Here is a 111562-nt window from a genome sequence, read left to right as displayed (position 1 = left end):
CGATGCGCAGGTCGAAGGCTGGCAGCCGGTGACCGATGCGGTCCACGCCGCCGGCGGGCGGATCGTCGCCCAGCTCTGGCACATGGGCCGCCTCGTCCATTCGGTGTTCAACGACGGCAAGCCGCCGGTTTCGGCCTCGGCGACGAAGGGCGAGGGCCGGGCGCACACGCCGGTCGGCCGCCTCGACCTCGAGGAAGCGCGGCCGCTGCGCCTCGACGAAATTCCGCGCGTGATCGCCGATTATGCGAAGGCGGCCGAGAATGCGAAGCGCGCAGGCTTCGACGGGGTGCAGCTCCACGCCGCGAACGGCTATCTGATCGACCAGTTCCTGCGCGATCGTACCAATTTGCGCGACGATGATTATGGCGGCCCGGTCGAGAACCGCATCCGCCTGCTGCGCGAAGTGACCGAGGCGCTGATCGGCATTTGGGGCGCCGACCGTGTCGGCGTGCGCCTGTCGCCCAATGGCGAGACGCAGGGGGTCGACGACAGCGCGCCCGAGAAATTGTTCCCGGCCGCGGCGGCGGCGCTCGACAAGCTCGGCATCGCTTTCCTCGAACTGCGCGAGCCCGGCCCCGACGGCACCTTCGGCCGCACCGACGTGCCCAAGCAGTCGCCGTCGATCCGCGCCGCGTTCAAGGGCCCGCTGATCCTCAACAGCGACTATGACGCGCAAAAGGCCGAAGCCGATCTGGCGAGCGGGCGGGCCGATGCGATCAGCTTCGGACGCCCCTTCATCGGCAACCCCGACCTTGTCGAGCGTATCAGGACCGGCGCCGAATGGGCCGCCGACAATCCGAAGACCTGGTACACGCCGGGCCCCGAGGGCTATATCGACTATCCGGCGCTCGAAGCCGCCTGATCTACTGATCTATATGCGTCGCCCCAGCGAAAGCTGGGGCCGTCATCGGCTTGCCGCAGATGCGATGGCGTAAACCGACGGCGGCCCCAGCTGTCGCTGGGGCGACGAGCCCCATATGCCGCACGGGCTATTCGCGCGTCGCGAGCGCCTTGTCGATCAGCGAGGCGCCGATCGGCGCGACGATCTTGTCGGCGAAGCGCAGCGCGAGGAAGCCGGCGACGAACAGCAGCGGCAGCGCGATCAGCGCGGTGACGACGGTAATCGCCAGCACCATGAACAGGAAAGCGATCAGGCCCGCGTTGAGTTCGGCCTGCCCCCTCGGGCCGACCTGCACGGTGCGCGGCCCCTTCGCGTCCCACCATTTCGCGGTGGTGATCGTCTTGCGACCGGGAGAGGGCGGCGCGCGATCGGGGATACGCGCCGGCGCGGGCTGTGCCCGACGCGATTCGGGCTGCGTCGTCTCCTTTCCCCACGGCCGGTCGCCGCGCGCGGCGCGGCCCCGATTCGCGGCATCGCCCTCGTGCTTCGCCTGCTGCAAGCCGGCGGCGGGAGCGGCGACCGTTCGGGGCGGCGGCGCCGGAACAACCAGCGTTTCGGACACGGGTTCGGGCATGGCGGGACGGGCCGCTTCCAGCCCCATGCGCCGGTCATGGTCCGCCATGCGCTCGGCCGCGCTCGGCGGCGTGCGCCCGCTTTCCCGGTCGATCACCACCAGCCGCCCGCCGCGTTCGACGACGGAAAATCGGCTGGGCGGTGGTCGGTCAAGCAACGCCGAACTGTTCCTTCAGGGCCAGCATCGCGAGCGCGGCCTTCGCCGCCTCGCCGCCCTTATCCTTGCGCGTCTTGTCGGCGCGCGCAAGCGCCTGTTCTTCGTTTTCGACGGTCAATATGCCGTTGCCGATCGCGAGCCCGTCGAGCGTCAGCGCCATGATGCCGCGCGCGCTTTCGTTCGACACCACCTCGAAATGATAGGTTTCGCCGCGAATCACGACGCCGAGTGCGACATAGGCGTCGAAGCGCCCGGTCTCGTGGCCGAGCGCGATCGCGGCGGGCACTTCGAGCGCGCCGGGCACGGTCACCGTTTCGTGGCTGTGCCCCTCGGCCTCGAGCGCGCTCTTCACGCCACCCAGCAGCATGTCGTTGAGGTGCGAATAGAAACGGGCTTCGACGATCAATAGGTGCGCCATCATGCCTCTCCCGGAATCGCGCGTTCGCCGACGATCGACAGGCCATAGCCTTCGAGCCCGACGAGGTTGCTGTGCGTCGGCGTCAGCAGCTCCATCGCGTGGACGCCGAGGTCGGCGAGGATCTGGGCGCCGATGCCATAGGTGCGAAGGTCCATGCCGCCCGACGGCGGCGGCGCGGCTTCGGCGGCGGCCGAGCCGGGCAGCGGACGCATCAGCAGCACGATCACGCCCGCACCCGCCTCGCCGATCGCGTCCATCGAGCGTTGCAGGCGGCGCTTCTTCGGCCCCGGGCGGCCCATCAGATCGTCGAACAGCGACACCGGATGCATCCGCACCAGGGTCACGCCCTCGGGATCGACCGCGCCCTTCTGCAGCACCATGTTGACGCTGCCGTCGATCTTGTTGCGATAGGATTTGAGCCGCCAGTCGCCGCCATAGTCCGATTCGAACGGCTCGTCGGACACGCATTCGACCAGCCGGTCGCTGCGGCTGCGATAGGCGATCAGCTCGGCGATCGTCCCGATCTTCAGCCCGTGGCGGCGCGCGAAGGGGATCAGGTCGTCGAGGCGCGCCATCGTGCCGTCCTCGTTCATGATCTCGCAGATCACGCCCGCGGGGGTCAGCCCGGCGAGGCGCGCGATGTCGACCGATGCCTCGGTATGCCCCGCGCGCACGAGCACGCCGCCGTCGCGCGCGATCAGCGGAAAGACATGCCCCGGCGTCACGATGTCGTCGCGGCCCTTCGAGGCGTCGATCGCGACCGAGACGGTGCGCGCGCGGTCGCCCGCCGAAATGCCGGTGGTGACGCCCTCGCGCGCCTCGATCGACACGGTGAAGGCGGTTTCGTGGCGCGTGCCATTGTTGCGGCTCATCAGCTCGAGCCCGAGCGCCTCGACGCGGCTGCGCGTCATCGCAAGGCAGATCAGGCCGCGCCCGTGGGTCGCCATGAAGTTGATCGCATCGGGGGTCGCCATCTGCGCCGGGATGATCAGATCGCCCTCATTCTCGCGGTCCTCGTCGTCGACGAGGATGAACATGCGGCCGTTGCGCGCCTCGGCGATGATTTCCTCAGGGCTGGCCATCGGCGACAGGTCACTGCCGTGCGCGAGCCAGTTTTCGAGCTTGCGCAGCGTTTCCGCCGTCGGGTTCCAGCCGGGCGAATCGAGATCGCGCAGGCTGTTGGCGTGGAGGCCGGCGGCGCGGGCGAGGCCCGAGCGCGACATCGCACCATCGTCGACGATGGCGCGGATGCGATCAATGAGCTGCGTAGACATGCCGCCAATATTCACATCATAATGTGATTGTCAATCCGTCAATCACATCACCATGATCATTTTGGTCCGAAAACGGCTCCCGTATCGCGCGCCGCGGCGTCGGCCTTTTCGTCGAGCAGCGCCGCCATCCGGCCCGAACGGTCGTTGCGCCGGGCGTAATCGCGCGCCGACATGCCGGCGATATGATCGGCCTTGTCGGGATTGGCGCCGCGCCGCACGAGCAGCCGCACCATCGCGGGGTTGTTCGCCTGCACCGCTAGGATCAGCGCCGTCTCGCCGCGCCGGTTGGTCTGATCGATCGGGGCGCCGTCGTCGAGGAGCAGCGTCGCACCGTCGGTGAAGTCGAGCATCGCCGCGTGCATCAGCGGCGTCATCCCCTGGCGGTCGGCGATCGACGGATCGGCATCCTTGGCGAGCAGGAAGCGCAGCCAGGTCGAATCGCGGCGCTTGACGACGATCATCAGCGCGGTTTCGCCGGTGTCGGGGTGGCGCGTGTTGACGATGCCCGCGTCATTGTCGTTGAGCAGCTTCGTCGCTTCGTCGCCGTCGCGCTTTTCGACCGCCTGCAGGAAGCTGTAGCTGTCGCTGAACTGCGCCGCCGCGGGCGCGGCGAGCAGGGCGGAGGCCGCAAAGGCGGCGGTCAGGGCGGCGAGGCGAAAGTCCGCGCGACGAAACATGGATGAAACCCCCGGGGCAGAAGCGTCGTCGATGCGACGACAAAGGTTGATTTTCGGAGCCTGGCCGATCAAGGCTGGACCGATGATGAATAGCGTAATTATGGGCCGAAAGTTCGTCCGTTCAAGCCTTGTCCTGATGCTGGCCGCTGCGCTCGCCGCGTGCAATGGCGCGGCGCCCGCTGGCGATGCCCAGCCGCCGCTTGCCGGCGCGCGCATCGGCGGGCCGTTCACCCTCACCGACCAGAACGGCCGCACCGTCAGCGATACCGACTTCGCCGGCCAGTATCGCATCGTCTATTTCGGCTACAGCTTCTGCCCCGACATCTGCCCGGTCGATCTGCAAAAGCTGATGCGCGGGCTCGCCGCGTTCGAAAAGGCCTCGCCAAAGCTCGGCGCGAAGGTGCAGCCGCTGTTCATCACGGTGGACCCCGCGCGCGACACGCCCGAGGCGCTGAAACCCTTTGTCAGCCGCTACCATCCGCGGCTGCTCGGCCTCACCGGAACGCCCGAACAGATCGCCAAGGTCGCCAAGGGCTATGCGGTCGTTTACAACAAGGTCGAAGGATCGGCGCCCGACCGCTATCTGATGGCGCACACGCAGATCGCCTTTCTGATGGACCCCGATGGCAAGCCGATGGCGATGCTGCCGCTCGACGATCCCTCGACCGACATCGACGAAGGCGCGCCGGACAAGGTCGCCGCCGAGCTTGCGAAATGGGTGAAATAGGCACGCGGCCCTTTTGGGAGGCCCCGCTCGCCAGCCTCGACGCGGGGCAGTGGGAGGCGCTGTGCGACGGCTGCGGCAAATGCTGCCTGCACAAGCTGGAGGATGAGGATACCGGGCGCATCTATCCCACCAATGTCGCGTGCCGGCTGCTCGACCTTTCGACCGCGCGCTGCGGCGATTACAAGCACCGCCGCCGCCACGTCCCCGACTGTCTGACGCTGACCAAGGGCAAGGTCGCCGATATCGAATGGCTGCCGCAAAGCTGCGCCTACCGCCTGCGCGCGGAGGGGCGGCCGCTGCCCGACTGGCATTATCTCGTCTGCGGCGACCGCGACGCGGTGCATCGCGCGGGCGAATCGATCGTCGGCTGGACGGTCAGCGAGGACATCGCCGGCCCGCTGGAGAATCATCTTGTTCGGCGCATCGTCTGACCGCGCGGCGGCGCCCGAAATATTGATCGGCGAGGAGGCGTGGCCGGTGCGGCTCGTCCACCATGCGCGCGCGCGCCGCTATCGCCTCGTCTTCGACGCGGCGCGCTCGGAACTCCGCTTGACCTTGCCGCGGCGCGGCAACAGCGCGAAGGCGCTCGCATGGGCCGCAGAGCAACAGGATTGGCTCGCGGCGCAGCTGGACAAGGCGGTGCTGCCGGTCACCGTCGGCGCGGGGAGCGAGGTGCCGCTGCGCGGCATTGCGCACCCTATCGACTGGAATCCGGCGCGCCCGCGCGCGGTGCGCGCCGAGGGCGGCGCGCTGCTTCTGGGCGGCCCGGCCGAAACCGTCGGGCGCCGGATCGAGCGCTGGCTGCGGGCCGAGGCGCTCGCGGTGATGGAAGCCGAAAGCCGCGCGCTCGCCGCGCGCGCCGGGCTGGCCGTCGGCCGCGTCGGCGTCGGCGATCCGCGCAGCCGCTGGGGCAGCTGCACCGCGACCGGCGACCTGCGCTACAGCTGGCGGCTGATCATGGCGCCCGACCATGTCCGCCGCGCGACCGTCGCGCACGAGGTCGCGCATTTGCGGCACATGGACCATGGCCGTGCCTTTCACGCGCTCGTCGACGAATTGCACGATGGCGACGTCGCCGCGGCGCGCGAGTGGCTGCGCCGCGAAGGACGCGGACTTCACCGCTATCGCTTCGGCGCGGGTTAGCGCCTGTCTTGCTGAATTAACCGTAGCCCTGAAAAACGATTCCGCCGGAACAGGAGCCTCTACCCGCCCGCGTTGGGCGATGGCTCGCGCGGCGGTACGGCCTTTGGCGCGGTCGGCGTCCCATTCTTCGGCGCGGCAGGGAGCGGGACGCGGATCGGCGGTGCCGCCTTGGGCGCCCCCGCTTCGGGCTGCGGCGGTCGGCGGCCGGTCTGCTCCTCGATCCACTGCTGGTTGAGCACCGGTCCGTCCTCGCCCGGCGGCGCGGGCTGCGCCTCGCCTTCGGTGCCGGGCAGCGGCGCTGCGCCGGGAAGCTCGATCGGCATGCCATTTTCGTCGACCAGCCCGCTGCCGTCCTCGGGCGCGCCGAACCAGGCGTCGTCATCCTCTTCGAGCTGCCATTCGGGCAGCACGACCTCGGTGTCGAACGGCTCGACCGGGCGCTTCGCGACGGCAACACGCATGAAATCGGCAAAGGCGCGCGCCGGCGACCGGCCGCCCTGCAACCCGCCGACGGGCTTCGCATCGTCGCGGCCCATCCAGACGCCGGTGGTGATGCCGCTCGAAAAGCCGAGGAACCAGCCGTCCTTGTTGCTCGACGTCGTGCCGGTCTTGCCCGCGACCGGGCGGCCGATCTGCGCCGCGCGGCCGGTGCCGGTGTTGACCGCGGTCTGCAACAGGTCGGTGATCCCCGCCGCGACCCAATGATCGACGAGCACCTGCCCGCGGTCGGCCTCGCGCTGATAGAGGAGGCGCCCGTCGGCGGTCGTCACCTTGGTGATGCCATAGGGATGCACCGACACGCCCCCCCGTGCGACCGCGGCGAAGGCGGCGGTCATGTCGATCACGCGGACCTCGGCGCTGCCGAGCACCATCGAGGGGTGGGTGTTGATCGGCGTCGTGATGCCGAAGCGCCGCGCCATGTTGGCGACCGAGGAAAAGCCGATGTCGCTGCCCAGCTTGGCCGCGATCGTGTTCACCGAATAGGCAAAGGCGGTGCGGACGCTCATCGGCCCGGCGAAGCGCCCCGACGAGTTGCGCGGGCTCCAGCCCTGGATCGTCACCGGCTCGTCGACCAGCTGATCGTCGACCTTATACCCCGCCTCGAGCGCCGCCATATAGACGAACAGCTTCCACGCCGATCCGGGCTGGCGCACCGCCTGCGTCGCGCGGTTGTAGTTGGAGGCCACATAGTCGGTGCCGCCGACCATCGCGCGCACCGCGCCGTCGCGGTCGAGCGCGACGAGCGCGCCCTGCGCCCCGTTCGGCACATCGGCCTGGATCGCCGAGGTCGCCGCGCGCTGCATGCCGAGGTCGATCGTCGTATAGACGTCGAGCGGCTCATTGCCCTCGTCGATCAGCATGTCGAGCTGCGGCAGCGCCCAGTCGGTGAAATAGCGCGCGCTGTTCTGTCCGGTTTCGGACGCGAGTTCGACGTCGGCGGGTTTCGCGCTGTCGGCCTGCGACCGGGTGATGAAGCCCGCATCGACCATCGTGTTCAGCACCACGCCGGCGCGGCCCAGCGCCGCCTGCGCGTCGGCGGTCGGCGAATAGCGCGACGGCGCCTTGACCAGACCCGCGACCACTGCCGCCTCGGAGAGCGACATGTCGGTCGCGCTATGCCCGAAGAAGCGGCGCGAGGCGGCGTCGATGCCATAGCTGCCGCCGCCGAAATAGACCTTGTTCAGATAAAGCTCGAGAATCTCGTCCTTCGAGAATTTCCATTCGAGCGCGAGCGCCAGCACCGCCTCGCGCAGCTTGCGCGACCAGGTATAGCTGTTCGACAGAAAGACGTTGCGCGCGAGCTGCTGGGTGATCGTCGAGGCGCCCTGCATCCGCCGCCCGGTGCCATAATGTTCGACCGCGAAGATAGCGGCGCGCGCCATGCCGACCGGGTCGACCCCGGGGTGATAGCGAAAGCGCCGGTCCTCGACCGCGACCATCGCGTCCTGCATTACCTCCGGCGTCTCGCTCAGCGTCAGCCAGCGTCCGTAATTGGGGCCGAGCGACAGAAAGATGGTGCCATCGGCGGCGTGGATGCGGATCGTCTGGCCGGCGGGCGATTTCTTGAGCGCCTCGAAGCTCGGAATGCGCTGCACCGCGATGCCGACCGCGACCGCGAGCGCGACCGCCCCCGCCAGCGCGAGGCCGAGGCCCCAGCGGACGATCCGGCGCAGCCACAGCCGCACGCCCGACGGCGCGCTGCCGCTTTTCTTGCCCGATGACGATTTACCCGAAGATGCTTGCTTGCGGGGCAAAGCCCAAATTCCTTCTCTCGCTCTGCCCCGGCGCTGGTCCCCGAAGGGCCGACGATCAGCCTTCGTTCGTGTCCGCCTCATCCCGTCCGCGCTCGGCGAAGTCAAGCGCCGCGCTGTTGATGCAATAGCGCAGGCCTTCGGGACCGGGGCCGTCGGGGAAGACGTGGCCGAGGTGGCCTTGGCATTTGGCGCAGCGCACCTCGGTGCGGATCATGCCGTGGCTCGCGTCGCGATGCTCGCTCACCGCCCCGTCGCTCGCGGGCGCGGTATAGCTCGGCCAGCCCGACCCGCTGTCATATTTGGTCCGGCTGTCGAACAGCGGCGCGCCGCAGCCGGCGCAGCGGTACATGCCGTCGCCCTTGTGGTCGGTATATTTGCCGGTGAAGGCGCGCTCGGTGCCGCCTTCGCGCAGCACATGAAAGGCCATCGGGTCGAGGGCCGCGTCGCTCCTGGGATCGGTCATGGCGATGATCTCCTTGCCGGGCCGCGAGTGCGCGGCCGTTCGTCCCGCAATATCGGCACCGCGCCGGCGCATCGCAAGGGGCGCCCCAAGTGGCCGATCGCCGCTTTACGCGGGATTAACCACGAATGATCTAGGGTCAGGACCCAAGAATTGCGCGCTCGAGGTTTGAAGCGATTTTGCTCAGGGCGAGGAGAAAAGGCGCAGGAATATGCCGATATTTCCAGACTTTTCGACGAAGCCATGGGCAAAATCGGTCAAATCCCGAGGGGACGCCGAAATGGCTTCGATCTCGGGCCCGCGCGGCCTTGCGGGTAGCGATGCTACCCGCTGCACCCGCCCGAACCCGATATCTTCGCCATTTCGACGCCTCGATCGTGCAATTCTTGGGTCCTGACCCTAGGATGGAGGCGTGAATTTGCGCTCTTTCCTCGTTCTGGGTCTGCTCCTCGCCGCGCCGTCCGGTGCCGGCGCGCAATGCCTGCTCTGCGCAAAGGACGATAGCAGCGCATTCGGCAGCGGCCGCGCGGCCGGGCGCGACACGCCGCTGCACGTCGAAATCGAAACCCAGCTCGATTTCAGCCGCGTCGCGGTCGGCGCGATGGGGGGCGAAGTCGCGCTCGACCCCGCCACCGGCGCGCGGCGGCTGAGCGGGCAGATCGTCGATCTCGGCGGCTATGCGGTGAGCGGCGTCGTTTCGGTGCGCGGCGCACCCGGCGCCGAGCTGCGCGTGATCCTGCCGCCGACGGTCGATCTCGAAAGCAGCAGCGGCGGCCGCGCGCGGGTAACGGGGCTCGTCACCGACCTTGCGGGCGTCCCGCGGCTCGGCCCCGACGGCCGGCTGCGCTTCCGCTTCGGCGGACGGCTCCAGCTCGACGCGCGCGACGACGGCGACTATCGCGGCCGGATTCCGGTGACCGTCGAATATCAATAACGCCTCGGCACCGCATTCCTATTCCATCATTGGCACGCCCGCCGCTTCGCGGCACAAAGGGGCGCATGAAGCATATCCCCCTCGCCGCCGCGCTGCTCGTTTCCGCCCTTCCCTTCCAGTCCGCCGCCGAACCCGCGGCACCCGATCCGCTGGCTTTTGTCGACCCGATGATCGGCACCGGCCCCGAAGGCCACACCTTCCCCGGCGCGACGGCGCCCTTCGGCATGGTTCAATTGTCGCCCGACACCGATGCGACGTGCCGGGTGCGCGACTGCTATGACCATGCCGCGGGCTACAGCTATCCCGACCCGACGATTCAGGGGTTCAGCCACACGCATTTCTCGGGCGCCGGCCATTCGGACCTCGGCGACATCCTCGTCATGCCGCAGGCGGGAGAGGTCCGGCTCGACCCCGGCGATCCCGCCAAGCCCGGCTCGGGCTATCGCCAGCGCTTCGACCATGCGACCGAGAAGGCAAGTCCCGGCTATTATGCGGTGACGCTGGCCGACAGCGGCATCCGCGCCGAACTGACCGCCGGAACACGCATCGGTATCCATCGCTACAGCTTTCCGGCGGGGAAGGAGGCGCATCTGCTCCTCGATCTCCGCGCGTCGCTCTATGATTATCCGGGCAAGATCCTCTGGTCGGGGCTGCACCTGCGCCCCGACGGCACGCTCACCGGTTTTCGCGAAACGCGCGGCTGGGCGCCGGGGCGCAAGCTCTTCTTCGCGATGCGTTTCTCGGCGCCGGTCGCGAACCATGCCTTCCTCGATCGCGACGAAAATATCCCCTACAAGGGCTTTCAGGCGCCGGGGCGCGGCAGCGACGCGCTCGCCGAAAAGCTCGGCAAGGCGCTCGAGGCGCGGATCGACTTCGGCACGCTGACGGCGCCGCTCGAGGTGCGCGTCGCGCTGTCGGGGGTCGACGAGGCGGGCGCGATCGCCAATCTCGATGCGGCCGAAAAAGAAGCCGGGGGCGCGAGCTTCGACGCGGTGCGCGCGCGCACCGAAGCCGCGTGGCGCGAGGCGCTCGGCCGGCTTCGGATCGACGCGCCGGCGCCGATGCGCACCAATCTCTACACCGCCCTCTATCACGCTTTGCTCGCACCGAGCGTGTGGAGCGACGTCGACGGCCGCTACCGCGGGCCCGACGACCAGGTGCATGTCGCCAGGGATTTTACCGTCCGCTCGACCTTCTCGCTGTGGGATACGTTCCGCGCCGAGCATCCTTTGCTCACCCTCGTCCAGCCCGAGCAGGTGACGACCGACATCGTCAAATCGCTCGTCGCGAGCCGGGAGCACAGCCCGCACGGCATATTGCCGGTCTGGCAGTTCGCGGGGCGCGAGACATGGACGATGATCGGCTATCACGCGGTCCCGGTGATCGCCGATGCCTATCTGAAGGGCGTCGGCGATTTCGATGCCGACGCGGCGCTCGCCGCGATGGTCGCGAGCGCCGACTATGCGCCCTATGGCGGGCTCGGCGACTATATGAAGCTGGGCTATGTCCCGATCGACCGCGAGCCCGAGGCGGCGTCGAAGACGGTCGAATATGCCTATGACGACTGGACGATCGCGCGCATGGCCGAGAAGATGGGGCGCAAGGATGTCGCCGACCGCTTCTACAAGCGCGCGGGCTATTGGCGGAACAGCTTCGATGCAAAGTCGGGCTGGCTGCGCGCAAGGCTGAGCGACGGCAGCTTCCGCACCCCCTTCGATCCGACCGCGATCAACTATGGCTCGGACTATACCGAGGGCAATGCGTGGCAATATAGCTGGTTCGTGCCGCAGGATCAGAAGGCGCTGTTCGACCTGCTCGGGGGCGATGCGAAGACGATCGCCAAGCTCGACGCGATGTTCGATTATGACGTGTCGAAGCTCGACTACAGCCATGCCGAGGACATCGCCGGGCTGATCGGCCAATATATCCACGGCAACGAACCGAGCCACCATGTCGCCTATCTCTACGCCTATGCCGGCGCGCCGTGGCGCACGCAGGAGCGGCTCAAGCAGATCGTCGACAGCCAGTATAAGCCGACCCCCGACGGCCTCTCTGGCAACGACGACCTCGGCCAGATGTCGTCGTGGCTGCTGTTCACGGGGCTGGGCTTCTATCCGGTCGCGCCGGGGTCGAACCAATATGTGATCGGCCGCCCCTTCGTCGATCATGCGGTGCTGACCCTGCCGAACGGCAAGCGCTTCACGGTCGAGACGGCCGGGCTGTCCGACGCGAACCGCTATGTCGGCAAGGTCGAACTCAACGGCAAGCCGCTCGCGCGAAGCTGGATCTCCGACGCCGAAATCCGCGCCGGCGGCACGCTGCGCTTCACGATGCAGGCAGAGCCCGACAAGGCGTGGGGCAGTGCGGCGTCGGCGCGGCCCTATTCGATGTCGAGCGCGCGCTAGAGGGGCTCCTCGAAACGGAAAGGACGCAGACATGGATGCGCAGAGCGGTGGTTGCCAGTGCGGCGATGTGCGTTTCGAGACGCGCGGCGAGCCCTATCGCGTCGGGCTTTGCCATTGCCTCGATTGCCGCAAGCATCATGGCGCGCTCTTCCACGCCTCGGCGATCTTTCCCGCCGATGCGGTGACGGTCGCGGGAGAAACGCGCGCCTATGAAGGACGGCATTTCTGCCCGCGCTGCGGCTCGTCGCCGTTTGGGCGCAGCGGCGACGAGATCGAAGTGAATCTCGGCGCGTTCGATGGGCCCGATCGCTTCGTTCCGACGTATGAAAGCTGGATCATCCGCCGCGAAGCGTGGCTGCCGCCCTTCCCGCTCGCGCGCCATTATCCACGCGACCGCGAAGGAGTGGGGCGCTCCGAAGCATAGGCGCTCGATTTGACATGCGCGGCGGCAATTGCCACCTAGCGCGCGTTACCGATAGCCAGAGGAGCCACGCCCCGCCGCCGGCGGGCACGACGCCATGCGCCAGTTTACGACCGAAAGCCTCAGCCTCGACCTCGCCGACGCCCTGCCCTTCCTCGGCCATCTGCCGCCCTGGGCCGAAACCCTGCTTGGCCTCCTGTTGCTCGCCGCCGTCGCGTGGCTCGCCAACTTCATCGTCAAGCATATCGTGCTGCGTATCGTCACGCGCTGGCTGCCGCACGACGACCTGACGCCGCTGCCTGTTGCGGCGCGGCTCGCCAATATCGTTCCGGCGCTGATTATCTCGTCGGGGATCGTCCTCGTCCCGAATCTGCCGGGCGCCATCGTAACGCTGGTCAGCAATGTCGTCGCGGCGTCGATCATCCTGTTCGTCGCGATGGCGCTCAGCAAGGCGCTCAGCCTCGGCAACGACATCTACAATCACCGCCCCGACGCCGCGAGCCGGCCGATCAAGGGTTATATTCAGCTCTTGAAAATCGCGCTCTATGCCGGTGCCGCGATCCTGATCGTCGCGGCGCTGATGGACCAGTCACCGTTCCTCCTCCTGTCGGGGCTCGGTGCGATGGCGGCGGTGCTGCTGCTGGTGTTCAAGGACACGATCCTCTCGCTCGTCGCGTCGGTCCAGCTCACCTCGAACGACATGATCCGCGTCGGCGACTGGATCGAAATGCCAGCGCTCGGCGCCGACGGCGACGTGATCGACATCGCGCTCCACACGGTCAAGGTGCAGAATTGGGACAAGACGATCAGCACGATTCCGACGCACCGGCTGATCTCCGAAAGCTTCAGGAACTGGCGCGGCATGTCCGAAGCCGGCGGGCGGCGGATCAAGCGATCGCTGTTCATCGACCAGAACGGCATCCGCTTCCTTTCGTCCGACGAGAAACAGAAGCTGCACCGCTTCCAGTTGCTCGACGCCTATCTCGGCCGCAAGCAGAAGGAACTCGGCGAATGGAACGCCGCGCTCGAAAAGGCGGGGCGCGATCCGGTGAACGAGCGCAACGTCACCAATATCGGCACCTTCCGCGCCTATGTGGTCGAATATCTGCGCGCCAACGCCCATATCGCGCAGGGCATGACCTTGATGGTGCGCCAGCTCGACCCGACCCCGCAGGGGTTGCCGCTCGAAATCTATTGCTTCACCAACACGACCGCATGGGGCGATTATGAAGGCATTCAGTCGGACATCTTCGACCATCTGCTCGCGATCCTGCCCGAATTCGGCCTGCGCGTTTTTCAGCAGCCGAGCGGGCTCGACCTCCAGCGCGGGCTCGCGGCCCGATCGTCCGTCGACAGGCGCCCCGCGAGCGCGTAGCGCTGGCGCATGTCCGACGCGCTTCACATTCGTCCCCCGGTGCAGGGCGACTTCGACCGCTGGCTGCCGCTGTGGCACGGTTATAATGAATTCTATGGCCGCAGCGGGCGCGCCGCGCTCCCCGCCGATGTCACCTCGGCGACCTGGGTGCGCTTCTTCGACCCCGACCAGCCGATGCACGCGCTCGTCGCCGAAGCGGATGGCGAGCTCGTCGGCCTCGTCCACTATCTCTATCACCGCAGCACGACGTCGATCGCCGACGTCTGCTATCTGCAGGATCTGTTCACCGCCGAAAGCGCGCGCGGCCGCGGCATCGCCTCGACGCTGATCGCTCGCGTGGCGGAAGAGGCGCGCCTCGCGGGGGCGGCGCGCGTCTATTGGCAGACGCACGAAACCAACCATAATGCGCGCCGTCTCTATGACGCGCTCGCCGAGCGTTCGGGCTTTCTCGTCTATCGGATGACGCTTTAGGGCGGAGTGAGGGGAAGCCACATCATGGCGGCGACGCCTATTGCCGCACCGGCGAGCGCGGTCAGCGCATAGCGCCACCAGACGCGCCGCTCGCCCGGTTCCCACATCAGCGGAATGTCGGGCAGCGGCGGTGCGGGCGGCGCGGCGCCTTTCCTCGGCAATTGCTCGTCGAGCCGCCGGATGATGTCGGGGATCAGCGCGAGCGTCCCCGCCTGCTTGCGCAGCCCGTCGGCGAGCGCGGCCTCGGGGCCGAGTTCGTCGCGAATCCATTCGCGCACGAACGGCCCCGATACGTCCCACATGTTGATCGCGGGGTTCAGCATCGTCGCGACGCCTTCGACCATCACCATCGTCTTTTGCAGGAGCAGCAGGTGCGGCTGCGTCTGCATGTCGAAATCGCGGGTGATCGCGAACAGCCCGTCGAGCATCTGCCCGACGCTGAGCTCGCTCACCGGCTTGCCGCGCATCGGCTCGCCGACCGCGCGCAGCGCCGTCGCGAACTCCTCGACATTGTGATAGTCGGGCACATATTGCGCCTCGAAATGAATCTCGGCGACGCGGCGGTAATTGCCCGTGGTCAGCCCATAGAGGATTTCGGCGAGCCAATAGCGCGCGCGCCGGTCGATCCGCCCCATGATGCCGAAATCGACCGCGGCGATCGTCCCGTCGGCCTTCACGAACAAATTGCCCTGGTGCATGTCGGCGTGGAAAAAGCCCTCGGCGATCGCCTGGCGCAGAAAGGCGTGGACGAGGTTCGCCGCGAGCGCCTCCATGTCGTGCCCCGCGGCGATCAGCTGGTCGCGGTGCGAAATCTTGATCCCGTCGATCCACCCGAGCGTCATCACCCGATTGGCGGTGCGGTCCCAGTCGATCGGCGGCACTTCATAGGTCGGGTCGGCCGCCATCGCGTCGGCGAGCTCCGACGCCGACGCCGCTTCGCGCCGCAAATCCAGCTCGCGCAAGGTCCAGCGGCGGAAATTGGCGATCACCTGCCGCGGCCGCAACCGCGCCGCCTCGCCGCCGAACGCTTCGAGATGCGCGGCGGCCCATTCATAGGTTTCGATGTCGCGCGCGAACTGCTTGTCGATGCCGGGGCGGCGGACCTTGACCGCGACCTGCCGCCCGTCGGCGGTCACCGCGCGGTGAACCTGTGCGATCGACGCCGACCCGACCGGTTCGGGGTCGAATTCGGCGTAGAGGCTTTCGAGCGGCGCCTCGAACGTCGCCTCGATCTCGGCCCTGATCCGGTCGAAGGCGACGGGGGGCAGGGCATCCTGAAGCGAGAGGAGGTTGCGCGCGGCCTCCTCGCCGACGAGGTCGGGGCGCGTCGCGAGCGTCTGGCCGAGCTTGACCGCGGCGGGGCCGATCGCCTGAAACGCGGCGGCATAGTCGGGCACGCGCGGCTGGATCGTGCCGAGCCGCGCGATGCGGCACAGCCTTTTGACCCCGCTCGGCGTCGCCGGCGCGCTCTCGATCCCGCGCAGCGCCCCGTGGCGCGCGAGGATGCGGCCCCATTTCAGCAGCCGGAAAATATGGGTGACGGGACGGGTCATGCGAAATCCCCCTCCCGCTTGCGGGAGGGGCTAGGGGAGGGCATGTCGAGGCGGGCGCGGGACAAACAGGCGCTCCCCCGACCCCTCCCGCAAGCGGGAGGGGAGAGACGGGTTCGCCCCCTCACGCCTTCCACCCGCTGTGGATCGCGACCAGCCCGCCCATGATCGGTTCGACCTTGACCTGCGAAAAGCCCGCGTCGCGGATCATCTGCGCAAATTCGGGCATCGGCGGGAAGCGGCGGATCGATTCGATCAGATAGCGATAGCTGTCTTCATCGTTCGCGATCAGCTTGCCGAGCTTCGGCACCAGATGGTGCGAATAGGCATCGTACAGCTGCGCGAAACCCGGCCATTCGTTGGTCGAAAATTCGAGGCAGAAGAAGCGCCCGCCATAGCGCAGCACGCGGTGCGCTTCCTTGAGCGCCGCCGGAATGTCGGTGACGTTGCGGATGCCGAAGGCGATCGTATAGGCGTCGAAAAACCGGTCCGGAAAGCTCAGCGCCTCGGCATTCTGTTCGGACCAGACGAGGCTGTCGATGCCGCGCTCCGCCGCGCGCTCCATGCCGACGCCCAGCATGTCGGGATTGATGTCGGCGACCGTGATGCTCGCGCCCGAGCGCTCCATGCGAAAGGCGATGTCGCCGGTGCCGCCCGCCATGTCGAGGATTGCCTCGCCGGCGCGCGGCTTGACGCGGCGCACGAAACGGTCCTTCCACAACCGGTGCATCCCGCCCGACATCGCGTCGTTCATGATGTCATATTTGCGCGCGACGCGGCTGAACACTTCGCCGACCTTCGCGGTCTTCTGGCCCGCGGGAACCTGTTCATAGCCGAAGCTGACGGTATCGGGGGTGGCCATGGAGTCGCGCCTTTGCGGGGAGTGGAGAAGTGAAGCTGCGCCTTTAGCCGGGCCTTGCCGCGCGCGCAAATGGCGCGTAGCCGCGAGGACATCATGCCCGAGCTGCCCGAAGTCGAAACCACCGTGCGCGGCCTCGCGCCCTTCCTCGAAGGGCAGCGGCTCGTCACCGTCAGCACCTTCCGCCCCGACCTGCGCCGTCCCTTTCCGGTCGACCTGGCGCAGCGGCTGACCGGGGCGACGGTCACGCGCCTGTCGCGGCGCGCCAAATATGGCATCGTATCGACCGATCGCGACGATCACATGATCTTTCACCTCGGCATGTCGGGGCGCTGGCGCACCGAGGGCGGCGAGGCGGGAAAGCACGACCATCTGCTGCTCGAAACCGGCGCCGGGCACCGCCTCTTCCTCCACGACCCGCGGCGCTTCGGATCGGTCGATCTGGTAAGCGGCGATCCGCTGACGATCTTCCCCGCCTTCGTGACGCTCGGGCCGGAACCGCTTTCGGATGCGTTCGACGCCGCGCATCTGGCCAAAGCGTTCGCGGGGCGCCGCGCGCCGGTCAAGGCGATGCTGCTCGACCAGACGATCGTCGCGGGGCTCGGCAACATCTATGTCTGCGAGGCGCTCAACATGGCGCGGATCGCGCCGGCGCGCGCCGCGGCCGACGTCGCGCGCGCGAAGCTCGCGGCGCTCGTCCCGGCGATCAAGGCGGTGCTCACCGCCGCGATCGCCGCGGGCGGATCGACCCTGCGCGATTTCCTCAGCCCCGAAGGCGACCTCGGCTATTTCGCGAAGGACTGGCGCGTCTATGGCCGCGAGGGCGAGCGGTGCGAATGCGGCGGCACCATCGCGCGGATCGTGCAGAGCGGACGGTCGACCTTTTACTGCCCCAAATGTCAGCGCTGAGGTTCGGCCCCGGTTTTGACGAAAATTTCACGCGAAGACGCGAAGGCGCGAAGATATGGCGATTGCCGCGAAGCGGTCTCCTCAATCACCCCGTTGGATCGTGAGGCGCCGTGGAGACAGGAAAGAGGCCTGTCGGTCTCCGCTTTCTTCTTCACGTCTTCGCGTGAAACCAAAATCGCGCCAGCGCATCGCCGGGATATGGTATTACATGCGGGCAAACCGCCCGAAAACCATTGACCTTCGCGGCCCGCATGGCTATGGGCGCACCCTTCGAGCAGGGTCCGGTCATCCGGAACCGGCCGTATCCGGACATTGATTCGCCGCCCGCGCGCGATTCGGCTGCTCCGCTTCCGGCTGTGCTCCGACCGTTGAACCGATTGGATTTTTGAGGAACTTATGGCCAATACGCCGCAGGCAAAGAAGCGCATCCGCCGCAACACGGCGCGCACGATCGTCAACAAGAACCGCGTGTCGCGCATCCGCACGCTGGTCAAGAAGGTCGAAGCCGCCGTCGCTGCCGGCGACAAGAACGCCGCGACCGCGGCGCTCGCCGCGGCGCAGCCCGAGATGGCGCGCGGCGTCGCGAAGGGCGTGCTGCACAAGAATACCGTCGCGCGCAAATATTCGCGCCTGACGAAGAGCGTCAACGCGATCGGCTGATTCGCCCTTCGCACCGATGCGAAAGACAAGGACCCGCCGGCCCTCCGGCGGGTCTTTTTTTGTGACCGCTAAAAGTCATTGCTGTTGCAATGCGGTAAGTGACGGATTCGTGGCGATTCGTTGGTGACCGGGAAAATTGTCAGCTATATCTATCTGAAATCAGGCAATAAATTGCCCATTTCTTGCTTTTCCGGGGGGTCCGGCGAGTCAAGAATTTTATTTCAGAATTTTTACGCGTCGCGGCCTTGATCGTTGCTCTTTCTCCTGCCTAACAAGGGACGTCGCCAGCCATCGCCGGCGGCCGCCACATCGACATGATTCGTTCGCTTTCGGGCCACGTGCCCGGGACGGGACGTCTGCGCCCTGCGGTCAGGCGGAAGAAGCAGCGTGGCGGCGGCTCCCGGCTCGAGCGGCGGCGACACGGGGGCCAGCGAGGGATGGATCAGGTGACGATGAAGGGGACAGCCATGATTGCAGCGCGGGACATGGGCCGATGAGCGGCGACGCCGCGGCGCTCTGGCCGCGCGTTGCCGAGGGGCTGCGCCGCGATCTCGGCGCACGCACCTTCGACCACTGGCTGAAGCCGGTGCGCTTCGCCGATTATTGCACATTGTCGGGCGTCGTGACGCTCGAAACGGCGAGCCGCTTTTCGGCGAACTGGATCAACGAACGCTTCGGCGACCGGCTCGAACTGGCTTGGCGGCACCATCTGCCCGCGGTGCGCTCGGTGCTCGTGCGCGCGGGACCCGGCGCCGCCGAGCGCCAGGCGGCGATGACCGCGGCGCCGCTGCCGCCGCTCGCGCCCGCTGCCATCGCTGCGCCTGCCGCGCCATCGGCCTTCGATGCGAAGCTCAGCTTCGAACGCTTCGTCGTCGCGCGCAGCAATATCCTCGCCGCCAACGCCGCGCGCCGCATGGCGATGGTCGAGGCGCCGCAGTTCAACCCGCTCTACCTCTGCTCGGGCACCGGGCAGGGCAAGACGCACCTGCTCCACGCGATCGCGCAGGCTTATGAGGCCGAGCATCCGGCTGCGACGATCATCCTGATGTCGGCGGAAAAATTCATGCTCGAATTCGTCGGCGCGATGCGCGGCGGCGACATGATGGCATTCAAGGCGCGGCTGCGCGCCGCCGACCTGTTGCTGCTCGACGATCTGCAATTCGTGATCGGCAAGAATTCGACACAGGAAGAATTGCTTCACACGATCGACGATCTGATGTGCTCGGGCAAGCGCCTCGTCGTCACCGCCGACCGGCCGCCTGCGATGCTCGACGGGGTCGAGGCGCGGCTTTTGTCGCGGCTGGCGGGCGGGCTCGTCGCCGACATCGAGGCGCCCGAGGACGATCTGCGCGAGCGCATCATCCGCCAGCGGCTCGCCGCGATGCCGATGGTCGAGGTGCCCGATGAGGTCGTCGCCTGGCTGGTCAAGCATTTCACCCGCAACATCCGTGAGCTCGAGGGCGCGCTCAACAAGCTGCTCGCCTATGCGGCGCTCACCGGGGTGCGCGTCGACCTCGCGCTCGCCGAGGACCGGCTCGCCGAAAATGTCCGCTGCGCGCGCCCGCGGATCACGATCGACGAGATTCAGCGCGCGGTGTGCGCGCATTACAAGCTCGACAAGGCCGAAATGGCGTCGAAACGCCGCGTCCGCGCGATCGCGCGCCCGCGTCAGGTCGCCATGTATCTCGCGAAGGAACTGACCCCGCGCTCCTACCCCGAAATCGGCCGCCGCTTCGGCGGGCGCGACCATTCGACGGTGATCCATGCGGTCCGCACGGTCGAGGCGCTGCGCGTCAGCGACAGCGAACTCGACGCCGAAATCGCCGCGATCCGGCGCAGCCTGAACAGCTGAAATCGGGGCGGCCGCTTTCGGGCGGAAGCAGACCCATCCGACATCGTCACCCCGGACTTGATCCGGGGTCCACTTGAGGCAGCGCTGGAGAAATGGATCCCGGATCAAGTCCGGGATGACGAAGAAGGCAAACATCCGCAAAAAAGCCCGCCTTCCACGCCGGAAAGCGGGCCTCTTCTTTCGCCTCGACCGGCCTCAGCCCTTTTCGGGCGGCGCCACCGTGATGCGGACGCGCTCGCCCGAATTGCCGGGGAAGCCGGTGAACATCGCCTGCACCAGATTGGGGACGATTGCGGTCAGGTCGTTGTCGCGCGACTGCGCCTGCGCGCGGCCTTCGAACAATCGCTCGCCGGTCGACTTGCGGTCGATCGTCAGGTTGAGGTCGCTCGTATAGACGGTGTAGCTGCTGACGTCGTCATAGCCCCAGCCCGCCCCATAGCCGCCCCACAGAAAGGGGTCGTAATAGCCGGCGATATAGCGGCGCCCGTGGCGCCCGCGCACGACGACCGGGGTATAGAAGCCCGGGCCGTACCAGCCGCCGTACCACGGATCGCGAAAGCCCGGCGTGCTCACGACGCGTTCGCGGCCCTTGTCGATGCCATAGTCCATATGCACGACCATGTCGGCGTTTTCCCCCGGCGCGGCGGGGCGATAGCCATAGCGGGTCAGTTCGCCCGCAACGAGATTGGCATATTGGCCGAACTCGATCCCGCCTTCGAGCGCCGGATTCGACGCCTCGACGACGAAGCTCTGACCCTGCGGCGCGGGCAGCTGCGCCTGGAAGCGCGCGACGTCGGCCTTGAAGGGGGTGGCGCAGCCCGCGAGCGCGAGCGCCGCCCCGGTGAGGACGGCGAGACCCAGCCGCCGGAAATTCGTCTTGCTCATGGTTCTGCTCCGTGATTCGGTGCGCGCTTTGCCCGCGCGCTTTATACCATGACTACACCAATGCGACTTAACCTTGGTTGAACTCGGCTCGTCGCAGCTTCGTTCGCGCCAAAATCCGCTTGTGCCTGAATCAGCGGCACAATCCCAATGCCTGATAGGTGGTGTCGAGCGTCGGTTTTGCAAGCGCCCGCGCCTTTGCCGCCCCCTTGTCGAGGATCGCGTCGAGCGCGGCCTGATCGTCCTTCAAGGCGACGAAGCGCGCGGTGATCGGCGCCAGCTTTTCGACGAGCAGCTCGCCGAGCGCCGGTTTGAACGCGCCGAACCCCTGCCCGGCGAACTGGCCGAGCACCGCATCGACGCTGGTATCGGCGAGCGTCGCATAGATGCCGACCAGGTTCCGCGCCTCGGCCCGCCCCTCGAGTCCCGCGGCTTCGGAGGGCAGCACCTCGGGGTCGGTGCGCGCCTTCTTCACCTTCTGCATCATCGTGTCGGCATCGTCGGTCAGGTTGATGCGGCTCATGTCCGACGGGTCGGACTTGGACATCTTCGCGCTGCCGTCGCGCAGGCTCATGATCCGCGCCGCGCCCGGCGGGATGATCGGTTCGGGCAGGGTGAAGACCGGACGATCCTCGCTCGCGAAATCATTGTTGAACTTCTGTGCGATGTCGCGCGCGAGCTCGAGATGCTGTTTCTGGTCCTCGCCGACCGGGACGTGCGTCGCCTGATAGAGCAGCACGTCGGCCGCCTGCAGCACCGGATAGGTGAAGAGCGCCGCCGACGCGCTTTCGCGGTTCTTGCCCGCCTTGTCCTTCCACTGCGTCATGCGGTTCAGCCAGCCCATGCGCGCGGTGCCGTTCAGCAGCCATTGCAGCTCGGCGTGCGCGGGGACGCGCGCCTGGTTGAACAGCGTCGAGCAGTCGGGGTCGATCCCGCAGGCGACCAGCGCGGCGGTCATCGCGCGCGTGCTCGCGGTCAGCTCGGCGGGGACGTGCGGCATCGAGATCGCATGAAGGTCGGCGAGGAAGAAGAGGCATTCGCCCCCCGCCGCTGCGGCCTCGTCCTGCATCCGCACCCAGTTGCGGATCGCGCCCAGATAGTTGCCGAGGTGCAATTGTCCGGTGGGCTGGATGCCCGATACGATCCGCATGGTCTACTCCTGTGCCGGCGCCGGCCTGGCGCGCCGCCGCGTCAGCATGGCGAGGAGATCCTTGTCAAGCGCGCCGACCACCCAAGCAGCTGCAAAGAAGCTGGTTCCGCCCGCCGCGACGAGCGCCGAAAGCGACCAGGCGCGCTCGAACGCGCCGCCGCTATAGTGAGCGGCAAGCAATGGCATCAGCCACCAGAGCAGCGCCGACATCGCGGCGACCGCGACGAGCTGGCGCAAAATGCGAAGCCCGAGCTTCGCGGTGAAGCGGAACCAGCCGCGCCGGTGCAGGATCGCGTAGAGCAGGAGGCAGTTGATCGTCGCCGACGCCGCGGTCGCGCCTGCAAGGCCGACGATGCCGAAGCGGCGAACGACATAGAGGTTGATCGCGATGTTGACGATCAGCGCCGCGAGCGCGGTCCACACCGGCGTCCGCGTATCCTCGCGCGCGAAGAAACCGGGGTTCAAAATCTTGACGATCACATAGGCGGGCAGCCCGGCGACGAGCGCGACGACGATGTTCGCCATGATCGCGCCGTCGGCGGCGGTGAACTTGCCCCCGACGAAAAAGGCAGCGGTGAAGGCGGGGGCACAGATCGCGAGCGCCGCGGCGGCAGGCAGGGTGAGCAGGGTCGCCATTTCGAAGGCATTGCTCTGCAAGCGCTGCGCCTCGGCGGCGTCGCCCGAATGGATATGGCGCGACAGCATCGGCAGGATCGCGGTGCCGAGCGCGATGCCGACGATGCCGAGCGGCATCTGATTGAGGCGGTCGGCGAGCTTGAGCAGGGTCAGCGATCCCTGCGGCAGCGACGTCGCGAAGAAGGTGTCGACGAACTGGCTGACCTGATAGATTCCGGCGCCGAAGGTCGCGGGCAGGATCAACATGCCGAGCCGCCGCACCTCGGGGGTCAGCTTCGGCACGCGGATATGGAGCTTCAGCCCGGCGCGGCGCACCGCCCACCAGAGATAGGCGAGCTGCGCGACCCCGGCGAGGCTGACCGAGATGGCGAGAGCGAGCGCGACGATGCGGTCGTCATGGCTGTCGCCGCGCAGCCAGGCGCCGGTCAATATGCCGCCGATCAGCACGATGTTGAGCAGCACCGGGGCAAAGGCGCCCGGCGCGAAGCGCGACCGCGCGTTGAGCAGGCCCGAGAGCATCGCGACGAGGCTGATCAGCGCGAGATAGGGAAAGGTGACGCGGCTCAGAAACACCGCGAGCTCGAATTTGCCGGGCACGTCCTGATAATCGCGCGCGAGCACCCACACGACCCCCGGCATCGCCGCCATCATGACGCCCGAAAAGACGAGCAGCGCCCAGAGGAACACCGACAGCACGTCGTTGGCGAAGCGGTCGGCGGCGCCTTCGCCGCCTTCCCCGTGCAGCGCGCGGCTGTACATCGGCACGAAGGCGACCGAAAAGGCACCCTCGGCGAACAGGCGGCGAAAAGTGTTGGGCAGGATGAAGGCGAGCTGGAAGGCGTCGGCCGCGAGCCCCGCGCCGAGCACGCGCGCGAGCAGCATGTCGCGCACGAAGCCGAAAATGCGGCTGACCAGCGTCAGCCCGCCGATCGTCCCGACATTTTTGACCAGGCTGCTCATCGGCGGAGCATGATGGGGTCAAGACAATGCGTCATTGCGAGCGAAGCGAAGCAATCCAGAGCGGTTTCATCCACCCTGGATTGCCACGGGCCTCCGGCCCTCGCAATGACGACGGAAGCCAAATGCGTCCGATCGCGCTTCGGGTCAGGCCTCGCCGGCCGGCGCGGCCATGGTCTGGCCGTCGCCCTGCTGCGCCTGCAGCTGCTGCTGAAACAGGCCGTGGAAGTCGATCGGCTCGAGCAGGAAGGGCGGGAAGCCGCCGTCGCGCACGGCGTCGGCGACGACGCGGCGCGCGAAGGGGAACAGGATGCGCGGCGCTTCGGCGAGGAAGAAGGGCTGAAGCTGGTCCTCGGGAATGTTGCGGACGCCGAACAGGCCGGCATATTTCAGCTCGACGACAAAGCCGGTGCCTTCGTCATTCTTCGCGGTCACGTCGATCTTCAGCGTGACTTCGAACAGATTCTCGCCGACGCCCTCGGCGCCGATGTTGAACTGAACGTCCATCTGCGGGGCCGACTGCCACTGATAGACCGCGGGGGCGTTCGGATTCTCGAACGACAGATCCTTCACATATTGCGAGATCAGGCCGATCGCGGGGCTGTTGTCCTCGCCGTTGGTCAGCGTTTCGGGCGTGAAGTCGGGGGTGGTGTCGTCGGCCATGGAATCAAGCTTTCACTGGAAATTCGAACGGAAGCCGCGCGCGCCGCGGGCCGGCCGCACGGGCGTTGCGGGCGCGCTTAGCAGCGCGCCGCCGCCAGCACAATGGGGCTGCCCGCCGCGCACCGCGCACGGTGCGTCGCAACCCGGACGCGGGCAAAGCGTTGACCTGTCAGCGCCCAGACGCCATGGCATTTGAAACATGGCCGCCCATCGCCTATGTTGGTGGGGATATTTCGCACGCATTGGACCTTTGCCCGTGACCGCATTCTCGATCGTATTGCTCGCCATGATTGCCGCTTTCCTCGGCATGCGGCTCTATTCGGTGCTCGGCAAGCGCACGGGACATGAGCAGGAACCGGTGCTGCCGCGCCGCGAGGAGCGCACCGCGCTGGCGCCGGTGCGCGTCGATGAGGGCGATGCGCTGCCGCCGCCGGCGACCGCCGCGACCGACGCCGCGGGCCTCGTATACGAACCCGCCGCCGAGGCCGGGCTGCGCACCCTGCTCGCCGCCGACCGCCATTTCGACGCCGGCCGCTTCGTCGAGGGCGCGAACGCCGCCTATCGCATGATCCTCGAAGCCTATTGGGCGGGCGACCGCGACACGCTGCGCGACCTGTGCGACGACGACAGCTATCAGGCGTTCGCGGACGCGATCGACGCGCGTGAGGCGCGCGGCGAAACGCTCGACAACCGCCTTGTCGGTATCGAGGCGACCAGGATCACCGCGGTCGAGGTCGGACGCAGCGACGCGCGCATCACCGTGCGCTATCAGGCCGACATCAGCGCGGTGACGCGCGATGCCGAGGGCAAGGTGATCGCGGGCTCGCTCAGCGACGCGGTGCCGGCCACCGACCTCTGGACCTTCCGCCGCGCGGTGGGCAGCAGCGACCCGAACTGGGTGCTCGACGAAGCCGAATCGGCCTGATCCCATGCCATTGCGCGGGGGGAGCGAGCGGAGCCGCCCGTCGGCCGCGCAAAGCGCATTTCCGGGACTCGCTTCGCATCTCTGCGGCCTCTGCGCCTCTGCGCGAATATTTTTCCCGCGCAGAGGCGCAGAGGCCGCAGAGAAAGAGGTTCACGCGGAGACGCGGAGACGCGGAGAAAAGGCCTTGGGCCAAAAGACCCTTTTCTCTCCCGACGCCGCATCGCGGCAGGATGTGGGCCGGGAAAGGCCGCTTCGCGGGAAACACGGCATCTCCGCGCCTCCGCGTCTCCGCGTGAACCCCGCAAGGCGCCGCCCGTCGGCGTCGCGTTACGCGCTGTTCGCCATCCTGCCGCTGCTATCGGCCTGCGCGTCGGTGATACCGCCCGCCGACGCGCCCGCCGCGCGGCCGGTGCCGGCACCGCGTCCTGCGCCATCGCCGGACGCTGCCGCGCAGCCGGTCCCCGCGACTCCGAACCCGCCGCTCGCCGCCGCACCGGCTCCCGAAGGTGCGACCACCGCGGTCGAGGCGGGGATCGTGCTCGGCCCCGAATATAATGAACTCGGCGTCGCCCCCGAACAGGCGACGGCCGCGCTCAAGGCGTTCCGGCTGAGCTGCCCCGCGCTCCAGCGCCGGACCGACGCGAGCGGACTCACCCAAAGCGGCGAATGGACCGAAAGCTGCGCCGCCGCGACCGGCTGGCCCGATCGCGACGCGGGCAATTTCTTCAGCCGCTATTTCGGCACGGTGCAGGTCGGCGCGGGCAGCGCCTTCGTCACCGGCTATTTCGAGCCCGAGATCGCGGCATCGCGCACGCGGCGGCCGGGCTATGAGGTTCCCATCTATCGCCGCCCCGCCGACCTCGTCGACGTCGATCTCGGCCTTTTCTCCGACGCGCTGAAGGGCAAAAAGATTCGCGGCCGTGTCCAGGGCAGCAATTTCGTCCCCTATTACGACCGCGCGGCGATCGAGGGCGGGGCGCTCGCGAATCGCGGGCTCGAAATCGCCTGGGCCGCCGACGCCGCCGAATTCTTCTTTCTTCAGATTCAGGGATCGGGCCGCCTGCGCCTCCCCGACGGGTCGGTGATGCGGATCGGCTACGACAGCCAGAACGGGCGCGACTATGTCGGCATCGGCAAGCTGCTGCGCGACCGCGGCGAGCTCCAGCCGGGGCAGGCGTCGATGCAGGGCATCCTCGACTATCTGCACGCCGACCCGGTGCGCGGCGCCGCGGTGATGAACGAAAATCCCAGCTGGGTCTTCTTTCGCGAGCTGACCGGCGCCGGTCCGCTCGGCGCGCTCGGCGTGCCGGTCACCGGGCGGGTCAGCGTCGCCGCCGATCCCAAATATGTCCCGCTCGGCGCGCCGGTCTTCCTCTCGCTCGACCGCGCCGAACCGAACGGGCTGTGGATCGCGCAGGATACCGGCGGCGCGATCAAGGGGGCGAACCGCTTCGACAGCTTCTGGGGGGCGGGCGATAGCGCGCGGGCGATTGCCGGCGGTATGGCGGCGCGCGGCTCGGCCTTGCTGCTGCTCCCGCGCGCCAGCGTCGCGCGGCTGACGGGGCGTTGAAAATGCGGCACCGGCCCACTCCCCCACCCGGCCTCCCCGATCCTGATAGTCTGTGGGAGGCCGGGTGGGGGAGTGGGCCGGTGCCGGAGCGCCACTAATGCCCCGGCGCCTCGACCCCGACGAAGCGGCGCTCTGGAAAAAGGTCGCCGCGACGGTCCAGCCGCTCCGCAAGGGGCCGGCTTCGCTTCCCCCCGAAGCGCCGCCCACGGTTCGGCCGCCGAAAGCGGCTCCGCGCAACACCGCGGCACCCGCCGCGCCGCCGCGCCCGGCACCGCTGCCGCCGCCGCGCCGTACCCACAGCCAGGCGACGCTCGACAGCCATTGGGACCGGCGCCTGCGCAAGGGGCTCGTGCGCCCCGACGCCTCGATCGACCTCCACGGCCACAACCTCGCCTCGGCGCAGGCTTTGCTCGACGATGCGATCGGCCGCGCGCTGATCCGCGGCGCGCGCGTGCTGCTCGTCGTCGCGGGGCGGCTGCGTCCCGGCGCCGACCGCCTGCCGCAAATGCACGGCGAACCCCGCCCGCGCGGTGCGATCCGCGCCTCGCTCGCCGACTGGCTCGCCGCCTCGCCCTTCGCCGGCCGCATCGTCGCGCTCCGCCCCGCGCACATCAGCCACGGCGGCGCGGGCGCGGTCTATGTGATTTTGCGGCGCGGGCGCGATTGAATAAATTTCTCACGCAAAGGCGCAAAGGCGCGAAGAAGGCAAAAAAAAAGGATCTCACACAAAGACACAAAGAGGGTAGTTCACACCGATCAGGTTATTCGAAGATCGCGCGAAGCGCCTTTGTAAATGTCGCCTGCGGCGACAAGCATTCGCCGCGCGGACGAACTGACATCTTTGTGTCTTTGTGTGAGATTTTTCTTCTTCGCGCCTTTGCGCCTTTGCGTGAGATCAATTCAATCGAGCAGCGCGCGCATCAACACGCCGCGATAGATGGCAGCGAGTTTGTGCAGATCGGCGACCGCGACCGCCTCGTCGAGCTTGTGCATCGTCGCATTGGGCAGCCCGAATTCGACCACCGGGCACAGCGCGTGGAGGAAGCGCGCGTCGGAGGTGCCTCCCGTCGTCGACAGTTCGGGCATGATGTCGGTTTCGGCATGAACCGCCTCGGCGACGAGCGCGGACAGGTCGCCCGGCGGGGTCAGAAAGGCTTCGCCCGAAATCTTGCCCACCACCTTCGCGCGCGGCTCGACGTCGTGCGCGATGCGCTCGATCATCTCGACCAGTTCGGCGCCCGTCTGCTGGTCGTTGAAGCGGATCGACAGCCGCGCCCGCGCCGAGGCGGGGATGACGTTGGTCGCGCCATTGCCGACCTCGATGTCGGTGAATTCGATGTTCGACGGCTGAAACCAGTCGGTTCCCTCGTCGAGCGTCACCCCGTCGATCGCCGCGAGGATCCGCACCAGTTTGGGAATCGGATTGTCGGCAAGGTGCGGATAGGCGACATGTCCCTGCACCCCCGGCACGTCGATCCAGATATTGACCGATCCGCGCCGCCCGATCTTCATCATGTCGCCGAGCCGGTTCACCGACGTCGGTTCGCCGACCAGGATCATGTCGGGGCGGACGCCGCGCGCATCCATATGCTCCATCAGCGCGCGGGTGCCGAAGATCGCCGCGCCTTCCTCGTCGCCGGTGACGATCAGGCTGATCGTTCCCGCCTCGACCGGCGTTGCGGCCGCCGCGGCGACGAAGGCGGCGATCGCGCCCTTCATGTCGACCGCGCCGCGCCCGTAGAGCAGATTGCCGCGGATTTCGGGGACGAACGCGTCGCTTGCCCAGCCCACTCCCGGCGGCACGACGTCGAGATGGCCGGCAAAGCCGAAATGCACCGGCCCGGCCCCCCGCCGCACCGCGAGCAGATTTTCGACCGGCCCGTCGGGCTCGATCCCGTCGATGAAGCGCTCGACGGTGAAGCCAAGCGGGACGAGCGCCGCTTCTAGCACGCCGAACACGGCGCCGGTGGCGGGGGTGACGCTCGGCGCGGCGATCAGCGCTTTTGCGAGATCAATGGGGTCGATGGTCATGATCGCCCCTTACCCGCTGGCACCGGGTGAAGTCGAGACGGCAGAATGGGGCTCGCACAAAGACACGAAGACACAAAGGGGGTGCGCTTCGCGCGATCGGCAAGAGTCGCCGGTCCCGCATACAGCCTCTTTGTGTCTTCGTGCCTTTGTGCGAAACAAAAGAGGAGCCAACGCAAGAGGACTGCCCCATGCCCAAACTCGACCTCGACACGATCGAACAGACCAACGCCACCGGCTATCCCGCGCCCTTCGACCAGCCGGTGCAGGGGCGCTGGTATCGCCGCCTCGCGCCGCCCTCCGGGCTGACCGATTTCGCCGCGAGCCATGTCGTGCTGAAACCCGGTGCCTGGTCGTCGCAGCGCCACTGGCACGACGGCGAGGACGAGATGCTGGTCATGATCTCGGGTGAGGCGGTGCTGATCGAGGACGACGGCCGCACACCGATGGCCGCGGGCGACATCGCCGTCTGGCCGAAGGGCAGCACCAACGGCCATCACCTGGTCAACGAATCGGACGCCGATTGCGTGTTCGTCGCCTTGGGCGGCGGCAAGAAATACGACACCGGCGGCGGCTATTCGGACATCGACATGCTCTTCACCCCCGAAGGCTATACGCACAAGGACGGCACGCCCTATCCGACGACGCGGGTGCCGTGACGATGGGCGGCTTTGGGGTGGTTAGCTGCCGTGTTCAGCAGGAGCCCGAGTTTGTGAAAAGAGCAGTGCGAGAAGAGGCCCGAGAACGGCCAACGCACCCGCAACAACGATGAAAGGATCGTCTTTTCCGATGATTACTAACAACCAGATGACTGATACGGCGAGCATGTTGCCGCCCCTGAGCCAGATCGATCCAGCCAGCCTGCGACCAAGTCCGTTCGCCAGACACAATGCTGGGAGAGGCGTAAGAAATGCAGCCCAGAAGGCCAAGAGCCAAACATCTTCCGGCTCTTCGGCGTAACGGCTCATTGACTGCGCCATTGAACCGATTGCAAGTAGCGCAGTAAGACACAGCGTTACGCCCAGTAAAAGGTTGTAAGAGCGGACGAGTTTCATCGCACGAATTTACCCGGTTCCACGATGTCCGCAATGGGGTCGTCTCCCGCCCCGCACGCCCTCACCGCTGCTCCGGCCCCTCGAACTGTTCGATCACCCAATCCTCGGCCTGCGCGCCGCCGATCCATTCCTGCATGCACGGGTGGCTGATCACCGCCTGGCAATAGGGGATGGCAAAGCGCGGCAAGGGAATCGAATAGGTCAGGAAGCGCGTGACGACGGGCGCGAACATCATGTCGGCGGCCGACCAGTCGCCGAACAGATAATCGCCGCCGTCGCCGAAGCGCGCCCGCGCCTCGGCCCAGATCTGCAGGATGCGCATCACATCGGCTTCGACCTCGGGCAACAGCTCGGCGGTGGGGTAGATGCGGCGGATGTTCATGCTGTGATGGCGGCGCAGCGCTGCAAAGCTCGAATGCATTTCGGCCGCCATCGACCGCGCCATCGCGCGCGCGGCCCAGTCCTCGGGCCAAAACCCTCGCGTTCCGCCGGTCTTTTCGTTGAGATAGTCGATGATCGCGAGGCTGTCCCACACGACGATGTCCTCGCCGTCCCACAGGATCGGCACCTTGCCGCCCGACGGCGCGAACTCGTCGCCCTCGCGGCGGTTCGACCAATCCTCGTCGTAAAGCGGGACGGTCACCTCCTCGAACGCGAGGCCGCTGTGCTTGACCGCGAGCCAGCCGCGCAGGCTCCAGCTCGAATAGGCCTTGTTGCCGATGAAGAGTTTCATGGCGACTCCATATTCCCCTCCCGCTCGCGGGAGGGGTTAGGGGAGGGGCTGTTGCGGCCCGCGGGTCGGTATGACATGCCCTCCCCCGACCCCTCCCGCAAGCGGGAGGGGAGAATTAACTCTCCACCGCCTCGAGCACTGCGGTCCTCAGCTCGGCGATCCCCATGCCCTTTTCGCTGCTCGTCGCGATCACCTGCGGGTGCGCGGCGGGATGCTTGCGCGCTTCGGCCTCGGTCGCCGCCTGCACCGCGGCGAGGTCGCTCGCCTTGATCTTGTCGGTCTTGGTGAGGACGAGCCGATAGCTGACCGCGGCGACGTCGAGCATCTCCAGCACCTCGCGGTCGACGTCCTTCAGCCCGTGGCGGCTGTCGATCAGCACCAGCGTCCGCTTGAGCACCGCGCGCCCGCGCAGATAATCATTCACCAGGAAGCGCCATTTCCTGACGACATCCTTCGGCGCCTTCGCAAAGCCATAGCCGGGCATGTCGACGAGGCGGAAGGCCAGCGGTTCGCCGACGTCGAAATAGTTGAGCTCCTGCGTGCGCCCCGGCGTGACCGAGGTGCGCGCGAGCCCGTTGCGATTGGTCAGCGCGTTGAGCAGCGACGATTTGCCGACGTTCGACCGCCCCGCAAAGGCGATCTCGGGCACGCTCGGCGCCGGCAGATGCTGGAGCGCGGGCGCCGATTTCAGAAAGGCGATCGGCCCCGCAAACAGCTTGCGCGCGCGTTCGGAAAGGATGGGGTCGATCTCGTTATCGGTCATTGTCGTGTACCCCCGCGAAGGCGGGGGTCCATCTCCTGTCGTTCAAATCCGTACCTGTCGGAGATGGGTCCCCGCCTTCGCGGGGACGCACGCCGACAGGGTCGGTATGCTATTTCGCCGCCACCGCCTTCAGCTGCGGATATTTGCGGTACATCCACTGCTGCTGCGCGATCGACAGACAGTTGTTGGTGATCCAGTAGAGCAGGAGGCCCGCCGCGAAGGGCGCCATGATGAACATGAACAGCCACGGCATGATCTTGAACACCTGCTGCTGCACCGGGTCGGTCGCCTGCGGGTTCAGGCGGAACTGCAGCCACATGGTGACGCCCAGGATCAGCGCGAGCACGCCGATGCCGAGGAAGGACGGCGGCGTGAAGGGCAAGAGGCCGAACAGGTTCAATATGTGCAGCGGATCGGGCGCCGACAGATCCTTGATCCACAGGATGAAGGGCTGGTGGCGCATCTCGATCGTCAGCATCAGCACCTTGTAGAGCGCATAGAAGATCGGGATCTGGATGACGATCGGCAGGCAGCCGGCGAGCGGATTGATCTTCTCGTCCTTATAGAGCTTCATCAGCTCCTGCTGCATCTTCGGCTTGTCGTCCTTGTGCCGCTCCTGCAGCGCCTTCATCTTCGGCTGGACGAGGCGCATCTGCGCCATCGAGCGGAACTGCCGCTGCGCGACCGGGAACATCGCGGCGCGGATGATCAGGGTCAGCAGCATGATCGCGACGCCGAAATTGCCGACCATGCGGAACAGCCAGTCGAGCAGCTTGAAGATCGGCACCTCGAAAAATTCGAACCAGCCCCAGTCGATCGCGTTCGACAGGCGGGTGATGTCCTGCTTGTTCTGATAGGCCGACAGGATGCCGACTTCCTTCGCGCCGGCAAAGATGCGGCTCGTCGTCGTGACCTGCCGGCCCGGCGCGACCTGTGTGAAGGGCCGCGCGAACAGCGTCTGGTAATTGTCCGCCGACGGCGTGCTGATCGACGCGGTGACGCGCTCGCCCTTGGCGGGGATGATCGCGGCTAGCCAATATTTGTCGGTGAAGCCCAGCCAGCCCGCACTCGCATATTTGACCGCGCCGCTCTCGTCGAGATCGTCGTAGTCGACGTCGAATACCGATTTGCCGTCGAGATAGCCGGTCGGGCCGACGTGGATTGTATAGCTGTCCTTCTCGTGCGGGTCGGTCGGTTTGCCGAGGCGGTCGATCAGCGCATAGCTGCTCGCGGTCACCGGCGCGCTGCCGCTGTTGGCGATCGTCTGCTTCGCGGTGATCAGGTAATTTTTGTCGATGCTATATTCGATGCGAAAACTCTGGCCGCTGCCGTTCGACCAGCTCAGCGTCACCGGCGTTTCGGGGGTCAGCTTGTCGCCGCTCGCCGTCCAGACCGTATCGGCGCCGGGGGTTGCGATCCCCTGCGCCGACCAGCCGATGCTCGCGAAATAGGCGGCCTTGGTGCCCGCGGGGGCGAACAGGCGGACGGGGGGCGAATTCTTCTCGACCGTCTGGCGATATTTGGTCAGCGTGATGTCGTCGATGCGCGCGCCGACGAGGTTGATCGATCCCGACAGCGCCGGGGTTTCGATTCCGATGCGCTGTCCGCCGCCGAGCACCGCCTCGACAGGGCGGATCGCCTGCGTCGCGGGCTTTGCCGCGGGCACCGCCGTCCCGGCCTCGGGCAGGCCGTTGGGCTCGCCCTGCGCTTTCGGCGCCGCACCGTCGCTTCCGGCGACCGTCGTGGTCACATCGGGCTTGTCGGGCGTCGGAAAGAATTTGTCGGCGACGAAATTCCATCCGAGCAGGATGGCCACCGACAATAAAATCGCCGCGATCAGGTTCCGCTTGTCGTCCACGCTGTTCAGTCTCTCTTCGTCTCTAATTGGTCGGGGGAAAATGCGCCTACGGAACCGGGTCGTAGCCGTGGCCGCCCCAAGGATGGCAGCGCAATAGCCGCTTTGCCGCAATCCAGCCACCCTTGATCGCGCCATAGCGCGAGAGGGCGGTGATCGCATATTCGCTGCACGACGGGGCATAGCGGCACGTCGGCGGCAGGATGCGGGACGGGCCGATCTGCCAGCCGCGCGCGAGCAGAATGAGCAGCCTGGCGATCATGCCGAAAGCTCAGAAAACTGCGCAACGTCACGCGCGATTCGCACGCCCCTTCCTTCGTCATCCCGGACTTGATCCGGGATCCATTCACGCGACGTAGAAGGATTGGACCCCGGATCAAGTCCGGGGTGACGAGAGAGGGGCGCTGCCACGCGCACGGCCGTCATCGCGCCAGCTTTTTCGCGGCGCGCTGCAGCGCCGAATCGAGATGTTCGCCAAGGTCGGAAAAGGCGATATCGTTGCCGCCCGCGCGGCCGATCAGCACATGGTCGGCGCCGGCGATTCCCGCTTGCGGCAGCGCGGCGCGCGCCAGCGCGCGCAGCCGGCGCTTCATCCGGTTGCGCGTGACGGCGTTGCCGACCTTCTTGCTGACGGTATAGCCGATGCCAATGCCTGCATCGCCGTCGCCGCGCGGGCGGACGAGCAGGACGAAGCCGGGCATGGGAAAGCGAAGGCCGCGATTCGCGGCCAGAAATTCGCTTCTTTTGCTGAGGGTGCGCACGGGCGGCGCACCGGCGGCGCTCAGGCCGACAGCTTCTTGCGGCCGCGGGCGCGGCGGGCGGCCAGAACCTTGCGGCCGCCGACGGTGGCCTTGCGGGCACGGAAGCCGTGACGGCGCTTGCGCACGAGGCGGCTCGGTTGATAGGTGCGCTTCATCGCGGTTTTCCCTAAATCTTGTCAAAAGCTCGAACAGAAAAGGGCCGCCAAGCGTGGGCGGCCACCGTTGGGGGCGCGGATAAGCAAGAGTCGGCGGAAAGTCAATCGCCATCTGGCTTTTCCAAGGCGCCGCGCGCGCGCCGCCGCGCGGCGCTGACCCGGCGCATGACGCGGTCGGTCCACGCGCCGTAGCGCGGATGGCGCCGCTTGAAGTCGACATAGCGCCGCTTCGCCCACAGGCTGTTCTGAAGGCTCAGCATCAGCCCGATCGGGAACAGGATGATGAACCCCGGCCCCGGCAGCACCCCGACGATCGGCGCCGCGATCATCAGCACGATGCCCGTCACGAACAGCGCGAACCGCACCTGCGCATTCGCGCGCAATCGCTGATAGAGGCCGGGCTTCGCCATAGCCCGCGATGTGGGGAGGCGGCAGGCGTGTTGCAAGCATAGGGCAGTTGGGAGCGCACCGTTGGCTGGCGGCGCGCGGCGGCATTGGGGTGGGGAGCGGACGTTCGACCGACCCCTCCTCTTCAGAGGAGGGGCAGCGAGACTTGCGCGCTTTGCGCGTTAGTCGCAGCGGGGTGGTGCAAGGGCGCCTTGCGCGCTGTCGCGCGCCACCACCCGGCGTCGGGTGAACAGTTCCCCGGACTGTTCAGGTCGGTCCGGGGGACCGACCGGCCCGACACCCCCCTCCTCTGAAGCGGAGGGGCTTATAATGGCAGCGACCGCCCGCTCCGCCCCCCGCCGCGGCTCAGTTCAGCGCGACGAAGCGCGCCATGTCATCGCGCGTCAGATAGCGGACATCGTCGAACGGCGTGCTGTTGGTCAGCGCGTAAAAGGCACGCGCCTTCGCATCGTCCATGCCCATTTCGCGGTAATAGGAAAGATATTCGGCGTGGACGGGATCGCTCGCCGGGTAGTCGCGCGCCTCGCGGCCATATTCGTCGATCCAGCTATGCACCCCGAATTCGGCGTCGGGGGCGGCGCGGCGATGGACGCCCGCGAGCCACAGCTCGACCGCGCCGGATCGCACCGACCCGCCGCTCGGCACCTCGGTCTCCAGCCCCGCGCGCCGGATCGCGCGCGCGAGGATCAGATTCGCCTCCTCGTCGAGACTCCCCGGGCAATCGACCATCTCGATGCGTTTGAGCCCCGGAAAGGCCGCGAGCATCGCCGCGAACTGGCGCGGCGTCGCGCTGGTGACGTCGCCCGCCATGCGCGCGGTCGCGGCGTCGATCACCGCGAACGGACCGAAGCGCGCCTTCGCCTCGCCGAGCGCCGCCAGCGCGCCCGACGGCGCATAGCGCCGCGTCGCCGCCGCATCGTCTGCCGCGACGTCGCTGTCGTCCGCTTCCCACGTCCAGGTGGTGACGGTCGTTGTCGTGGTGACGGTGACCACGCGCTGCGCGTGCGCCGGCGCGAGCGCCAGCACGGCGGCCGCGAGAGCGACGACGGCGAGGCGGGCGAGGGCGGCTGGCGAAACCATGCCCCCGTCCTCGCGCGCGCGCGGCTAGCAAAGTGCAAAGAAGTGCGGTCAGCGCGCCGTTAACCGCATAATGGGTCAGTCGCGGTCGGGCGCCCCCAAGGGGAAATAGGCGCGGTACGGCCGCGCATCGTCGACGCAGCGCTTGACCGGCGGGTGCGCGAGCAGCCGCGCGCGATAGGCGCGCAGCGCCGCATAGCCCGGCGCGATTTCATGCACCCAGTCGGCATAGAAGAGCGACGGTGCCGCCGCGCAATCGGCGAGTGAAAAGCCGTAAGGCGTCGCCCACTCGCGCCCCGCGAGCGTCTTGTCGAGCCAGCCATAGACGGTCTCGAGCGCCGCCTTCGCCTTGTCGACGATCATCGGCATGTGGTTTTCCGGCCCGCGCAGCGCGTCGGCCACGACCTCCTGCATCGGCGTCATCACATGATTGTCGAACACCCGGTCGAACAATCGCACCTCCAGCGCTGCGTCCGCGTCGGCGGGGATCAACCGCGGCTTCGGATAGCGCGCGTCGAGATATTCGATGATGATGCTCGCCTCGAACAGCGCCCGCTCGCCATCGACGAGCAGCGGGAATTTCCCCACCGGCCAGTGCGCGCGCAACTCTTCGCCATGCTGCGGCCGATCGGGCTCGATGACGCGATAGTCGAAACGGACACCCTTCTCGTAGAGCGCGATCAGCGCCTTCCACGTATAGGAGGAGAAGGGGTGGCCATAGAAAGTCGGGATCATTGCTTGTCCCCCCGAAGATAGAGCCAGGCGAGCGGCAGCCCGACGAAGGCGATATGCGGAAACAGCGCGACGAGGCCCTTGACCGGATCGGCGGGCGGAAAGGGCGCGCCGAAACGCAGCGGCAGCACGGCTGCGTTCATGATGAGGTAAAGCAGCAGCCCGTAAAGCGTGCCGGTCAGCCACCACGGCCAGCCCGTCCGCGCCGACCAGCGCGGCGCGAAGCCCACAAAGGCCGCGACCATCGCGCCCATGATCGCATAATGGGTGGCAAGCCCCGCGACCGCGCCGCCGGGCCCCCAGCCGGCGGCGCCGTCGCCGAAGGGGCCTTTCGCGACCCCGCGCAGCATCCCGCCGACGGTGCCGCCGGCGGCGATGCTCCACAGCGCGGCATAGGCGATGTCGAGTGTCCCGCAGAGCAGCCACGCGCGGAGCGGCGAAGGTCGCGCCGCCACTCTCAGCCCCCCTTGACCGCGGCCTCGATCGCGGCGACGTCGATCTTCTTCATGCCCATCATCGCCTCGAACGCGCGCTTCGCCGCCGCCTTGTCGTCGCCCGTCGTCGCGTCGAGCAGCACGCGCGGAGTGATCTGCCAGCTCAAGCCCCATTTGTCCTTGCACCAGCCGCACATGCTTTCCTGCCCGCCGCCCTCGACGATCGCGTTCCAATAGCGGTCGGTTTCCTCCTGCGTGTCGGTGTGGACCTGAAAGCTGAAGGCCTCGCTATGCTTGAAGGCGGGACCGCCGTTGAGGCCGACGCACGGAATGCCGAGGATGGTGAAGTCGACGGTCAATACGTCGCCTTCCTTGCCGCTCGGATTGTCGCTGGGCGAGCGGTGAACCGCGCCGACCTTGCTGTTCGGGAAGGTCGCGGCATAGAAATTCGCCGCTTCTTCGGCGTCGCCATCATACCACAGGCACAGCGTCACGGGGGTCTTCGCCATCATTTCTCTCCTTTCAGCGGGGTGCCGATCGACCACAGATGGCCGAAGGGGTCCTTGACCTGCGCATAGCGGTCGCCCCAGAACATGTCCTCGGGCGCCATCACGCTCTCCGCGCCGGCCTCGACCGCGCGGCCGTACCAGCGGTCGGTGTCGTCGACCTGCAGATGCAGCACGACCCCCGCCGGTGCCGGCGCCGGATTGCCGCTATATTCGGGGAAGTCGTCGTGCATCATCAGCGATGCGCCATTGACGTGCATATGCGCGTGCATCAGCCGCACGCCGTCGTCGGCGGGCACGCGCACCACCTCGGTCGCGCCGAACGCCCTGGCGTAAAAGTCGATCGCCTCGGCCGCGCGCTTGTCGCGGATCGTGATGTGCGGGGTCAGGCCGCCGGTCGGAGCCTGGTTCGCGGGTATGGTCATCGTCCTTCTCCTCTCCTTTTCTCAGCCCCTCCCCTTCAGGGGAGGGGCTGTTGATTATTTCCGCGGCCCGACCAGCCCGAACGCAGCGCCCTGCGGGTCGATACCGTTCATCGCATATTCGCCGCCGGGGATTTCCATCGGCCCGTTGACCAGCGTCCCGCCTTCGGCCTCGATCGCCGCCTTCGCGCGGTCGATGTCGTCGACGCCGATGTAGAAAGTCCAGGCGGGCGCGGGCATATCGGGCATCATCGGCATCACCGCGCCGATCCCGACCTCGCCGACCTGCAGGAAGCGATATTGGCCCATCGCGCCCATATCCATCGCGCCTTCCTGCCCCCAGCCGAAATGTTTGCGGTAAAAGGCGATCGCCGCTTCGGGATCGCTCGTCGACAATTCGTTCCAGCGCACATGCTGCGCCTCGGTCACCGAAAAAGCGTCGCTGTCCATGTCCTCCTTACCCGCGGGCGGGATCGGGTTCATGATATAGAAGGGCGCGCCCTGCGGGTCCGTCACCATCGCGATGCGCCCGACGGGCAGGTCGGTCGCGGGCATGTGCAGCTTGCCGCCGTCGGCTTCGATCGCCGCGATCGTGCCGTCGACATCGGGGGTATAGAGATAGCCCATCCACGCGGGCCGCGCGCCGCCCGCGAGCATGTCGGCATTGAGGGCGAGCACGCCGCCGGCATGGCCGCCGTCGCCGCGCACGATCATGCGATAATCGACGCCGCCGGACGCCGCGGGGTCGCTATGCGCCGCGATCGTCCAGCCGACGACCGCGCCGTAAAAGCGCGCCGCGCCGTCGGGGTCGCTGGTCATCAGCTCGTACCAGATGAAACTGCCCTTGGGATTGGTCGTCGTCGAACTGTTCATCATCCTTCTCCTCTCCGAAAGGAAGGCCGTGGTCAGCGGCGGTGAAAACGTAGCGGCTTGGTGTCGGCGCGCGCCACCACGCCGCGCGCCTCAAGGTCGAGCTGGACGCCTTTTTGCCACCAGCCCGCCTTGGCGCCGCCGGGGAAAAGCTCTTCGGGCAACAGGGGCAACAGCCCGGCCTTGATCTCGGCCGCGGTCAGGCCGGGGGCAGAGGCGGGGATCACCGCCAGCATCGCGTCGCGCATCGCTTCATATTTGGCGCGTTCGACCCGTACGACATGGCCGGGGCTGTTGACGTTCAGCATTTCGACGCGGTCCTCGCTTCTGGCCTTGCTCATGCCTCTTCCCCCAGCACGCGTCCCATGGACGGCGTGCGAAACCCCATCGCGGCCCAGGCGGCGAGCAGTCGCCACATGAATTTGCCCGAATGGCGGGCAAGATTGGGTATATCGTCGGGCAATTCGACGCCTTCGCGCCGATCGGCGGTCATGGTCCGCATTTCGACCGGCGGCCGGTCCTCGGGCGGCAGGCGGTCGCGATAGATGCTGAGCCAATGTCCTTTGAGGAATTCCAGAAACATCGGCGTGCGGCAGCAGGCGGCGATCATGCGCCGGGTCGGTGCGTCGGGGCTCAGCCGATAATCCTCCAGCCGCGCTGCGCCCTTGATACAATGGACGCGGTCCTTGCGGAACACGACATAGGGGGTGCCGCCGTCGCGGTCGAGCGTCGCCGCGCCTTCGGCCGCAAACCGTGCGCCTGCTGTCTGGCAGCTATGGCAATGGCAGGTCACGGTCAGAATCGGTGCCCGGCGAAGCTCGATCGCCACCGCGCCGCAGGCGCAGGATGCGACGCGGCGGTGCGCAGGCGATTGTTGGCGGGGCTGCGTCATCCTCGACCGTCCCCCGCATAGGACAGGCTGGGGAAGAAGTTGCCGCGCCCCTCGGGGGTCATGTCGAGCAGGCCCCACAGCGGATCGACGAGGTCGCCGGCGCGGTGATGCTCGCCGGGGTCGGACGGGCCGTAGCTCATCTCGCTCGCCCAATGGTGGCGGACGGTGTCGCCGTCCTTCTGAAAGACGTTGAAGATCGTCTCGTCCCAATCCTCGCCCTCGGCCATGCCGCGCTCGGCGCGCTTCGCTGCGGTCAGCTTCGAAGTGTCGCCATAATAGTCGGCCGAATAGCGGCCCTCGACGTCGGAGAGGAAGGCAAGGTGCGGCCAGCGCCGGTCCTTCGCCCACGCCTCGAGCCGCGCGACCGGCGACTTGGCGACGATATAGAGCGGCGCGCGCTGCCCGACGTGACGCGCGCTGCCGTCGATCGCGTCGAGCATATGGGTGCAGCCGGGGCACGGATTGTCGCGCTCGGCGCCGAACATGAAGCTGTAAAGGATGATGCTGGGGAAGCCGCCGAACAATTGGGACAGCTTCACCGGTTCGGGCCGGTGATGAACGCCGATCCGCTCGAACACATAATCCTCGGGCACCGCGCCGCCCGGCGGCAGCGCGCGCCGCTGCGCCGCGACCGCCTCGATCCGGCGCCTCAAGTCGATCTCGGCATCGAGCAACGCCGCGCGCGCGTCGCGATAGGCGGCGCTTTCGTTCGGGAAGGAGAGCTGTTGCATCGTCTTTCTCCCTTTTCGCCCCTCCCCTTCAGGGGAGGGGTTGGGGGCGGGGGTCGCGGGACTGCGCGAGGCCGATGGGCCCACCCCGCTGCGCCCCGGACTTGATCCGGGGATCGCTGCCCCTCCCCTGAAGGGAGGGGCAGCCTCAGCCTCAAGCATCCAGAATCGGAACAAAACCGCCATAGATCATACGCTTGCCGTCGAAGCTCTGATCATTGGGGTCATGCTTCATCCGCTCGTCGGCCATGGACTTCTCCCAACCCGCGACGCGTGCCTCCTTGCTCGGCCATTCGATCCAGCTGAACACGACGCTCTCGCCCGGTTCGGCGTGCGTCGCGCGCTTATAGTCGGTGACCTTGCCGTCGATCACATCGTCGCCCCAGCATTCGAGCACGCGCGTCGCGCCATGATCGAGGAAGACGAGCGCGGCCTTGTCGGCCATCTTGCGATATGTCTCCCGGTTGGCGTCGGGAACGGCAAGGACGAAGCCGTCGGTATAGCCCATCGCGCCGCCGAGGCCTTCCTCGACGAACGAATCGAACCCCGATACGATCATCCGCTGCCCGTCGAAGGGCATCGACGCGCCCATTTCCGCCATGCGCGGGTCGCTCATCATCTTCGCGTTCGCGGCGTCGCGCGTCGCCCGGTCGGGATATTCGAACCAGCTGAAGACGATCTCCTCGCCTTCCTTCGCCGCGACCGCGGTGCGGAAATCGTTGAGCTTGCCTTCGGGGACGTCGTCGCCCCACGCCTCGACGTGGCGGCGCACGCCGAATTCCTTGAACAAAGCCACCGCATCGGCGGCGTGCTTGCGATACGCGTCCTTGTTCGCGGCGGGCACCGCGAGGACAAATCCTTCGACATAGGTCATCGTCTCTCTCCTCATTTCCTTCCCCTCCTCTTCAGAGGAGGGGCAGCGAGACTTGCGGGGCTTGCCCGCTAGTCGCAGCGGGGTGGTGCTGGACGTCTTGCGCGCTGCCGCGCGCCACCACCGGCGTCGGGTGAACAGTCCCCCGGACTGTTCAGGTCGGTCCAGGGGACCGACCGACCCGACACCCCCCTCCTCTGAAGAGGAGGGGCTTCAATCGTCACGCCGCCACCGGCTCGTCGCTGAACGACGCCAGCTGCGCGGCGAGCGCGCGACCGAAGGCGGGCCGCGCCGTGCAGCGCTCCAGATAGGCGGCGAGCCGCGGCTGTTCGGCGATCAGGCCTGCCTCGACCGCTTCGCGCAGCACCGTCGCCATCGCGATGTCGGCGACGCTGAACTCGCCCGCCAGATAGGGATTGTCGCCGAGCGCATCGGCGAGCCGCGACAGCCGGCCACGAATATGTTCGATCAGCCCGGGGCGGCGCAGCTTCGCCCATTCCTCGCCGGCGGAAAATATGTCGACATTGCCGAGCTCGAACAGCATCGGCTCGACGCTGTTATAGGCGGCGAACAGCCAGCTCAGCACCGTCGCGCGCTCCTGCGGATCGCTCGGCAACAGCCGCTCGTCCTGTTCGGCGAGGTGGAGCAGGATCGCGCCGCTTTCGAACAATTGGATCTCGCCGTCGCGCAGCACGGGCACCTGGCCCCATGGCTGGTCGAGATAATGGTCGGCGGGGCGCTGCGTCGCGCTGATCAGCTTCTCGCAATAGTCGCGGCCCATTTCCTCGCACGCCCAGCGCGGCCGGAGGTCGCGGACGAAACCGCGTGCGAAATCGGGAACCCAGTCGAACGAGGTGATCTGGGTGGGGGCATCGGGATTGACGGACATGGATCCTCTCCTTGGATCGTGGGGGTGGAGTCAGTCTCGTGCAGGCGCCGGCAGGACTAGCAAGCGCAGCGCGGGCGAACGCAGCCACAGGCCCGCCCAAAGCATCAGCGCCAGATAGACGCCGAATAACGTATGACTGAACAGCGGGTTGCCGATGCGGACATGCGTCGCGACCGCGCCGCCGATCCACGCGGTCAGCAGGATCGCGCCGAGGAAGGCGGTGCGCGGCCAGGCATAAAGCGCGGTGCAGGCGAGCAGCAGCCAGCCGAGCCCCGCCCAGAAGCCGGGGTCGCCGGGCCAGCCGAGCTGCACCGCAGTCTCGCCGACGATTCCCAGCCGCGCAATCTTGATGCCCGCATCGAACAGCAGAAAGGCGATGACGAGGCCGCTCAGCACGCGGCCGGCGATCAGCGCCTTGGGGGAGGGGGTGGTCGTCGTCATCGCTACGTCTCCTTGGCCCGCGCGTCAGGCCGCGACTTCGGGCAGCGGCGCCTCGCCGCTTGCGACCGCGGGGTCCATCCAGAAGGGGCCCCAGACATGGCCGTCGGGGTCGAGGATGTCGCGGCCGTACATGAAGCCGTGATCCTGCACCGGATTGACGTCGGCGGTGCCGCCGGCGGCGGCCGCGGCTTCGACCATCGCATCGACCGCTTCCTTGCTTCCCAGCGCCAGCGCCAGCGACACCTCGCTCGACCCGCGATCGGCGATCGGCCGGTCGGTGAAGCTCTTCCACTTGTCGTGGGTCAGGATCATCACGAAGATCGTTTCGGACCAGACCATCGCGGCGGCGGTCTCGTCGGTGAAGCGCGGCTCGTTGGTGAAGCCGATCGCTTCGTAAAAGGCCTTCGACTTTTCGAGGTCGGCGACGGGCAGGTTCACGAAAATCATTCTGGGGGTATCGGACATGGGGAAATTCCTCTCTCGTCTCGGGGGATCAGCCTCTGCCGAACAGCATGAGGATGTAACGCTTCAGATGGGTGACGCTGTCGCGCGCGATTCCGGCGTCGTTCGCGGTCTTCGCCATGATGAACGCGCCCTGCAGCACCGCCTGGATATGGCGCGCGAGGCTCATCGCGCCGACGCCGTGGGCGATGCCGTGGCGCGCGATCGCCGCCTCGATGTCGGGGGTCAGCGCCTCGCAATAGGCGTTGATGCTCGCCTCGCACGCGGCGCGGATCGCGTCGTTGGTCGCATAGGCTTCCTGCACCATCGTCCCGACGAAGCAGGTGAAATCCTCGACCGGGCCTTCGAGCATGGCGAGGCGGAAGTCGATATGGCCGAGCAGCCGGTCGAGCGGGTCTTCGAGCCGGGTGTGCGGCGGCAGCTCGAACATCGGGCGCGCGCGTTCGGTCCAGCCCTCGGCCGCCGCGACCGCGAGCGCGTCCTTCGAATCGAAATGGTGGAAAAAGGCGCCCTTGGTGACGCCCGCCGCGGCGCAGATCTCGTCGACGCTCGTTGCGGCATAGCCCTTGCGGCGCACCGTCTGATGCGCGGCGGCGATCAGCTTGGCGCGCGCGCTGCCGCGCGGCGCCCGACGCGCGCTACCGCCGCCCGCCGGGGGGACTGCACGGGCGGCGGCGCTCGCGGGGGAGGGGTTTGAGCTCATGTCACGAGGCTCTTGAAGTCGAGGGGCGATTCGTCGTCATGCGACTCTACATACCAACCAGTCGGTATGTTGTCAATTGTGCAAGTCCGATTGCGCGCTGGGCGACCTTCGCGACTTTGCCGAAGCGCGGAAAAAGACTCGACCTCTCCGCCGCTTGCCCTACAAGGAGATGGGAACAAAGCGGGCACGCGGCCGAGCGGGCGCTCGCCGCAGGGGGGATTTCATTGGTCGCGATCGTATCCACCGTCGCCTATCTCGGGCTCGACGCGCGCGCGGTCGAGGTGCAGTGCCAGATCGCGCCGGGCGTCCCCGGCTTCGCGGTCGTCGGCCTTCCCGACAAGGCGGTCGCCGAAAGCCGCGAGCGCGTCCGCGCCGCGCTCTCGGCGATCGGTCTCGCGCTGCCGCCCAAGCGGATCACCGTCAACCTTTCGCCCGCCGATTTGCCCAAGGAAGGCTCGCACTACGACCTGCCGATCGCGCTCGCGCTGCTGGGTGCGATGGGGGTGGTCGATCCCGAAACGCTCGCGTCCTACGTGGTCGTCGGCGAACTCGGTCTCGACGGGCGCGTCGCGCCGTCGCCCGGCGTCCTCCTCGCCGCGCTCCACGCCGGGACCGTCGAGCGCGGGCTCGTCTGCCCGGTCGCGCAGGGGCCGGAGGCGGCATGGGCGGGCAATGTCGAGGTGCTCGCGGCGCCCGACCTGCTCGCGCTCCTCAATCATTTCAAGGGCACGGCGCTGCTCGCCGCGCCGCAGCCCGGCACCGTCGAAGAGCCGGTGCGCGCCGCCGATCTTGCGCAGGTGAAGGGGCAGGAAACCGCGAAGCGCGCGCTCGAAATCGCCGCCGCGGGCGGACATAATCTGCTGATGTCGGGGCCGCCGGGTGCGGGCAAGTCGCTGATGGCGGCGTGCCTTCCCGGCATCCTGCCCGAGCTGACGCCCGCCGAAGCGCTCGAAGTGTCGATGATCGCCTCGGTCGCCGGACATCTCGAGGGCGGGCGGCTCGTCCGCGCGCGCCCGTTCCGCGCGCCCCATCATTCGGCGTCGATGCCCGCGCTCGTCGGCGGCGGGCTGCGCGTGCGGCCGGGCGAGGTCAGCCTCGCGCATCTCGGCGTCCTCTTCCTCGACGAGCTTCCCGAATTCCAGCGCGGCGTGCTCGATTCGCTGCGCCAGCCGCTCGAAACGGGCGAGGTCAGCGTCGCGCGCGCCAATGCGCATGTCACCTTTCCGGCGCGGGTCCAGCTGATCGCGGCGATGAACCCCTGCCGCTGTGGCCACCTCGGCGACCCGGCGCTCGCGTGCAGCCGCGCGCCGCGCTGCGCCGCCGACTATCAGGCGAAGCTGTCGGGACCGCTGCTCGACCGCATCGACCTCCACGTCGAGGTCGAAGCGGTGAGCGCCGCCGACCTTGTCCTGCCGCCGCCCGCCGAAGGCAGCGCCGAAGTCGCGGCGCGCGTCGCCGCGGCGCGCGCGGTCCAGACCGAACGCTATGCGAGCCAAAAGGCGCGCACCAACACCGAAATCGACGGCGAACTGCTCGAAGCGGTCGCAACCCCCGACGAGCCCGGGCGCAAGCTGCTCGCGCAGGCGGCCGAGGCGATGCGCCTCTCGGCGCGCGGCTACACCCGCATCTTGCGCGTCGCGCGCACGATCGCCGACCTCGCCGGCGCCGAAGCCGTAGGGCGCATTCACATCGCCGAGGCGCTCAGTTACCGGCGGCAGGCGCCGCGGAATTGAAGGGGCGGGCAGCGGGCGAAGGTGGTCGTTCTTAAGCCCCTCCTCTTCAGAGGAGGGGTTTGGGGTGGTGGACGCCGGTGCAGGAGCACCACCCCGCTGCGACTAGCGAGCAAGCTCGCAAGTCTCGCTGCCCCTCCTCTGAAGAGGAGGGGTTGAGACAATGTCTCGAATCCACCCTGAAGTCGACACTTCGACAGAGGGCGTGAATCGCCGGCCGGTCAGATGCTCGCCGATGCGCTCTTATTCTCCACCACCTCGAGCGGTGGCGGGGCCTTGGCCATGCCGGGGGCGCCGGCGCGGCGGTGGGTCAGCTTGCCGTCGACCTTGCCGCCATTTTCGATCGTGATCGTTTCATAGACGACGTCGCCGGTGATCCGCGCGCTCGCGTGGACGATCAGCGTCTTCGCCTCGATCGACCCGTCGAGCAGTCCTGCGAGCTTCGCGGTGTCGGCAGCGACCGCGCCCTTGATTTCGCTCGCCTCGCCCTGGACGAGGTTCGCGCATTTGAGGTCGCCCTCGATCTTGCCGTCGACGTGCAGGTCGACGCTCGCGGCGACATTGCCGGTGATGACGACGTCCGATCCGATGATCGAAAAGGTCGTGTGACGCGCGCCGGTCGCCATCTTAGCGGGCACCTGCGCGGGCGGCTGCGGCGAGGGCGTGGACACGCTGTCGGGCGTCGGCTTTGACTTCGAGAACATCGGCTTTGGCCTCCAGGAAGCGGCGCGGGTTGACCGCGACGCCGTTCAAACGGACTTCGAAATGAAGATGGCTGCCGGTCGAACGGCCGGTCGAGCCCATCTTGGCGATCTGCTGACCCGCCGTCACCTGCGCGCCCACCTTGGCGGTGAAGCCCGACAGGTGGGCGTAGCGGGTCAGGATGCCCTGGCCGTGATCGACCTCGACGACATTGCCATAGCCCGAGCGGCGGCCGACGAACACGACCTTGCCCGGCGCGGCGGCGAGGATCGGCGTGCCGAGCGGTCCGGGGAAGTCGAGCCCCGAATGCATCGCGCTCTGCCCCGTGAAGGGATCGCGGCGATAGCCATAGCTCGACGAGAGCATCAGCACATGCGCGGGCTGACCCGAGGGGATGGCGACGAGGGTGCGTTCGAGCACCTCCATGCGGAAGAGCGCGCCTTCGAGCGCGGCGAAGCTCTTGCCGAGCGCGCTCGCGCGGCCGGTGCGCCCGCGCCACGGAATGAAGGGACCGCCCTGTCCGATGCTGGCCTTGCGGACGAGCGATTTGGGATCGAGCCCGAGTTCGGCGACCGCGGTTTCGGCCTTGGTCGCGCGGGCATCGACCGCGGCGAGCAGGCGCGCGGCGAGCGATTCCTGGCGCGCCTCGATGCGCGCGAGCGCCTGCGCCTCGGGGGGCAGGCGCGGGTCGATCGCGCTGGTTTCGACGGGCTTGGGGGCTTCGGCCGCGGCGGCGTCGGTTTTGGCGCCCTCGGGCAGCGCCTCGTTACCGAAATAGGTCTTCTGCCAATCCTCGAGCTGTGCCTGGCGCTCGTCGAGGTCGGCGGCGATTTCGGCGACGCGGTCGCGATATTTGGCGATGCGCGCTTCGGCGGCCTCTGCCGCGGCTTCCTTTTGCGCGACTTCGGCGCGCTCGCCGGCGGTGAGCAGCTGGTTGACGAACACCGATAGCGTGACGCCCGCCCACGCGAAGAGCACGAGCCCCGCGATCAGCGCGACGCGCTTTTGCCAGACAGCGCTGATGCGCAGGAAACGCACATGACCGTGCGTGCGGATAAAAATTTCATGGTCCTGAAACAGCGCATTGAAGCGCTGCCGCCAATGGCGCAGACCCGTCGATTGCGAAGACAAGCTACGACCCCGTCTCGTTGTTTTGTTGGAGCCCCTCCGCCCCGACTGGGAAGCGCACTTAACAGCGGTGTCAGTGAAGCGCGAATCCTGAAGGGGCGAGTCGGGGTGAGTCGAACCATGCACGCGATGAACGGTGGAACAGTGCCAGAATGGCGGCTTTTTGGCCGAAAAAGAGGTAGGCGAATCGGCCGATTATCATTGACGCCTTGCTTACCATTTTCGACTAGATCGACCGCGTGACGCATCCATCGACAGCCGCATCCCTTCCCGCCGCCGACGCCGATCCGGGGCGGCGCGCGCGGCCGCGTTCGGCGGTCAGCGCCGGGGTCGGCCTCGTCGGGCTGATCGGGCTTTTCGCTTATCTGCTGATCGCGCGCTACGCCCCCCAAATCGCCGGCGCGTTCGGTATCGACTGGGGCGGGCGCGGGCCGATGAGCGGGCCGGCCTCGGCGGTCGCGAGCGTGCTCGCCTGCGGCCTGCCAATGGTGCTGTGGTCGGTGTTCGTCGACAAGGTGCATCGCAATCCGTCCACCGGCATCGACTGGTCGCGGCGCCGGCCGTGGCGCGAAACACTCGACATCAGCTTCACCAAGCTCGCCGGCCTGTGGGCGACCTGGGCGCTGATCGCCTTCGCCTATTTCGTGATGCGCTATTATTGGCAGGGCCCCTATGCCTTTGCGATGAGCCTGCTCGCGCATGCGGCGCCGTGGCTGCTGCTCGCGTCGGTGCCCTATATGCTGTGGCTCGACCGGCGCATGATCGAGCCGCGCGACGGTTGCTACGCCTTCGGGCGCTGGCTGATCGCATCGGGGGCACCGGTCGATGCCCGCGCGATCGCGCACCATCTGCGCGCGTGGACGGTGAAGGGCTTCTTCACCGCCTTCATGCTGTCGATCGTGCCGGGGAATTTCTCCGCGCTCGTCGCGGTGCAAATGAGCGAGGTGCTCGCCAATCCCTATATGACCGGGCTGTGGACGATCAACCTGCTTTATCTGGTCGATGTCCACATCGCGACCGTCGGCTATATCCTGACCCTGAAGCCGCTCGACGCGCATATCCGCACCGCCAATCCCTATGGCATGGCGTGGGTCGCGGCGCTGATCTGCTATCCGCCCTTCATCCTGATGAACGGCGGCCCGCTCGACTATCAGGTGGGCGGCGCGGACTGGGGCTATTGGCTGCAGGGGCACGAGACGCTGATGACGATCTGGGGCATCGTGCTCGCCCTGCTGATCGCCGTCTATGCGTGGGCGACGATGGCGTTCGGCATCCGCTTTTCAAACCTGACGCACCGCGGCATCATCACCCACGGCCCCTATGCCCTCACGCGCCACCCCGCCTATATTGCGAAGAATCTGAGCTGGTGGGTCGGCTCGATGCCCTTTCTCGTGACAAGCGGAAGCTGGGTCGAGGCGCTGCGCAATATGGTGCTGCTCGGGCTCGTCAGCGGTGTCTATTACTGGCGCGCAAAGACCGAGGAGAAGCACCTCCTCGGCGACCCCGCCTATCAGGCCTATTGGAACTGGGCGCAGGCCAATGCACCCGTGCCGCGATTCTTCGCGAAGCTGACGGGGCGCACGGTGCCGCTGATCCGCCTTGAGCCCGATCCGCGCGTCGGGCCGGTGGCGTGAGGATTCCTGAAGCCCCTCCTCTGAAGAGGAGGGGCTTTTCATTCGTCAGAACTTCACGCCCGCCTCGACGCCCCAGATGCGGGGTTCGTTGACGTAGCTGGTCAGATTGTTGAAATCGATACCGCCGGTCGGCGAGGCGTCGCCGGTGATGTTGCGCACGAAGGCCGCGAAATCATAGCGATCGGTGCGATAGCCGACGCGCAGCCCGCCCTCGATCATCTCGTCGTCCGAAAATTCGACCGAGCGATAGAGGAAGAACTGCACCTTCGACCGGTAATACCAGTCGGTGAAGGCATAGAGGGCGCCATTGCCGACGGGAACTTCATAGCCCGCGGTCCAGTTGGCCGTGAACTTCGGCGACTGCGGCAGCTGGTTGCCGTCGATCGAATAGATGCCGGGGCTGCCCGCGCGCACCGGATCGAGCACCGTGCACGGCGTCGCCGAACCGCAGCCGGCGACGAAGGCATTGGGGTCGTCGATCTTGGCGACATTCCATGCGCCGCCGACGCTGAAGGTCAGCCCGCGCGCCGGCGCCGCCTGCAATTCGGCCTCGATCCCGTGACCCTTGGCATCGACGTTGAGCAGGCTCGCGACGTTCGACGTGCCGCCGACCGCGGTCAGCTGCAGATCCTTGGTGTCGAAATAATAGCCGGTGAGGTTGAAGCGCACGCGATCGTCGAGGAACGCGGTCTTGATGCCCGCTTCATACGACATCGTCTCTTCCTGATCGGCGGTCGAGATCGTCCGCGCGAAGGTCAGGCGGCCCTGCACCGACGGCGCGCGATAGCCGCGCGCGACGCGGGCATAGAGCGTCACATCGTTCGACGCTTCCCAGGTCGCGCTCGCGTCCCACGTCACCAGCTCGCCCTTGACCTTGGCCGCCTGCGGCGGGACCGGCGTGTTCGGATTGACGACGAAGTCGGGGCGCGTTTCGACCGGGCGCGACGCGACGAAATCGCGCGTGTCGTGGTTGTAGCGCGCGCCGGCCTGCAAGGTCAGGCCATTGTCGAACGCATAGTTGAGCGAGCCGAAGATGCCATAGGCTTCGCTCTCCTGGCGCTGGATCGCGATCGCCGACGGGGTCGCGTCGGTCGGGCCGCCGAATTCATAGCTCGAAATGTCGAGGTCTTCGTTGAAGTAGAAGACGCCGCCCTGATAGCCGAACCCGCCGTTATTGTTCGAGGCGACGCGGATTTCCTGCGTGAACTGGTCGAGGCTCGGGACATTGTCCTGGCTCTGCGCCTGGAAGGGGATGAGCCCCGGACCCGATTCGGGCAGGAAAACGGCGCCGAAGCCGCCGTCGATGTCGCCGCGGCTGCGGAAATTGCCGTTCCAGTAAGAGGTGATCGAATAGAGCGTGACGGGTCCGAAATCATATTCGAGGTTGAGCCCGGCGTTGTAGGTATTGAGCTTCTGGAAGTTGATTCCGTCCTGCCACACCTTGTCGCGCTCGAACTCGGTGCCGGCGCCGCCGAGGCCGACGAGATGGTTGCTGCCCGGAACCTGCGTGTTCGCCCGGAAGATGATCGCCGAGCCGTCATAGACGCGCACCTGACCGATCACGCGGCCGGTGAAGGGACCATTTTCATATTGCAGCTGGAGCCGCGCGGCGATGTCGTCATAGCCGCCGAGGTCGTCGCTCTTGGTCGTCGCGATATTGTCGACCCAGGCGTCGCGGTGCTGATAGAGGCCCGAGAGGCGGACCGAAAAGCCGCTGTCGTCGGCGGCGCCCGCCGCAACCTCGACCTGGCTCGTGCCATAGCGGCCATAGCTGACGCGCGCATAGCCGCCGGTCTTGCCGGGCTTGGCGGTGTCGAACTTGACGATGCCCGCCGGCGTGTTGCGGCCGAACAGCGTGCCCTGCGGCCCGCGCAGCACCTCGACGCGGTCGAGGTCGAAAATCGGGAAGCCCTTGAGGATCGGGTTTTCGAGCACGACGTCGTCATAGACGAGGCTGACCGGCTGCGACGCGTTGAGGTCGAAGTCGGTGTTGCCGAGGCCGCGGATATAGAAGCGCGGGAACGAGCGACCGTAGGAGCTTTCGATGTTGAGGCTGGGGACGCGGCCCGCGAGCGCGCGGATGTCGGCGCCGGTCGAGGTGATCGCGCCGAGCGTGTCGCCCGCGAGCACGCTGACCGCGATCGGCACGTCCTGCAGATTTTCCTCGCGGCGCTGCGCGGTGACGATGATGTCGCCGAGCCCGCCCGCTTCGGCGGCGGGCGCGTCCTGCGCGGCGGCGGGGGCGGCCCAGCCGGCGGCGAGGGCGAAGCTTATAGCAAGGGCGGAAGGAAGATGGCGCATGGCATATCCTTTGAAAAGCGAAGCGGTGAAGTTGAGAATATGCCCCGGCGTTGCCGCGCGCGCGCCGCGCGGTCAACGGCCGAGCGCACCGCCGCTGAGTTTCGTGACGACAGTGTTGCAGAATTGCTGCACCGCAGCGACTCGCCGAAACGGGCCTAGAAGCTCAATTCTTCATAAATATGAGAGAGATCGCCGCCCCACGGACCCTCGTAGCGGTCGAGCAGGTCGTGCGCCGGCGATTTGCCGCTCTTGGCGATCCGGCGCAGCGGTTCGAGAAAGCCGACCTCATTGTCGCCCATCGAATTGACCTCGCCGCGCGCCGCGAGGCCTGCGGCGGCGATGTCCAGCACCCGGTGTGCGAGATCGCCGACGCTGCCGCCGCCGGGCGCCGGGGCGCAGAGGCCGTCCCTGGGCACCGCGTCGCGCAGCGCCTGCTGTTCCGCGATGCTCCAGCCCTTGACCATATCCCACGCCGCATCGAGCGCGCTCTGGTCATAGAGCAGCCCGACCCACAGCGCGGGCAGCGCGCAGATGCGGTTCCACGGCCCGCCGTCGGCGCCGCGCATCTCGAGAAAGCTTTTGAGCCGCACCTCGGGAAAGGCGGTCGAGAGATGGTCGGTCCAGTCGGAAAGCCGCGGCAATTCGCCGGGAAGCGCGGGGAGTTCGCCGCGCAGAAAATCGCGGAAGTTCTGCCCCGCGGCGTCGATATATTTGCCGTCGCGGAAGACGAAATACATCGGCACGTCGAGCATATAATCGACGTAACGCTCATATCCGAAGCCGTCCTCGAACACGAAGGGCAGCATCCCCGTGCGCGCGGGGTCGGTGTCGGTCCAGATATGGCTGCGATAGGAAAGATAGCCGTTCGGCCTGCCCTCGGTGAAGGGCGAGGAGGCGAAGAGCGCGGTCGCGAGCGGCTGCAGGGCGAGGCTGACGCGAAATTTCTGCACCATGTCGGCTTCGGACGCATAGTCGAGGTTCGTCTGGATGGTGCAGGTGCGCAGCATCATGTCGAGCCCGAGCGAGCCGACGCGCGGCATATGGCGGAGCATGATTTCATAGCGCCCCTTGGGCATCACCGGCAGCTCGCCGCGCGTCTTGTCGGGCCACATGCCGAGGCCCAGAAAGCCGAGCCCGAGTTCGGCGCCGACCTCTTTCACCTGTTTCAGATGGCGCCCCGTCTCGGCGCAGGTCTGGTGCAGATTTTCAAGCGGCGCGCCCGACAGTTCGAGCTGGCCTGCGGGTTCGAGGCTGACCGTGCCGTCGCTGCCCGACAGCGCGATCACCTTGCCGCCCTCGATCACCGGTTCCCAACCGAAGCGGGTGAGCGCCATGAGCAGGTCGCGGATGCCGCCGGGCTCGTCGTAAGAGGGGGCGCGGTGGTCGCTCGTCCGATAGACGAACTTCTCGTGCTCGGTCCCGATGCGCCAGGCCTCGCGCGGTTTTTCCCCCTTGATCATGGGCGCCGCGAGCTGGTCGCGGCTTTCGATGATGGGATCGTTTTGATCCGAAACCGTTCGCGTGCTCATGGCGCCATTTAGGGAGCGGCGACGCGTCTGACCAGAGGGGGATTCGATCGCCGCTTCAAATGATGTCGGCCGCCCCGGCATCCGCGCCTTCGCCGGCCGCCCGCCAGTCGCCGTGCGCCGCCATCCACGCCGCCATCGCGGCGATCGCCGCGGTTTCGGCGCGCAGGATGCGCGGGCCGAGCGTCATGCGGCGGACGGCGGGCGCTTGCAGCAACAACTCGCGCTCGCGGGTCGTGAAGCCGCCCTCGGGTCCGGTCAGGATCGCCGCGGGCGCGGGCGCGTCGAGGCGCGCGAGCGGCGCGCCGCCCGCTTCGTCGGCGAACAGCAGCGCGCGGCCGGCGGGCCAATCCGCGAGCAGCGCGGGCAGCTTCACCGGATCGGCGAGTTCGGGGAGTGCGGTGCGCCCGCATTGCTCGCACGCCTCGACGATCTGCGCCTCGAGCCGTTCGCGCTTGACGCGCTCGACGATCGTGCGCTCGGTGATCACCGGTTGCAGGCGGCGGACGCCCAGCTCGGTCGCCTTTTCGATGATCCAGTCGAGCCGCGCCTTCTTGACGGGCGCGAAGCAGAGCCAGAGGTCGGGCACGGTTTCGCGGTCGCGCGTCTGACGCTCGACGCGCAGGGTCAGCGCGCGCTTGCTCGCGTCCGCGACGGTCGCCAGCCATTCGCCGCTGCGATCGTCGAAGAGCAACAGCGGATCGCCCGGCTTCATGCGCATCACGTTGAGCAGATAATGGGCGGCCGCGCCGTCGAGCGTCGGCGCGGCGTCGGGGCCGAGCGGCTGGTCGACGAACAGGCGGGGGGTGCTGGCGGGCGGCCAGGCGGGGGTGGCGGGCATGGCGGAGCGATAGCAGAAGGACGCCCGCGCGCCCATAGTTTCGCCGGTGCGGCCGAACCGTCCCGCTTTGGGCCGAATCCGGTGCGGCACGGCGACTATTGCCCTGCGGCGATTAGCCATTTGGTAAGCAGTTTGGCCTTAGGTGCATTGTGCCAGACGCGCATCTGAGTGGGCCGCGCGCCTGGTCCTAGAGGGGGTCAGTGACCATGCGTGGGACCATCATTCGCCGCTTCCGCTCGGGCGCCGGGAAGCTTCTTCGCGACCAGCGCGGCAACGCCCTGATGCTCACAGCCGCCGCGGTGGTGCCGCTCGTTGGTATCGTCGGCTCGGCGGTCGATATCGGCCGCGCCTATATGACCCAGCTTCGCTTGCAGCAGGCGTGCGACGCGGGCGTGCTCGCGGGCCGCCGTGCGATGGCCGGCGGCACCTATACCGACGCTGCCGAGGCCGAAGCGAACAAGATGTTCGACTTCAACTTCCCCGACGGCATATATGGCAGCAGCGAGATCAGCTTCGCGTCGGAGGCGAGCAGCCCGTCGGACGTCATCGGCACCGCGAGCGCGCGCCTGCCCACCGCCTTGATGCAGATTTTCGGCTTCACCAAATTCGACCTCGCGGTGAATTGCACGGCGAAGCTCGAAATTTCGAACGCCGACGTGATGATGGTGCTCGACGTCACCGGGTCGATGAACAGCACCAATTCGGGCGACACGGTCAACCGCATCACCGCGCTTCAGACCGCCGCAGTCGATTTCTTCGACACGCTGACCACGGCGGAGATCGGCGACGGCCGGCTGCGCTTCGGGGTCGTTCCGTACAGCTCGACCGCCAATGTCGGCGCGATCCTGATGGACAAGGATCCCGACTGGATCTCCGACTATATGCTCGTGCCCTCGCGCACGCCGGTGATCCGCTACAATTGGAGCGGCGGCAATATACCCTCGGGCGTGACAACGGGCACGACGAGCTATGGCGATTGGTCGACGATCACCGCGGTCGCCAGCCCGTCGAGCAGCTTCTGCTCGGGTCTTACACCGCCTGCCGATTCGGAATCGACATCGGCGGCGACACCAAGCATGAACCGCACGACCTGGTTCGTCGACAAAAATGGCACGCGTCGCTACGTCAACGACAACAAGACCGTGCATCGCCGCTATAATTATCGTTATACATGGTCGGACGGAAAATGTCTGTTACAGGGGCGCGAGGTGACCTTCACCCACGCGGCGGCGAGCAATCCAACCTCGTCGTCCTTCGAGAATAGATATCGCTACGAAGACCGGCTGTTCGATGTGTCGAGTGTCAAATCGGGCTCGGCCTTGGTGACCGACACTGGCGACAATGGCGCGAGCCGCTCCTACAATTGGGGCGGCTGCGTGATGGAGCGCTTCACTGAACCCTTCGATGACGACGAGACTGCGTCCAGCGATGCTCTCGACATGGACGTCGACAGCGCACCGACCGGCGACGAGTTTACCAAATGGCAGCTGCTGATCCCCGAAGTGGCCTTCCCGCGCGCGGCCAGTCCCGGTTCGAGTCCGTCTACGAGCGGTGCGCTGACGGTCGATGTTTATGATTCATACGGGCGGCGGCGGATCTCTCAAGAGACCGACACTAACGGCAGTTGGCAAAATTACTCGCGCTATTGGAGCAATGGCTGGGGTGTCTGCCCGGCGGCGGCGATGAAGCTGACGACGATGACTGCGGCCGACAAGAGCGATTTCGAGGATTATATCAATTCGCTGAAACCGCTCGGCGGCACCTATCACGACGCCGGAATGGTGTGGGGGGTGCGGCTGCTGTCGCCCGATGGCATGTTTGCCGACGAAAATGCCGAGGCGCCGAACAAGCGCCCGATCAGCCGCCACATCATCTTCATGACCGACGGCGAGATGGCGCCGAACTGGGGCAATTTGACCTTCCAGGGCTATGAGGAATTGATGCACCGCGTCAGCGGCACCTACAGCACCAGCTTGACGTCGCTCCACAACAACCGGTTCCAGCAGCTATGCACTGCTGCCAAGCGGAAGAATATCACCGTCTGGGTGGTCAGTTTCGGCACTTCGCTCAACAGCTCGCTCGAAAATTGCGCGAGCCCGGGCAAGGCCTATGAGGCGAAGAATGCCGCCTCGCTCAACGAGAATTTCCAGGCGATCGCCCGGCAAATCTCGAAGCTGAGGCTGTCGCAATGATCGGGCGGCCGTTCGTCCGGCGCGGTCCGCGTCGCCTCGGCCGCGACGAAAGCGGCATTGCCGTGGTCGAGTTTGCGCTCACTGCGCCGCTCTTCCTGCTGCTGATCATGGGCATCTTCGATTTCTCGTGGCAGATGTATGCGAACCAGGTGTTGCAGGGCGCGGTCAGCAAGGCCGCGCGCGACGCGACGCTCGAAACCAATGCCAGCGACCAGTCGGCGCTCGACGCGAGTGTACGCGAGCGCGTTCTGAACGTCTTTCCCGATGCCCAGGTCAGCTTTACGCGCCTCGCCTACAACAGCTACGACGAGGTCGGCGATCCCGAATCCTTCAACGATACGAACAAGAACGGCGAATATGATGCCGGGGAGTGCTTCGAGGACGTCAACGGCAACGGCGTCTGGGACAGCGATCGCGGGCAGACGGGCAACGGCGGCGCCGACGACGTCGTTCTCTATACCGCGTCGATGCGGATCACCCGCGTCCTGCCGGTCTGGCGCATGCTCGGCCAGTCGCAGGTCGTGACGCTGAAGTCGACGACCGTCCTGCGCAACCAGCCCTATACGACCAGCACCGAAACGAGCGAGGTCATATGCGACTAGCACGCCGCTTCCGGATATTCGCCCCCGCCGCGATGCGTTTCGCGCGCGATCGGCGCGCGACGGTTCTCATCGAGATGGGCTTCGCCATCCCCTTCCTCGTCTTCGTAGGATTTGCCGGGATGGAGGTCGCCAACCTGACCCTCGTCAACACGCGCATCAGCCAGATCGGCCTCAGCGCCGCCGACAACGCCTCGCGCATCGCCTTCGGCAGCAACCTGTCGCAGCCGCAGGTGCGCGAACTCGACATCAACGAGGTATTCACCGGTGTCGCCGAACAGGCGCGCGGGCTCGATTTCGCGCAGCACGGGCGGATCATCCTGTCGAGCCTCGAACGCAATGCGGACGGGGGGCAATGGATCCACTGGCAGCGCTGCTTCGGCAGCCTCGACGTCGATTCGAGCTATGGGCCGCAAGGGACCGGCGCGACGGGCACCGATTTCAAGGGCATGGGCCCTGAAGGCAGCGAAGTGACGGCGGCGGCGGGAACCGCCGTGATGTTCGTCGAAATTTCCTATGAATATCAGCCTTTGCTTTATGGAAAGTGGCTCGGACCCAAGACGATCCGCTCGACCGCCGCATTCAACATCCGCGAGGGCCGCGACCTGTCGAAAGTCTATAATCCCTCGCCCGCGGCGTCGGTTTCAAGCTGTAGCTGACCCGGGCGCGCAATCGCCCATTTATCCCCGGCGCTGCGGCTGCTATCGCTCGCGCGCGTGATGACGGCGATCCATCCTCCCGACAGCCAGCATCAGGGCTTTCTCGCGCTGCTGCCCGCGCGGGCGCGGCCCTATGCGCTGCTCGCGCGTTTCGACCGTCCGATCGGCTGGTGGCTGCTCTATTGGCCGTGCGCGTGGGGCCTCGCGCTCGGCGGCGGGGCGCGGAGTCACTGGACGCTCTTTTTCTGGATGCTGCTCGGCGCGATCGCGATGCGCGGCGCGGGCTGCGTCTATAACGACATCGTCGACCGCGACCTCGACGCACAGGTCGCGCGCACCGCGTCGCGCCCCGTGGCAAGCGGTGCGGTGCCGGTGAAGGCGGCGCTTGCCTGGACGGGGCTGCTCGCTCTCGTCGGGCTGGTCGTGCTGCTGCAGCTTTCCTTGCCTGCTCAGATCGTGGCGCTCGCAAGCCTCGCGCTCGTCGCCGCCTATCCGTTTATGAAGCGGATCACCTGGTGGCCGCAGGCGTGGCTCGGGCTCGTCTTCAGCTGGGGCGCGCTCGTCGGCTGGATCGCGGTCGGCGGGCCGCAGGGGCTCGCGCTGCCCCTGCTCTATGCCGGCTGCATCGCGTGGGTGATCGGTTACGACACCATCTACGCGCTTCAGGATATCGAGGACGACGCGCTCGTCGGGGTGAAGTCGGCGGCGCGCGCGCTGGGGCGCCATGTCCGCGGCGGGGTTGCGATCTGCTATGCGGCGGCGCTCGCGCTGTGGGCAGGGGCGCTGTGGCACGTCCGTCCCGACCCGCTGGTGCTCGTCGCGCTCATCCCCGCCGCCTTGCACCTGACCGGGCAGGTCGCAACGCTCGATCCGGCAAACCACGCCGACGCGCTCGCGAAGTTCCGCAGCAACCGCTTCGCCGGGCTGCTGGTGTTCGCGGCGATGCTGGTGGTGGGAAGCGCGGGTTGATTATTCGGCCGCGAGCAGTTCCTCGGCGCCGCCAAGGTCGACCGAGACGAGGCGGCTGACGCCCTTCTCGACCATCGTCACGCCGAACAGCCGGTGCATACGCGCCATCGTCACCGCATTGTGGGTGACGATCAGATAGCGCGTGTTCGTCTCGCGCGTCATGCGGTCGAGCAGGTCGCAGAAGCGCTCGATATTGGCGTCGTCGAGCGGCGCGTCGACCTCGTCGAGGACGCAGATCGGCGCGGGGTTGGTGAGGAAGAGGCCGAAGATCAGAGCCACCGCCGTCAGCGCTTGCTCGCCGCCCGAGAGGAGGGTGAGCGAGCCGAGCCGCTTGCCCGGCGGCTGCGCCATGATTTCGAGCCCCGCTTCGAGCGGATCGTCCGAATCGACGAGCTCCAGATGCGCTTGCCCGCCGTTGAACAGCGTCGTGAAGAGCCGCTGGAAATGGCCGTTCACCGCCTCGAACGCGGCGAGCAGCCGCACGCGGCCTTCGCGGTTCAGATTGCCGATCGAGCCGCGCAGCCGGTTCACCGCCTGTTGCAGCTCGTCGATCTCGGCGGCGCTCTTCTCGCGCTCGGTGTCGAGTTCGGCGAGTTCGTCGGCGGCGACCAGATTGACCGGGCCGAGCCGCTCGCGCTCGCCGATCAGCCGGTCGTGCGCCGCCGATTCGGTGCCAGCGTCGCCGACGCTGTCGCTTTCGAAGCCGGCCTTTTGCGGCAGCAGCGGCGGCGGGCATTCGAAGCGTTCGCCCGACACGCGCCCCATCTCGATCCGGCGCTGTTCGGCATTTTCGGAGCGCGCGGCCGCGCCGGCGCGCGTTTCGCGCGCTGCGGCGACGCGCTCGCGGATCGTCGTCAGCGCCGTCTCGGCTTCGCGCAGCGCCGCCTCGGCTTCGCGTTCGCGCGCTTCGGCGGCGGCCGCCTGCTCGCGCAGTTCGGCCTGCCGCGTCTCGGCGGCGGCGCGCTCGGCGGCCAGCTTTTCGGGCAGGTCGGCAAGTTTCGCGACTTCGGCGGCGAGCGCGTCGCCGCGCTTGTCCATGTCGGTCACGCGCCGCGCCGCCTCGCCGGCGCGCGCCTTCCAGCTCTTGATTTCGGCGGCGACGACCGCTTGCCGTTCGGAGAGGCCGGCAAGGCTGCGCTCGTGCGCGGCGAGCGCGTCGCGCGCGGCATGGGCATCGGCGCGCGCGCCTTCGGCGGTTTGTTCCTCAGTGTCGAGCGCCGCGCGGGCGAGACTTTCGTCGGGGAGCGCGGCGAGCGTCGCTTCCTGCGCCGCGAGCGTTTCGGCGGCTTCGCTCGCGGCCGCGGCGATCTCCTGACGCCGCCGGTCGAACAGCGCGGCGGCGTCGCGGTGGCGGTCGAGCGCCGCCTGCGCCTGATCGGCGGCGCGCAGTGCGGCGCGGCGCGCCTCGTCGGCGTCGGCGAGCCGCTTGCGCGCGGCCGCGGCGCCGTCGGTCCGCTCGGCGAGCGTGGCCGCCATTGCGTCGCGCCGGTCGCGCAGCGCCTGCACCCCGCGTTCGGCGTCGGGCCGCTGCGCCGCCAGCGCGTCGAGGCGGTTCTGGCGCATCAATCGCTCGCTCGCGGTTGCGCCGTCGCCGCGCGTGACGAAACCGTCCCAGCGGCGCATCACGCCGCCCATGGTCACGAGCCGCTGGCCGGCCGCGAGCGGCTGGCCCGCGTCGCTTTCGACGACTGCGACCTGCGCGAGCCGCCGTGCCAGCGCGGGCGGCGCGTCGACGACCTCGGCGAGCGCGCGCGTGCCGGCGGGGAGCACCGGGTCGGCCTCGCCCTTCCCGGCCCCACGCCAGCTGCGCGCGGCATCCTCCTCGGTGCCCGCGTCGAGGTCGTCGCCGAGCGCGGCGGCGAGCGCGGCTTCGTAACCGGGCTTCACCTTGATCCGGTCGAGAATGCGCGCCGCATCGCTCCGCGCGGCGGTGAGCGCGCGTTCGAGCGTCGCCGCCTCGCTTTCGAGCGCGGCGAGCGCGGCGCGCGCTTCGGCGAGTGCGGTGTCGATTTCGGCGAGCGCGGCGGTCGCGGCCTCGCGGTCGGCTTCGGCCTCTTCGAGCGCGGCTTCGGCCGCCTCGATCGCGGCCTCGGCCTCGGCGGCCGCGCCGGCGCTGCGTTCGACCGTTTCGGCGAGCGCGTCGCTGTCGCCGAGCGCGGCGACTTCGGCCTCGACGCTCGCGCGCTGGCCCTCGACGCGGCGCACCGCCGCTTCGGCGGTGTCGCGGGCGTTGATCGCGACGCGGCGATCGGCGGCTTCGCTCGCCGCCTTCGCCCGTGCCTGCGCGAGCGAGACTTCGGCGTCGCGCAGCCGCGTCTGCGCCGTCTGGCTCGCCTCGACGAGCGCCGCCTTGCCGGCATCGTGGCTCGCGATTTCCCGCGCCAGTTCCTTGGCTTCGCTGTCGAGCGCGGTCAGCGCGGCGTGGGCGTCGCGCGCCAGGTCGCCCTCGCGCGCGCGGTCGTCGGCAAGCCGCGCCTGCTGCGCCGCCAGATCTTCGAGCCGCTGCCGCGCCGCCCGTTCCTCGCCGGCGAGTCGCACCTGCGTCGCGGTCGCCTCGGCGAGCGCATCGCGCTGCGCCTGTGCCTCGCTGCGCGCCGCGGCGACGCGGGCCGCGACTTCGGCCTGCGCCTTCGACACGGCTTCGAGTTCGTCCTGCGCGGCCTTTACCGCGGCTTCGGCGGCGTCGGCGTCGCGGCGCGCCTGATCGGCGGCGGCGGCGGCGTCGCGCCAGCGCGCATAGATCAGCCGCCCCTCGGCGATGCGGATCTCGTCGCTCAGCCTCTTATATTTCTCCGCCGCGCGCGCCTGCCGCCGCAGCGCGTTCGCGCGCACTTCCATGTCGGCGACGATTTCGGAGAGGCGTGCGAGATTGGTCTCGGTCGCGCGCAGCTTTTGCTCGGCGTCGTTGCGGCGAACGTGGAGGCCGGCGATCCCCGCCGCCTCCTCCAGCATCGCGCGGCGGTCGGCGGGTTTCGCCGCGATGACGCCCGCGATCTTTCCCTGGCTGACGAGCGCGGGGCTGTGCGCGCCGGTCGCCGCGTCGGCGAAGATCAGCGCGACATCTTTCGCTCGCACGTCGCGGCCGTTGGCGCGATAGGCGCTGCCCGCGCCGCGCTCGATGCGGCGGATAACCTCGAGCTCGTCGCCGTCGCTCTCGCCCGCCAGCCCGGCGACAATCGCGCCCCCGGTGTCGCAGTGCAGCGCGACTTCGGCGAAATCGCGCGGCGGGCGCGACGAGGTGCCCGCGAAGATCACATCCTCCATCCCGCCGCCGCGCATCGACTTGGGCGAGGATTCGCCCATCACCCAGCGGATCGCCTCGAGCAGGTTCGACTTGCCGCAGCCATTGGGGCCGACGACGCCGGTCAGCCCCGGCTCGATGCGCAGCTCGGTGGGTTCGACGAAGCTTTTGAAACCGGTGAGGCGCAGCCGTTTTATCTGCACGAAAACCCCCCGTGCAGTCGGTCGAATCGCAGGCCGTGTAACGTCGGCGTCACATATCCCCCTTTGCTGCCGTCATGCCGCGCGGGCGGGGGAGTCGCAAGAGGTGTCGAAAGGTTCACGCGGAGACGCGGAGACGCGGAGGCGCGGAGGAAGGCATTCGGGGCCGGCCCTTCTTTCGCCGCGGTTCGGTTTGGCACAATCGCTGGGCGGAGGGCCGCTTCGCGGCCTGCACGATTTCTCCGCGCCTCCGCGCCTCCGCGTGAAACTCTTTCTCCGCGCGCTCTGCGCTTCAAATCTGACGGCGTCAGCGCGCGCCCATCGTGCGCAACCGGTCGCGCATCAGCGGCCAGGTCGCGACGCCCTCGGTGACCTGCCCGTTGATCAGGAAGGTCGGCGTGCCGCGCACGTCATATTTCTTGACCGCTTCGTTGGTCGCATCCTCGAGCTTCTGGATATCGTCGACCTTGCCGAGGCAGGCATTGACCTGTTCGCCGGTCATCCCGCGCGACTGATAGAATTGGTCGAGTTGCATCGCCTTGGCGAGCTGCTGGAAACGGACGCTGGGCGGCGATTTCATCGCGGCCTCATAGCCCTGCGGATTGGCCTGCGCGGCTTCGAAAATCTGCGCCTGCGAGGCAAAGGTGCTCTGCGTCAGCGGGAAATAGCGCTCGACCGGCGCGCAATGGGTGATCGCGGCGGCGGTCAGGTCGAGCCCGTCGCGGATGAAGTTGCGCAGCTCCAGGCTGACGCGGCCGGTGTCGATGAAGTCGCGCTTCATCTCTTCATGGCTTTCGGTCGCGAAATCGGCGCAGTGCGGGCAGGTCAGCGACGCGAATTCGACGATCTTGATCGGCGCGTCGGGGTTGCCCATCACGCGGCCGCCCTCGGGCGTCACGGCGACGACGTCGGACCAGCTCTTGCCGGCGGGCGGCGCGACCTTGGCGATCACCGCTTGCTCTTCGGTGGTGTCGGTCTTGCTGTCGCCGCAGGCGGCGAGCGCGAGCGCGCCGAGCGAGGACAGGATGGCGAGGCGCAGAAGGGGCTGGGTCTTCACGTCATTCTCCGGAAACATTCGTCGATGCAGAATCATTAGGAGCCCTTGATCGCGGCGTCGAGCAGGGTTTTGAGTTCGGGCCAATGACCGACTTCGGCGCGGCGGCCGTTGATGAAGAAGGTGGGGGTGCCTTTCACGCGGTCGGCATTGAGGCCGATATTCGTCATCCCCATCAGTTCGGCCTCGGCAACGCCGCTCGAAAGGCAGGCCTTGATCTGCGCCGCGCTATAGCCGCGCCCGCGCATCAGCGCGTCGAGCCCGACATCGGCGGCGATGCGCGCCGTGCGTTCGCCGAGCGCGCCCTGATACCATGGCGCCTGCTGCTCCTTGGTCAGCTTCGCGGCCTTGGCGAGCCAGACCGGCTGCGCGGCAAAGATCGCCTGATGATTGGCGGCGAAGGCCTTCGCCCCGCCGCAGCGCGCGAGCATCGCCGCGGTCATGTCGACGGGGTCGCGGATCAGGTTGCGATATTCGAAAAGGACGCTGCCCTTGTCGATATATTGCGCCTTGAGCGGCACCCCCGCTTCCTTCGCGAACTCGGCGCAGTGCGAGCAGGTGTAGCTGAAATATTCGACCAGCTTCACCTTAGCCTGCGGGTTGCCGACGCTGTAGGCGCCGATGCCGCTCTCGCCGATCGTCGCCGACCAGGCGGTGGCGGCCGGGGGGGCGGCTGCGGTGAGCAGCGGGATGCTCGACAGCGGCAGCAGCACGGCGGCGAGAAGATACCTGGGGATGTGGACGGGTGGACGGGCCATCGGGTCTTTCGTTCAGCTGATCTTGGGGAGCTTCGGCGGTGCCGCGAGCCCCGCCGCCATGCGTTCGAGCACGGTGCGAAGCTCGGGGTCGCCGATGTCGCGCAGACTCTCCCCCAGCTCGGCGGGTACGGGCTTCAGCATTGCGGCAGGCTGAACGGGCGGCGCGCGTTCGATCTGGCCGTGGGTCATGCGAACCTGCGCGATCGCGGCATAGCCGAAGAAGCGATTGACCGCGGCGATGATGTCGGGCGTGACGTGCTGGAGCATCGGGGCGTGCGCGCCGCTGATCGTCAGGTGCAGCGTGCCGCCGGCCTTCTGCCCCGTGGGAAAGCGGATCATCGCGGGCTGGGTCACGTCGGCGAGCCGGTCGCCGACGATCTCGCGCCAGCGGCTGACGACCGACGACTGGATGAAGCCGAACTTGCGAAAGGCGGCGCGGCCGATCTCGGGGACGAGGTCGGCGATCGCACGCGGCTCGCCGCCGCGCGGACGCTCATAGGGGCGCGCGGGCGCCTTTTTCGTCCCCGTTTTCGCCTTCGCCTTTTTGGCGGGCTTATCCTCGCTGCCTGCTTTCGCCATGCGCGCCGCCATGCCATAGGCGGGGGGTGAGCGTCCAGACTTCCGAGCCCCCCGATGCCGCGTGCGGCGATTTCGCCGGCCGCCTGCTCGACTGGTACGACCGGTCGGCGCGCGCGCTGCCATGGCGGGTGCCGCCGGGAAGCGGAAGGGTGCCCGATCCCTATCGCGTCTGGATGGCCGAAGTGATGCTCCAGCAGACGACCGTCGCCGCGGTCGCGGGCTATTACGAGCGCTTCACCGCGCGCTGGCCGACGGTCGCCGACCTTGCAGCAGCGGACGATGCCGACGTCATGGCGGCGTGGGCGGGGCTCGGCTATTATGCCCGCGCACGCAACCTGCTCGCCTGCGCGCGCGCCATCGTCCGCGATCATGGCGGCGGTTTTCCGGACAGCGAAGCGGGACTGCGCAGCCTGCCGGGGGTCGGCGACTACACCGCCGCCGCGGTTGCGGCGATCGCCTTCGGCCGGCCCGCGGTCGTCGTCGATGCCAATATCGAGCGGGTGATCGCGCGTCATCGGCTGATCGAAACCCCGCTTCCCGCAGCCAAGCGCGCGTTCAAGGCTGAACTGGCGCCGCTGGTCCCCGCTGATCGGCCGGGCGATTTCGCGCAGGCGCTGATGGACCTCGGGGCGGGCGTCTGCACCCCGCGCGCTCCGGCCTGCGACCGCTGCCCCGTCGGCGCCGATTGCCGTGCGCGCGGGCGCGCCGACATCGAACGCCTGCCGGTCAAGCCCGCGAAGAAGGCGAAGCCGCAGCGTTACGGGATCGCCCACTGGATCGAGCGCGACGATCGGTTGTGGCTCGTGCGACGTCCCGAAAAGGGGATGCTCGGCGGGATGCGCGCGTTGCCCGGCGGCGAGTGGGCGGCAATGCCGCCCGCCGAGTCGGGGATTGCCGAAGTCGATCATGGCTTCACCCATTTCGACCTTCGGCTGACGCTGGTGCGGCGCGAAGCCCCGCTTGCCGCAGCGGAAGGCGAATGGTGGCCGCTCGCGACGCTTGACGCGGCGGGCCTGCCGACGCTCTATCGCAAGCTCGTCGACAAGATGCGGGAGAGAAAGGGATGAATCGGATGGTTTCGCGCCGGGCGTTGCTCGGCGGCATGGCGCTCGGCGGCGCCGCGGCCTTTCTGCCCGGCGCGGCCTTTGCGTTCCGCGCCGACGGCGCTGCGCTGTTTCCGGCGACCAATGCCTTCATCACCGGTTTCGTCGATCGCGGCGAGCTTGCGAGCACGCTCGCCTGCATCGGCAAGGGGCAGGAGGCGCCGCTCTATTTCGGCGCGGGGACGCAGGCGATGGATTCAACGAGGCCGGTCGGCCCCGACACGCTGTGGCGGCTCTATTCGATGACCAAGCCGGTCACCGCGATGGCGGCGATGCTGCTGATCGAGGACGGCAAGATGGGGCTCGACCAGCCGATCGCCGATTTCCTTCCGGCTTTCCGCAATATGAAGGTTCAGGATACGCCCGACGGGTCGATCACCGCCGTGCATCCGGCAAAGACGCCGATCACGGTGCGCCAGTTGCTCACCCACACCGCGGGGCTCGGCTATGGCATCATCCAGAAGGGGCCGATCCGCGACGCCTATAACAAGGCGGGCATCCTCGGCGGGCAGGTCAGCCGGCTCCCGATCCCCGGATTTGCCGATGCGACGCCCGCGCCCAGCCTCGCGGCCTTTGCCGACCGCCTCGCCGAACTGCCGCTCGTCTATGAGCCCGGCACGCGTTGGAGCTATTCGGTCGGGCTCGACCTGATGGGGCGGGTGATCGAGCTGGTCTCGGGCCAGCCGTTCGAGGCCTTCCTCAAGGCGCGCCTTTTCGATCCGCTCGGCATGACGAGCACCTGGTTCCAGGTTCCCGCGAGCGAGGTCGGGCGGCTGACCACCAACTATGCGCCCGTCGCGGGCGCGCTGATCCCGATCGACCCCGCGACCAGCTCGATCTATCTCGACAAACCGCCGGTGCCTTATGGCGGCGGCGGGCTGGTTTCGAGCGCGCGCGACTATGACCGCTTCCTCGCGATGCTGCTCGGCGAGGGCGCGACGGGTGGCGTGCGCATCATGAAACCGGAAACCGCGCGCCTCGCCATGTCGAACCTGATCGACGACAGCATCGACCGCAAGGGCACGTTCATCGACGGCGAAGGCTTCGGCGCGGGCGGGCGCGTCTCGCTGCCGACCTCGCCGACCGGCGAGGGGCTTTACGGCTGGGCGGGCGCCGCGGGAACGGTGGGCTTCGTCGACCGCAGGCGCGGCTATCGCGTCGGCGGCTATACGCAATATATGCCGTCGAACGCGCTGCCCTTTCAGGCCGATTTCGGCAAGAATTTCTACCTGGATGTGATGAGCTGATGCCCAATCCATTGGGTTTTGTCGGGGCGTGGCTCGACCGCGCCGACCAGCTTCGCACCGATCCGCAGGCGTTCGCCGCGGCGTGCGTCGATCCGCGCGCGCGCTGCCTCGCGCTCGACGGCGTCGATTTCGTGCCGGGCGACGGCGGCGGGCTGCGCTGGGAGCCGCTCGATCCCGCCGACGACCGCGCACTGATGCTGCTCGGCCGCGACGATCGCGGCATCCCCTATTTCGTGCGCGAAGCGCCGCGCGGCGCGCGCATCGACGCGCGCTCGCGCACCGTGATGCGGCTCCTGCCGCTGCTGTCGCCTCAGGACCTCGCGCTCTATGGCGGCGCGCGCAGCCTCGTCGACTGGCACGCGCGCCACGGCTTTTGCGCGGTGTGCGGGTCCCCGACCGGGATTTTCCGCGCCGGCTGGGGGCGTCGCTGCGGCGGCTGCGGCGCCGAGCATTTTCCGCGCGTCGACCCGGTGGTCATCATGCTCGCCGAACATGACGGCCGCGTCCTCGTCGGGCGCCAGCGGCAATTCCCGCCGGGCATGTTCTCGGCGCTCGCGGGCTTCGTCGAGCCCGGCGAATCGCTCGAGGAAGCGGTCGCGCGCGAGCTTTTCGAGGAAGCCGGAATCCGCGTGTCGGACGTGACCTATGTCGCGAGCCAGCCCTGGCCCTTTCCCTCGTCGCTGATGGTCGGTTGCCGCGCCGTCGCCACCGACCCCGCGCTGACGCTCGACGAAACCGAGATCGAGGCGGCGATGTGGGTCGACCGCGCCGAGGTGCGCGCGGCGCTCGGCGGCGATATGGAGGCGCCCTTCATGGTGCCGCCGCCGCTCGCGATCGCGCGCTATCTGCTCGAAGACTGGGCCGGCTGGATGCCCTGAACCCGCCCTAAGGCACCACCACGTTGAAGCGCGGATCGGCCGGCGGGTGCAGCGCGAACCACGACAAGAAGGCGGTGCGGTCGCCGTCGATCTTGATCGCGCCCGATTGCAGCAGCGCCGGAAATTGCGCCTGGCCCAGCATCACGTCGTCGAGCGTCGCCCGGTCGACGGTGATCGTCGCGACCGGCGCCGGATCGGTGACGCCATAGCGCGGGAATTCGACCCCGCCCTCGACGACGACCGCGACCGCTTCCTTGCTGTCGGGCAGCACGAACTGGAAGGTGCCGGCGAGCGCCTTGCCCTTTGCGGCGTCGAAGCGCGTCGCGAGCGCGTCGAAAAAAACCGGCGTCGGGATCGCGCTGACGAACGAGCGGCTTTGCCCGTTGCCCGACACCGTATCGAGCTCGGTGCCGCGCAGCGTCGCCGCGGCGGCGAGATAATAGTTGCGCCACGCCCCCGATTCGGCCTGATAGCCGAGCTGGTCATAGGCCGAGGCGAGCGCCGCGCGACCGGCCGCATTGTCGGGCTCGGCAAAGACGAGCTTGTTCAAAAGCTCGGCCGCCCAGCGATAATCGCCCGCCGCGATCGCCGCCTGTCCCGCCGCGAGCAGCCGGTCGGCACCGCCCGCCAGCGCGACATATCGGGCGGCGCTCTGTTCGGGGGGCAGGGGGTTCAGATTGGCGGGATTGCCGTCCCACCAGCCGAAATAGCGCTGATAGGTCGCCTTCATATTGTGGTTGAGCGTCCCGTAATAATCGCGGGTCGAAAAGTCGCGGCCCTGCACCGGCGCTTCGGGCGTCTGATCGGCGAGCTCGTGCAGCGTCGCGCCGCGATTGGCGAGGAACAGCGTGCGGTCGTGGACGTAGCGATAGGCATCGCGCTGATCGGTGAGCAGCGCCTTCACATTATCCGCGCCCCACGTCGGCCAGTGATGCGAGCCGAGCGCGACCTCGGCCTTGCCGCCCCATTTGAGCAGCATCGCGTCGATCACCTTCGACCAGCGCAGCGCGTCGCGCACCTGCGCGCCGCGCAGGGTCAGGATATTGTGGAGATTGTGGGTGACGACCTCGGTCGTGTGCAGCGCGCGGTAGGCGGGGATATAGAAGACCATTTCGGCCGGCGCCTCGGTGCCGCCGGCGTCCATCGCGTCGAATTCGATCCCGTCGATGGTCAGCGTCGCGCCGGTCGCCGGGACCGTCTCGGTCGGCTCCATGTAGCCGATCGTCCCCGCCGACAGCCGCGGACCGAGCCCGGTGTCGACCTGGCCCTTCGGCCCGGGCGGCAGGATCGACCCGAACATATAGAGCGCGCGCCGGCTCATCGCGCCGCCGGCGAGGACATTTTCCGACGTCGCCTCTTCGGAAAAGCCGTGCGGGGCGATGATGCGGATCTTCTCCTTCGCCACCTGCTCGGGCGTCACGATGCCGCCGACGCCGCCGAAATGGTCGCTGTGGCTGTGCGAAAAGATGACCGCTTTGATCGGGCGCTTGGCGCCTTTCGCCTCGACCGTTTCGGCGAACAGCTTCCACGCCGCCGCCGCGGCTTCTTCGGAGAGCAGCGGGTCGACGACGATCCAGCCGGTCTTGCCGCGGATGACCGTCATCACCGACAGATCATAGCCGCGCAGCTGCCAGATTTTGTCCGGAACGACCTCGAACAATCCGTGGATCGCGTTGAGCCGCGCCTGCCGCCACAGCGACGGATTGACCGTATCGGGCGCCGCCGTGCCGTTCAGAAAATCATAGGCGCGGCGATCCCAGATGACCTTGCCGTCCTTGGCGACGATCAGTCCGTCCTTGATCTCGGCGATCTTGCCGCGCGCGGCGTTGGCGAAATCCTGCGGGTCGTCGAGCGGCAGCCGCGCCGCCAGTTCGGCCTGCGCGGTTCGCGTCGCCTCGCTCGCCGCGTCCTGTGCCGCGGCGGCGCCCGCCCACGGCAACATCGCTATCATCATCCACGCGCGTTTCATCGCATCCTCCCCGGTTCGGCCAGCTTGCGTCCCGCGCCCCGGCTTGGCAAGCCGGGGCCGCGCCGCGCTGCGCCGGCACGATAGGGGATTTGGCGATGGCGAAAAGCAAGCTGCTTATCATTTGGCACAGCCGGACCGGCGGCAGCCGCGCGCTCGCCGCGGCGGCGGCAAAGGGGGCGGGCGATGCGGCCGTGTCGATCCCGGCGGCGGAGGTGCATCCGGAGGATTTGTTCGCCGCGGCGGGCTATCTGTTCATCGGCCCCGAAAATCTCGCCGCGCTGTCGGGCGCGATGAAAGAGATGTTCGACCGCTGCTACTACCCCTGCCTCGGCCGCCTCGAAGGGCGCGCCTATGCGACGATCATCTGCGCGGGCAGCGACGGCGAGAATGCGCAGCGCCAGCTCGACCGGATCGCGACCGGCTGGCGGCTAAAGCGCGTCGCCGACCCGATGATCGTGAACACCGATGCCCAGACCCCCGAAGCGATCCTCGCGCCGAAGACGATTCCGCCCGCCCGCCTCGCCGAAGCGCGCGACCTGGGCGCGGCGCTCGCCGAGGGACTGGCGGCGGGGATTTTCTGAAAATTCGAATGTCCCGTCCCGCCCGAAGGCCGTCAGCCGATGCGGTGCTCGCCCTTCACCCAGCGCACGGTGCCCGATGAAGCGCGCATCACGACGCTTTCGGTGGTCAGCACGCCGCCGCGGCGATGCTTGACCCCGCGCAGCAGCGATCCGTCGGTGACGCCGGTCGCGGCGAAGATCACGTCGCCCTTGGCCAGATCCTGAAGGTCATAGACGCGGTCGAGATCCTCGATGCCCCATTTCTTCGCGCGCAGCCGCTCGTCGTCGTTGCGGAAGAGCAGGCGGCCCTTGAACTGGCCGCCGACGCAGCGCAGCGCCGCGGCGGCGAGCACGCCCTCCGGGGCGCCGCCCGATCCCATATAGATGTCGATATTGGTCTCGGGGTTGGTCGTCGCGATCACGCCCGCGACGTCGCCGTCGGGGATCAGCGCGACGCCGCAGCCGATGTCGCGCAGCTCGGCGATAATGCCCTCGTGGCGCGGGCGGTCGAGCACGCAGACGATGATGTCGTGCGCCGCGCAGCCCTTTTCGCGCGCGACCGCCTCGACATTCTCGCGCACGCTCTTGTCGAAGGTCACGATGTCGGGCGAATAGCCCGGGCCGACCGCGAGCTTGTCCATATAGACGTCGGGGGCGTTGAGCAGGCAGCCTTCCTCGGCGATCGCGAGCACCGCCAGCGCGTTGGGGCCGGCCTTCGCGGTGATCGTCGTGCCCTCGAGCGGGTCGAGCGCGATGTCGATCTTCGGCCCCTTGCCCGGCGCGCCGCCGACCTTTTCGCCGATATAGAGCATCGGCGCCTCGTCGCGCTCGCCTTCGCCGATCACGACGGTGCCGTCCATATAAAGGTCGTTGAACGCGGCGCGCATCGCTTCGACCGCCGCGGCGTCGGCGGCCTTTTCGTCGCCGCGGCCGATCAGCTTGGCGGCGGCGATCGCCGCGGCTTCGGTGACGCGGACCATTTCCAGCACGAGCACGCGATCGAGATTGCTGCCGCTCTTCGTCATTTCCGCTCTCCACTCTTTACTTGTGCCGCCCGGCCGGCATGGTGCGCCATATGGTCGCCCGCGCCGCTTGTCGAGAAGGCTTCGTCCGATTCGGGGCACTGGTGACGCTCCTGTGCGTCGGCGGCGTGACGCTGCCCGGCGCCGCGGCGCAGCCCTCCGACGAACCCGTGCGCGACGCCGACGAGGCGATCGCCCGGACGCGCGAACTCGTCGATCCGATCGAGCGCTGCAAACCCGCCGACGACGGCTCGATCACCGTGTGCGGCAACGACACCGAACGCTATCGCCTGACCCCCGAACAGCGCGCGATCGCCGGTGTCGGACAGAAGGCCGACGCTCCGCTGCCGCGCGCCGAGGCAAAGGCGATGAGCCTCGACCGGCTGCCCTACAACTGGATCTCGATCGGCAAGGGCTATCCGCCCGGCCCCGAATATAATCCGCTCTACGAACTGGCGAAGGAACGCACCGCGCCCGGCGCGGACGCCACGGCGGAGGAGGGAGAAGGCGCGGGAACGCCATAGATCCTGATTGTCCTTATGATTGAAAAGACCGAGTGTCCCCGCGAAGGCGGGGACCCATCTCCGGTCGGTTCAAAAGGAAGCGCCGGGGAGATGGGCTCCCGCCTTCGCGGGAGCACACAAGCCTGTTCAGCCAAAGACAGTCATGCCCTTAAAGCGCCAGGATCGGCATGTGCATGGGCTCGCCGACCAGATGCGCCGAGGCGCGCAGCGGGGCGAGTGCGGCGTCGATCGCGCGCGCGGGCGCTTCGTGGGTGACGAGCGCGATCACGACGCCGCCGCCCTCCTCGTCGCCGCGCTGGATGAAGCTTTCGATCGACACGCCCGCATCGCGCATCGCGGCGGTGATTTCGGCGAGCACGCCGATGCGGTCCTCGACGATCAGGCGGATATAATGTTTGCCGACGCGCGCGCCCGCGTCCGCCGCCGGCGCCTCGTCGAGTGCGTCGACCGGCATCGCGAAGGCCGGGCCATATTCGTCGCGCGCAATGTCGATGATGTCCGCGACGATCGCCGAAGCCGTCGGTCCCGCCCCCGCGCCGGCGCCCTCGAAAAACAGGCGGCCGACGAAATTGCCCTCGGCGACGACGGCATTGAGCGCGCCGGGGACATAGGCGAGCGGATGGTCGGCGGGAACGAGGCACGGCTGGACATTCTGATAGAGGCCGCCGCCGTTCGCTCCGTCGTCGCGCTCGGCCATGCCGATCAGTCGCACCCGGTGTCCCAGCGCCTCGGCCTCGCGGATGTCCGCAGCGATCACGTTCCGGATGCCCGCCGCCGCAACCGCGTCGATGTCGAGCCGCGCGCCAAAGCAGAGCGCGGCAAGGATCGACAGCTTGTGCGCGGCGTCGATCCCGTCGACGTCGAAGCTCGGATCGGCCTCGGCAAAGCCTTCGGCCTGCGCTGCGGCGAGCGCGTCGGCGAAATTGGCGCCGTCGCGTTCCATCAAGGTCAGGATATAATTGCAGGTGCCGTTGAGGATTCCATAGACGCGCGCGATCTGGTTTGCCGACGCGCCTTCGCGGATCGCCTTGATGACGGGAATGCCCCCCGCGACCGCCGCTTCATATTTGAGCGGGGTGTCGGCCTGTTCGGCAATGCGCGCGAGGTCGAGGCCGTGGTGCGCGATCATCGCCTTGTTCGCGGTGACGAGCGCCTTGCCCGCGCCGAGCGCCTGGCGCGCCAGCGTCAGCGCGGGACCGTCGGCGCCGCCGACCATCTCGACGACGACATCGACGTCGTCCGCCGCGACCAGCGCGCCCATATCGTCTTCCCAGCGATAGGCGGAAAGGTCGATGCCGCGATCCTTCTGCCGGTCGCGCGCCGAAATGGCGACGATCTCGATCGGGCGGCCCGCGCGGCGCGCGATCAGGTCGCGGTTCGCTTCGAGCAGGCGGACGACGCCGCCGCCGACGACGCCGATTCCGGCGAGCGCGACGCGAAGCGGGGCGCGGGCGGCACTGGGGGCGGGATGGGGCGACATGGCGGCACTCCGTCGAAGCTGGCAAAAAGGGGCGAGGCCCGGATGCGAGCGCCCCTATCGCCTTTTCGCGCCGATACAAGGGGAGGGCGGGCTATTTATCCTTTGCCTGCCGAAAGCCGGCGGGCGGGCCGCGGCGATCAGGCGCCCGGCGGCGGCGTGCGCGTGCGCCCGCATTCGCCGAGCGCGCCGAGCACCGCGGCATAATCCGATGCCGCCTTCTGGCGATCGGCGGCCGGGGTGCCGGCGAGCTTCGACAGCGGCAGCGTCCTGGGCAGCCCGCAGGCGAGGCGATACCAGGCAAGCGTGTTGCGCTTCGGAATCCCGGCGCCCTCGACGATTTCGCCAAAGGCGGCCGACCAGCGCCGCGACCCGTCGGCGCGCGTCGTGATCGTCAAGGAAACCGGATCGCCGTTCGCGGTGTCGAGGAACAGCTGCGTTTCGCCTTCGCCCGGCAGGGTGCCGGGGACATGGAAGCCGTTGGCGATGCCCGTGATCCTGGGCGGCGCGCCGGGCTTCACCAATTCGGTCAGGATCGCCCGAAGCTGCGCCTCGGTCGCGGCGTCCCACGCGAGCTGTGCGTCGGGCGCGACAAGGCGGATGCTGCTGGTGCTCGCCGAACCGCTGCCGCCGGCCGCGACAGGCTGGGCAAAGATCAGGACGGGCTGCTTCTTCCTGAGCTTCGCCGGTTTGCCGCGCGCGTCGAGCGGCAGGTCGACGAGATAGGATATGCGTTTTGCCAGCGGCGCCGAGCCGCGAATCAGGCTGACAATATCGGCTTCGACATAGAAGCGGCTGTGCCCTGCGGCGAGGCCGGGGGCGCGTTCGGACTCGACCCCGGCGCTGTCTTTTATCTGCGCCCGGATGACGATCGGAGCCGCGACGGCCAGGTCGGCGAGGTCCGAATAGCTATAGGGACTTTGCGCCCCGGTCGCGGCGGCATCGTCATCCTGCATCGCGAAAACGGGCGGGATTCCAATGCTTAGAAGGCTAAGGCCAAGGGCGGCGGCGGCGAGAGGGAAGCGCATCGGCAATATACTTTCTGTCGCGGTCTGGGCTCGTTGGGGCGGATCAGCCCCATCATGGGGCACCGCACATTAACCGCCGATAAAGGGTTTGCGAACTTGTCGCCACCGCGATAGGACGTCCGGCGAAGCGCCCGGAAGAACATAACAGCCGGAAGCTAACCGCCGGGTCTCGCGGAACGCATCGGAAATCATCCGGGCATGTGCGCAACCGAACCCGTCGGCATGGATTTGGTGTCAGGATGATCTAGCAAGGAGCGTCGTCCCTGAATGGCTTATGGTGATAATGTCGACCCTAAAAACAGGGTAGTGGCGATTGTCTTGGTCGGTCTGTTTACCGCATTGCTGGGCTACGGCCTGGTAAATGGGTTGAATATCAGCATCGTCAAGAAGATCGCCGAAAAATTGGACGTGGTGGACGTCGAAGAGCCGCCGCCGCCGGAGGAGCCGCCGCCGCCGCCGCCGCCGGACAATAAGCTGCCGCCGCCGCCGCCGGTCGTGACGCCTCCGTCGCCGATCCCGCCGCCGGTGACCACGAACACGGTCCAGTCGGTTCCGAAGGCGCCCCCCGCGCCGCCGCCGCCGATCTATGTTCCGCCTGCGCCCCCGGCGCCGGTCGTCGACAACAGCGCCGCCGCGTCGCCGAAGGGCAATCCGGGCCGCTGGGCGACCAACGACGACTATCCGGCGCGCGCGATGCGCGAAGAGCGTGAAGGCACGACCGGTTTCCGCGTCACCATCGGCACCGATGGCCGCGTGACCTCGTGCGACATCACCTCGTCGAGCGGGCATGCCGACCTCGATGCCGAGACGTGCAAGCTGATCTCGCGCCGCGCCCGGTTCAACCCGGCGAAGGACAAGGCGGGCAACCCCACGACGGGAAGCTACAGCAATCGCATCCGCTGGCAGATCCCGAAGTGATCCGCCCGACGGTTACGATTTTCCATTTTCACGGTTTTTGATCTTACGATTATTTTGAGAGGGAATTTCCAATATGTTTAATCTGATCGCAAATGCCGCTGCTGCGGCGGGTGGCCATGATGTCGGCATGACCCTCATGCCCGCTTCGATGTGCGTGAAGAGCGAAGGCGAGAACCCCTATGGTCTCGTTCCGGCGCTGTGCGAGGGCGGGATCGTGTCGCAGGTGACCTTCCTGGTGCTGCTGATCATGTTCGTCGGCACGCTCTACATCCTGTTCACCAAGCTGTTCGAGCAGAATAAGGTGATCAACCAGGGCAAGGCCGTCGACGTCAATTTCTGGCGCGCTCCGACGCTCGCCGACGGCGCCGCGAAGCTCGAAAAGAACAGCGCCTATCGCCAGGTGGTCGAAGACGGCCTGCGCGCCGCCGAAGAGCATAACAAGCTGACCGACCCGGTCGAAGCGCACGACTGGATGCACGGCACGCTCGAGCGGTCGCAGAACCACATCAACTCGAAGCTGAACTCGGGCCTCGCCTTCCTCGCGACGGTGGGTTCGACCGCGCCGTTCGTCGGTCTGTTCGGTACCGTTATCGGTATTCTGCGCGCCCTCGTGAAGATCGGCGCGTCGGGCCAGGCCTCGATCGACACCGTCGCCGGTCCGGTCGGTGAAGCGCTCATCATGACCGCGATCGGTCTGATCGTCGCGGTTCCCGCGGTGCTCGCGTTCAACTGGCTGCAGAGCCGCAACAAGGCGATCGCCCGCCGTCTGTCGACCTTCTCGAACGACGTTCTCGGCTCGATCATGTCGGGCGGCCAGGTGAAGCCGAGCGTTGCGCCGGCAAAGGCCGCTGCTCCGGCCGCGGCGCCGAAGAAGGCCTGATTTTCCGGGTCTCCGCGCCGTTCGGGCAACCGGCCGGCGCGGGGTCCGCGGACGTGGCGGGCGCGGTGCGCCCTTCACGGGCCATGACAGAAATTTTGTGACAGGATGCTAATCCTATGGCGATGAGTGCAGGCAACAAGGGCGAAGATGCCCCGATGTCCGACATCAACACGACGCCGCTCGTGGATATTATGCTGGTGTTGCTCATCATCTTCCTCATCACGGTTCCGGTGGTGTTGGAGACGGTGAACCTCAAGCTGCCCGACGTGGTTTTCGAACCGACGACCACCAAGCCCGAGAATGTCAACATCTCGGTGCGCTCGGCGGACACGGACGGCGACGGCGAACCCAACCCCGAAAGCACCGCATGCGAGGTTTTCTGGGGCCAGACGCCGGTCGATTCGCGCCAGCTGCTCGAAATGGGCCAGAACAAGCTGGAAAAGCTGCTCGAGGATATCGGCGGCCCGCAGAATATTACCGAAGAGAATTTCCCCGAAGTGCATATCCGCGGCGACATCAACACGCCGTACCAGTGCATCGGCGGGGTCATCTATACGATGCAATATGCCGGTTTCCAGAAGATCGGGTTCATTTCCGAACCCGCGCCTGGGTCGGGCACGCTGGGCCGCCTCTAAGGCGTCGGTCCGCTCAGTTATGAAGGAATAATCCTATGGCCATGGCAGTTGGCGATCGGGACGAAAATGAACCGATGATGGAAATGAACACGACGCCGCTGATCGACGTCATGCTCGTGCTCCTCATCATGTTCATCATCACCATCCCGGTCCAGACCCACGCGGTGAAGATCGACCTGCCGGTTCCGACCGATTCGCAAAACAATGTCGATCCGGAAAAGAACAAGGTGATGATCCTCGCCAACGGGACGATCACCTGGAATGGCTCGGCGGTCGATCTTGCGCAGCTCGCGCAATATCTCGAACAGACCAAGGCGATGCCGGTCGAGCCCGAGCTGCAGGTGCAGCCCGATCCGTTCGCGCGTTATTTCGTCGTCGACAATGTGATGGCGGTGATCAAGCGCAGCGGCGTCGGCAAGCTCGGCTTCGTCGGCAACGAGCAATATGCCCGCGTCTTCTGATCGCTGATCCGACGACCGGACGAACGGGGCCGCGAAGCGATTCGCGGCCCCTTTTTCATGCTCCCGCCGCGCGCCCCAAACCCTTGTTTCACTTAGCCCTTGGAACTGCACCGGAAGCGCGTCATCATGGCGCGCATCGGACTCGCCGGGCGCTGCGAGTCCAACCGGCAATGGGGAGCAGAGCATGACGATCGCATCGCATCGCAAGATTTTTCTCGGATTGACTGCGCTCGGGGCGCTCGCGCTCGCGGGCTGCGCCAAATCGGGCGGCGCGCCCGTCACCACCCTCCCGGTTCCCGACGCGACCGCGCAGCTCGCCGACGCCGCCGGCGCCGACCGCGGCCGCGTCGACATCTTCAAGGACGGCAGCGGCCTGAAGATCGAGGTCGTCGCGCGCGGCTTTGCCCCCGGCACCTATGGCATGCACATCCACACCACCGGCCAATGCACGCCCCCCGATTTCTCCAGCGCGGGCGGTCACTGGAACCCGACCGGCGCCCAGCACGGCCGCAACAACCCGCGGGGCGCGCATCACGGCGACCTGCCGAACCTTGTCGTCGAGGATGGCACGATCGGCCAGGCGTCGATCCAGCTCGTCGGCACGCCGCTCAGCGGCGCGAACGGCATTCTCGACGCCGACGGCGCCGCCTTCGTCATCCACGCCGGCCCCGACGACATGATGACCGACCCGAGCGGCAACAGCGGCGGGCGCGTCGCCTGCGGCGTGCTCCACGTTCCGGCAGCCCAATAGGGCCTCAGATCGCTTCCCCCGCGGCGCGGGCGCGCTCGACGACGTTTGCGGCCGCGGCCGGGACGCGGCGATAGGCGATGACCAGCATGGCGAGGCCGAAGGGCACGATCGCCAGCGTCGACAGCACGCCGGTCGACAGGCTGTGCGTCATCGCCGACACCTGTCCCGCCATATAGGGACCGAGCGCGAGCCCGACGAGCGTCGTCGACAGGAAGAAGGTCGCGGTCGCGGTGCCGCGCATCCGCGGCAGCACCAGATCCTGCGTCGTCGCCGCCGCGGCACCGAGCGCGCTCGACGCGAGCAGCCCGGCGAGCGAGGCAAAGGCGGTGAAGCGGATGAAATCGGCGCTCCCCGGTTCCGGTTTCGTCGTGAAGGCGATGACGATCGGCACGATCGGCGCGAGCAGCCCGAACATCACGACGAGCAGGCGCCCCGCTTCGCTCCGCTGGCGCAGCCAGTCCGACATGCGGCCGCCGAGGATGACCCCGAGGAAGCCCGCCAGCGCCCCCATGCCGCCGACCCAGAAGCCGACCGTGGCAGGGTCCTCGCCGAGCATTTCGAGCGCATAGACGGGCGCAAAGGCGCTCGACGCATAGGACATGAAGGCGACGGTGCCATAGCCGAGGATCGTCGTGATGAAGGCTCGCGATCCCCAGATCAGATGAAAGGCCGGCGCATCGCGGCTCCTGAGCGAACTCGCCCAGGAAAAGACGGCGTAATAGCCGAAGGCGATGCACCACCATTGCAGCGCCGCGCCGGTGACCCGGATCATCGCCAGCGCGCCCAGCGCCAGCAGTGCGGCGACGGCAAGATTGATCGCCAAAGCGCGGCCGCCGCGCGACATCGCCGCGAGCAGGGTGAAGGGCGGAATGATCGCATAAAGCTCTTCGAAAAAGCCCTTGAACGGGGTCGGCGAGGGCTTGGTCGGCACGCCGTCGACGAGTCCGCGCACCGGTTCTTTCAAGGTCGCGACCCACGCCGCGAGGAGCAGGCCGGGAATGCCCACCGCCATGAACGCCGCCTGCCAGCCGACGAGCCCGAACGGGCCGCCGCCGGGCCAGGTGCGGTTCCACCCCTGAACGATGAAGCCGCCGATCATCAGCGAAATGCCGCCGCCGAAATAGAGCCCGGCCGAATAGATGGCGAGCGCGGTTGCGCGCATATGCTTTGGAAACAGGTCCGAAATCAGCGAATAGGCCGCCGGCCCGGCGGTCGCTTCGCCGACCCCGACCCCCATCCGCGCCGCCGACAGTTGCAGCTTTCCGGTCGCGAGCCCCGACAGTGCGGTCATCGCCGACCAGACCGACAGGCCGACGGTCAGCAGGCGGATGCGGTGCCACGCGTCGGCAAGCCGTCCGAGCGGCACCCCGAACAGCGCATAGAAGACCGCGAAAGCGGTGCCATAGAGAAAGCCGATGTCGGCGTCGTCGAGCCCCAGGTCGCGTTTCAGGTCGGGCGCAAGGATGGTGATGATCTGGCGGTCGATGAAATTGAGCACATAGACGAGGAACAGGATGCCGAGCGCGTACCAGGCATAGGGCGTCGCGCGGGTCGCGGCCACCGGCGCGCCGGGCGTTTCCGATCCCGGCGCTGCTGCAAATTCGCGATCCGCCATTGGCAAGCCTCTCCCTGACCCGTTATCGTCCGTCTCGGGGCCCATGGCTAGCAGAGCGCGACGTGCGCGCAAGTTGAAAGAGGATTCACCTTTTGCCCGTTTCTCCTCCGCGCCGCGATGCCGTAACGGCGGACGGCCCTGCGATCCTGTTCCTGTGCCTCGGCAATATCTGCCGCTCGCCGCTCGCCGAGGGTGCGGCACGCGCGGCCTTCGACGCCGCGGGCTTCGCGGCGACGCTCGATTCGGCGGGGACGGGCGACTGGCACGCCGGTCATCCGCCCGATGCCCGTGCGCAGGCCGAGGCACGGCGGCGCGGGATCGACATCGGCGATTTGCGCGCGCGCCAACTGGTGCCCGAGGATTTCCGGCGCTTCGACCTGATCCTTGCCGCCGACGAGACCAATTTGCGCGATGCGCGCGCCATCGCCCCCGCCGATGCGACCGCGCGGCTGCTGCTGATGCTCGATCTGGTGCCGGGGCGCGCGGGGGAAAGCGTGACCGATCCCTATTATGGCGCCGATCACGGCTTTGCGGCGACGTGGGACGACGTCAGCGCGGTCGCCTCGGCGTTGGTGTCCGAATTTGCGTCGAGCACGTAGCGCGCGACGGGGTGATAGCGCGAGCCGCCGTGCGCCAGCTCGCTTTCATACAGGATCACATGGTCGAAAACGAAAGGCGGGCTCGCGAGATCGCCGTTGAGGGCGAGGAAGGGCGCGACCGGACCCGCCGCGCGATTGAGGCGCGCGAGCGTGATGTGCGGCACGAAGGCGCGCGTTTCGGGGGCGATGCCGACGCGCGCGAGGCATTGGTCGACCTTGCGGTGAAGCGCGGCGAGCGGCTCGGCAGGCTCGATCCCCGCCCAGATCATGTGCGGCCGCCCCTGCCGCTCGAACAACCCGACGCCGGCAATCCGCGCCGCGACCACATGGCCGTGCAGCGTGCCGAGCGCCGCCGCAATATCCTCGGCCCGGTGGCGGTCGACCTCGCCGACGAAGCGCAGGGTCAGGTGAAGCTGCTCGTCGCTCTGCCAGCGCGCCGCGGCGATGCCGTGCATCGCACCGGTCAGCAGCGCGCGAACGGCGCGCGGCGGACGCAGGGCGACGAACAGGCGATGCGTGGACATGGCGGTGCCAGCATAGGCGCTCGCGCGCGCGATTCCAGCCCGCCCGCGCGCGGCTGTCCGGTTTCGCTTGAAAGCGGCCGCCAAAACACCGATATTGTCCGCACGGCCGGTATGTTCTGGCCGGTGATGGAGATTTGAAATGGCTAATTGGAACGACCCCAATATGGCGGCGTCCGGCTTTGGCACCGCCCGTCCGGCGGAGGGAGCCGTCGATGCCGGCCTGCGGTCGTACATGCTGTCGGTCTATAATTATATGGCGTCGGGCGTGCTGCTGACCGGCATCGTCGCGCTGCTCTTTTCGAACTGGTCGGGCGCCCCCGCCCTGCTGTTCGGTCCCGGCATCCTCAAATGGGTGATCATGCTGGCTCCGCTGGCGTTCGTCATGGTGCTGAGCTTCGGGATCAACCGGCTGTCGACCGCGGCGGCGCAGGGCCTTTTCTGGGCGTTCGCGGTCGTCATGGGCCTGTCGATGGCGTCGATCTTCTTCGTCTATACGGGCGCGTCGATCGCGCAGACCTTCTTCGCGACCGCCGCGGCCTTCCTCGGTCTCAGCCTCTATGGCTATACGACCAGGAAGGATCTGTCGGGTTTCGGCACCTTCCTGATCATGGGTGTCGTCGGCATCCTCGTCGCGATGGTCATCAACATGTTCATGCAGTCGAGCGCGCTCAGCCTCGCGATCAGCGTGATCGGCGTGCTCGTGTTCGCGGGCCTCACCGCCTATGACACGCAGAAGATCAAGAGCATGTATTTCCACGTCCGCGGCACCGACTTTGTGGGCAAATCGGTCGTGATGGGGGCGCTGAACCTCTATCTCGACTTCATCAACATGTTCATGTTCCTCCTCCGCCTGATGGGCAGCACCCGCAACTGAGGCGGCGGAAAAGGACGGAATTCGAAGGAGCCCGGCGAAGCGATTCGCCGGGCTCTCTGCTTTGGCGTGGGCGGTTGCATCTTCGGCGCCCGCCCCGCCAGAGTGCCGGGTTCGATGACCAAAACCGGCACTCCAGATTCTTGTTTTGCCGTGATTTCCGAGCCGTGAAATGTTCCATTTCACTCGAAATCACTCTAGTGCGGCCGCACGATGTCCGCTCCCGACGCTCTCCTTCCGCTTCTGAAATCGACCTTCGGCTTCGACCATTTCCGCGGACGCCAGGCCGATGTGGTCGCGCGGGTGATGGCGGCCGAGCACACGCTGGCGGTGATGCCGACGGGGGCGGGCAAGTCGCTGACCTATCAGTTGCCCGCGGTCGCGCTCGATGGCTGCGTCGTCGTCGTGTCGCCGCTGATCGCGTTGATGCACGACCAGCTGCGCGGTGCGCGCGCGGCGGGGATTCGTGCCGCGTCGCTCACCAGCGTCGATGCCGATTTCGCCGATACGCGCCAGGCCTATCGCGACGGCCAGCTCGACCTTCTCTACATCGCGCCCGAGCGCGCGACGGGCGAGGGGTTTCGCGCGCTGATGGAAGCGCGCGTGCCTGCGCTCTTTGCGATCGACGAGGCGCATTGCGTCAGCGAATGGGGACATGATTTCCGTCCCGACTATCGGCTTTTGCGTCCGCTGCTCGACGCCTTCCCGCAGGTGCCGCGCCTCGCGCTGACCGCGACCGCCGACCGGCACACGCGCGAGGATATTCTCGTCCAGCTCGGCATCCCCGCCGAGGGGCTGGTGCTCGCGGGCTTCGACCGCCCGAATATCCGCTATCGGGTCAGCCCGCGGATCGGCGCGGCGAAGCAGCTTGCCGACTTCATCGCCGCCAATCCGGGGCCGGGGATCGTCTATTGCCCGACGCGCGACGGCGCCGAGCGGATGGCCGCGCGGCTCGCCGCGGCGACGGGGCGCAGCGTCGCCGCCTATCACGCCGGGCTCGACGCCGAGCGCCGCGCGCGGGTGCAACACGACTTCGTGGCGTCGGAGGACGGGATCGTCACCGCGACGGTCGCTTTCGGCATGGGGATCGACAAGCCCGACGTGCGCTTCGTCGCGCACGCCGGGCTGCCGAAGTCGATCGAAAGCTATTATCAGGAAACGGGGCGCGCGGGACGTGACGGCGATCCCGCCGAGGCGCTGATGCTGTGGGGCGCCGAGGATTTCGCGCGCGCGCGGATGCGGCTTGGCGAGCTGCCCGAGGCGCGCCTTGCGGGCGAGCGCGCACGGCTCAATGCGCTTGGCGCGCTCGTCGAGACGGTCGAGTGCCGCCGCGCGCTGCTGCTCCGCCATTTCGGCGAGCATCCGCCCGAACGCTGCGGCAATTGCGACAATTGCCTCGACCCGCCGAAACAGCTCGACGCGACGGTGCTCGCGCAGAAATTGCTCTCGGCGGTCTATCGCACCGGACAGAGCTTTGGCGCCGGGCATGTCGAGGCGGTGCTCACCGGGCGCAGCGACGAGCGGATTGCAAGCCGAGGCCACGACAAGCTGTCGGTCTTCGGGATCGTCGAGGGCGACGAGGCGCGGCTGATCAAGCCGCTGGTGCGCACGCTGATGGCGCGCGAGGCGCTGAGCACGACCGAGCATGGCGGGCTGATGTTCGGTCCCGCGGGGCGCGCGGTGATGAAGGGCGAGGTGCCGGTGCTGATCGCCGAGCCGCCCGCGCGGCGCACGCGGCGCGGCGGCCGCGCCGATCGCGCCGCAGCGAACCCGGTCGGCGATCCCTTGTTCGAAGCGCTGCGCGGCGTAAGGCGCGACCTCGCGAATGAGGCGGGGGTGCCGCCCTATGTCGTCTTTCACGACGCGGTGCTGCGCGCGATGGCGGCCGACCGCCCGGCCTCGCGCGCCGAGCTCGCGGCGATCCCCGGCGTCGGCGCAAAGAAGCTCGAGGCGTGGGGCGATGCGTTTCTGGACGTGATCCGGCGGTTCTAGAATAAGGATTTTCGCACGAAGCCACGAAGCCACAAAGAATTCTCTCATCCGCTCGTGCCGAGCTTGTCGAAGCACCGTTCTTTTGTTCGCCGCCTGCTGGAAAAACGGCCCTTCGACAAGCTCAGGGCGAACGGAGGCAGGAAAGCTTCTTTGTGGCTTCGTGGCTTCGTGCGAACAAAAAGGAGGCCACGGCAATGGCTTGTCCTCGCGGGGCCGCTTTCACGCTTGTCAGCAAAGCCGGCCATTCTATACATCGCAGCCATGACCGATTTTCGTCCCCTGACCGCCGGCTACAGCGTCTCGCCCCAGATCAGCCTCGAGGATGTCGCGGCGGCGAAGGCGGCGGGTTATGCGCTCGTCATCAACAACCGTCCCGACGGCGAGGACCCCGCAGCGCCGCAGGGCGCCGACATCGCGCACGCCTGCGCCGCCGAAGGGCTCGCCTATGCTGCGATTCCCGTCGGCCATGCGGGCTTCAGCCACGCGCAGCTCGACGCGCTCGACACGCTGCTCGGCGACGCGACGGGGCCGGTGCTCGCCTATTGCCGCTCGGGGACGCGCTCGACGCACCTGTGGGCGCTGGCAAGGGCGCGCGCGGGCGACGATCTCGATGCGATCTGCAACGCCGCGGCGGCGCGCGGTTACGACCTGTCGGCGCTGCGTCCGATGATGGACGCCCTGGCCGGGACGCGGTGACCACAGCCGTCCTGATCCAGCTCGTCGCATCGCTCGTCGCGGTGCTCTTCATCGCGTGGCTGGTGGGACGAATGGGCCTCGGCGCCGATCCGCGCATCGCCGACGACGCGCACGCGATCCGCCTCGCCGACGAGGCCGAGACGGGGTTCGGCGGGGTCGAGGTCGCGCGCGACCGCGCGGGTTTCGCGGCGATCGTCCGCAATGCCGAGGGGCGGATGCTGCTGATCCGCGCGCACGGCAATCATTTCGCGGCGCGCCCCGTCGATGCCGGAGTCGAAGGACGGCTCGACAAGGATTTCCTGACGCTGAGGATGCCCGAACGGACTTTCGGGGCGGTCACGCTGCACCTCGGGAAAGAGGCGGGGGTGTGGGCCTCGCGGATGCGGGAGGTTTCCGGTCGTTCGGCGAGACCGAACGAGGCGGCACCGGCCCGCTCCCCCACCCGGCCTCCCACAGAATATCCTGAAATGGGAGGCCGGGCGGGGGAGCGGGCCGGTGCCGCAGTGCCTTCGTCAAAAGGGGGCAGGACGCATGGATAAACTACCCGATCCCGTTGTCTATGCCGTCCCGGCCTTCATCCTGCTGCTGATCGTCGAGATGATCGTCTCGCTGCGCGCCGACAGGAGCCGTTACGAGGCGCGCGACACGCTGACCTCGCTGATGCTCGGCACGGGCAGCCAGGTCGCGGGCGCGCTCGTCGGCGCGGCGGTCGTCGGCATGGCGCTGTGGGTCTATCAGTTCCGCCTGTTCGACATCGGCATCGCGTTCCGGCAATGGTGGTGGGCGTGGGTCCTGTGCTTCATCCTCGACGATCTTGCCTATTATGTCTTTCACAGGAGCGCGCACCGCGTGCGCTGGTTCTGGGCGAGCCATGTCATCCACCACAGCTCGCAGCACTATAATCTCTCGACCGCGCTCAGGCAGACATGGACGGGCTTCTTCAGCTTGGGCTTTATCTTTCGCCTGCCGCTCTTCCTGATCGGCTTTCCGCCCGCGATGGTGTTCTTCTGCGCCGGGATCAACCTGATCTACCAGTTCTGGATCCATACCGAAGCGATCCGGCGGATGCCGAAATGGTTCGAGGCGGTGATGAACACGCCGTCGCACCACCGCGTCCACCACGGCGTCAATCCGCGCTACCTCGACGCCAACTATGCCGGGGTGTTCATCATCTGGGACCGGATGTTCGGCAGCTTCGTCGCCGAACGCGACGACGATCCGGTGCGCTATGGCATCGTCAGGCAGCTCGGCAGCTTCAACATCCTGTGGGCCGCGGTCCACGAATGGGTCGGGATCGCGAAGGATGTGTGGCGCGCGCCGTGGCGGCACAAGCTCGCCTATCTGTGGCGCGAACCCGGCTGGAGCCACGACGGCAGCCGGCTGACGAGCGCGATGATCAAGGCGCGCTGGCGCGCGGTGCGGCCAGTGGAAGAGCCGGCGGAATAACAATCGTCGTCCCCGCGAAGGCGGGGGCCGCTGGAGAAAGAAATAGCCTAACACCGACGGCTACCCCAGCCCGTGCGGGGGCGACGTGGGAATCATTTCGCGCAGAGGCCGCAGAGCGCGCAGAGAAGCACGATAGGATTCACGCGGAGACGCGGAGACGCGGAGAACTTGTGCGGGCCGACAGGCCCCATTTTTCCTGCACCGATTCCTCTTGGCGCGACCAACGGAAAAGAAGCCGCCTCGCGGTAACGCGTCTCTCCGCGTCTCCGCGTGAATCAATTCTCTGCGTCTCTGCGCGAAGCTCTTTCTCCCTTGCCCTCGGCATTGATGACATTCATGTCAGCGGGACGAGGGAGAGCGCAATCATGGATCAGTTCGACATCATCGTCATCGGCGGCGGCAGCGCGGGGAGCGCGGCGGCGGGGCGGCTTGCCGGGGACGGGCGGCGGCGCGTCTGCCTGGTCGAGGCGGGCGGGACGAACGACATTGTCCGCGTCAAGACGCCGGGCTTCATGCCCTTCATCCCCAAGGCGTCGAACTGGCAATATGACACGGTGCCGCAAAGGGGGCTGAACGGCCGCATCGGCTATCAGCCGCGCGGGCGCGGGCTCGGCGGGTCGAGCGCGATCAACGCGATGGTCTATATTCGCGGGACCGCCTTCGATTACGACCAATGGGCCGAACTCGGTGCGACCGGCTGGAGCTATGCCGATGTGCTGCCCTGGTTCAAGCGCAGCGAGGGCAATGAGCGCGGGGCCGACGAATGGCACGGCGCCGACGGGCCGCTCAACGTCATGGACCAGCGCTGGCCCAATGTGACGAGCCGGCGCTTCGTCGAGAGCGCGGCGGCGCTGCAATTGCCGCGCACCGCCGACTTCAACCGCCCGAGCAACGAGGGTTTCGGTCTCTATCAGGTGACGCAAAAGGCGGGCGAGCGCTGGTCGGCGGCGCGCGCCTATGTCGAGCCGCTGCGCGGGCGCGCCAATTTCGACATCCGCACCGGCGCGCTGGTCGAGAAGATCCTGATCGAGAAGGGCCGCGCGGTCGGGGTCGCGATCCGTCGCGGCGGCAGGCGCGAAACGCTGCGCGCCGCGGGCGGGGTGATCCTGTCGGCGGGCGCGTTCGGGTCGCCCCAGATCCTGATGCTGTCGGGGGTCGGCCCTGCGGCGCATCTGCGCGAACATGGGATCGAGGTCGTGCGCGACCGCGCCGGGGTCGGCGCGAACCTTCAGGACCATATCGACTATGTGTCGAGCTGGGAAACGCGCTCGACCGAGCCGTTCGGCGACAGCCTGGGCGGCACCTGGCGGATGGTGAAGGCGATTTTCGAGCATCGCCTGCACCGCACCGGTATTCTCACGACCTGCTTCGCCGAGGCGGGGGGCTTCTGGAAATCGCGCCCCGACCTGCCCGCGCCCGATGTGCAATATCATTTCGTGCCCGCGATGCTCGAGGATCATGGGCGCACCAGGGTAAAGGGGCACGGCTTTTCGTGTCACGCCTGTGTGCTGCGCCCCGAAAGCCGCGGCAGCGTGACGCTCGCCTCGGCCGATCCCGCCGCGGCGCCGCTGATCGACCCCGGCTTTTTGACCGACGACCGCGACATGGCGACCTTGCGCGCCGGCGTGCGGATGATGCACCGCATCGTCGCGACGCCGCCGCTGGCGGACTATGGCGGGGTTGACCGTCATCCGGTCGATCTGGACGACGACGCGGCGTTAGACGCGCTGATCCGCGACCGTGCCGACACCGTTTATCACCCCGTCGGCAGCTGCCGCATGGGCAGCGACGCCGATGCCGTGGTCGATCCGGCGTTGAAGCTCAATGGGATCGAAGGGCTGTGGGTCGCCGACGCGAGCATCATGCCGCGCCTCGTCAGCGGCAACACCAACGCGCCGAGCATCATGATCGGCGAGCGCGCGGCCGATTTCGTGAGGGCGGCCTTGGGGTGAGACGCCCTCTCCCGTTCAGGGGAGAGGATAGCGTTTGCAGACATGCGGCGGCTTTGGGGTGGGGAGCGCACGTTCCTCCCCCTCCCCGTGCCGGGGAGGATTGCATGTCCGCTACCGCCCGGAAGCCGCAATATCCGTCTCTGAAGCGGGGGCGTTCAGGCGCACGCCTCGGCCAGCAACCTTCCGCGCGGCGTAAGATCGTAGCGACTCGCGGGCGGCCGCATGTCCACGACCTCGCGCGTGACCAGCCCATGCTTGCCGAGCGCGGTCAAACCCTGCGACAGCGCGCGCGGGCTCGCCGGGGCGAGCAGGCGGGAGAGGGCGTTGAAGCGGTCGTGGCCGCCGCGGATGCCGGCGACGATCGGCAGGCCCCAGCGCGTTGGATCGCCGGGCGACAGGCCGATCCGCGTTTGCGCCTCGGCGATCGGCGCCGCGCGTGCGGCGGCGGCCTGTCCCGCTTCGGTAAGTATATATTCGGGGCGCAGCGGGTGGCCGTGATCGGGGTTGCGCCGCACCCAGCCCAGCGTTGCCGCAGTATCGAGCGTGCGGGTCAGACTGTCGCGCGGCAGGGCAAGACGGTGGAGCAACTCGACGAAGCGCGCGCCGTCATGCGCGACGAGATCGGCGAGCAGCGGGACCAGCCAGCGATGGCCGGAAAGCCGGATCAGCAACGGGTCGAGGGCGCTTGACCGCATTTGCAACTAACTATACAAACAGGACCGTGAAGGCAAGACGATTCCGAACCGAGTTCGGGGTTGGCGAGCCGTTTCGGCATGGAGGGGCTTATGGCATTGCAGATCGGATCCGAACTTACCTGCTCGATGGGCGCGACCGACATCGATGCGTCGATCGCGTGGTACGAGCGGGTGATGCAGTGCAAGCTGCTCTATCGTGTCGACGAGATCGGCTGGTGCGAACTCGCGACGCCGATGGCAGGGGTCAATATCGGCCTCAGCCAGGTCGAATCGGTGACGCAGGGCGGCGGCGCGACCAATGTGTTCGAGGTCGCCGACATCGACGCGGCGAAGGCGCATCTTGACGCCGAGGGCGTGCGGCAGGACGGCGATATCCTGCATGTGCCGGGGCTGGTGAAGCTGATCACCTTTTACGATCCCGACGGCAATGCCTTCATGTTTTCCAGGGCCGAGCCGCGCGACTGAAAGGGGCGCCGGAACGCGTAAGCTCCGCCATATCTCTGCGGCGGGGCTTCCCCAGGTTCCGTCCGAAGACGCGAACCTAATTCCACTCATTCTTTCGATCGAGCAGGTTCGTAAAACGCACCGCCGCGGCCGATGGTTCCACGCGCGGGCGAAAGTTTGCGGAGGAGCGAACATGATGATTCGCACGCGGCGATTCGCACCTGCAAAGATTCGCCGAGGGTCCGGACCGCGCTGCGAACGCACGCTTTTCCGGCGTCTGCGCTGCCGTCGGGGCGTGAAGGCAAAAAAAGAGGGCCGGGACTTGCGTCCCGGCCCAGCCTTTCAGGCTCTCCCCTCCTGAAACTGTTGACCCAATGAATGCCATATTAATGTCATGATGAAAAGGCCTAAATTGGCGGCACCGCTGCTCATAATTTGTGCAAACGGTTTCACGGCGCGACTGCACAAAAAGAGGCCGGGACTAGTCGGTCCCGGCCTTTCAGTGGTTCGCAGGAGGAACCTCGGTAGGACCCCGCCGCCCGTTTGAAAGAGGAGAGAGTGCGGCGGCGGGTGTCCTGTCTCGTCAATAATTGTAAGCGCGCTCCCCATGCTCGCCGAGGTCGAGGCCTTCGCGTTCGACCTCTTCGCTGACGCGCAGTCCGGTGACCGCCTTGGCGATGTAGGTGGCGATCATGGTGCCGACGGCGGCCCAGACGATCGCAACGAGCACCGCGACGATCTGCGTCGCAACCTGCGCGCCGATGCCGACACTGCCGTCGCCGGGACCGCCGAGACCGGGTGCATAGACGATGCCCGTGCCGATCGCGCCGACCATGCCGCCAATGCCGTGGATGCCGAAGGCGTCGAGCGCGTCGTCATAGCCGAGCCTGGTCTTGAGCACGGTCACCGCATAGAAACAGATGACCGAGGCGACCGCGCCGAGGACGATGGCGCCGAACGGTCCCGAGTTGCCCGCGGCAGGCGTGACCGCGACGAGGCCGGCAATGATGCCCGAGCAGAAGCCGAGAGCCGAGCCCTTGTGGCCGTTGAGGCGCTCCGCGAGCATCCAGAACAGGCCCGCAGACGCGGTGGCGACAAAGGTGTTGATCATTGCGAGACCCGCCGAGCCATTGGCCTCCAGCGCCGAGCCGGCATTGAAGCCGAACCAGCCCACCCACAGCATGCCGGTGCCGACCATCGTCAGCGTCAGCGAGTGCGGCGCCATGATTTCCTTTTGATAGCCCATGCGCTTGCCGAGGATCAGCGCAGCGACGAGCGCCGAGACGCCGGCGTTGATATGCACCACGGTGCCGCCCGCGAAATCGAGTGCCGCCGGCAGCGAAGTCCCGAACATGCCGCCTTCGAAAAGGAAACCGCCGCCCGCCCATACCATATGCGCGATCGGGAAATAGACGATCGTCAGCCAGACGATGCCGAATATCATGACGGCCGAGAATTTCATGCGCTCGACCACGGAGCCCAGCACCAGCGCAAGCGTGATCGCGGCGAAGGTCATCTGGAAGCAGATGAACACATATTCGCTGATCACCTCGTCGGTGAAGGTCGCGGCGGTCGAATCCTGGGTCACACCGGCGAGGAAGAACTTGCCCCAGCTGATGAAGGCATTGCCTTCGGGGCCGAAAGCGAGGCCATAGCCGTACATCACCCAGATCAGCATCGCGAGGCAGGCGGCGGCGCCGACCTGCGTCATCGTCGAGAGCATGTTCTTGGTGCGCGTCAGGCCGCCATAGAAGAGCGCGAGGCCCGGCAGGATCATCAGCAGGACGAGCAGCGACGAGGTCATCATCCACGCATTGTTGCCGGGATTGGCGACCGGCGCCGCGGCTTCGGCCGCGGGCGCGGCCGCTTCCTGCGCCCAGGCGGGCAGCGCGGCGAACAGCGCAAGGCCGGCAGCCCCGGCGCTCGCCGCAATTTTCTTTGCGAACGTCATATTTTCCCCCTTCGTCATTACAGAGCCGCCTCGCCGGTCTCGCCGGTGCGGATGCGCACGGCCTGACCGACGTCGAGGACGAAAATCTTGCCGTCGCCAATCGACCCGGTTCCGGCGCTTTGCTGCAGCGTTTCGACCACACGCGGTGCGAGTGCATCGTCGCACACGAGTTCGATCTTCACCTTCGGCACCATGTTGGTCGCATATTCGGCGCCGCGGTAGATTTCGGTCTGCCCCTTTTGCCGGCCGAAGCCCTTGACCTCGGTCACGGTCATGCCGGCGATACCCAGCCCGGTCAGCGCTTCGCGCACTTCGTCGAGCTTGAACGGTTTGATGATAGCCAGGATCAGCTTCATGATGCCCCCTTTTGCTAATGGCATCGTGCTGCGCTGCAACAGCCGTGCCAATCGGGCGAGCGGCTTGCGATTGTTAATATTTTGTGACGTGAGTGATGCCAGAAAGCGAAGAATCGTTCGCTTTATAGGCAGGGTGCGCGCACTTTTGCACAATTTTTAGGCATTGTGCGTTTCGGTCCGAAAGCGCGCCCAGATCGGCAGATGGTCGGACGCGCGCAGGGCGAGCGCGCTCTGATGCACCCCCGCGTCGACGGGCTCGAGCTCGGGCGAGGCGAAGATCCGGTCGAGCCGCGCGACGGGGCGGCGGCTGTGAAAGCTGTGCCCGGTGTCGACGAGGCGATGATCCGCGCCGAAATCGGCGAGGCAGCCGCCGCGATTGCGCCATTCGTTGCAGTCGCCCATCAGGATCGTCGGCAGATTTTCGCCCGCGTCGACATGATCGAGGATCGCGCGCGCCTGATGGCGGCGGCGCAGCCCCGAAATGTCGAGGTGCATCCCGACGACGCGCAGCCGCGTGCCATCGACGCACACCGTCGCCGCGACCGCACCGCGCGGCTCGAGCGTCGGCAGGTGCAGCGCATGGCTTTCCTCGACCTCCACCCCCTTGCGAACGAGCAGGGCATTGCCGTGCCACCCTATCGCATGTGCGCGACCATCGAGCAGATCGACCGGCACATAGTCGCTATGCTCTTCGAACATATAGGGCGGAATCGCGCTGGCACGCGTGCCGAAGCGGCGGTCGGCCTCCTGCAAGGCGACGATGTCGGCGTCGAGTTCGCCGAGCACCGCGAGCACGCGCCCGGGATCGCGGCGGCGGTCGAGCCCGATGCCCTTGCGCATATTATAGCTGGCGACCTTGATCATGGGGAGAAAGGACTGTCCTTCGGCTGTTCCGATGCAAATGACGAACGGGAGGAAACCGGGTTGCCTCCATGCCCGTCATTGCGAGCGCAGCGAAGCAATCCAGAGCGGTTTACGCAACCCTGGATTGCTTCGTCACTTCGCTCCTCGCAATGACGGCGGATATTCAGCCCGCGCCGAATTCTTCCATCAACGCCTGCGCCTCGGCCAGATCCTCGTCGAGCACCATCACGCGCACGGGGATCATCAGCCCGACGCTTTCGGCGATGTTCATCCCCGCGTCGAAGCAGACCGCGTGGACGCCCGCACTTTCGAGCCGGCCGCGCAGCAACTCGGCCTCGACCCCGTTCGGCAGCCGCACCAGCTCGACCAGCGGCATCAGGCGTCGGCGCCTTCGGTCTCACCCGCGATATAGCGGTCGGTCGGGCGCGTCGGCAGCCCGTCGATGCTGCGATTGCGGGCCTTGAACTTCTCGGTCCATTCGGCGGGATCGGCCTGGCGGTGATATTTCTGCAGCGTGCCGCGCTCTGCGACCAGCTCCATCCGCGGCACGCCCCAGCCGCAGCTCGTCTGCACGCTGTCGATGTCGATCACGAAAATCTGCCGCGTGCCCGGAAGCAAGGTGAAGGCGCGCGCGACCTCCTGCCATTCGGCATCCTGCGGCAGCACCGCGCGGCCGCGGCCATAGAGGCGCAGGATCAGCGCGCTGCGGTCGAAGGCGCAGAACATGATCGTGATGCGGCCGTCGGCGGCGAGGTGCGCGTGCGTCTCGTTCCCCGACCCGCCGAGGTCGAGATAGGCGACCCGCCGCTCCGAGAGGATTTTGAAGCTGTCGGCATAGCCCTTGGGCGACAGATTGATCCGCCCTTCGGCCGCCGCGGTCGCGGTGAAGAAAACCGGCTGCGCCTCGATGAAGGCGATATGCTTGTCGGTCAGCGCGTCGAAAAATTCGGCCATGGTCGATGCTCCGGCAGGTTCGGCTCCCGCCCTATCACCAATTGCGGCCCTCTTCCATCGCCGCCGCTTCGCCGGCCCGCGACGCGCGCCCGAGCGGCGGGCGACGCCTGAAGACTCCCCAAGGCCTCACCCCATGCGAATATATCTGCAAATGCTGAACACCCCAGCCAGATCGCTTCGACCTAAATCCGCACCATCAAATGCCGGGATCAAACATCTAGCCAGCGGGCTTGTCCTTGTCGGCAAGGCGATAGGGCACGAACTCGCCGAGCGAGACGAAGCCCGTGTACATATGGCTGTTGCGGTCGTGCAGTTCGATCGTGTCGATCGAGCACAGGCGCGTGCTGTTGAGCTTGGTGACCAGAATATCGTCGTCGTCGAGCGATTCGGCACCGCTTCTCGGCCGATTGACCCACAGCGTGCTGCCGATGCGATAGACGATCGCCGTCTTGTCGATCACCTCCGAACTCGATGCGGCGGGCAGCGAGATGCAATCCTGCGGTTCGCCGGCGACGCGGCCCTCGAGCATCTTGCTCAACTTCGCTTCGCCGGTGAGCTTTTCCTTTGCCGCGGCGGGTGCCGACAACGCTCCCAACAGCGAAGCGGACAACAGAATAGCGATTATCGGACGCATGGTTCGACTCCCTTGCAAAATGGTCTCACCCTTGCTGCGAGCATATCATGTTGCAGCGAGTGGTTGCTGATTATTTTGCGGTCCGATACCCCGCGCGCTCAGCAGGCTTCGGGCGGCAGCGGGATGCCGAGCGGGCCCTTGCACTTCTTTTTCCTGGGTTTCTCGGCGGGCGTCGCAGCGTCACCACCGCCCGAACCCATGCCCGCGAAGTCGGCGCCGATCATCAGCGCCGTGTGCGAGCGGAAGCGGACCTTCGCGGTCCAGTCGATGTCCCACACGGCATTGCCCGCAGGCTTCGGCGGATAGGCGAAATTGGCCTCGGGGCCGAAAGCGTTCAAATTGCCGAACATCATCTCGCCTGCGGCCTTCCTGACCTCGGCGGGAATCGCGCAGCTCGTCTGCGTCGGCGGCATCACGACCTTCTGGCCGACGAGTTTCGCGACCGTCGCGGGCGGCAGCCAGTCCCACAGGCCGCCGCCGAATTCGCGTGCGTTGCTGCTCGTCCACCAGACGATATCGCCGCCGGCGTCGCCGCGGTCCATGCCGCCGAACGCCCAGGCGACATAGCCGGTCGCGGGCGCGAGCTGGTTCCAGCGCAGCAGCACCGATCCGTCGCCCTGCATCGTGGTCTGCGCGTTGAGCGCGGGCATATAATCCTGTGCGAGCGTGAAGCTGATGTCCGATCCGACGTTGCTCGCGACACGGTGCGCGCCGAGCAGCGAGGCATCGGCGGGCGGCACCTTTGCCGACTTGTTGTTCGGCCAGGCGGCATAGCTCTTGCTGTTCGTTGTCATAACCTCGCGCACACGCGGCACCGTCGTCGTGAAGAGGTTCGGCGGCATCTGCCCCGCCGCGAGCTTCGAAAAGTCGATGATGACGGGCTGGCCCGGCCCTGCCTTGGCGCCGCAGCCCCAGAAGAGCAGCATCCGCCCCTTGGGCCGCTCGAAATTCTGCGGCATTTCGTCGCTTTCCTCGCGCGGCATATATTTGCCGGGCTCGGGGCCGAGCAGCGGCACCGATTTGCCGAGCTTCGCCTGCGGCTCGAAATAATGCTCGCCGCGCACCGGCGGGTTCGACGGCGCCTGGTTCGAGCCGAGGCGGAGGTCGAGCGTATGGACGACTTTCCCCTCGGGGCCGCCGCCGAACATCATCCCCATCGCGCTGCCGAGCCCCGGCTTTCCTCCGCCCGCAGTCATCGCCGCGAAGCCCGAGGCGGTCGCGGCATCCATTTCATAGCGTTCCTTCGGTCCCGTCGTCCTCTGCGCCGAGCCGGGAACGGCGGCGAGCGTGGCGGCGAGAGCGGAAAGCGAAACCAGTCGCAGAATCGAGCGCATGCAATCCTCCCCTGTGGCCGGAAAGCTCCGGCGGATGTGCGGCCCGAATCTGTTGTTGTCGTTATGCGCCTATACGCTGGCGCGGCGGGAGCGCCAAGCCAATGACGTCGATCACACTCCCCCGTTTTGCGTCGCGAAAGCGAATATTACGCCGTGCCGCCCACCGTCAGCCCGCTGACCAGCAGTGTCGGCTGGCCGACGCCCGCGGGGACGCTCTGGCCGCCCTTGCCGCACACGCCGATGCCCTCGTCGAGCGCCATGTCGTTTCCGATTCCGGTCACCTTGGTGAGCACGCTCGGCCCGTCGCCGATCAGCGTCGCGCCCTTGATCGGGTCGCCGAGCCTGCCATTCTCGATCCTGTAGGCCTCGGTGCAGGAAAAGACGAATTTGCCCGAGACGATATCGACCTGACCGCCGCCGAAGCTCTTTGCGAAGATGCCCGATTTGACGCGGCCGAGCAGCTCGGCAGGATCGTCGCCGCCGCCGCGCATGAAGGTGTTGGTCATCCGCGGCATCGGCGCATGGGCAAAGCTCTCGCGGCGGCCGTTGCCGGTCGGCTCGACCCCCATCAGCCGCGCGTTGAGGCGGTCCTGCATATAGGCCTTCAGGATGCCGTCCTCGATCAGGATATTCTCCTGCGTCGGCGTGCCTTCGTCGTCGATGCTGAGCGAACCGCGCCGCTGGAGGATGCTGCCGTCGTCGATCACGGTGACGCCGGGCGCGGCGACGCGCTCCCCGATGCGGCCCGAAAAGGCGCTCGTGCCCTTGCGGTTGAAATCGCCCTCGAGCCCGTGGCCGACCGCTTCGTGGAGCAGCACGCCGGGCCAGCCGGGGCCGAGCAGCACGGTCATTTCGCCCGCGGGCGCATCGACCGCGCGCAGGTTGACGAGCGCCTGCGCCAGCGCTTCGTCGATCGCGCGGTTCCACTGACCCTCTTCGAAGAGATGATCGTACATATAGCGGCCGCCGAGGCCGAAATAGCCGCTCTCGCGCCGCCCATTCTCCTCGACCACGATCGAGACGTTCAGGCGGACGAGCGGGCGGATGTCGGTGGCGAGGAAGCCGTCGGCGCGGACGATTTCGACCACCGACCAGCTGCCGGCGAGTGCGACCGACACCTGCGCGACGCGCGGGTCGCGGGCGCGCGCGGCGGCGTCGATCTTTTGGCAAAGGTCGACCTTCTTCGCGAAGGGCACGAGGTCGAGCGGATTCGCCTCGTCGTAGAGATGGCGGTTGGTGCGCGCGGGCGGCCCGGCGGGCGGCACCTTGGCCGGGTCGAGCAGCGCGAGCGTTTCTGCGGCGCGGCGGATCGCCGGCGCGCTGATGTCGCTCGCATGGGCAAAACCCGTCATCTCGCCCGATACCGCGCGCAACCCGAAGCCCGCGTCGGTCGAATAGTCGGCGGTTTTGAGCCGCCCGTCATCGAAGCCGAAGCTCTCGGTCGCGCGATATTGCAGATAGAGCTCGCCATCGTCGGCCTTGGCAAGCGCGTCGCGCGCAAGTGCCTGCGCAAGATCGGGGTCGAGCGCGTCGGCGCGGTAGAGGAAGCTGCGGGGATCGGTGGGGCTGTTCATCGGGTCGATATAGGGGCGTGCCGTGGTGTGCGCAAACGGCGTTCGTCATTGAGTGCGCGGATTGTCGAGCGGTAGTCGGACGAAGGCATTGGGATGGGGAGCGGACGGTCCTCCCCCTCCCGTGCCGGGGAGGACCTTTACGACCGCAATCGCCCGTTCCCCGACCTACAGATAATTGACCGTCAGCGTGAAGGTGCCGCTATAGTCGCCCGCGGGCTGGTTGGCGGGGACGGTCAGCGTGCCGCCGACATAATAGGTTTGCACGCCGCTCGGGAACAAGATCGCACTCGCGCCGAGCAAGGCGGTGCCGCCGCCGTTCGTCGTCGCGGCGCGGGTCAGCGTCGCGGTCATCGGCGCGGCACCGCCGCCGGCGCGCGCCAATGTGGCCGAATTGCTGCCGCTGACGAAGAGCAGCAGGAAGCCGCCGGTTCCCTGAAACACTGCGCGCTGCTCGCCGGCGCCCACCGGGGTCACGCCGCCGCTCGTGCTGCGCGCGCCGGTGACCGGGTCGATCGTCACCGTGCCGCCGGTCGCGCCGCTTGCGAGTGTTCCGAAATCGAGATCGCCGGTTTTGATCAGGGTGTTCGGGCGGATCACTGCTGCATTGGCGGTGCTGCTCTGGTCGGCCGCCTGCGCCGGCGCCGCGATGGTGCCGGCTGCGAACGCTGCAATGAAGGCGAGGCGGCGTATCGTCGCGCCGCGGCCGCTGGTCCCTTGAATCCCCACGATTCCGCTCCTGTCTGGCACAGCTTATGCCAGCGGCGGGTGAGTCGATGATGCACGGCTATGGTAAAGGCGCGCTTTACCTTTGACGGCTCACGCGCTCATTCGTGGTCGGCGACCCCGCCGATGAGGACGAAACGCCGATCGCAATAGCCGCAGTCGACGAAGCCGTCTTCGGGGTCGATTTCGAGCCAGACGCGCGGGTGGCCGAGCGCGACATCGGCGAGCCCGTCGCCGGTGCCGTCGCAGGCGATGCGGGTCTGGGTGACGCGGAGCGTTTCGGGCGCGGGGGCGGGGACAGGCTGGGTCATCGACCGCGCCCATAGCAAGCGGCTCGCGCCTCGGCAATCGGCTGCGGACAGAGCCTGCGCTGCGGGGCCGTCACAGGTAGTTCAGGGTGATCGTGAACGTCCCGCTATAGTCGCCGGGGGCCTGATTCGCGTTGACGTAGAGCGTCGCGCCGACCGGGAAATTATAGTTGCCGAGCGGCGCGCCGATGCGAAAGCGGATGGGGCTGGTCGACAGGATCGCGGTCGGCGTGCTGCCGATCTCGAAATCGCGGACGCGCATCCGCTGCCCGGGCCCGGTGATCCAGATGTTGTGCGGTGACAGCGCGATATTGACCTGGCGGTTGTAGGTGCCGAGCCCCGCGAAGCGCGCAGGCTCGGCGTTGCCGCCTGCAAGCGCCGCTCCGCCGCTCGCGCTGCGGGTGCCGTCGGGCGCGATACGCACCGTGCCCGCGGTGTTCGACGCGATGATGCTCCCGAAGTCGAGGTCGTTGACCTTGAAGAAGGAGAGCGGCCGCAGCACGATCGCCTCGGCGTCGCCATTGGCTGCCGTTTGGGCATGGGCCGGCGCGCCGACGGTGATCGCCGTCGGAAGCGCGCAGACGGCGATGCCGCGCAGCAGGCGCTGCGGGATTTTGCTGTGCCTGGTCCTCACGCTGCCCCTGCTAGCGGCGAGGCGCAAAAATATGTTTAACGCGGGGGCCGCACATCCGAAAGGCGCGAGCCTCTTTCGTCCCGCCGCCGCCGCCGCTATGAGAGCCGCCATGACCGAAGCCGCGATCCGCATCGACTCCGTTTCCAAAATCTATGCGGGCGGCAAGCAGGCGCTCGACGATGTGAGCTTCGACGTGCCGCGCGGCCAGATTTTCGGACTGCTCGGCCCCAATGGCGCGGGCAAGTCGACGCTGATCAACATCCTCGCGGGGCTCGTCAACAAGACCGGCGGGCACGCGAGCATCTGGGGCTTCGACATCGACGCCGATCCGCGCAACGCCAAATATTCGATCGGCATCGTGCCGCAGGAAATCGTCTTCGATCCCTTTTTCACGCCGTTCGAGACGCTCGAGAATCAGGCGGGGCTCTATGGCGTGCCGAAGGACAAGCGGATTTCGGACGCGCTGCTCGCCGCGGTGCATCTGACCGACAAGCGCGATGCCTATGCCCGCACCTTGTCGGGCGGGATGAAGCGCCGCCTGCTCGTCGCCAAGGCGATGGTGCATTCGCCGCCGATCATCGTCCTCGACGAGCCGACCGCGGGGGTCGATATCGAGCTGCGCCAGCAGCTGTGGGACTATGTGCAGGGCCTCAACGACCGCGGCGTCACCGTCGTGCTGACGACGCATTATCTGGAAGAAGCCGAGGAGCTTTGCGACCGCATCGCGATCATCAACCACGGCAGACTGATCGCGAACAAGCCGACGCGCGAACTGGTCGACATGGCGCGCGAGAAAATCGTCGTGGTGACGCTCGACGAGGATGTGACGATGCTGCCCGAGCATCCCGCTTTCGACAAGATCGAGCGCGAGGGGACACGCGGCCTCGCGATCAGCTATAACAAGGATCGCATGAACGCCGGCGAGGTGCTCGCCGCAGTGGGTGCGATGGGGCACCATATCGTCGACGTGTCGACGCGCGAGGCCGACCTCGAGGATGTGTTCCTCAACCTGACGCGCAGCGCGGCGTAAGATTCGCCCTACCGCCGGTAGCGCGCGAAGAAGGTCCACATCGCTTCATTGTCGGCGACCCATTCGTGGCCGCGGCCCGCGACGATCCGCCCCGCGACGCGCGCGTCGCCGCGGCAGTTCGAATAGATTTGCTCTTCGGCGGTGCCGGAGACAGTGAAGATCTGCGGGCCGATGCGGCACCCATCGAGTTCCGCCCAGCGTGCGAGCGCGGTCGCCATCGAATATTGCCAATAGCCGGCGCCGCCGCCCGCGACGGGGTTGGTCGTGTCGTCGCTGCCCGCAAAGGCATAGACGGGAACCGCCTTCTTCGGCTGGCAGGTTGCAGGGTCGGGGCGCTGCGGATCGTCCGCCGAAGGATTGCCCGCGCGCAGCCCGACGACGGGCGCGATCGCCGCGAAGCGGTCCGATGCGACGCAGCCGAGCCACGAGGTCATGCGTCCGCCGCCCGACAGGCCGGTCGCATAGACGCGCGCGACATCAATGCACTTTTGCGCCGCGAGCCAGTCGATCGCGGCGGTCAGGTAAGCGACGTCGTCGGGATCGTCGGCGGCCGGCACCGCGCCGGTGACGGTGGGCACGCCGGGGATGTTCCAGACGAAGCCCTTGCCCGCGGGAATGCCGGCATCGGGCGCGGCGAGCAGAAAGCCATGATGGTCGGAGGTCGCGGCGAGTCCCGAATAGTCGAGCATTTCCTGCCCGTTGCTCGTGCTGCCGTGGAGAAGGAAGACGAGCGGCAGATCGCGGATATGGCGCACGCCGACCGGGATATGGATCAGCATCGACCGCCCGGTGCCCGCGACCGCGACGCGCTGCGTCGTTCCCGGCGCGCCGAGGGGGCAGGCGGGTGCGGCGAGCGCGGGCGCAGCGAGCGCGGCGAGGCCGAGGAACAGGGCAAGGCGGGAAAACAGGAGAAAAAGGGGCATCGAGACATCCCAATTGGCAGCGCAAATGCGCGGATTGTTCCTGACGGTGTGTCCCCGCGAAGGCGGGGATCCATCTCCGCTCGGCGCAAAATGGAACCGATGGGAGATGGGCTCCCGCCTTCGCGGGAGCACACGCTGCACTCAAAACGGCTTTGGCATAGGCGAGCGGACGACCCTGCGGCAAGCGCGCACATCGAATTGAACCGCCGTCGCTTTCGCGTATAGGTGCGCGCTTCGAAGGCCGAGAGGAACCTGCCTTGCCTACCCATATCGCGCAGCACGACGTCATCATCATCGGCTCCGGTGCCGCAGGATTGACCGCCGCGATCAGCCTCGCCGACCATTGCCGGGTGCTCGTGCTCGCCAAGGGCAATCTGACGGGCGGCTCGACCGCATGGGCGCAAGGCGGCATCGCCGCGGTGCTCGACGCGGGAGACACCTTCGAAAACCATATCGAGGATACGATGGTCGCGGGCGCGGGACTGAACCGGCGCGAGACGGTCGAGTTCGTGGTCGAGAACGCCCCGCATGCGATCGAGCGGCTGATCGAGATGGGGGTCGCCTTCAACAAGGAGGAAGGCGCGCTCCACCTGACGCGCGAGGGCGGGCATTCGCACCGGCGGATCGTCCATGTCGACGACGCGACCGGCTGGGCGGTGCAGGCGGCGCTGCTCCAGACCGCCGAGGCGCATCCGAACATCACCTTGCTTCCCGGGCAGGCGTGCATCGACCTCATCACCGGGCGCCACGAGGCGCGCTACTCGGGGTCGGGGCGCGTGTGGGGGGTCTATGCGCTCGACGAGGCGAGCGGCAAGGTCCACGCGCATGTCGGGCGCGCGACGATCCTCGCGAGCGGCGGCGCGGGGCGCGTCTATCAATTCTCGACCGCGCCGAGGGGCGCGACCGGCGACGGCATCGCGATGGCGTGGCGTGCGGGTGCGCGGGTCAGCAACATGGAGATGATGCAGTTCCACCCGACCTGCCTCTATAATCTTGAGGTCAAGAATTTCCTCATTACCGAGGCGGTGCGCGGCGAGGGCGGACTGCTCAGGCATCCGGTCACGGGGCACCGCTATATGCCCGATTATGACGCGCGCGCAGAACTTGCCCCGCGCGACATCGTCGCGCGTGCGAACGACGACCAGATCAAGCGCTACGGCCTCGACTATGTCCACCTCGACATCAGCCACAAGGACCCCGATTTCGTCGCGGGGCATTTCCCGAACATCTACGACAAGCTGCTTTCGCTCGGCATCGACATGACGAAACAGCCGATCCCGGTGGTGCCGGCGCAGCATTATACCTGCGGCGGCGTGCTGATCGACCTCGCCGGGCGCACCGACCTGCCGGGCCTCTATGCCGCGGGCGAAGTGACCGAAAGCGGTCTCCACGGCGCGAACCGCCTTGCCTCGAACAGCCTGCTCGAATGTTTCGTCTTCGGCGAGGCGGCGGCGAAGGACATCGTCGCGCGCTGGGACGCGCTCGAACCGCCGCCCGCGATCCGCGCGTGGGACGAAAGCCGCGTCACCGATTCGGACGAGGAAGTCGTCATCAAGCAGAACTGGACCGAGATCCGCCGCTTCATGTGGAATTATGTCGGCATCGTCCGCACGACCAAGCGGCTCGAACGCGCGCAGCACCGCATCAAGATGATGACCGATGAGGTCGAGGATTATTACGGCCACTTCCGCGTCACCACCGACCTGATCGAGCTACGCAACCTGCTGCAATGCGCCGACCTGATCGTCAGAAGCGCGCTCCACCGCAAGGAAAGCCGCGGGCTCCACTACACGCTCGACTATCCCGACACGCTGCCGGAGGCGGCCGATACGGTGCTGGTGCCGTGAGGGTCGAGTAGAGAATATCTCACGCAAAGGCGCAAAGGCGCAAAGAAGGGGGCGTGTTGGAGATCGAGGAATTGGCCCGCATGGCCGTCGACTGCGGCTTCCATCTCCACAAGAATCTGGGGCCGGGTCTGCTTGAATCGGTTTACGAAGCGATCATGGCCGATCAGCTCGCTCGCCGCGGGCTGACTATCGAGCGGCAAGCGCCGATCCCGATCCGTTATGACGGTGTGCAATTGCCCGAGGGCTTTCGCGCCGACCTTCTGATCGAGGGGAAATTGCTCGTTGAACTAAAATCGGTCGAGCGGCTTTCGCCGCTCCATGGAAAGCAGGTCCTGACCTATCTTCGCCTGCTGGATTTGCCGCTTGGACTACTCATCAACTTTGGTGGCGAGACCTTCAAGGAAGGGGTCCGGCGCGTGGCTAACAATCATCGCTGCTGAAGCTCCCTTCTTTGCGCCTTTGCGCCTTTGCGTGAGATCATTTCCTATCCAAACCCCTCAGTCAAAAACCGCTCTGCCAACGCCGCATGGAGCGCGGCGCCGCGGGCCATGACGCTCTCGTCGAGGACCATGCGGTTCGAATGGAGGCCGCAGCAGCTTCGCCAGTCGCTCCCCGCCTCGCTCGCGCCGAGCCAGAACATCGCGCCGGGGACTTTTTCGAGGACATAGGCGAAATCCTCCGCCCCCATCACCGGATTGTCCATCGTCAGCCAGGCGTCCTCGCCGAAGGTTTCTTCGACGACCCCCTGCCCGAAGGCGACCGCGCGGGCGTCGCAGACGGTGACGGGGAAACCTTCCTCGATATGCACTTCGGCGGTGCAGCCATGCGCTTCGGCGATCGCGGGGGCGAGGCGCCGAAGCTCGCGCGCGACCATCGCACGGCGCTCGGGCGACAGGGTGCGGATCGTGCCGGTCATCTCGGCACTTTCGGGGATGATATTGTTCGTCGTCCCCGCCGCGATCTTCGCGATGGTGACGACCGCGGGATCGAAGACCGAGATTTTGCGCGTCACCATCGTCTGGATCGCCGAGACGATCTCGCACGCGACGGGGATCGGGTCGATGGTATCCTGCGGCATCGAGGCATGGCCGCCGGCGCCCTTGACCGAGATGTTGAGCACGTCGGATGAGGCGAGCAGCGGCCCCGCGCGCCCCGCGAAGATGCCGTGCGGCGCGTTGGGCATGATATGGAGCGCGAAGGCGGCGTCGGGGAGCGGGTCGATCAACCCGTCCTCGAGCATGAAGCGCGCGCCATGATGCCCCTCTTCGCCCGGCTGGAACATGAACATCACCGTGCCGGCCAGGCGATCGCGCGCCGCGCAGAGCAGCTTCGCCGCGCCGACGAGCATCGCGACATGCGTGTCATGCCCGCACGCATGCATCGCGCCGCTCGTTTCGGACGCGAAATCGAGCCCCGTATCTTCGAGCAGGGGCAGCGCGTCCATGTCGCCGCGCAGCAGCACGGTGCGCCCGTTCGCGGGCCCGCGCAGGATCGCGATCAGCCCCGTGGTCGACGGCCCCTCGCGCAATTCGAGCGGCAGCCCGGCGAGTGCATCCTTGATCTTCGCGAGCGTCTTGGGGGTCTGGAGGCCGAGTTCGGGCTCGCGATGAATCGCGCGGCGCAGGGTCACCAGGTCGCCCAAAAGCGTTTCGGCCTCGGCGGGCCAACTTGCGGTCATTTCGTTCACGTCTTTCCTCCGCCGAATAATTGCCGTCCGGCCAAGTCTAGCATGATTTCCTCGCTGCCGCCGCCGATCGCGTTGACGCGGACCTCGCGGTAGATGCGTTCGACCTTGCTGCCGGTGATATAGCTCGCCCCGCCGAGGATTTGTGCCGCCTCGCGCGCGACAGCCTCGAGCATCCGGGTCGCCTGCACCTTGAGCATCGCGAAGTCGGCGGGGCGATCCTTGCCCTCCTTCACCTGCCACGCGCAGAGGTCGACCCACGCCTGCGTCGCTTCGATCTGGCGCTCCATGTCGGCGAGCTTGATGCGGATCGACTGATGACCGACGAGCGGACGCCCAAAGGTCTCGCGGTTCTTCGCCCATTCGGCCGCCTCGGCCATCGCGACGCGGGCGTAGGCGCAGCAACCCATCGCCATGCCGAGCCGTTCGCTGTTGAAATTGCGCATGATGCCGATGAAACCGCCATTCTCCGGCCCGATCAGATTGTCGGCGGGCACGCGCACATCGCTGAAATGGATCGCCGCGGTGTCGCTGCAGCGCCAGCCCATCTTGTCGAGCCGGCTGCGCTCGACGCCGGGCGCGCCCATGTCGATTAGCAGCAGCGAGATGCCCGCCGCGCCCGGCCCGCCGGTGCGCACCGCGCAGGTCAGCCAGTCGGCGCGCATGCCGCTGGTGATGAACATCTTGCCGCCGTTGACGACATAATGATCGCCTTCTCTCACTGCGGTCGTCTTGAGGTTGGCGACGTCGCTGCCGCCGCCCGCCTCGGTGATGCCGAGCGCGATGATCTTCTCGCCCGCGAGCACCGGCGGCGCAACGCGCTGCTTGAGCTCCTCCGATCCGAGCGCGAGAATCGGCGGCAGGCCGATGCCATGCGTCATCAGCGATGCGCCGAGCCCGCCCGCGCCGACCGCGGCCAGCTCCTCGGTGACGACGAGGCTGTGGAAATTGTCGAAGCCCTCGCTGTGCCCGCCATATTGCTCGGGATAGCGCAGCCCCAATATGCCCGCCTCGGCCGCCTTCCGGTGCAGTTCGCGCGGAAGCTCCCCCTCGGCTTCCCACCGGTCGATATGGGGCGCGATCTCGCGTTCGACGAAGCGGCGGACGCTCTGCGCGAGCGCGTCGTGGGTTTCGTCATAATAGGGAGAGCGGGTGCGCCAGTCGTCGAATGCTGTCATGCGCGCGATGCTGCGCGCGATTGACGTTAACGTCAAGTTGGGCTGCGCCGACGGCGCCATTTTGGTCTCACGCGAAGGCGCAAAGGAGAAAGAAAAAGAGGACTCGCACAAAGGCACGAAGGCACGAAGAGGGTGGATTGCGCCTGGCCTGTTGTGGGCGACCCGCGCGACGCGCCACTTCGTTAATCGCCTGCGGCGACAGGGTCGCGCGCGCTGTTCGATGCCCTCTTTGTGCCTTTGTGTCTTTGTGCGAGATTATTCTTCTTCGCGCCGTCGCGTGCGTCCCGTTGACGCGACCTGTCGAGCCGGCCCTGTCGGCTGCGGGCTTGCGCGCCGCCGCCGACCAGCTAGGTTCGCCGTCCATGAAAAGACCTCATCAGCTCGCCGGCCTCGCCGCCTTCGCCCTCTTCGCCAGCTCCGCCGCAGCACAGCAATCGCCCGAGGCGGTGGCCGAAGCCGCGCTCCGGGCCGCGCCGGTGTTCGACGGACACAACGACGTGCCGTGGGCGCTGCGCGGGCGGGTGCATAACGTCATCAACGATTTCGATTTCGTCGATACGACCGACACCGCGACGCTCGATGGCGATCCTCCGCGCGCTGCGATGCACACCGACCTCCAGCGGCTGCGCAAGGGGCATGTCGGCGCGCAATTCTGGTCGGTCTATGTCCCGTCGAACGACGACGAAGCCGAAGCTGTGCAGCAGACGATCGAACAGATCGACGTCGCGAAGCGGCTGATCGCGCGCTATCCGAAGCAGATGATGCTCGCGTCGAACGCCGCCGAGCTGGAGCAAGCGATGAAGGCGGGCAAGGTCGCCGGAATGCTGGGAATGGAGGGCGGCCATTCGATCGGCTCGTCGCTCGCGGTGCTGCGCCAGATGTATGCGCTCGGTGCGCGCTATATGACGCTGACCCACGGCAGGAACACACCCTGGGCCGACAGCGCGACCGACGCGCCCGCGCACGACGGGCTCACCCCTTTCGGCGAGCAGGTGGTGCGCGAGATGAACCGCATCGGCATGATCGTCGATCTGAGCCACGTGAGCCCCGCGACGATGAAGGACGCGCTGCGCGTCGCAAGGGCGCCGGTGATGTTCAGCCATTCGGGCGCGCGCGGCGTCGCCGACCATCCGCGCAACGTCCCCGACGACGTGCTGCCGCTCGTCAAGGCGAACGGCGGCATCGTGATGGTGGTGCTCTACGCCGCCTTTCTCGATCCCGAGTTGCGCAAGCATGGGCTCGATCGCACGGCGGCGAAGGCGCGGTTCGACGCGCAATATCTCGGCGATCCGGCGGGCGCCGCAGCGGCATTGAAGGCATGGGACGCGGCGCACCCGGCGCCGCAGGTGCCGATCGCGCGCGCCGCCGACCATATCGACCATATCAAGGGTGCGATCGGCATCGACCATATCGGCATCGGCGGCGATTACGACGGGATGGACGCCACCCCGGTCGGGATGGAGGATGTTACCGGCTATCCGGCGCTGTTCGCCGAACTGGCGCGGCGCGGCTACAGCCGGTCCGACCTCGAAAAGATCGCGAGCGGCAACATGCTGCGCGTGCTGAAGATGGTCGAAGCCTATGCCGACACGCAGGCGGGTCACCCGCCGATCGAGACGCCGGTCGCGGACAAGGCCGCCGACTAGAGTGCGTTCGGTTTTGATGGAATCAAAACCGGCACTCTAGAGTCTTGTTTTTCCGTGATTTCCGAGCCGTGAAATGTTTCATCTCACTCGAAATCACTTCAGCGCCCGATCGCAGCGAGCATCGCCTCGATACTGACGAATTTTTCGCGCGGCGCGCCCTCGATCGCGGCCCTGACCTCGGCCTCCTCGATCCGCCGCCAGTCGCGGAAAGTCACGGGCGTCGCGCCGCGGCTCGCGAGCAGCGCGTCGAGCCCCGGACGCCCCGGCTTGCCCGCGCCGCGCCCGATGTCGCCGAGCACCAGTTCGGCAACGCGCGCGCCGTCGGGCTTGTTGGTGCCGATCGTCCCCGTCGGCCCGCGCCGCGCCCAGCCGACGCAATAGAGGCCGGGCAGGATGCGTCCCTCGTCGTTGGCGAAGCGGCCGCGGCCGTGCTCATAGGGGACGCCGGGGATCGGCGGGGTCTGATAACCGATACAGCTGATCACCAGCCCCGCGTCGATCGCATAGGTTTCGCCGGTGCCGCGACTGCGCAGATCGGCGTCGAGTTCGGTCTTCTCGACGATCACGCGCTCGACACGGCCGTCGCCCTCGATGGCGACGGGGCTGGCGAAAAAGTCGAAGTCGATCGTCACCGGTTTCGCGACCGGGTTCGCGGCAAAGTCGCGCAGATGCGTGACCGACTTGCGCATTCCGGGCTCGAGCAGCGCGTCGTCGCCCTCGGGCGGCAGGTCGGCGGGGTCGACGCGCGGGCTCGCGCGGTCGAGATGGCCGAGTTCGCCCAGTTCCTTCGGCGTCATCGCGATCTGGTGCGGCCCGCGGCGGCCGAGGATATGGATTTCGCGCACCCCGCTATGCGCTAGCGCGTCGCGCGCATGGGCGACGATGTCGCTCCCCGCGAACTCGGCGGGCGACTTGGCAAGGATGCGCGCGACGTCGAGCGCGACATTGCCGTTGCCGATCACCGCGACGCCGGGCGCGCCCAGCGGCGGGTCGAGATCGGCGAAATCGGGATGCCCGTTGTACCAGCCGACGAAAGCGGCGCTACCGATCACCCCCGGCAGGTCGGCGCCGGCTATGCCGAGCGGGCGGTCGTTCGGCGCCCCGGTCGCGAGCACGACCGCGTCATAGAGCGACAGCAATTCGTCGATCGACACGTCCTCGCCGACCGCGACATGGCCGACGAAGCGGACATTGTCGGTCAGCGCGACGCCCTCATAACGGCGCGACACCGCCTTGATCGACTGGTGATCGGGCGCGACGCCGGTGCGGATCAAGCCATAGGGGACGGGCAGGCGGTCGATCACGTCCACCGCGATATCATCGGCCTTCTGCAAGGTTTCGGCGGTATAATAGCCCGCCGGACCCGACCCGACGATCGCGACATGACGCATCAGTCCACCTCCATCCCGGGTGCCTGCGCGCGGGCGCGCGGCCCCTTTTCTTGTAACTGTCGATGCTAGCGGCGAAATACATCAGGGCAAGCGGGCATGTGCGACAAGGCGGCGGTTCCCTTCCAGATGGCGCCCGCTACCCCCTTGACCGGCGCAATCGCGCCGACTATCTGGCGCCCCTCACTGCCCCGTCGTCTAATGGTAAGACTACGGATTCTGATTCCGTCTATCGAGGTTCGAATCCTCGCGGGGCATCCAGATTTTTCATCTATTTTCATATCTTAATGCGTGGGATGCGGTGTGCGCGCTGCGTTTCCGGTTTGTGGGAACGCGCCGCGTTTCCGGCGTATTCTGGTCAGTGGCGGCGATTCCCGGCGGCTGTCCAATGGAAACGCGACGCAGGCCTCACCCTTGATAAATGCCCGTGGGATTGCCGCGAACGCCGCTGTCGATTTCGAAGAGCGCGCCATCGAATTCCGAGGCGGGGAGACCGGTAGCCGCCGACGTCACGAACATGCGGTCGAGCCGGTCACCGGCGAATGTGATGTTGGTCACGCGCTGAGCGGGGAGCGGAATCGTCCGATCGAGCCGGCCATCGGGCGCGAAGCGGCTGATGCGCGCGCCGTCCCAATGCGCGACCCACAGAAAGCCTTCGGCGTCGCAGGTCATTCCGTCGGGGTAGCCGTCGCTTTCCCCGAACCGGATGAAAGGCGTCTTTCCGCCGATCTTCGTTTCGTCGGCCTCGAACCGATAGATGGTACGGCGCGCCGTGTCGGCGTGGTAGAGCCACCGGCCGCACGGGGAGAAGGCCGGGCCGTTGGGGACCATATAGCCGCTGTCCACGACATGGCAGGCGCCATCGGGCGACAGGCGATAGAGCGATCCGCGCGCCTCTTCTTCGGCCATGTCCATCGTGCCGCACCAGATCGCGCCCATGCGATCGGCCTTGCCGTCGTTCATGCGATTGCCGGGCAGGTGGGGTTCGGGATCGTGGATAGGCGCGATGTCCGGAGGGGCGAGCGAGATCCGGCCGAAGCCGCTCTGGAACCCGCCGATCAGTTCGCCTTGCCGGTTTTCCACAACCCAGCCCAGCGGCTCGGGCATGTCCCAGCGCTCGATCGCGCCGTTGGCGAGCGACAGCCGGTTGAGCGCCGGCGCGAGGATGTCGACCCAATAGACCGCATTTTCGCGTGCGCTCCACAGCGTGCCCTCGCCCAGACTGTCCCGAACCTCGCGTTCGATCTTGCGCCACCGGCCCAATCGGGGTCCCTTTCTCAGTGATTGTCGCGGGGCAGGCCCATCGTCTGGGCGATGCGCTGATATTTTTCGGCCCCTTCGAGGATGGCGCCGGTATTCATCTGGCCGACGATATTGCGCTGGATCTCCTGCCAGGGAGTCTGCGAAGCCGGATAAGGATAGCCGCCTTGCGCCTTGAGGGCGGCCCGCCGCTCGTTCAGTTCCTCGTCCGAAATCAGCACATTGACCGTGCCCTTGCCGAGGTCGATGCGCACGCGGTCGCCCGTGCGCAGAAGGGCGAGCCCGCCCATTGCCGCGGCCTCCGGGCTGGCGTTGAGGATCGAGGGACTGCCGCTCGTGCCCGACTGGCGGCCGTCGCCGATACAGGGCAGCGCCGAAACGCCTTCGGTGATGAGGTAGGCGGGCGGGCGCATGTTCACCACTTCGGCGGCGCCGGGGTAGCCGATGGGGCCGGCGCCGCGCATGAACATCAGCGTCTCGCGCGTGATGCCGAGCGCGGGGTCGTCGATGCGGCGGTGATAGTCCTCCGGCCCGTCGAACACGATCGCCGGTCCTTCGAAAGCGTCCGGATCGTCGGGGTTCGAAAGATAGCGGTCGCGGAACTCGTCGCTGATGACGCTGGTCTTCATGATCGCGGCATCGAACAGATTGCCGCTCAGGACCAGGAAACCGGCGTCCTTGCGCAGCGCTTCATCGAAGGGCTTGATGACGCGATCGTCCTCGATGGTCGCGTCGCGGCAATTGTCGCCGATCGTGCGGCCGTTCACGGTCATCGCCTGCTCGCGGATCAGCCCCTGCCCGATCAACTGTGCAACCACCGCGGGCACGCCGCCGGCACGGTAATAATCCTCGCCCAGATATTCGCCGGCGGGCTGCAGATTCACCAGCAGCGGAATCCTGTGGCCGATGGTCTCCCAGTCCTTGAGTGGCAGGTCGACGCCCATATGGCGCGCGATGGCGGCCAGATGGATGGGCGCATTGGTCGATCCGCCGATCGCCGAATTGACGGCAATCGCATTGTGAAACGCATCGAGCGTCAGAATGTCGGAGGGTTTGAGATCCTCGTGGACCATCTCGACCGCGCGCTTGCCGGTGCGATAGGCGCATTCCTGCCGGTCCCGATAGGGGGCCGGAATGGCGGCCGAACCGGGCAGCATCATGCCCAGCGCCTCGGCGAGCGAATTCATCGTCGTGGCGGTGCCCATCGTGTTGCAATAGCCGGTCGAGGGCGCGGACGATGCGACCAGCTTGATGAAGCCTTCTTCGTCCAGTTCGCCGGCGGCGAGCAACTCGCGGCCCTTCCACACGATCGTGCCCGATCCCGTCCGCTCGCCCTTGTGCCAGCCGTTGAGCATCGGTCCGACCGACAGGGCGATCGCCGGAATATTCACCGTGGCGGCGGCCATCAGCAGCGCCGGGGTCGTCTTGTCGCAGCCGGTTGTCAGCACCACGCCGTCGATCGGATAGCCATAGAGCGCTTCGACCAGCGCGAGATAGGCCAGATTGCGGTCGAGGCCCGCGGTCGGGCGCTTGCCCGTTTCCTGAATCGGATGGACGGGGAATTCGATGGCGATCCCCCCGGCCTCGCGAATACCCTCGCGGATGCGTTCGGCCAGGACGAGGTGATGCCGGTTGCACGGGCTGAGGTCGCTGCCGGTCTGGGCGATGCCGATGATCGGCTTGCCCGACCGCAATTCCTCGAGGCTGAGCCCGAAATTCAGATATCGCTCGAGGTAGAGCGACGTCATGTCGATATTGTCGGGATTGTCGAACCAGGCGCGCGATCGCAGCTTCGCTGACGGCGTTCCGGGTGATTTGCGGTTTGTCATGAAAGTCCGTTTCGATCAACGCGAAGTGGAAAGACGATAGATCATGACATGTCGGTAAGGCTTGCCGGGATCGACGCGGGCGGAAACGAAATCGGGATGGTTGGGCGCATCGGGAAATTTCTGCGGTTCGAGCGCGATGCCGTCGCCCATCCGGTAGAGATGTCCCTGCTTGCCGATCAGCGTCCCGTCGAGGAAATTGCCGGAGTAGAACTGCACGCCGGGTTCGGTCGTCAGGACTTCGAGGACGCGGCCGGACGCCGGATCCTCGAGCCGCGCCGCGAGCTCCGGCCTGGCGGTCACGCCCTTGTCGAGCGCGAAATTATGGTCGTAGCCGCGGCCATAGACGATCTGCTGATCGGTGCCGTCGCGCAATCCGTCGGCGACGCGGCGCGCCTGGCGGAAGTCGAACACACTTCCTTCGACCGGGCGCAATTCGCCGGTCGGGATCAGATTGGCGTCGACGGGGGTGAAGTGACTGGCGGGAATCGTCAGCATCTGACCCATCGCTCCGTTGCCCGACCCCTCGCCCGCCATGTCGAAGATCGCATGGTTCGTCATGTTGATGACCGTCGGCTTGTCGGTCTTCGCTTCGAAAGCGATGCCCAGATTTCCGGCTTCATCGAGGGTGTAGGTGACGGTCGCGACAACGCGGCCCGGATAGCCCGAATCGCCGTCGGGGCTGACATGCCGGAGCACGACGCTCGCGGTCGGGCCGGACTTCGTCGAGACGACCTCCCAGGCGGTCTTGTCGAAGCCATGATCCCCGCCGTGCAGGCTGTTCCGGCCGTCGTTGAGGGGGAGCTGATAGGTTTTTCCGTCGAGCGTGAAGCGCCCGCCGGCGATGCGATTGGCATAGCGGCCGACCGTCACGCCGAAATAATTGGGATGCTCGACATAGTCCGACAGCTCGTCATAGCCGAGGAGGACGTCGGCAACCCTGCCGTTGCTGTCCGGCGCGAGGAGCTTCTGCAGCGTCGCCCCATAGGAGAGGACCGTGGCGGAAATACCATTGTCGGCGGTCAGCGTGATCGCGCTGACCTGGGTGCCATCGGCCAGAGTTCCGGCGATTTCGCGCTTGACCTCGGCGGCATGGGCGGCCGGACAAAGTCCTGCCACCATCGCTGCCAAGGCTGCGCCGGCCAGCGCCTTTTCCAGTTTTCTCATAGCTGATCGCTCCAAACCCCCGGTGGAAACATCGCGGCCCATTGACGGGACCTGCACCGCGATATAGTCCGACAAATGGAAAAGGTGCAAGCCGGTTCGCAAACGAATTCATGCGTACCCGATCGAGAGGATAATCATGCCCACACTTGTCTCGTCGTCCGGCGATGCCGCCGAAAACGCGCAGGAGCCCGGAATCCGCTACGGAAGGCCGCTTGCTCTGCTTGCGAGCCTCTTTTTCATGTGGGGGTTCATCACGGTCATCAACAACACGCTGCTTCCTCATCTGCGCAGC

113 protein-coding genes, 1 tRNA gene and 1 pseudogene (1 of these 115 cut by a window edge) are annotated in these 111562 nt (G+C 67.2%); 46 read left to right on the top strand and 69 right to left on the bottom strand.

Features of this window, described 5'->3' with window-relative positions:
• Positions 1-862, top strand: partial view of an alkene reductase gene (locus CHB69_RS09895; protein ID WP_089215837.1) — the 3' portion only. Its footprint begins 224 nt before the window's first position; the window shows 862 of its 1086 coding nt (coding positions 225-1086); its start codon lies off the left edge, out of view; the stop codon is at positions 860-862.
• A gap of 127 nt (positions 863-989) precedes the next feature.
• Here CHB69_RS09895 and CHB69_RS09890 read toward each other — a convergent pair whose 3' ends face one another.
• The 4 genes from CHB69_RS09890 to CHB69_RS09875 are packed head-to-tail and all read right to left on the bottom strand — an operon-like array spanning position 990 to position 4000.
• Entirely contained in the window at positions 990-1631 is a 642-nt protein-coding gene (locus CHB69_RS09890) for a hypothetical protein (protein WP_141133958.1), read from the bottom strand.
• On the bottom strand, positions 1624-2049 hold the full coding sequence (gene ribH / locus CHB69_RS09885; protein WP_089215835.1) for a 6,7-dimethyl-8-ribityllumazine synthase: 426 nt from the start codon (positions 2047-2049) through the stop codon (positions 1624-1626). Before ribH ends, CHB69_RS09890 begins: the two co-directional genes overlap by 8 nt.
• Positions 2049-3323, bottom strand: a complete 1275-nt coding sequence (gene ribB, locus CHB69_RS09880; RefSeq protein ID WP_089215834.1) for a 3,4-dihydroxy-2-butanone-4-phosphate synthase — start codon at positions 3321-3323, stop codon at positions 2049-2051. The genes ribH and ribB overlap by 1 nt, the downstream gene beginning before the upstream one ends.
• Positions 3324-3379: 56 nt before the next feature.
• Positions 3380-4000 carry an ankyrin repeat domain-containing protein gene (locus CHB69_RS09875; protein WP_089215833.1) on the bottom strand — a complete coding sequence of 207 codons (621 nt, stop codon included), beginning with the start codon at positions 3998-4000 and terminating at the stop codon, positions 3380-3382.
• Positions 4001-4082: 82 nt separating this feature from the next.
• On the opposite strand from CHB69_RS09875, the gene CHB69_RS09870 reads away from it, so the two are divergent.
• Genes CHB69_RS09870 through CHB69_RS09860 form a run of 3 tightly spaced genes read left to right on the top strand, consistent with a single transcriptional unit; the run spans position 4083 to position 5870 of the window.
• Positions 4083-4727 carry an SCO family protein gene (locus tag CHB69_RS09870; protein WP_170935507.1) on the top strand — a complete coding sequence of 215 codons (645 nt, stop codon included), beginning with the start codon at positions 4083-4085 and terminating at the stop codon, positions 4725-4727.
• Positions 4715-5158 carry a YcgN family cysteine cluster protein gene (locus tag CHB69_RS09865; RefSeq protein WP_089215832.1) on the top strand — a complete coding sequence of 148 codons (444 nt, stop codon included), beginning with the start codon at positions 4715-4717 and terminating at the stop codon, positions 5156-5158. The genes CHB69_RS09870 and CHB69_RS09865 overlap by 13 nt, the downstream gene beginning before the upstream one ends.
• On the top strand, positions 5139-5870 hold the full coding sequence (locus CHB69_RS09860) for a M48 family metallopeptidase (protein ID WP_245836687.1): 732 nt from the start codon (positions 5139-5141) through the stop codon (positions 5868-5870). The genes CHB69_RS09865 and CHB69_RS09860 overlap by 20 nt, the downstream gene beginning before the upstream one ends.
• Positions 5871-5929: 59 nt before the next feature.
• Here CHB69_RS09860 and CHB69_RS09855 read toward each other — a convergent pair whose 3' ends face one another.
• Entirely contained in the window at positions 5930-8125 is a 2196-nt protein-coding gene (locus CHB69_RS09855; RefSeq protein ID WP_425442413.1) for a PBP1A family penicillin-binding protein, read from the bottom strand.
• A gap of 55 nt (positions 8126-8180) precedes the next feature.
• Positions 8181-8588: a peptide-methionine (R)-S-oxide reductase MsrB gene (gene msrB / locus CHB69_RS09850; protein WP_089215943.1), complete on the bottom strand. Its 408-nt coding sequence runs from the start codon at positions 8586-8588 to the stop codon at positions 8181-8183.
• 409 nt (positions 8589-8997) lie between these two features.
• Between msrB and CHB69_RS09840 the strand changes: the two genes are divergently transcribed.
• The 5 genes from CHB69_RS09840 to CHB69_RS09820 all read left to right on the top strand — a co-directional run bounded on the left by CHB69_RS09840 (position 8998) and on the right by CHB69_RS09820 (position 14191).
• Positions 8998-9519, top strand: coding sequence for a DUF4402 domain-containing protein (locus tag CHB69_RS09840; RefSeq protein WP_245836686.1), 522 nt, complete (start codon positions 8998-9000; stop codon positions 9517-9519).
• Positions 9520-9584: 65 nt separating this feature from the next.
• Positions 9585-11924, top strand: a complete 2340-nt coding sequence (locus CHB69_RS09835) for a GH92 family glycosyl hydrolase (protein WP_089215829.1) — start codon at positions 9585-9587, stop codon at positions 11922-11924.
• Between the two features lie 31 nt (positions 11925-11955).
• Positions 11956-12348, top strand: a complete 393-nt coding sequence (locus CHB69_RS09830) for a GFA family protein (RefSeq protein ID WP_089215828.1) — start codon at positions 11956-11958, stop codon at positions 12346-12348.
• Positions 12349-12442: 94 nt separating this feature from the next.
• Positions 12443-13720 carry a mechanosensitive ion channel family protein gene (locus CHB69_RS09825; RefSeq protein ID WP_089215827.1) on the top strand — a complete coding sequence of 426 codons (1278 nt, stop codon included), beginning with the start codon at positions 12443-12445 and terminating at the stop codon, positions 13718-13720.
• A 9-nt stretch (positions 13721-13729) separates the two neighbouring features.
• Positions 13730-14191 carry a GNAT family N-acetyltransferase gene (locus tag CHB69_RS09820; protein ID WP_089215826.1) on the top strand — a complete coding sequence of 154 codons (462 nt, stop codon included), beginning with the start codon at positions 13730-13732 and terminating at the stop codon, positions 14189-14191.
• Here the strand turns inward: CHB69_RS09820 and ubiB are convergent.
• Together ubiB and CHB69_RS09810 are read right to left on the bottom strand one after the other, a co-directional pair.
• Positions 14188-15744, bottom strand: a complete 1557-nt coding sequence (gene ubiB / locus CHB69_RS09815) for a 2-polyprenylphenol 6-hydroxylase (RefSeq protein ID WP_089215825.1) — start codon at positions 15742-15744, stop codon at positions 14188-14190. The genes CHB69_RS09820 and ubiB overlap by 4 nt on opposite strands.
• Before the next feature lie 121 nt (positions 15745-15865).
• The gene (locus tag CHB69_RS09810) at positions 15866-16603 is read right to left on the bottom strand and encodes a class I SAM-dependent methyltransferase (protein ID WP_089215824.1); all 738 of its coding nucleotides are present in this window, start codon (positions 16601-16603) and stop codon (positions 15866-15868) included.
• Between the two features lie 93 nt (positions 16604-16696).
• Between CHB69_RS09810 and mutM the strand changes: the two genes are divergently transcribed.
• The 3 genes from mutM to dnaA all read left to right on the top strand — a co-directional run bounded on the left by mutM (position 16697) and on the right by dnaA (position 20021).
• Entirely contained in the window at positions 16697-17509 is an 813-nt protein-coding gene (gene mutM / locus CHB69_RS09805) for a bifunctional DNA-formamidopyrimidine glycosylase/DNA-(apurinic or apyrimidinic site) lyase (RefSeq protein WP_089215941.1), read from the top strand.
• Positions 17510-17905: 396 nt separating this feature from the next.
• Positions 17906-18169, top strand: coding sequence for a 30S ribosomal protein S20 (gene rpsT / locus CHB69_RS09800; protein WP_089215823.1), 264 nt, complete (start codon positions 17906-17908; stop codon positions 18167-18169).
• 493 nt (positions 18170-18662) lie between these two features.
• On the top strand, positions 18663-20021 hold the full coding sequence (dnaA, locus tag CHB69_RS09795) for a chromosomal replication initiator protein DnaA (protein WP_089215822.1): 1359 nt from the start codon (positions 18663-18665) through the stop codon (positions 20019-20021).
• 195 nt (positions 20022-20216) lie between these two features.
• Here the strand turns inward: dnaA and CHB69_RS09790 are convergent, their stop codons facing one another.
• From CHB69_RS09790 to secB, 4 genes are all read right to left on the bottom strand, one after another.
• Positions 20217-20906 carry a DUF4136 domain-containing protein gene (locus CHB69_RS09790; RefSeq protein ID WP_089215821.1) on the bottom strand — a complete coding sequence of 230 codons (690 nt, stop codon included), beginning with the start codon at positions 20904-20906 and terminating at the stop codon, positions 20217-20219.
• Positions 20907-21036: 130 nt separating this feature from the next.
• Positions 21037-22053, bottom strand: coding sequence for a tryptophan--tRNA ligase (gene trpS / locus CHB69_RS09785; protein ID WP_089215820.1), 1017 nt, complete (start codon positions 22051-22053; stop codon positions 21037-21039).
• A 3-nt stretch (positions 22054-22056) separates the two neighbouring features.
• Positions 22057-23649 (bottom strand): murein biosynthesis integral membrane protein MurJ, encoded by a 1593-nt coding sequence (gene murJ, locus CHB69_RS09780; protein ID WP_089215819.1) that lies wholly within the window; start codon positions 23647-23649, stop codon positions 22057-22059.
• 144 nt (positions 23650-23793) lie between these two features.
• Entirely contained in the window at positions 23794-24309 is a 516-nt protein-coding gene (gene secB, locus CHB69_RS09775; RefSeq protein ID WP_089215818.1) for a protein-export chaperone SecB, read from the bottom strand.
• A 199-nt stretch (positions 24310-24508) separates the two neighbouring features.
• On the opposite strand from secB, the gene CHB69_RS09770 reads away from it, so the two are divergent.
• From CHB69_RS09770 to CHB69_RS09760, 3 genes are all read left to right on the top strand, one after another.
• Positions 24509-25234 (top strand): Tim44/TimA family putative adaptor protein, encoded by a 726-nt coding sequence (locus CHB69_RS09770; RefSeq protein WP_089215817.1) that lies wholly within the window; start codon positions 24509-24511, stop codon positions 25232-25234.
• 292 nt (positions 25235-25526) lie between these two features.
• Positions 25527-26804, top strand: a complete 1278-nt coding sequence (gene mltA / locus CHB69_RS09765) for a murein transglycosylase A (protein ID WP_245836684.1) — start codon at positions 25527-25529, stop codon at positions 26802-26804.
• Positions 26805-26901: 97 nt separating this feature from the next.
• Positions 26902-27471: a Smr/MutS family protein gene (locus CHB69_RS09760; RefSeq protein ID WP_089215816.1), complete on the top strand. Its 570-nt coding sequence runs from the start codon at positions 26902-26904 to the stop codon at positions 27469-27471.
• A 233-nt stretch (positions 27472-27704) separates the two neighbouring features.
• Here the strand turns inward: CHB69_RS09760 and dapE are convergent, their stop codons facing one another.
• Complete coding sequence (gene dapE / locus CHB69_RS09755) at positions 27705-28835, bottom strand: succinyl-diaminopimelate desuccinylase (RefSeq protein ID WP_089215815.1); 1131 nt, start codon at positions 28833-28835, stop codon at positions 27705-27707.
• A 188-nt stretch (positions 28836-29023) separates the two neighbouring features.
• Here dapE and CHB69_RS09750 point away from each other — a divergent pair, with 188 nt between their 5' ends.
• On the top strand, positions 29024-29491 hold the full coding sequence (locus tag CHB69_RS09750) for a cupin domain-containing protein (RefSeq protein WP_089215814.1): 468 nt from the start codon (positions 29024-29026) through the stop codon (positions 29489-29491).
• 21 nt (positions 29492-29512) lie between these two features.
• Here the strand turns inward: CHB69_RS09750 and CHB69_RS09745 are convergent, their stop codons facing one another.
• The 22 genes from CHB69_RS09745 to CHB69_RS09640 form a co-directional block, all read right to left on the bottom strand.
• On the bottom strand, positions 29513-29887 hold the full coding sequence (locus CHB69_RS09745; RefSeq protein ID WP_089215813.1) for a hypothetical protein: 375 nt from the start codon (positions 29885-29887) through the stop codon (positions 29513-29515).
• Between the two features lie 61 nt (positions 29888-29948).
• Positions 29949-30620 carry a glutathione S-transferase family protein gene (locus tag CHB69_RS09740; RefSeq protein WP_089215812.1) on the bottom strand — a complete coding sequence of 224 codons (672 nt, stop codon included), beginning with the start codon at positions 30618-30620 and terminating at the stop codon, positions 29949-29951.
• A gap of 115 nt (positions 30621-30735) precedes the next feature.
• A complete protein-coding gene (yihA, locus tag CHB69_RS09735) occupies positions 30736-31383 on the bottom strand; it encodes a ribosome biogenesis GTP-binding protein YihA/YsxC (RefSeq protein WP_089215811.1) in 648 nt (215 codons plus the stop codon).
• Positions 31384-31492: 109 nt separating this feature from the next.
• On the bottom strand, positions 31493-33241 hold the full coding sequence (gene yidC, locus CHB69_RS09730; RefSeq protein WP_089215810.1) for a membrane protein insertase YidC: 1749 nt from the start codon (positions 33239-33241) through the stop codon (positions 31493-31495).
• 46 nt (positions 33242-33287) lie between these two features.
• Complete coding sequence (gene yidD, locus CHB69_RS09725; protein ID WP_089215809.1) at positions 33288-33500, bottom strand: membrane protein insertion efficiency factor YidD; 213 nt, start codon at positions 33498-33500, stop codon at positions 33288-33290.
• Between the two features lie 160 nt (positions 33501-33660).
• Positions 33661-33999: a ribonuclease P protein component gene (gene rnpA / locus CHB69_RS09720; RefSeq protein WP_089215808.1), complete on the bottom strand. Its 339-nt coding sequence runs from the start codon at positions 33997-33999 to the stop codon at positions 33661-33663.
• A 20-nt stretch (positions 34000-34019) separates the two neighbouring features.
• Entirely contained in the window at positions 34020-34154 is a 135-nt protein-coding gene (gene rpmH, locus CHB69_RS09715) for a 50S ribosomal protein L34 (RefSeq protein ID WP_003046693.1), read from the bottom strand.
• 101 nt (positions 34155-34255) lie between these two features.
• On the bottom strand, positions 34256-34564 hold the full coding sequence (locus CHB69_RS09710) for a hypothetical protein (RefSeq protein WP_089215807.1): 309 nt from the start codon (positions 34562-34564) through the stop codon (positions 34256-34258).
• 343 nt (positions 34565-34907) lie between these two features.
• Positions 34908-35642, bottom strand: a complete 735-nt coding sequence (locus CHB69_RS09705; RefSeq protein WP_089215806.1) for an alpha/beta hydrolase — start codon at positions 35640-35642, stop codon at positions 34908-34910.
• Between the two features lie 75 nt (positions 35643-35717).
• On the bottom strand, positions 35718-36374 hold the full coding sequence (locus CHB69_RS09700) for a glutathione S-transferase family protein (protein ID WP_089215805.1): 657 nt from the start codon (positions 36372-36374) through the stop codon (positions 35718-35720).
• Positions 36371-36826, bottom strand: a complete 456-nt coding sequence (locus CHB69_RS09695; protein ID WP_245836681.1) for a hypothetical protein — start codon at positions 36824-36826, stop codon at positions 36371-36373. Before CHB69_RS09695 ends, CHB69_RS09700 begins: the two co-directional genes overlap by 4 nt.
• A 2-nt stretch (positions 36827-36828) precedes the next feature.
• Positions 36829-37314, bottom strand: a complete 486-nt coding sequence (locus CHB69_RS09690) for a VOC family protein (RefSeq protein ID WP_425442414.1) — start codon at positions 37312-37314, stop codon at positions 36829-36831.
• Positions 37314-37736 (bottom strand): VOC family protein, encoded by a 423-nt coding sequence (locus CHB69_RS09685; protein ID WP_089215803.1) that lies wholly within the window; start codon positions 37734-37736, stop codon positions 37314-37316. The genes CHB69_RS09690 and CHB69_RS09685 overlap by 1 nt, the downstream gene beginning before the upstream one ends.
• Before the next feature lie 54 nt (positions 37737-37790).
• Positions 37791-38609 carry a VOC family protein gene (locus tag CHB69_RS09680; protein ID WP_245836679.1) on the bottom strand — a complete coding sequence of 273 codons (819 nt, stop codon included), beginning with the start codon at positions 38607-38609 and terminating at the stop codon, positions 37791-37793.
• A 29-nt stretch (positions 38610-38638) separates the two neighbouring features.
• Positions 38639-38944, bottom strand: a complete 306-nt coding sequence (locus CHB69_RS09675) for a DUF6958 family protein (RefSeq protein WP_089215802.1) — start codon at positions 38942-38944, stop codon at positions 38639-38641.
• On the bottom strand, positions 38941-39495 hold the full coding sequence (locus CHB69_RS09670) for a GFA family protein (RefSeq protein WP_089215801.1): 555 nt from the start codon (positions 39493-39495) through the stop codon (positions 38941-38943). Before CHB69_RS09670 ends, CHB69_RS09675 begins: the two co-directional genes overlap by 4 nt.
• A complete protein-coding gene (locus tag CHB69_RS09665) occupies positions 39492-40226 on the bottom strand; it encodes a DUF899 family protein (RefSeq protein ID WP_089215800.1) in 735 nt (244 codons plus the stop codon). Before CHB69_RS09665 ends, CHB69_RS09670 begins: the two co-directional genes overlap by 4 nt.
• 151 nt (positions 40227-40377) lie before the next feature.
• The gene (locus CHB69_RS20790; protein ID WP_089215799.1) at positions 40378-41097 is read right to left on the bottom strand and encodes a DUF1428 domain-containing protein; all 720 of its coding nucleotides are present in this window, start codon (positions 41095-41097) and stop codon (positions 40378-40380) included.
• Between the two features lie 217 nt (positions 41098-41314).
• Positions 41315-41983 (bottom strand): glutathione S-transferase family protein, encoded by a 669-nt coding sequence (locus tag CHB69_RS09655; protein WP_089215798.1) that lies wholly within the window; start codon positions 41981-41983, stop codon positions 41315-41317.
• 30 nt (positions 41984-42013) lie between these two features.
• Positions 42014-42424: a DoxX family protein gene (locus CHB69_RS09650; RefSeq protein ID WP_089215797.1), complete on the bottom strand. Its 411-nt coding sequence runs from the start codon at positions 42422-42424 to the stop codon at positions 42014-42016.
• 24 nt (positions 42425-42448) lie between these two features.
• Complete coding sequence (locus CHB69_RS09645) at positions 42449-42889, bottom strand: VOC family protein (protein WP_212541913.1); 441 nt, start codon at positions 42887-42889, stop codon at positions 42449-42451.
• Positions 42890-42917: 28 nt separating this feature from the next.
• On the bottom strand, positions 42918-43589 hold the full coding sequence (locus CHB69_RS09640) for a TetR/AcrR family transcriptional regulator (RefSeq protein ID WP_089215795.1): 672 nt from the start codon (positions 43587-43589) through the stop codon (positions 42918-42920).
• Positions 43590-43813: 224 nt separating this feature from the next.
• Between CHB69_RS09640 and CHB69_RS09635 the strand changes: the two genes are divergently transcribed.
• Positions 43814-45322 carry a YifB family Mg chelatase-like AAA ATPase gene (locus CHB69_RS09635; protein WP_089215794.1) on the top strand — a complete coding sequence of 503 codons (1509 nt, stop codon included), beginning with the start codon at positions 43814-43816 and terminating at the stop codon, positions 45320-45322.
• 218 nt (positions 45323-45540) lie between these two features.
• Here the strand turns inward: CHB69_RS09635 and CHB69_RS09630 are convergent, their stop codons facing one another.
• Together CHB69_RS09630 and CHB69_RS09625 are read right to left on the bottom strand one after the other, a co-directional pair.
• Entirely contained in the window at positions 45541-45945 is a 405-nt protein-coding gene (locus CHB69_RS09630; RefSeq protein ID WP_245836677.1) for a bactofilin family protein, read from the bottom strand.
• Between the two features lies 1 nt (position 45946).
• On the bottom strand, positions 45947-47152 hold the full coding sequence (locus CHB69_RS09625; protein ID WP_089215792.1) for a M23 family metallopeptidase: 1206 nt from the start codon (positions 47150-47152) through the stop codon (positions 45947-45949).
• A gap of 236 nt (positions 47153-47388) precedes the next feature.
• On the opposite strand from CHB69_RS09625, the gene CHB69_RS09620 reads away from it, so the two are divergent.
• Entirely contained in the window at positions 47389-48783 is a 1395-nt protein-coding gene (locus CHB69_RS09620; RefSeq protein ID WP_089215791.1) for a methyltransferase family protein, read from the top strand.
• A gap of 45 nt (positions 48784-48828) precedes the next feature.
• Here the strand turns inward: CHB69_RS09620 and CHB69_RS09615 are convergent, their stop codons facing one another.
• From CHB69_RS09615 to CHB69_RS09605, 3 genes are all read right to left on the bottom strand, one after another.
• Positions 48829-51084: a TonB-dependent receptor gene (locus CHB69_RS09615; RefSeq protein ID WP_089215790.1), complete on the bottom strand. Its 2256-nt coding sequence runs from the start codon at positions 51082-51084 to the stop codon at positions 48829-48831.
• 155 nt (positions 51085-51239) lie between these two features.
• The gene (locus CHB69_RS09610; protein WP_089215789.1) at positions 51240-52613 is read right to left on the bottom strand and encodes a glutamate--cysteine ligase; all 1374 of its coding nucleotides are present in this window, start codon (positions 52611-52613) and stop codon (positions 51240-51242) included.
• 55 nt (positions 52614-52668) lie between these two features.
• Positions 52669-53451 (bottom strand): 16S rRNA (uracil(1498)-N(3))-methyltransferase, encoded by a 783-nt coding sequence (locus CHB69_RS09605; RefSeq protein WP_089215788.1) that lies wholly within the window; start codon positions 53449-53451, stop codon positions 52669-52671.
• 206 nt (positions 53452-53657) lie between these two features.
• Here CHB69_RS09605 and CHB69_RS09600 point away from each other — a divergent pair, with 206 nt between their 5' ends.
• The 4 genes from CHB69_RS09600 to ubiA are packed head-to-tail and all read left to right on the top strand — an operon-like array spanning position 53658 to position 57870.
• Complete coding sequence (locus CHB69_RS09600; protein ID WP_089215937.1) at positions 53658-55643, top strand: TadE/TadG family type IV pilus assembly protein; 1986 nt, start codon at positions 53658-53660, stop codon at positions 55641-55643.
• Complete coding sequence (locus CHB69_RS09595; RefSeq protein ID WP_089215787.1) at positions 55640-56245, top strand: TadE/TadG family type IV pilus assembly protein; 606 nt, start codon at positions 55640-55642, stop codon at positions 56243-56245. The genes CHB69_RS09600 and CHB69_RS09595 overlap by 4 nt, the downstream gene beginning before the upstream one ends.
• Entirely contained in the window at positions 56236-56901 is a 666-nt protein-coding gene (locus tag CHB69_RS09590) for a TadE/TadG family type IV pilus assembly protein (protein ID WP_089215786.1), read from the top strand. Before CHB69_RS09595 ends, CHB69_RS09590 begins: the two co-directional genes overlap by 10 nt.
• 60 nt (positions 56902-56961) lie before the next feature.
• Positions 56962-57870, top strand: a complete 909-nt coding sequence (ubiA, locus tag CHB69_RS09585; RefSeq protein ID WP_089215936.1) for a 4-hydroxybenzoate octaprenyltransferase — start codon at positions 56962-56964, stop codon at positions 57868-57870.
• Here ubiA and smc read toward each other — a convergent pair whose 3' ends face one another.
• The 4 genes from smc to CHB69_RS09565 form a co-directional block, all read right to left on the bottom strand.
• Positions 57871-61314 (bottom strand): chromosome segregation protein SMC, encoded by a 3444-nt coding sequence (smc, locus tag CHB69_RS09580; protein WP_089215785.1) that lies wholly within the window; start codon positions 61312-61314, stop codon positions 57871-57873.
• A 304-nt stretch (positions 61315-61618) separates the two neighbouring features.
• A complete protein-coding gene (locus tag CHB69_RS09575) occupies positions 61619-62368 on the bottom strand; it encodes a thioredoxin domain-containing protein (protein ID WP_245836675.1) in 750 nt (249 codons plus the stop codon).
• 35 nt (positions 62369-62403) lie between these two features.
• The gene (locus CHB69_RS09570; protein WP_089215783.1) at positions 62404-63123 is read right to left on the bottom strand and encodes a thioredoxin domain-containing protein; all 720 of its coding nucleotides are present in this window, start codon (positions 63121-63123) and stop codon (positions 62404-62406) included.
• 12 nt (positions 63124-63135) lie between these two features.
• A complete protein-coding gene (locus CHB69_RS09565) occupies positions 63136-63702 on the bottom strand; it encodes a DUF721 domain-containing protein (RefSeq protein WP_089215935.1) in 567 nt (188 codons plus the stop codon).
• Between the two features lie 26 nt (positions 63703-63728).
• On the opposite strand from CHB69_RS09565, the gene CHB69_RS09560 reads away from it, so the two are divergent.
• The 3 genes from CHB69_RS09560 to nudC are packed head-to-tail and all read left to right on the top strand — an operon-like array spanning position 63729 to position 66930.
• Positions 63729-64769: an A/G-specific adenine glycosylase gene (locus CHB69_RS09560; protein WP_170935506.1), complete on the top strand. Its 1041-nt coding sequence runs from the start codon at positions 63729-63731 to the stop codon at positions 64767-64769.
• On the top strand, positions 64766-66052 hold the full coding sequence (locus CHB69_RS09555) for a serine hydrolase domain-containing protein (RefSeq protein ID WP_089215782.1): 1287 nt from the start codon (positions 64766-64768) through the stop codon (positions 66050-66052). Before CHB69_RS09560 ends, CHB69_RS09555 begins: the two co-directional genes overlap by 4 nt.
• Positions 66052-66930 carry an NAD(+) diphosphatase gene (gene nudC / locus CHB69_RS09550; RefSeq protein WP_089215781.1) on the top strand — a complete coding sequence of 293 codons (879 nt, stop codon included), beginning with the start codon at positions 66052-66054 and terminating at the stop codon, positions 66928-66930. The genes CHB69_RS09555 and nudC overlap by 1 nt, the downstream gene beginning before the upstream one ends.
• 7 nt (positions 66931-66937) lie before the next feature.
• Here nudC and CHB69_RS09545 read toward each other — a convergent pair whose 3' ends face one another.
• On the bottom strand, positions 66938-68899 hold the full coding sequence (locus tag CHB69_RS09545; RefSeq protein WP_089215780.1) for an alkyl/aryl-sulfatase: 1962 nt from the start codon (positions 68897-68899) through the stop codon (positions 66938-66940).
• 95 nt (positions 68900-68994) lie between these two features.
• Here CHB69_RS09545 and CHB69_RS09540 point away from each other — a divergent pair, with 95 nt between their 5' ends.
• Positions 68995-69480 (top strand): flavodoxin family protein, encoded by a 486-nt coding sequence (locus tag CHB69_RS09540; protein ID WP_089215779.1) that lies wholly within the window; start codon positions 68995-68997, stop codon positions 69478-69480.
• Positions 69481-69512: 32 nt separating this feature from the next.
• Here CHB69_RS09540 and glpX read toward each other — a convergent pair whose 3' ends face one another.
• Positions 69513-70484 carry a class II fructose-bisphosphatase gene (gene glpX / locus CHB69_RS09535; protein WP_089215778.1) on the bottom strand — a complete coding sequence of 324 codons (972 nt, stop codon included), beginning with the start codon at positions 70482-70484 and terminating at the stop codon, positions 69513-69515.
• Between the two features lie 101 nt (positions 70485-70585).
• On the opposite strand from glpX, the gene CHB69_RS09530 reads away from it, so the two are divergent.
• Positions 70586-71005: a hypothetical protein gene (locus tag CHB69_RS09530; protein WP_245836671.1), complete on the top strand. Its 420-nt coding sequence runs from the start codon at positions 70586-70588 to the stop codon at positions 71003-71005.
• 148 nt (positions 71006-71153) lie between these two features.
• Here the strand turns inward: CHB69_RS09530 and CHB69_RS09525 are convergent, their stop codons facing one another.
• Positions 71154-72485: a homoserine dehydrogenase gene (locus CHB69_RS09525; RefSeq protein WP_089215777.1), complete on the bottom strand. Its 1332-nt coding sequence runs from the start codon at positions 72483-72485 to the stop codon at positions 71154-71156.
• Positions 72486-72622: 137 nt separating this feature from the next.
• Positions 72623-73438 carry a hypothetical protein gene (locus CHB69_RS09520; RefSeq protein WP_089215776.1) on the bottom strand — a complete coding sequence of 272 codons (816 nt, stop codon included), beginning with the start codon at positions 73436-73438 and terminating at the stop codon, positions 72623-72625.
• A gap of 339 nt (positions 73439-73777) precedes the next feature.
• Between CHB69_RS09520 and CHB69_RS09515 the strand changes: the two genes are divergently transcribed.
• The 5 genes from CHB69_RS09515 to CHB69_RS09495 all read left to right on the top strand — a co-directional run bounded on the left by CHB69_RS09515 (position 73778) and on the right by CHB69_RS09495 (position 77155).
• The gene (locus CHB69_RS09515; protein WP_089215775.1) at positions 73778-74428 is read left to right on the top strand and encodes an energy transducer TonB; all 651 of its coding nucleotides are present in this window, start codon (positions 73778-73780) and stop codon (positions 74426-74428) included.
• A 73-nt stretch (positions 74429-74501) separates the two neighbouring features.
• Positions 74502-75308, top strand: a complete 807-nt coding sequence (locus CHB69_RS09510; RefSeq protein ID WP_394357133.1) for a MotA/TolQ/ExbB proton channel family protein — start codon at positions 74502-74504, stop codon at positions 75306-75308.
• Positions 75309-75424: 116 nt separating this feature from the next.
• The gene (locus tag CHB69_RS09505) at positions 75425-75943 is read left to right on the top strand and encodes an ExbD/TolR family protein (protein WP_170935504.1); all 519 of its coding nucleotides are present in this window, start codon (positions 75425-75427) and stop codon (positions 75941-75943) included.
• 35 nt (positions 75944-75978) lie between these two features.
• Positions 75979-76404 (top strand): ExbD/TolR family protein, encoded by a 426-nt coding sequence (locus tag CHB69_RS09500; RefSeq protein ID WP_089215774.1) that lies wholly within the window; start codon positions 75979-75981, stop codon positions 76402-76404.
• A gap of 184 nt (positions 76405-76588) precedes the next feature.
• Positions 76589-77155, top strand: a complete 567-nt coding sequence (locus tag CHB69_RS09495) for a superoxide dismutase family protein (RefSeq protein WP_089215773.1) — start codon at positions 76589-76591, stop codon at positions 77153-77155.
• A 4-nt stretch (positions 77156-77159) separates the two neighbouring features.
• On the opposite strand, the gene CHB69_RS09490 is transcribed toward CHB69_RS09495, so the two are convergent.
• On the bottom strand, positions 77160-78770 hold the full coding sequence (locus tag CHB69_RS09490; RefSeq protein ID WP_089215772.1) for a spinster family MFS transporter: 1611 nt from the start codon (positions 78768-78770) through the stop codon (positions 77160-77162).
• A gap of 92 nt (positions 78771-78862) precedes the next feature.
• Here CHB69_RS09490 and CHB69_RS09485 point away from each other — a divergent pair, with 92 nt between their 5' ends.
• Complete coding sequence (locus CHB69_RS09485) at positions 78863-79369, top strand: low molecular weight protein-tyrosine-phosphatase (protein ID WP_089215771.1); 507 nt, start codon at positions 78863-78865, stop codon at positions 79367-79369.
• Here the strand turns inward: CHB69_RS09485 and thpR are convergent.
• Complete coding sequence (gene thpR, locus CHB69_RS09480) at positions 79291-79893, bottom strand: RNA 2',3'-cyclic phosphodiesterase (RefSeq protein WP_089215930.1); 603 nt, start codon at positions 79891-79893, stop codon at positions 79291-79293. The genes CHB69_RS09485 and thpR overlap by 79 nt on opposite strands.
• Before the next feature lie 139 nt (positions 79894-80032).
• Here thpR and CHB69_RS09475 point away from each other — a divergent pair, with 139 nt between their 5' ends.
• The 6 genes from CHB69_RS09475 (at position 80033) to CHB69_RS09450 (ending at position 86850) form a co-directional block, all read left to right on the top strand.
• Entirely contained in the window at positions 80033-80767 is a 735-nt protein-coding gene (locus tag CHB69_RS09475) for a Bax inhibitor-1/YccA family protein (protein ID WP_089215770.1), read from the top strand.
• A 210-nt stretch (positions 80768-80977) separates the two neighbouring features.
• Positions 80978-82756, top strand: coding sequence for a DNA helicase RecQ (gene recQ, locus CHB69_RS09470; protein WP_089215769.1), 1779 nt, complete (start codon positions 80978-80980; stop codon positions 82754-82756).
• Positions 82757-83017: 261 nt separating this feature from the next.
• Complete coding sequence (locus CHB69_RS09465) at positions 83018-83452, top strand: protein tyrosine phosphatase family protein (protein ID WP_089215768.1); 435 nt, start codon at positions 83018-83020, stop codon at positions 83450-83452.
• Positions 83449-83991 carry a hypothetical protein gene (locus CHB69_RS09460; protein ID WP_245836670.1) on the top strand — a complete coding sequence of 181 codons (543 nt, stop codon included), beginning with the start codon at positions 83449-83451 and terminating at the stop codon, positions 83989-83991. The genes CHB69_RS09465 and CHB69_RS09460 overlap by 4 nt, the downstream gene beginning before the upstream one ends.
• Positions 83984-84898 carry a sterol desaturase family protein gene (locus CHB69_RS09455; RefSeq protein WP_089215767.1) on the top strand — a complete coding sequence of 305 codons (915 nt, stop codon included), beginning with the start codon at positions 83984-83986 and terminating at the stop codon, positions 84896-84898. The genes CHB69_RS09460 and CHB69_RS09455 overlap by 8 nt, the downstream gene beginning before the upstream one ends.
• Positions 84899-85263: 365 nt before the next feature.
• Positions 85264-86850, top strand: coding sequence for a GMC family oxidoreductase (locus CHB69_RS09450; RefSeq protein ID WP_089215766.1), 1587 nt, complete (start codon positions 85264-85266; stop codon positions 86848-86850).
• A 155-nt stretch (positions 86851-87005) separates the two neighbouring features.
• On the opposite strand, the gene CHB69_RS19700 is transcribed toward CHB69_RS09450, so the two are convergent.
• On the bottom strand, positions 87006-87545 hold the full coding sequence (locus CHB69_RS19700) for a winged helix-turn-helix transcriptional regulator (RefSeq protein ID WP_141133957.1): 540 nt from the start codon (positions 87543-87545) through the stop codon (positions 87006-87008).
• A 90-nt stretch (positions 87546-87635) separates the two neighbouring features.
• Between CHB69_RS19700 and CHB69_RS09440 the strand changes: the two genes are divergently transcribed.
• On the top strand, positions 87636-88010 hold the full coding sequence (locus CHB69_RS09440) for a VOC family protein (RefSeq protein ID WP_170935503.1): 375 nt from the start codon (positions 87636-87638) through the stop codon (positions 88008-88010).
• A 562-nt stretch (positions 88011-88572) separates the two neighbouring features.
• On the opposite strand, the gene CHB69_RS09435 is transcribed toward CHB69_RS09440, so the two are convergent.
• The 11 genes from CHB69_RS09435 to CHB69_RS09385 form a co-directional block, all read right to left on the bottom strand.
• Positions 88573-89940: an ammonium transporter gene (locus CHB69_RS09435; RefSeq protein ID WP_089215929.1), complete on the bottom strand. Its 1368-nt coding sequence runs from the start codon at positions 89938-89940 to the stop codon at positions 88573-88575.
• Between the two features lie 17 nt (positions 89941-89957).
• A complete protein-coding gene (locus tag CHB69_RS09430; RefSeq protein ID WP_003043080.1) occupies positions 89958-90296 on the bottom strand; it encodes a P-II family nitrogen regulator in 339 nt (112 codons plus the stop codon).
• A 156-nt stretch (positions 90297-90452) separates the two neighbouring features.
• On the bottom strand, positions 90453-91160 hold the full coding sequence (locus CHB69_RS09425) for an endonuclease/exonuclease/phosphatase family protein (RefSeq protein WP_089215764.1): 708 nt from the start codon (positions 91158-91160) through the stop codon (positions 90453-90455).
• A 163-nt stretch (positions 91161-91323) separates the two neighbouring features.
• Complete coding sequence (locus CHB69_RS09420) at positions 91324-91536, bottom strand: putative signal transducing protein (protein WP_089215763.1); 213 nt, start codon at positions 91534-91536, stop codon at positions 91324-91326.
• Positions 91536-92114 (bottom strand): pyridoxamine 5'-phosphate oxidase family protein, encoded by a 579-nt coding sequence (locus CHB69_RS09415; protein ID WP_089215762.1) that lies wholly within the window; start codon positions 92112-92114, stop codon positions 91536-91538. The genes CHB69_RS09420 and CHB69_RS09415 overlap by 1 nt, the downstream gene beginning before the upstream one ends.
• Positions 92115-92331: 217 nt before the next feature.
• Positions 92332-92748, bottom strand: a complete 417-nt coding sequence (locus tag CHB69_RS09410) for a hypothetical protein (RefSeq protein WP_089215761.1) — start codon at positions 92746-92748, stop codon at positions 92332-92334.
• 98 nt (positions 92749-92846) lie between these two features.
• Positions 92847-94082 (bottom strand): hypothetical protein, encoded by a 1236-nt coding sequence (locus CHB69_RS09405; protein ID WP_089215760.1) that lies wholly within the window; start codon positions 94080-94082, stop codon positions 92847-92849.
• Between the two features lie 146 nt (positions 94083-94228).
• Positions 94229-95656: a metalloprotease TldD gene (tldD, locus tag CHB69_RS09400; protein ID WP_089215759.1), complete on the bottom strand. Its 1428-nt coding sequence runs from the start codon at positions 95654-95656 to the stop codon at positions 94229-94231.
• Between the two features lie 165 nt (positions 95657-95821).
• Entirely contained in the window at positions 95822-96382 is a 561-nt protein-coding gene (locus CHB69_RS09395) for a DUF4402 domain-containing protein (RefSeq protein ID WP_170935502.1), read from the bottom strand.
• 98 nt (positions 96383-96480) lie between these two features.
• The gene (locus CHB69_RS09390) at positions 96481-96690 is read right to left on the bottom strand and encodes a zinc-finger domain-containing protein (RefSeq protein WP_089215757.1); all 210 of its coding nucleotides are present in this window, start codon (positions 96688-96690) and stop codon (positions 96481-96483) included.
• Positions 96691-96760: 70 nt separating this feature from the next.
• Positions 96761-97321 carry a DUF4402 domain-containing protein gene (locus CHB69_RS09385; protein ID WP_245836669.1) on the bottom strand — a complete coding sequence of 187 codons (561 nt, stop codon included), beginning with the start codon at positions 97319-97321 and terminating at the stop codon, positions 96761-96763.
• 109 nt (positions 97322-97430) lie between these two features.
• Between CHB69_RS09385 and CHB69_RS09380 the strand changes: the two genes are divergently transcribed.
• Positions 97431-98351, top strand: a complete 921-nt coding sequence (locus CHB69_RS09380) for an ABC transporter ATP-binding protein (protein WP_089215756.1) — start codon at positions 97431-97433, stop codon at positions 98349-98351.
• A gap of 8 nt (positions 98352-98359) precedes the next feature.
• On the opposite strand, the gene CHB69_RS09375 is transcribed toward CHB69_RS09380, so the two are convergent.
• Positions 98360-99274, bottom strand: coding sequence for a CE1 family esterase (locus CHB69_RS09375; protein WP_089215755.1), 915 nt, complete (start codon positions 99272-99274; stop codon positions 98360-98362).
• A 257-nt stretch (positions 99275-99531) separates the two neighbouring features.
• Here CHB69_RS09375 and nadB point away from each other — a divergent pair, with 257 nt between their 5' ends.
• The gene (gene nadB, locus CHB69_RS09370) at positions 99532-101121 is read left to right on the top strand and encodes an L-aspartate oxidase (RefSeq protein WP_170935501.1); all 1590 of its coding nucleotides are present in this window, start codon (positions 99532-99534) and stop codon (positions 101119-101121) included.
• A gap of 53 nt (positions 101122-101174) precedes the next feature.
• Positions 101175-101561, top strand: a complete 387-nt coding sequence (locus CHB69_RS09365) for a GxxExxY protein (protein WP_245836668.1) — start codon at positions 101175-101177, stop codon at positions 101559-101561.
• 44 nt (positions 101562-101605) lie between these two features.
• Here the strand turns inward: CHB69_RS09365 and CHB69_RS09360 are convergent, their stop codons facing one another.
• Together CHB69_RS09360 and CHB69_RS09355 are read right to left on the bottom strand one after the other, a co-directional pair.
• Positions 101606-102799: a M20 metallopeptidase family protein gene (locus CHB69_RS09360; RefSeq protein ID WP_089215925.1), complete on the bottom strand. Its 1194-nt coding sequence runs from the start codon at positions 102797-102799 to the stop codon at positions 101606-101608.
• Positions 102800-102804: 5 nt separating this feature from the next.
• The gene (locus CHB69_RS09355) at positions 102805-103983 is read right to left on the bottom strand and encodes an acyl-CoA dehydrogenase family protein (RefSeq protein WP_089215924.1); all 1179 of its coding nucleotides are present in this window, start codon (positions 103981-103983) and stop codon (positions 102805-102807) included.
• 362 nt (positions 103984-104345) lie between these two features.
• Here CHB69_RS09355 and CHB69_RS09350 point away from each other — a divergent pair, with 362 nt between their 5' ends.
• Entirely contained in the window at positions 104346-105629 is a 1284-nt protein-coding gene (locus CHB69_RS09350; protein ID WP_089215754.1) for a dipeptidase, read from the top strand.
• Between the two features lie 98 nt (positions 105630-105727).
• Here the strand turns inward: CHB69_RS09350 and CHB69_RS09345 are convergent, their stop codons facing one another.
• The gene (locus CHB69_RS09345; RefSeq protein WP_089215753.1) at positions 105728-107020 is read right to left on the bottom strand and encodes an FAD-dependent oxidoreductase; all 1293 of its coding nucleotides are present in this window, start codon (positions 107018-107020) and stop codon (positions 105728-105730) included.
• Positions 107021-107204: 184 nt separating this feature from the next.
• Between CHB69_RS09345 and CHB69_RS09340 the strand changes: the two genes are divergently transcribed.
• Positions 107205-107278, top strand: a tRNA-Gln gene (locus CHB69_RS09340).
• Between the two features lie 147 nt (positions 107279-107425).
• Here CHB69_RS09340 and CHB69_RS09335 read toward each other — a convergent pair.
• From CHB69_RS09335 to CHB69_RS09325, 3 genes are read right to left on the bottom strand one after another with little or no spacing between them, the layout of a single operon-like run.
• Positions 107426-108280 carry an SMP-30/gluconolactonase/LRE family protein gene (locus CHB69_RS09335; protein WP_089215752.1) on the bottom strand — a complete coding sequence of 285 codons (855 nt, stop codon included), beginning with the start codon at positions 108278-108280 and terminating at the stop codon, positions 107426-107428.
• A 14-nt stretch (positions 108281-108294) separates the two neighbouring features.
• Positions 108295-110106, bottom strand: a complete 1812-nt coding sequence (locus CHB69_RS09330) for an IlvD/Edd family dehydratase (RefSeq protein ID WP_089215751.1) — start codon at positions 110104-110106, stop codon at positions 108295-108297.
• Between the two features lie 15 nt (positions 110107-110121).
• Entirely contained in the window at positions 110122-111270 is a 1149-nt protein-coding gene (locus CHB69_RS09325; protein WP_089215750.1) for an aldose epimerase family protein, read from the bottom strand.
• Between the two features lie 136 nt (positions 111271-111406).
• On the opposite strand from CHB69_RS09325, the pseudogene CHB69_RS20520 reads away from it, so the two are divergent.
• Positions 111407-111562, top strand: a pseudogene (locus CHB69_RS20520) (glucose/galactose MFS transporter); the annotation flags it as partial.

The organism is Sphingopyxis indica (assembly GCF_900188185.1).
Lineage (GTDB): Bacteria > Pseudomonadota > Alphaproteobacteria > Sphingomonadales > Sphingomonadaceae > Sphingopyxis > Sphingopyxis indica.
Note: the sequence above shows the minus strand (reverse complement) of the source record. Positions and strands in the feature narration are given on the sequence as shown.

Bases quoted from the DNA above. Each gene is read 5' to 3' on its own strand.
- nudC (WP_089215781.1), top strand. From the start codon at position 66,052: ATGCCCAATCCATTGGGTTTTGTCGGGGCGTGGCTCGACCGCGCCGAC.
- CHB69_RS09810 (WP_089215824.1), bottom strand. From the start codon at position 16,603: ATGGCCACCCCCGATACCGTCAGCTTCGGCTATGAACAGGTTCCCGCG.
- CHB69_RS09740 (WP_089215812.1), bottom strand. From the start codon at position 30,620: ATGAAACTCTTCATCGGCAACAAGGCCTATTCGAGCTGGAGCCTGCGC.
- CHB69_RS09505 (WP_170935504.1), top strand. From the start codon at position 75,425: ATGGCGATGAGTGCAGGCAACAAGGGCGAAGATGCCCCGATGTCCGAC.
- yidD (WP_089215809.1), bottom strand. From the start codon at position 33,500: ATGATCGCCAGGCTGCTCATTCTGCTCGCGCGCGGCTGGCAGATCGGC.
- rpsT (WP_089215823.1), top strand. From the start codon at position 17,906: ATGGCCAATACGCCGCAGGCAAAGAAGCGCATCCGCCGCAACACGGCG.
- dnaA (WP_089215822.1), top strand. From the start codon at position 18,663: ATGAGCGGCGACGCCGCGGCGCTCTGGCCGCGCGTTGCCGAGGGGCTG.
- secB (WP_089215818.1), bottom strand. From the start codon at position 24,309: ATGGCCGACGACACCACCCCCGACTTCACGCCCGAAACGCTGACCAAC.
- CHB69_RS09540 (WP_089215779.1), top strand. From the start codon at position 68,995: ATGGCGAAAAGCAAGCTGCTTATCATTTGGCACAGCCGGACCGGCGGC.
- rpmH (WP_003046693.1), bottom strand. From the start codon at position 34,154: ATGAAGCGCACCTATCAACCGAGCCGCCTCGTGCGCAAGCGCCGTCAC.
- CHB69_RS09680 (WP_245836679.1), bottom strand. From the start codon at position 38,609: ATGATGAACAGTTCGACGACGACCAATCCCAAGGGCAGTTTCATCTGG.
- CHB69_RS09330 (WP_089215751.1), bottom strand. From the start codon at position 110,106: ATGACAAACCGCAAATCACCCGGAACGCCGTCAGCGAAGCTGCGATCG.
- CHB69_RS09350 (WP_089215754.1), top strand. From the start codon at position 104,346: ATGAAAAGACCTCATCAGCTCGCCGGCCTCGCCGCCTTCGCCCTCTTC.
- CHB69_RS09595 (WP_089215787.1), top strand. From the start codon at position 55,640: ATGATCGGGCGGCCGTTCGTCCGGCGCGGTCCGCGTCGCCTCGGCCGC.
- CHB69_RS09630 (WP_245836677.1), bottom strand. From the start codon at position 45,945: ATGGCGACCGGCGCGCGTCACACGACCTTTTCGATCATCGGATCGGAC.
- CHB69_RS09700 (WP_089215805.1), bottom strand. From the start codon at position 36,374: ATGATCCCGACTTTCTATGGCCACCCCTTCTCCTCCTATACGTGGAAG.
- CHB69_RS09710 (WP_089215807.1), bottom strand. From the start codon at position 34,564: ATGGCGAAGCCCGGCCTCTATCAGCGATTGCGCGCGAATGCGCAGGTG.
- CHB69_RS09835 (WP_089215829.1), top strand. From the start codon at position 9,585: ATGAAGCATATCCCCCTCGCCGCCGCGCTGCTCGTTTCCGCCCTTCCC.
- CHB69_RS09670 (WP_089215801.1), bottom strand. From the start codon at position 39,495: ATGACGCAGCCCCGCCAACAATCGCCTGCGCACCGCCGCGTCGCATCC.
- recQ (WP_089215769.1), top strand. From the start codon at position 80,978: ATGTCCGCTCCCGACGCTCTCCTTCCGCTTCTGAAATCGACCTTCGGC.
- CHB69_RS09465 (WP_089215768.1), top strand. From the start codon at position 83,018: ATGACCGATTTTCGTCCCCTGACCGCCGGCTACAGCGTCTCGCCCCAG.
- CHB69_RS09380 (WP_089215756.1), top strand. From the start codon at position 97,431: ATGACCGAAGCCGCGATCCGCATCGACTCCGTTTCCAAAATCTATGCG.
- CHB69_RS09430 (WP_003043080.1), bottom strand. From the start codon at position 90,296: ATGAAGCTGATCCTGGCTATCATCAAACCGTTCAAGCTCGACGAAGTG.
- CHB69_RS09450 (WP_089215766.1), top strand. From the start codon at position 85,264: ATGGATCAGTTCGACATCATCGTCATCGGCGGCGGCAGCGCGGGGAGC.
- CHB69_RS09645 (WP_212541913.1), bottom strand. From the start codon at position 42,889: ATGTCCGATACCCCCAGAATGATTTTCGTGAACCTGCCCGTCGCCGAC.
- CHB69_RS09605 (WP_089215788.1), bottom strand. From the start codon at position 53,451: ATGCCCGCCACCCCCGCCTGGCCGCCCGCCAGCACCCCCCGCCTGTTC.
- ribB (WP_089215834.1), bottom strand. From the start codon at position 3,323: ATGTCTACGCAGCTCATTGATCGCATCCGCGCCATCGTCGACGATGGT.
- msrB (WP_089215943.1), bottom strand. From the start codon at position 8,588: ATGACCGATCCCAGGAGCGACGCGGCCCTCGACCCGATGGCCTTTCAT.
- CHB69_RS09640 (WP_089215795.1), bottom strand. From the start codon at position 43,589: ATGAGCTCAAACCCCTCCCCCGCGAGCGCCGCCGCCCGTGCAGTCCCC.
- CHB69_RS09435 (WP_089215929.1), bottom strand. From the start codon at position 89,940: ATGACGTTCGCAAAGAAAATTGCGGCGAGCGCCGGGGCTGCCGGCCTT.
- CHB69_RS09475 (WP_089215770.1), top strand. From the start codon at position 80,033: ATGGCTAATTGGAACGACCCCAATATGGCGGCGTCCGGCTTTGGCACC.
- CHB69_RS09360 (WP_089215925.1), bottom strand. From the start codon at position 102,799: ATGACCGCAAGTTGGCCCGCCGAGGCCGAAACGCTTTTGGGCGACCTG.
- CHB69_RS09390 (WP_089215757.1), bottom strand. From the start codon at position 96,690: ATGACCCAGCCTGTCCCCGCCCCCGCGCCCGAAACGCTCCGCGTCACC.
- CHB69_RS09355 (WP_089215924.1), bottom strand. From the start codon at position 103,983: ATGACAGCATTCGACGACTGGCGCACCCGCTCTCCCTATTATGACGAA.
- CHB69_RS09675 (WP_089215802.1), bottom strand. From the start codon at position 38,944: ATGAGCAAGGCCAGAAGCGAGGACCGCGTCGAAATGCTGAACGTCAAC.
- trpS (WP_089215820.1), bottom strand. From the start codon at position 22,053: ATGCGGATCGTATCGGGCATCCAGCCCACCGGACAATTGCACCTCGGC.
- CHB69_RS09745 (WP_089215813.1), bottom strand. From the start codon at position 29,887: ATGAAACTCGTCCGCTCTTACAACCTTTTACTGGGCGTAACGCTGTGT.
- CHB69_RS09820 (WP_089215826.1), top strand. From the start codon at position 13,730: ATGTCCGACGCGCTTCACATTCGTCCCCCGGTGCAGGGCGACTTCGAC.
- CHB69_RS20790 (WP_089215799.1), bottom strand. From the start codon at position 41,097: ATGACCTATGTCGAAGGATTTGTCCTCGCGGTGCCCGCCGCGAACAAG.
- CHB69_RS09490 (WP_089215772.1), bottom strand. From the start codon at position 78,770: ATGGCGGATCGCGAATTTGCAGCAGCGCCGGGATCGGAAACGCCCGGC.
- CHB69_RS09495 (WP_089215773.1), top strand. From the start codon at position 76,589: ATGACGATCGCATCGCATCGCAAGATTTTTCTCGGATTGACTGCGCTC.
- ubiB (WP_089215825.1), bottom strand. From the start codon at position 15,744: ATGACCCGTCCCGTCACCCATATTTTCCGGCTGCTGAAATGGGGCCGC.
- CHB69_RS09410 (WP_089215761.1), bottom strand. From the start codon at position 92,748: ATGCGTCCGATAATCGCTATTCTGTTGTCCGCTTCGCTGTTGGGAGCG.
- glpX (WP_089215778.1), bottom strand. From the start codon at position 70,484: ATGACGAAGAGCGGCAGCAATCTCGATCGCGTGCTCGTGCTGGAAATG.
- CHB69_RS09325 (WP_089215750.1), bottom strand. From the start codon at position 111,270: ATGAGAAAACTGGAAAAGGCGCTGGCCGGCGCAGCCTTGGCAGCGATG.
- CHB69_RS09570 (WP_089215783.1), bottom strand. From the start codon at position 63,123: ATGGCCCGTCCACCCGTCCACATCCCCAGGTATCTTCTCGCCGCCGTG.
- CHB69_RS09525 (WP_089215777.1), bottom strand. From the start codon at position 72,485: ATGTCGCCCCATCCCGCCCCCAGTGCCGCCCGCGCCCCGCTTCGCGTC.
- CHB69_RS09420 (WP_089215763.1), bottom strand. From the start codon at position 91,536: ATGCCGCTGGTCGAGCTGGTGCGGCTGCCGAACGGGGTCGAGGCCGAG.
- CHB69_RS09665 (WP_089215800.1), bottom strand. From the start codon at position 40,226: ATGCAACAGCTCTCCTTCCCGAACGAAAGCGCCGCCTATCGCGACGCG.
- CHB69_RS09590 (WP_089215786.1), top strand. From the start codon at position 56,236: ATGCGACTAGCACGCCGCTTCCGGATATTCGCCCCCGCCGCGATGCGT.
- murJ (WP_089215819.1), bottom strand. From the start codon at position 23,649: ATGAGCAGCCTGGTCAAAAATGTCGGGACGATCGGCGGGCTGACGCTG.
- CHB69_RS09425 (WP_089215764.1), bottom strand. From the start codon at position 91,160: ATGATCAAGGTCGCCAGCTATAATATGCGCAAGGGCATCGGGCTCGAC.
- CHB69_RS09455 (WP_089215767.1), top strand. From the start codon at position 83,984: ATGGATAAACTACCCGATCCCGTTGTCTATGCCGTCCCGGCCTTCATC.
- ribH (WP_089215835.1), bottom strand. From the start codon at position 2,049: ATGGCGCACCTATTGATCGTCGAAGCCCGTTTCTATTCGCACCTCAAC.
- CHB69_RS09610 (WP_089215789.1), bottom strand. From the start codon at position 52,613: ATGAGCACGCGAACGGTTTCGGATCAAAACGATCCCATCATCGAAAGC.
- CHB69_RS09405 (WP_089215760.1), bottom strand. From the start codon at position 94,082: ATGCGCTCGATTCTGCGACTGGTTTCGCTTTCCGCTCTCGCCGCCACG.
- CHB69_RS09500 (WP_089215774.1), top strand. From the start codon at position 75,979: ATGGCCATGGCAGTTGGCGATCGGGACGAAAATGAACCGATGATGGAA.
- mutM (WP_089215941.1), top strand. From the start codon at position 16,697: ATGCCCGAGCTGCCCGAAGTCGAAACCACCGTGCGCGGCCTCGCGCCC.
- CHB69_RS09875 (WP_089215833.1), bottom strand. From the start codon at position 4,000: ATGTTTCGTCGCGCGGACTTTCGCCTCGCCGCCCTGACCGCCGCCTTT.
- CHB69_RS09510 (WP_394357133.1), top strand. From the start codon at position 74,502: ATGTTTAATCTGATCGCAAATGCCGCTGCTGCGGCGGGTGGCCATGAT.
- CHB69_RS09375 (WP_089215755.1), bottom strand. From the start codon at position 99,274: ATGCCCCTTTTTCTCCTGTTTTCCCGCCTTGCCCTGTTCCTCGGCCTC.
- CHB69_RS09790 (WP_089215821.1), bottom strand. From the start codon at position 20,906: ATGAGCAAGACGAATTTCCGGCGGCTGGGTCTCGCCGTCCTCACCGGG.
- CHB69_RS09545 (WP_089215780.1), bottom strand. From the start codon at position 68,899: ATGAAACGCGCGTGGATGATGATAGCGATGTTGCCGTGGGCGGGCGCC.
- thpR (WP_089215930.1), bottom strand. From the start codon at position 79,893: ATGTCCACGCATCGCCTGTTCGTCGCCCTGCGTCCGCCGCGCGCCGTT.
- CHB69_RS09555 (WP_089215782.1), top strand. From the start codon at position 64,766: ATGAATCGGATGGTTTCGCGCCGGGCGTTGCTCGGCGGCATGGCGCTC.
- CHB69_RS09825 (WP_089215827.1), top strand. From the start codon at position 12,443: ATGCGCCAGTTTACGACCGAAAGCCTCAGCCTCGACCTCGCCGACGCC.
- yihA (WP_089215811.1), bottom strand. From the start codon at position 31,383: ATGACCGATAACGAGATCGACCCCATCCTTTCCGAACGCGCGCGCAAG.
- CHB69_RS19700 (WP_141133957.1), bottom strand. From the start codon at position 87,545: ATGCGGTCAAGCGCCCTCGACCCGTTGCTGATCCGGCTTTCCGGCCAT.
- tldD (WP_089215759.1), bottom strand. From the start codon at position 95,656: ATGAACAGCCCCACCGATCCCCGCAGCTTCCTCTACCGCGCCGACGCG.
- CHB69_RS09650 (WP_089215797.1), bottom strand. From the start codon at position 42,424: ATGACGACGACCACCCCCTCCCCCAAGGCGCTGATCGCCGGCCGCGTG.
- CHB69_RS09690 (WP_425442414.1), bottom strand. From the start codon at position 37,314: ATGGCGAAGACCCCCGTGACGCTGTGCCTGTGGTATGATGGCGACGCC.
- CHB69_RS09600 (WP_089215937.1), top strand. From the start codon at position 53,658: ATGCGTGGGACCATCATTCGCCGCTTCCGCTCGGGCGCCGGGAAGCTT.
- ubiA (WP_089215936.1), top strand. From the start codon at position 56,962: ATGACGGCGATCCATCCTCCCGACAGCCAGCATCAGGGCTTTCTCGCG.
- CHB69_RS09830 (WP_089215828.1), top strand. From the start codon at position 11,956: ATGGATGCGCAGAGCGGTGGTTGCCAGTGCGGCGATGTGCGTTTCGAG.
- CHB69_RS09440 (WP_170935503.1), top strand. From the start codon at position 87,636: ATGGCATTGCAGATCGGATCCGAACTTACCTGCTCGATGGGCGCGACC.
- CHB69_RS09870 (WP_170935507.1), top strand. From the start codon at position 4,083: ATGATGAATAGCGTAATTATGGGCCGAAAGTTCGTCCGTTCAAGCCTT.
- CHB69_RS09685 (WP_089215803.1), bottom strand. From the start codon at position 37,736: ATGACCATACCCGCGAACCAGGCTCCGACCGGCGGCCTGACCCCGCAC.
- CHB69_RS09615 (WP_089215790.1), bottom strand. From the start codon at position 51,084: ATGCGCCATCTTCCTTCCGCCCTTGCTATAAGCTTCGCCCTCGCCGCC.
- CHB69_RS09865 (WP_089215832.1), top strand. From the start codon at position 4,715: ATGGGTGAAATAGGCACGCGGCCCTTTTGGGAGGCCCCGCTCGCCAGC.
- CHB69_RS09520 (WP_089215776.1), bottom strand. From the start codon at position 73,438: ATGCAGGATGACGATGCCGCCGCGACCGGGGCGCAAAGTCCCTATAGC.
- CHB69_RS09750 (WP_089215814.1), top strand. From the start codon at position 29,024: ATGCCCAAACTCGACCTCGACACGATCGAACAGACCAACGCCACCGGC.
- CHB69_RS09655 (WP_089215798.1), bottom strand. From the start codon at position 41,983: ATGTCCGTCAATCCCGATGCCCCCACCCAGATCACCTCGTTCGACTGG.
- CHB69_RS09565 (WP_089215935.1), bottom strand. From the start codon at position 63,702: ATGGCGAAAGCAGGCAGCGAGGATAAGCCCGCCAAAAAGGCGAAGGCG.
- CHB69_RS09345 (WP_089215753.1), bottom strand. From the start codon at position 107,020: ATGCGTCATGTCGCGATCGTCGGGTCGGGTCCGGCGGGCTATTATACC.
- CHB69_RS09770 (WP_089215817.1), top strand. From the start codon at position 24,509: ATGGCCGCCCATCGCCTATGTTGGTGGGGATATTTCGCACGCATTGGA.
- CHB69_RS09415 (WP_089215762.1), bottom strand. From the start codon at position 92,114: ATGGCCGAATTTTTCGACGCGCTGACCGACAAGCATATCGCCTTCATC.
- CHB69_RS09515 (WP_089215775.1), top strand. From the start codon at position 73,778: ATGGCTTATGGTGATAATGTCGACCCTAAAAACAGGGTAGTGGCGATT.
- CHB69_RS09705 (WP_089215806.1), bottom strand. From the start codon at position 35,642: ATGGTTTCGCCAGCCGCCCTCGCCCGCCTCGCCGTCGTCGCTCTCGCG.
- CHB69_RS09760 (WP_089215816.1), top strand. From the start codon at position 26,902: ATGCCCCGGCGCCTCGACCCCGACGAAGCGGCGCTCTGGAAAAAGGTC.
- dapE (WP_089215815.1), bottom strand. From the start codon at position 28,835: ATGACCATCGACCCCATTGATCTCGCAAAAGCGCTGATCGCCGCGCCG.